General features: G+C 70.3%; 99 protein-coding genes and 1 pseudogene. 37 read left to right on the plus strand and 63 right to left on the minus strand.

Features of this window, described 5'->3' with window-relative positions:
• The first annotated feature begins 657 nt into the window (after positions 1 to 657).
• Genes OG711_RS38230 through OG711_RS38240 form a run of 3 tightly spaced genes read left to right on the plus strand, consistent with a single transcriptional unit; the run spans position 658 to position 3,493 of the window.
• Positions 658 to 3,054 carry a DEAD/DEAH box helicase gene (locus OG711_RS38230; protein WP_329564312.1) on the plus strand — a complete coding sequence of 799 codons (2,397 nt, stop codon included), beginning with the start codon at positions 658 to 660 and terminating at the stop codon, positions 3,052 to 3,054.
• A complete protein-coding gene (locus OG711_RS38235; protein WP_329564314.1) occupies positions 3,054 to 3,344 on the plus strand; it encodes a hypothetical protein in 291 nt (96 codons plus the stop codon). The genes OG711_RS38230 and OG711_RS38235 overlap by 1 nt, the downstream gene beginning before the upstream one ends.
• Positions 3,317 to 3,493 carry a hypothetical protein gene (locus OG711_RS38240; RefSeq protein ID WP_329564316.1) on the plus strand — a complete coding sequence of 59 codons (177 nt, stop codon included), beginning with the start codon at positions 3,317 to 3,319 and terminating at the stop codon, positions 3,491 to 3,493. Before OG711_RS38235 ends, OG711_RS38240 begins: the two co-directional genes overlap by 28 nt.
• Positions 3,494 to 4,036: 543 nt before the next feature.
• Here OG711_RS38240 and OG711_RS38250 read toward each other — a convergent pair.
• The 11 genes from OG711_RS38250 to mobF form a co-directional block, all read right to left on the minus strand.
• On the minus strand, positions 4,037 to 5,011 hold the full coding sequence (locus OG711_RS38250) for an RICIN domain-containing protein (RefSeq protein ID WP_329564318.1): 975 nt from the start codon (positions 5,009 to 5,011) through the stop codon (positions 4,037 to 4,039).
• 815 nt (positions 5,012 to 5,826) lie between these two features.
• Positions 5,827 to 6,453 carry an RICIN domain-containing protein gene (locus OG711_RS38255; RefSeq protein ID WP_329564320.1) on the minus strand — a complete coding sequence of 209 codons (627 nt, stop codon included), beginning with the start codon at positions 6,451 to 6,453 and terminating at the stop codon, positions 5,827 to 5,829.
• A 528-nt stretch (positions 6,454 to 6,981) separates the two neighbouring features.
• Positions 6,982 to 8,370, minus strand: coding sequence for an isopeptide-forming domain-containing fimbrial protein (locus tag OG711_RS38260; RefSeq protein ID WP_329564322.1), 1,389 nt, complete (start codon positions 8,368 to 8,370; stop codon positions 6,982 to 6,984).
• A gap of 1,043 nt (positions 8,371 to 9,413) precedes the next feature.
• Positions 9,414 to 10,118 (minus strand): serine protease, encoded by a 705-nt coding sequence (locus OG711_RS38265; RefSeq protein WP_329564324.1) that lies wholly within the window; start codon positions 10,116 to 10,118, stop codon positions 9,414 to 9,416.
• A gap of 468 nt (positions 10,119 to 10,586) precedes the next feature.
• Entirely contained in the window at positions 10,587 to 10,898 is a 312-nt protein-coding gene (locus OG711_RS38270) for a trypsin-like serine protease (protein WP_329564326.1), read from the minus strand.
• Positions 10,899 to 11,248: 350 nt separating this feature from the next.
• Positions 11,249 to 11,428 (minus strand): hypothetical protein, encoded by a 180-nt coding sequence (locus OG711_RS38275; protein ID WP_329564328.1) that lies wholly within the window; start codon positions 11,426 to 11,428, stop codon positions 11,249 to 11,251.
• A 166-nt stretch (positions 11,429 to 11,594) separates the two neighbouring features.
• Positions 11,595 to 12,092, minus strand: coding sequence for a hypothetical protein (locus tag OG711_RS38280; protein WP_329564330.1), 498 nt, complete (start codon positions 12,090 to 12,092; stop codon positions 11,595 to 11,597).
• A 72-nt stretch (positions 12,093 to 12,164) separates the two neighbouring features.
• A complete protein-coding gene (locus tag OG711_RS38285; RefSeq protein WP_329564332.1) occupies positions 12,165 to 12,539 on the minus strand; it encodes a hypothetical protein in 375 nt (124 codons plus the stop codon).
• Between the two features lie 169 nt (positions 12,540 to 12,708).
• On the minus strand, positions 12,709 to 14,016 hold the full coding sequence (locus tag OG711_RS38290) for a replication-relaxation family protein (RefSeq protein ID WP_329564334.1): 1,308 nt from the start codon (positions 14,014 to 14,016) through the stop codon (positions 12,709 to 12,711).
• Between the two features lie 1,310 nt (positions 14,017 to 15,326).
• Entirely contained in the window at positions 15,327 to 15,563 is a 237-nt protein-coding gene (locus OG711_RS38295) for a hypothetical protein (protein WP_329564336.1), read from the minus strand.
• A gap of 178 nt (positions 15,564 to 15,741) precedes the next feature.
• Positions 15,742 to 17,736, minus strand: coding sequence for a MobF family relaxase (gene mobF / locus OG711_RS38300; protein ID WP_329564338.1), 1,995 nt, complete (start codon positions 17,734 to 17,736; stop codon positions 15,742 to 15,744).
• Between the two features lie 361 nt (positions 17,737 to 18,097).
• On the opposite strand from mobF, the gene OG711_RS38305 reads away from it, so the two are divergent.
• Positions 18,098 to 18,409: a hypothetical protein gene (locus OG711_RS38305; RefSeq protein WP_329564340.1), complete on the plus strand. Its 312-nt coding sequence runs from the start codon at positions 18,098 to 18,100 to the stop codon at positions 18,407 to 18,409.
• 100 nt (positions 18,410 to 18,509) lie between these two features.
• Here the strand turns inward: OG711_RS38305 and OG711_RS38310 are convergent, their stop codons facing one another.
• From OG711_RS38310 to OG711_RS38485, 36 genes and pseudogenes are all read right to left on the minus strand, one after another.
• Positions 18,510 to 19,232 carry a hypothetical protein gene (locus OG711_RS38310; RefSeq protein WP_329564342.1) on the minus strand — a complete coding sequence of 241 codons (723 nt, stop codon included), beginning with the start codon at positions 19,230 to 19,232 and terminating at the stop codon, positions 18,510 to 18,512.
• 176 nt (positions 19,233 to 19,408) lie between these two features.
• Positions 19,409 to 20,506, minus strand: coding sequence for a ParB/RepB/Spo0J family partition protein (locus OG711_RS38315; protein ID WP_329564344.1), 1,098 nt, complete (start codon positions 20,504 to 20,506; stop codon positions 19,409 to 19,411).
• Positions 20,507 to 21,262: a ParA family protein gene (locus tag OG711_RS38320; protein WP_329564346.1), complete on the minus strand. Its 756-nt coding sequence runs from the start codon at positions 21,260 to 21,262 to the stop codon at positions 20,507 to 20,509.
• Between the two features lie 352 nt (positions 21,263 to 21,614).
• Positions 21,615 to 22,301 (minus strand): hypothetical protein, encoded by a 687-nt coding sequence (locus OG711_RS38325; RefSeq protein WP_329564348.1) that lies wholly within the window; start codon positions 22,299 to 22,301, stop codon positions 21,615 to 21,617.
• Positions 22,298 to 22,486: pseudogene (locus OG711_RS38330) on the minus strand (nucleoside 2-deoxyribosyltransferase domain-containing protein); the annotation flags it as partial. The gene OG711_RS38325 and the pseudogene OG711_RS38330, both read right to left, overlap by 4 nt.
• Positions 22,487 to 22,707: 221 nt before the next feature.
• Entirely contained in the window at positions 22,708 to 23,130 is a 423-nt protein-coding gene (locus OG711_RS38335; protein ID WP_329564350.1) for a hypothetical protein, read from the minus strand.
• Positions 23,127 to 25,253, minus strand: coding sequence for an integrase (locus OG711_RS38340; RefSeq protein WP_329564352.1), 2,127 nt, complete (start codon positions 25,251 to 25,253; stop codon positions 23,127 to 23,129). The genes OG711_RS38335 and OG711_RS38340 overlap by 4 nt, the downstream gene beginning before the upstream one ends.
• Entirely contained in the window at positions 25,250 to 26,998 is a 1,749-nt protein-coding gene (locus OG711_RS38345) for a hypothetical protein (RefSeq protein ID WP_329564354.1), read from the minus strand. The genes OG711_RS38340 and OG711_RS38345 overlap by 4 nt, the downstream gene beginning before the upstream one ends.
• Positions 26,995 to 28,563: a site-specific integrase gene (locus tag OG711_RS38350; protein ID WP_329564356.1), complete on the minus strand. Its 1,569-nt coding sequence runs from the start codon at positions 28,561 to 28,563 to the stop codon at positions 26,995 to 26,997. Before OG711_RS38350 ends, OG711_RS38345 begins: the two co-directional genes overlap by 4 nt.
• Positions 28,557 to 28,898: a nucleoside 2-deoxyribosyltransferase domain-containing protein gene (locus tag OG711_RS38355; RefSeq protein ID WP_329564358.1), complete on the minus strand. Its 342-nt coding sequence runs from the start codon at positions 28,896 to 28,898 to the stop codon at positions 28,557 to 28,559. Before OG711_RS38355 ends, OG711_RS38350 begins: the two co-directional genes overlap by 7 nt.
• Positions 28,895 to 29,272: an HIT family protein gene (locus OG711_RS38360; RefSeq protein WP_329564360.1), complete on the minus strand. Its 378-nt coding sequence runs from the start codon at positions 29,270 to 29,272 to the stop codon at positions 28,895 to 28,897. The genes OG711_RS38355 and OG711_RS38360 overlap by 4 nt, the downstream gene beginning before the upstream one ends.
• A gap of 105 nt (positions 29,273 to 29,377) precedes the next feature.
• Positions 29,378 to 29,809 carry an NUDIX hydrolase gene (locus OG711_RS38365; RefSeq protein ID WP_329564362.1) on the minus strand — a complete coding sequence of 144 codons (432 nt, stop codon included), beginning with the start codon at positions 29,807 to 29,809 and terminating at the stop codon, positions 29,378 to 29,380.
• A 2-nt stretch (positions 29,810 to 29,811) separates the two neighbouring features.
• Positions 29,812 to 30,060, minus strand: coding sequence for a hypothetical protein (locus OG711_RS38370; protein WP_329564364.1), 249 nt, complete (start codon positions 30,058 to 30,060; stop codon positions 29,812 to 29,814).
• A gap of 119 nt (positions 30,061 to 30,179) precedes the next feature.
• On the minus strand, positions 30,180 to 31,010 hold the full coding sequence (locus OG711_RS38375; RefSeq protein WP_329564366.1) for a DUF4097 family beta strand repeat-containing protein: 831 nt from the start codon (positions 31,008 to 31,010) through the stop codon (positions 30,180 to 30,182).
• A gap of 165 nt (positions 31,011 to 31,175) precedes the next feature.
• Positions 31,176 to 31,442 carry a hypothetical protein gene (locus OG711_RS38380; RefSeq protein WP_329564368.1) on the minus strand — a complete coding sequence of 89 codons (267 nt, stop codon included), beginning with the start codon at positions 31,440 to 31,442 and terminating at the stop codon, positions 31,176 to 31,178.
• Positions 31,439 to 32,395, minus strand: a complete 957-nt coding sequence (locus tag OG711_RS38385) for an ATP-binding protein (protein WP_329564370.1) — start codon at positions 32,393 to 32,395, stop codon at positions 31,439 to 31,441. The genes OG711_RS38380 and OG711_RS38385 overlap by 4 nt, the downstream gene beginning before the upstream one ends.
• A 98-nt stretch (positions 32,396 to 32,493) precedes the next feature.
• Positions 32,494 to 32,826, minus strand: a complete 333-nt coding sequence (locus OG711_RS38390; RefSeq protein ID WP_329564372.1) for a hypothetical protein — start codon at positions 32,824 to 32,826, stop codon at positions 32,494 to 32,496.
• 119 nt (positions 32,827 to 32,945) lie between these two features.
• Positions 32,946 to 33,269, minus strand: a complete 324-nt coding sequence (locus tag OG711_RS38395) for a hypothetical protein (protein ID WP_329564501.1) — start codon at positions 33,267 to 33,269, stop codon at positions 32,946 to 32,948.
• Between the two features lie 10 nt (positions 33,270 to 33,279).
• Positions 33,280 to 33,864 (minus strand): hypothetical protein, encoded by a 585-nt coding sequence (locus tag OG711_RS38400; RefSeq protein WP_329564374.1) that lies wholly within the window; start codon positions 33,862 to 33,864, stop codon positions 33,280 to 33,282.
• A 116-nt stretch (positions 33,865 to 33,980) separates the two neighbouring features.
• Positions 33,981 to 34,397, minus strand: coding sequence for a ferrous iron transport protein A (locus OG711_RS38405; RefSeq protein ID WP_329564376.1), 417 nt, complete (start codon positions 34,395 to 34,397; stop codon positions 33,981 to 33,983).
• Between the two features lie 289 nt (positions 34,398 to 34,686).
• A complete protein-coding gene (locus OG711_RS38410; RefSeq protein WP_329564378.1) occupies positions 34,687 to 35,022 on the minus strand; it encodes a hypothetical protein in 336 nt (111 codons plus the stop codon).
• Positions 35,023 to 35,155: 133 nt separating this feature from the next.
• Positions 35,156 to 35,365 carry a hypothetical protein gene (locus OG711_RS38415; protein WP_329564380.1) on the minus strand — a complete coding sequence of 70 codons (210 nt, stop codon included), beginning with the start codon at positions 35,363 to 35,365 and terminating at the stop codon, positions 35,156 to 35,158.
• A gap of 17 nt (positions 35,366 to 35,382) precedes the next feature.
• A complete protein-coding gene (locus tag OG711_RS38420) occupies positions 35,383 to 35,841 on the minus strand; it encodes a DUF6197 family protein (RefSeq protein WP_329564382.1) in 459 nt (152 codons plus the stop codon).
• Positions 35,838 to 38,045, minus strand: coding sequence for a hypothetical protein (locus OG711_RS38425; RefSeq protein WP_329564384.1), 2,208 nt, complete (start codon positions 38,043 to 38,045; stop codon positions 35,838 to 35,840). Before OG711_RS38425 ends, OG711_RS38420 begins: the two co-directional genes overlap by 4 nt.
• Before the next feature lie 15 nt (positions 38,046 to 38,060).
• Entirely contained in the window at positions 38,061 to 38,453 is a 393-nt protein-coding gene (locus OG711_RS38430; protein WP_329564386.1) for a hypothetical protein, read from the minus strand.
• 20 nt (positions 38,454 to 38,473) lie between these two features.
• Positions 38,474 to 38,944 carry a hypothetical protein gene (locus tag OG711_RS38435; RefSeq protein ID WP_329564387.1) on the minus strand — a complete coding sequence of 157 codons (471 nt, stop codon included), beginning with the start codon at positions 38,942 to 38,944 and terminating at the stop codon, positions 38,474 to 38,476.
• Between the two features lie 735 nt (positions 38,945 to 39,679).
• Complete coding sequence (locus OG711_RS38440; RefSeq protein WP_329564389.1) at positions 39,680 to 39,898, minus strand: hypothetical protein; 219 nt, start codon at positions 39,896 to 39,898, stop codon at positions 39,680 to 39,682.
• Position 39,899: 1 nt separating this feature from the next.
• Positions 39,900 to 40,415 (minus strand): hypothetical protein, encoded by a 516-nt coding sequence (locus tag OG711_RS38445; protein WP_329564391.1) that lies wholly within the window; start codon positions 40,413 to 40,415, stop codon positions 39,900 to 39,902.
• 271 nt (positions 40,416 to 40,686) lie between these two features.
• Positions 40,687 to 42,957 carry a hypothetical protein gene (locus OG711_RS38450; RefSeq protein WP_329564393.1) on the minus strand — a complete coding sequence of 757 codons (2,271 nt, stop codon included), beginning with the start codon at positions 42,955 to 42,957 and terminating at the stop codon, positions 40,687 to 40,689.
• Positions 42,958 to 43,126: 169 nt separating this feature from the next.
• On the minus strand, positions 43,127 to 43,384 hold the full coding sequence (locus OG711_RS38455; RefSeq protein WP_329564395.1) for a hypothetical protein: 258 nt from the start codon (positions 43,382 to 43,384) through the stop codon (positions 43,127 to 43,129).
• Between the two features lie 127 nt (positions 43,385 to 43,511).
• Complete coding sequence (locus tag OG711_RS38460) at positions 43,512 to 43,694, minus strand: hypothetical protein (protein ID WP_329564397.1); 183 nt, start codon at positions 43,692 to 43,694, stop codon at positions 43,512 to 43,514.
• Positions 43,691 to 43,948, minus strand: coding sequence for a WhiB family transcriptional regulator (locus OG711_RS38465; RefSeq protein WP_405675201.1), 258 nt, complete (start codon positions 43,946 to 43,948; stop codon positions 43,691 to 43,693). The genes OG711_RS38460 and OG711_RS38465 overlap by 4 nt, the downstream gene beginning before the upstream one ends.
• Positions 43,949 to 44,153: 205 nt before the next feature.
• Positions 44,154 to 44,345, minus strand: a complete 192-nt coding sequence (locus OG711_RS38470; protein WP_329564401.1) for a hypothetical protein — start codon at positions 44,343 to 44,345, stop codon at positions 44,154 to 44,156.
• Between the two features lie 105 nt (positions 44,346 to 44,450).
• On the minus strand, positions 44,451 to 44,588 hold the full coding sequence (locus OG711_RS38475) for a hypothetical protein (protein WP_329564403.1): 138 nt from the start codon (positions 44,586 to 44,588) through the stop codon (positions 44,451 to 44,453).
• Positions 44,589 to 44,918: 330 nt separating this feature from the next.
• Positions 44,919 to 45,326 carry a hypothetical protein gene (locus OG711_RS38480; protein WP_329564405.1) on the minus strand — a complete coding sequence of 136 codons (408 nt, stop codon included), beginning with the start codon at positions 45,324 to 45,326 and terminating at the stop codon, positions 44,919 to 44,921.
• Between the two features lie 656 nt (positions 45,327 to 45,982).
• Positions 45,983 to 46,387, minus strand: a complete 405-nt coding sequence (locus OG711_RS38485) for a hypothetical protein (RefSeq protein ID WP_329564407.1) — start codon at positions 46,385 to 46,387, stop codon at positions 45,983 to 45,985.
• 188 nt (positions 46,388 to 46,575) lie between these two features.
• On the opposite strand from OG711_RS38485, the gene OG711_RS38490 reads away from it, so the two are divergent.
• The 17 genes from OG711_RS38490 to OG711_RS38570 all read left to right on the plus strand — a co-directional run bounded on the left by OG711_RS38490 (position 46,576) and on the right by OG711_RS38570 (position 61,573).
• Positions 46,576 to 46,908: a GntR family transcriptional regulator gene (locus tag OG711_RS38490; protein WP_329564409.1), complete on the plus strand. Its 333-nt coding sequence runs from the start codon at positions 46,576 to 46,578 to the stop codon at positions 46,906 to 46,908.
• Between the two features lie 152 nt (positions 46,909 to 47,060).
• Positions 47,061 to 48,494 carry a helix-turn-helix domain-containing protein gene (locus tag OG711_RS38495; protein WP_329564411.1) on the plus strand — a complete coding sequence of 478 codons (1,434 nt, stop codon included), beginning with the start codon at positions 47,061 to 47,063 and terminating at the stop codon, positions 48,492 to 48,494.
• A 20-nt stretch (positions 48,495 to 48,514) separates the two neighbouring features.
• Positions 48,515 to 49,198 (plus strand): RibD family protein, encoded by a 684-nt coding sequence (locus OG711_RS38500; protein ID WP_329564413.1) that lies wholly within the window; start codon positions 48,515 to 48,517, stop codon positions 49,196 to 49,198.
• Complete coding sequence (locus tag OG711_RS38505; protein ID WP_329564415.1) at positions 49,198 to 49,680, plus strand: deaminase; 483 nt, start codon at positions 49,198 to 49,200, stop codon at positions 49,678 to 49,680. Before OG711_RS38500 ends, OG711_RS38505 begins: the two co-directional genes overlap by 1 nt.
• An 88-nt stretch (positions 49,681 to 49,768) precedes the next feature.
• Positions 49,769 to 50,074, plus strand: a complete 306-nt coding sequence (locus OG711_RS38510) for a helix-turn-helix transcriptional regulator (RefSeq protein WP_329564417.1) — start codon at positions 49,769 to 49,771, stop codon at positions 50,072 to 50,074.
• Positions 50,075 to 51,000: 926 nt separating this feature from the next.
• Positions 51,001 to 52,299, plus strand: a complete 1,299-nt coding sequence (locus tag OG711_RS38515; protein ID WP_329564419.1) for a cell wall protein — start codon at positions 51,001 to 51,003, stop codon at positions 52,297 to 52,299.
• On the plus strand, positions 52,296 to 53,135 hold the full coding sequence (locus OG711_RS38520) for a DciA family protein (RefSeq protein WP_329564421.1): 840 nt from the start codon (positions 52,296 to 52,298) through the stop codon (positions 53,133 to 53,135). Before OG711_RS38515 ends, OG711_RS38520 begins: the two co-directional genes overlap by 4 nt.
• Positions 53,136 to 53,297: 162 nt before the next feature.
• Complete coding sequence (locus OG711_RS38525) at positions 53,298 to 53,579, plus strand: hypothetical protein (RefSeq protein WP_329564423.1); 282 nt, start codon at positions 53,298 to 53,300, stop codon at positions 53,577 to 53,579.
• Between the two features lie 380 nt (positions 53,580 to 53,959).
• Positions 53,960 to 54,880 carry a replicative DNA helicase gene (locus OG711_RS38530; RefSeq protein WP_329564425.1) on the plus strand — a complete coding sequence of 307 codons (921 nt, stop codon included), beginning with the start codon at positions 53,960 to 53,962 and terminating at the stop codon, positions 54,878 to 54,880.
• Between the two features lie 591 nt (positions 54,881 to 55,471).
• Positions 55,472 to 55,837, plus strand: a complete 366-nt coding sequence (locus tag OG711_RS38535; RefSeq protein ID WP_329564427.1) for a hypothetical protein — start codon at positions 55,472 to 55,474, stop codon at positions 55,835 to 55,837.
• Positions 55,834 to 56,091 (plus strand): hypothetical protein, encoded by a 258-nt coding sequence (locus tag OG711_RS38540; RefSeq protein WP_329564429.1) that lies wholly within the window; start codon positions 55,834 to 55,836, stop codon positions 56,089 to 56,091. The genes OG711_RS38535 and OG711_RS38540 overlap by 4 nt, the downstream gene beginning before the upstream one ends.
• Positions 56,092 to 56,371: 280 nt before the next feature.
• A complete protein-coding gene (locus OG711_RS38545) occupies positions 56,372 to 56,725 on the plus strand; it encodes a hypothetical protein (protein WP_329564431.1) in 354 nt (117 codons plus the stop codon).
• An 18-nt stretch (positions 56,726 to 56,743) separates the two neighbouring features.
• Positions 56,744 to 57,199, plus strand: a complete 456-nt coding sequence (locus OG711_RS38550; RefSeq protein WP_329564433.1) for a hypothetical protein — start codon at positions 56,744 to 56,746, stop codon at positions 57,197 to 57,199.
• 229 nt (positions 57,200 to 57,428) lie between these two features.
• Positions 57,429 to 58,328 (plus strand): hypothetical protein, encoded by a 900-nt coding sequence (locus OG711_RS38555; protein ID WP_329564435.1) that lies wholly within the window; start codon positions 57,429 to 57,431, stop codon positions 58,326 to 58,328.
• Positions 58,325 to 59,317 carry a hypothetical protein gene (locus OG711_RS38560; protein WP_329564437.1) on the plus strand — a complete coding sequence of 331 codons (993 nt, stop codon included), beginning with the start codon at positions 58,325 to 58,327 and terminating at the stop codon, positions 59,315 to 59,317. Before OG711_RS38555 ends, OG711_RS38560 begins: the two co-directional genes overlap by 4 nt.
• Before the next feature lie 137 nt (positions 59,318 to 59,454).
• Positions 59,455 to 59,784: a hypothetical protein gene (locus tag OG711_RS38565; protein ID WP_329564439.1), complete on the plus strand. Its 330-nt coding sequence runs from the start codon at positions 59,455 to 59,457 to the stop codon at positions 59,782 to 59,784.
• A 94-nt stretch (positions 59,785 to 59,878) separates the two neighbouring features.
• On the plus strand, positions 59,879 to 61,573 hold the full coding sequence (locus OG711_RS38570; protein ID WP_329564441.1) for a zinc finger domain-containing protein: 1,695 nt from the start codon (positions 59,879 to 59,881) through the stop codon (positions 61,571 to 61,573).
• Positions 61,574 to 62,170: 597 nt separating this feature from the next.
• Here OG711_RS38570 and OG711_RS38575 read toward each other — a convergent pair.
• The gene (locus tag OG711_RS38575; RefSeq protein ID WP_329564443.1) at positions 62,171 to 62,650 is read right to left on the minus strand and encodes a hypothetical protein; all 480 of its coding nucleotides are present in this window, start codon (positions 62,648 to 62,650) and stop codon (positions 62,171 to 62,173) included.
• A gap of 227 nt (positions 62,651 to 62,877) precedes the next feature.
• Between OG711_RS38575 and OG711_RS38580 the strand changes: the two genes are divergently transcribed.
• Positions 62,878 to 63,231, plus strand: a complete 354-nt coding sequence (locus OG711_RS38580; RefSeq protein WP_329564445.1) for a hypothetical protein — start codon at positions 62,878 to 62,880, stop codon at positions 63,229 to 63,231.
• Here OG711_RS38580 and OG711_RS38585 read toward each other — a convergent pair.
• A complete protein-coding gene (locus OG711_RS38585; RefSeq protein WP_329564447.1) occupies positions 63,221 to 63,463 on the minus strand; it encodes a hypothetical protein in 243 nt (80 codons plus the stop codon). The two genes, OG711_RS38580 and OG711_RS38585, sit on opposite strands and share 11 nt — an antisense overlap.
• Positions 63,464 to 63,793 carry a hypothetical protein gene (locus tag OG711_RS38590; protein WP_329564449.1) on the minus strand — a complete coding sequence of 110 codons (330 nt, stop codon included), beginning with the start codon at positions 63,791 to 63,793 and terminating at the stop codon, positions 63,464 to 63,466.
• A gap of 333 nt (positions 63,794 to 64,126) precedes the next feature.
• On the opposite strand from OG711_RS38590, the gene OG711_RS38595 reads away from it, so the two are divergent.
• Both OG711_RS38595 and OG711_RS38600 read left to right on the plus strand, forming a co-directional pair.
• Entirely contained in the window at positions 64,127 to 64,540 is a 414-nt protein-coding gene (locus tag OG711_RS38595) for a hypothetical protein (protein ID WP_329564451.1), read from the plus strand.
• A gap of 439 nt (positions 64,541 to 64,979) precedes the next feature.
• Complete coding sequence (locus OG711_RS38600) at positions 64,980 to 65,414, plus strand: GIY-YIG nuclease family protein (protein ID WP_329564453.1); 435 nt, start codon at positions 64,980 to 64,982, stop codon at positions 65,412 to 65,414.
• Positions 65,415 to 65,509: 95 nt separating this feature from the next.
• On the opposite strand, the gene OG711_RS38605 is transcribed toward OG711_RS38600, so the two are convergent.
• The 3 genes from OG711_RS38605 to OG711_RS38615 are packed head-to-tail and all read right to left on the minus strand — an operon-like array spanning position 65,510 to position 67,049.
• Entirely contained in the window at positions 65,510 to 66,349 is an 840-nt protein-coding gene (locus OG711_RS38605) for a hypothetical protein (RefSeq protein WP_329564455.1), read from the minus strand.
• On the minus strand, positions 66,346 to 66,873 hold the full coding sequence (locus OG711_RS38610) for an RNA polymerase sigma factor (protein WP_329564457.1): 528 nt from the start codon (positions 66,871 to 66,873) through the stop codon (positions 66,346 to 66,348). Before OG711_RS38610 ends, OG711_RS38605 begins: the two co-directional genes overlap by 4 nt.
• Positions 66,873 to 67,049: a hypothetical protein gene (locus tag OG711_RS38615; RefSeq protein WP_329564459.1), complete on the minus strand. Its 177-nt coding sequence runs from the start codon at positions 67,047 to 67,049 to the stop codon at positions 66,873 to 66,875. The genes OG711_RS38610 and OG711_RS38615 overlap by 1 nt, the downstream gene beginning before the upstream one ends.
• A gap of 576 nt (positions 67,050 to 67,625) precedes the next feature.
• Between OG711_RS38615 and OG711_RS38620 the strand changes: the two genes are divergently transcribed.
• Positions 67,626 to 68,102 (plus strand): hypothetical protein, encoded by a 477-nt coding sequence (locus OG711_RS38620; protein ID WP_329564461.1) that lies wholly within the window; start codon positions 67,626 to 67,628, stop codon positions 68,100 to 68,102.
• Positions 68,103 to 68,259: 157 nt separating this feature from the next.
• On the opposite strand, the gene OG711_RS38625 is transcribed toward OG711_RS38620, so the two are convergent.
• The 5 genes from OG711_RS38625 to OG711_RS38645 all read right to left on the minus strand — a co-directional run bounded on the left by OG711_RS38625 (position 68,260) and on the right by OG711_RS38645 (position 73,697).
• Positions 68,260 to 68,802, minus strand: coding sequence for a DUF6233 domain-containing protein (locus tag OG711_RS38625; protein WP_329564463.1), 543 nt, complete (start codon positions 68,800 to 68,802; stop codon positions 68,260 to 68,262).
• On the minus strand, positions 68,802 to 69,170 hold the full coding sequence (locus OG711_RS38630; RefSeq protein WP_329564464.1) for a nucleic acid-binding protein: 369 nt from the start codon (positions 69,168 to 69,170) through the stop codon (positions 68,802 to 68,804). The genes OG711_RS38625 and OG711_RS38630 overlap by 1 nt, the downstream gene beginning before the upstream one ends.
• A 356-nt stretch (positions 69,171 to 69,526) precedes the next feature.
• Positions 69,527 to 71,146 (minus strand): hypothetical protein, encoded by a 1,620-nt coding sequence (locus OG711_RS38635; RefSeq protein WP_329564466.1) that lies wholly within the window; start codon positions 71,144 to 71,146, stop codon positions 69,527 to 69,529.
• A 234-nt stretch (positions 71,147 to 71,380) separates the two neighbouring features.
• A complete protein-coding gene (locus tag OG711_RS38640; RefSeq protein ID WP_329564468.1) occupies positions 71,381 to 72,436 on the minus strand; it encodes a dihydrouridine synthase in 1,056 nt (351 codons plus the stop codon).
• Positions 72,437 to 72,644: 208 nt separating this feature from the next.
• Entirely contained in the window at positions 72,645 to 73,697 is a 1,053-nt protein-coding gene (locus OG711_RS38645; RefSeq protein WP_329564470.1) for a hypothetical protein, read from the minus strand.
• Positions 73,698 to 73,951: 254 nt separating this feature from the next.
• On the opposite strand from OG711_RS38645, the gene OG711_RS38650 reads away from it, so the two are divergent.
• Positions 73,952 to 75,640 carry a hypothetical protein gene (locus OG711_RS38650; protein ID WP_329564472.1) on the plus strand — a complete coding sequence of 563 codons (1,689 nt, stop codon included), beginning with the start codon at positions 73,952 to 73,954 and terminating at the stop codon, positions 75,638 to 75,640.
• Positions 75,641 to 75,766: 126 nt separating this feature from the next.
• On the opposite strand, the gene OG711_RS38655 is transcribed toward OG711_RS38650, so the two are convergent.
• Both OG711_RS38655 and OG711_RS38660 read right to left on the minus strand, forming a co-directional pair.
• Entirely contained in the window at positions 75,767 to 76,672 is a 906-nt protein-coding gene (locus OG711_RS38655; RefSeq protein WP_329564474.1) for a hypothetical protein, read from the minus strand.
• Between the two features lie 97 nt (positions 76,673 to 76,769).
• The gene (locus OG711_RS38660) at positions 76,770 to 77,540 is read right to left on the minus strand and encodes a GntR family transcriptional regulator (protein ID WP_329564476.1); all 771 of its coding nucleotides are present in this window, start codon (positions 77,538 to 77,540) and stop codon (positions 76,770 to 76,772) included.
• Between the two features lie 145 nt (positions 77,541 to 77,685).
• On the opposite strand from OG711_RS38660, the gene OG711_RS38665 reads away from it, so the two are divergent.
• The 10 genes from OG711_RS38665 (at position 77,686) to OG711_RS38710 (ending at position 85,995) form a co-directional block, all read left to right on the plus strand.
• On the plus strand, positions 77,686 to 77,937 hold the full coding sequence (locus OG711_RS38665) for a hypothetical protein (protein ID WP_329564478.1): 252 nt from the start codon (positions 77,686 to 77,688) through the stop codon (positions 77,935 to 77,937).
• Complete coding sequence (gene dapF, locus OG711_RS38670) at positions 77,934 to 78,830, plus strand: diaminopimelate epimerase (RefSeq protein WP_329564480.1); 897 nt, start codon at positions 77,934 to 77,936, stop codon at positions 78,828 to 78,830. The genes OG711_RS38665 and dapF overlap by 4 nt, the downstream gene beginning before the upstream one ends.
• Positions 78,831 to 79,285: 455 nt before the next feature.
• Complete coding sequence (locus tag OG711_RS38675; protein ID WP_329564503.1) at positions 79,286 to 80,086, plus strand: phosphotransferase; 801 nt, start codon at positions 79,286 to 79,288, stop codon at positions 80,084 to 80,086.
• A 574-nt stretch (positions 80,087 to 80,660) separates the two neighbouring features.
• Complete coding sequence (gene tap / locus OG711_RS38680) at positions 80,661 to 82,805, plus strand: telomere-associated protein Tap (protein ID WP_329564482.1); 2,145 nt, start codon at positions 80,661 to 80,663, stop codon at positions 82,803 to 82,805.
• Positions 82,806 to 82,808: 3 nt separating this feature from the next.
• Positions 82,809 to 83,363, plus strand: coding sequence for a telomere-protecting terminal protein Tpg (tpg, locus tag OG711_RS38685; protein ID WP_329564484.1), 555 nt, complete (start codon positions 82,809 to 82,811; stop codon positions 83,361 to 83,363).
• 14 nt (positions 83,364 to 83,377) lie between these two features.
• Complete coding sequence (locus OG711_RS38690) at positions 83,378 to 83,890, plus strand: hypothetical protein (protein WP_329564486.1); 513 nt, start codon at positions 83,378 to 83,380, stop codon at positions 83,888 to 83,890.
• A 4-nt stretch (positions 83,891 to 83,894) separates the two neighbouring features.
• Positions 83,895 to 84,464: a hypothetical protein gene (locus tag OG711_RS38695; protein WP_329564488.1), complete on the plus strand. Its 570-nt coding sequence runs from the start codon at positions 83,895 to 83,897 to the stop codon at positions 84,462 to 84,464.
• Positions 84,465 to 84,541: 77 nt separating this feature from the next.
• Positions 84,542 to 84,847: a DUF6247 family protein gene (locus OG711_RS38700; protein ID WP_329564505.1), complete on the plus strand. Its 306-nt coding sequence runs from the start codon at positions 84,542 to 84,544 to the stop codon at positions 84,845 to 84,847.
• Entirely contained in the window at positions 84,844 to 85,104 is a 261-nt protein-coding gene (locus OG711_RS38705; protein ID WP_329564490.1) for a hypothetical protein, read from the plus strand. The genes OG711_RS38700 and OG711_RS38705 overlap by 4 nt, the downstream gene beginning before the upstream one ends.
• A gap of 267 nt (positions 85,105 to 85,371) precedes the next feature.
• Entirely contained in the window at positions 85,372 to 85,995 is a 624-nt protein-coding gene (locus OG711_RS38710; protein WP_329564492.1) for an Erv1/Alr family FAD-linked sulfhydryl oxidase, read from the plus strand.
• Between the two features lie 67 nt (positions 85,996 to 86,062).
• Here the strand turns inward: OG711_RS38710 and OG711_RS38715 are convergent, their stop codons facing one another.
• Positions 86,063 to 86,263 (minus strand): hypothetical protein, encoded by a 201-nt coding sequence (locus OG711_RS38715; protein ID WP_329564494.1) that lies wholly within the window; start codon positions 86,261 to 86,263, stop codon positions 86,063 to 86,065.
• A gap of 268 nt (positions 86,264 to 86,531) precedes the next feature.
• On the opposite strand from OG711_RS38715, the gene OG711_RS38720 reads away from it, so the two are divergent.
• Positions 86,532 to 87,317 (plus strand): hypothetical protein, encoded by a 786-nt coding sequence (locus tag OG711_RS38720; RefSeq protein WP_329564497.1) that lies wholly within the window; start codon positions 86,532 to 86,534, stop codon positions 87,315 to 87,317.
• Between the two features lie 664 nt (positions 87,318 to 87,981).
• Here OG711_RS38720 and OG711_RS38725 read toward each other — a convergent pair.
• Together OG711_RS38725 and OG711_RS38730 are read right to left on the minus strand one after the other, a co-directional pair.
• Positions 87,982 to 88,470, minus strand: coding sequence for a hypothetical protein (locus OG711_RS38725; protein WP_329564498.1), 489 nt, complete (start codon positions 88,468 to 88,470; stop codon positions 87,982 to 87,984).
• Positions 88,467 to 89,114 carry a helix-turn-helix domain-containing protein gene (locus OG711_RS38730; protein ID WP_329564499.1) on the minus strand — a complete coding sequence of 216 codons (648 nt, stop codon included), beginning with the start codon at positions 89,112 to 89,114 and terminating at the stop codon, positions 88,467 to 88,469. The genes OG711_RS38725 and OG711_RS38730 overlap by 4 nt, the downstream gene beginning before the upstream one ends.
• Positions 89,115 to 90,296 lie beyond the last annotated feature (1,182 nt).

A 90,296-nucleotide genomic window follows, 5' to 3' on the forward strand; every position in this document is an offset into this window, starting at 1 on the left:
AAAAACGCGAAAGCGTTTCACGATAAATGCGAAAACAACCAAGACTCGCTGTGCCTAGTTGGTTAAACACCTGAAATCTGATCCTGCCCAGTTGCCGACGGGCGGATACGGGGCGGCAAGCCGCCCCGTAGAGCGTGAATTGCGCAAGCGCAATTCGAATTCCAGCGCAAGCGCTGGAATAGAATTCCGTAAACGGAATTCCCGGGGGAACCCAATTCGCGCAAGCGCGAATTGGGGGCGACCGCGCAAACGCGATCACCGGGCTGGCTAGAGGGGAGGTGCATCACGTGCGGGCCTGTGTAGAACCTGGGGTTACTGGCCACTACCCCCGACAGGAACGTGACGGTCTGTCGGCCCGATCGGGTGCCGGCCTCACCGCAGTGACGGGTTCCGCTGCGCTCCACCCGAACCCCTCCTCACCCGCCGAAGCCGTCCGATCAAGCCCACCAATCCTCGCCAGCATACCCCATCAACCGTGCGTGCAGGGGGGATTCGGCCAAGAATCAGCCGACAGGGCGAACATGCTCTGTGAGTGATGCATCATGGGTCATGACTGTGTAGCATCTGGGTACAGACTTCAGCACCCCCGGCCCCTCACGCCGCGCCGGATTTTCTTTTCTGATTGCGCGCCGATTCCGCTAAAAGGAGAACACGGGAATGGCCAGGAAACTATTTCCTCACCAGATTGAGGCCGTGGCGGCCATTGTGCGCGGCCTGGATATCCCACCGGGTGGCATTCCCATCCATGGCCTGCGTGGCCAGGTACATGCTGCGTGCGGAACGGGAAAGACCACTATTGCTGCGGTGTCGGCAAAGCGCCTTGTGCCCAAGGGGCGCATTCTCGTTTTGGTGCCGACGCTGGATCTCCTGACTCAGACGGTGCGGGAGTGGCGGGGGGCCGGGCACACGGGGCCGGCCGTCGCGGTGTGCAGCCTCAGCGACGACCCGGAGCTGTGGAACCTGAAGGTGCGCTCCACCACCAACCCGGTACAGCTGGCCCTGCGCCACGGCGAGGGGCCCGTCACCATCTTCGGGACGTACGCCTCGCTGTCGGTGCTGGCGGAGGCGTTCGAGGGCGTCTACGGGCAGCAGCTCGCGCCGATGGACCTCGCCGTGGTCGATGAGGCACACAGGACGTCCGGCTCGATGGGTAAGGCGTGGGCCGACATCCACAACCAGCACGTCATCCCCGCCCACCGGCGGCTGTATCTGACGGCGACGCCGCGGATCTGGCAGGAGCGGCCGAACTGGGAGGTCGCTGAAGGGGTGCGGGAGGCGCTGCCCAAGGAGATGGCGGCCTCAATGGATGACGAGGCCGTGTTCGGGCCCGTCCTGTACAGGCTCTCGCTGGCATCGGCGGTGTCCCGGGGCTTGCTGGCGCGGTATCAGATCATCGTCCTGGAGCTGAAGGACCCGGTCGTCACCCCGGAGCGGCTGATGGGCGAGGAGCGGCACACCGAGAGGGTCCGCGGTGAGCGCCTCGGAGCCCTCCAGGCCGCGCTCCTGCACACCATGGAGCAGCACGACCTGTCGACGTGCATCACCTTCCACCACCGGACCATAGAGGCGCAGGCGTACGCGGAGGGCTTGGAGCGGGTGGCGGCGAAGCTGCACGCGGACCAGCCCGAGAAGTACCCGGCGAGGATCTGGGCGGACTGGCTGTGCGGCGAGCACGTGCCCGAGCGGCGTCGCGACGTCCTGGGCGAGTTCGGGTCCACCGCCCGGCGTGCGGTGCTGTCGAACTGCCGGGTCCTGGGCGAGGGCGTCGACATCAGAGCGGTGGACTCCGTGGCCCTGATGGACCCCAAGGGCGCCCCGCACGACATCGTCCAGGCGATCGGCCGGGCGCTGCGGCAGAAGCCCGGACAGGGGAAGCTCGCCTCGTTGATCGTGCCGGTATTCCTCCAGCCCGATGAGGAGCCGGAAGATATGTTCACCTCCGGTTCGTACCGGCCGTTGGTGAAGGTATTGGAGGGTCTGCGGGCGCACGATGAAGAGGCCGTGGAATTGCTGGCGATTCCACAGGAGCCTCAGAAAGACGACGTGGACCCGTCCGGGTACATCGGTCCGGCGCCCGAGGATGGTGAGGAGGAAACCCGTCTTCTGCTTCGTTTCGCGGCTCCGCGTGATCCGGTGATGGTCGCGGACTGGGTTTCGTTCAACGTGATCGACACCGAGCGCCAGGACTGGGCTCGCGGCTGGTCGGCGCTCAAGATGTTCACGGAGCGTGAGCATCACGCCCGAGTTCCCTATGGGCACAAAGAGGGCGCGACACCGCTGGGGCAGTGGGTCGCGGAACAGCGACGGGCCTACGCGGCCGGGGAGATGACCGGCAGGCGGGCGCAGCGGCTGGAGAAGCTGGGCATGGTCTGGAGCGTGGCGGACGAGCGGTTCCAGGAGAACCTGGAGGCCGCCAAGGCGTACTACGCGGACCATTGGACCCTCTGCGCTCCGAGGTCCGCCGTGGCCCTGTCCAGGCCGGTAGGACAGTGGTTGAGCAATTTGCGGCGCCCCGGTGCGCTGGAGGACCGCCCTGAGTGGAGGGCTGCGCTGGAGGCCGTGGACGCGCACTGGGATCCGGCGTGGCCGGCGGAGTGGCAGCGGCACTACGCCGCGCTGCGGGAGCTGCTGGCGGACGAGGAGGACCGGTCCGAGGTCCTGCCCGGGGTCACCGTCCACGGCATGGACATCGGGAAATGGCTGGCGAAACAGCGTCAGCACACCGTCTGGGCAGGGCTGATGGACGGGCAGCGCGAGCTCCTGGAGGCCGTCGGCGTCGTGCCGCTGCCCCCGGAGCCGGAGCCCGCCAAGACGCCCAAGACGGCTTTGAGCGCCTTCGAGAAAGGCGTTGCGGCCCTGGCGCAGTACACGGCCCGCGAGGGCCACATGAAGGCCCCCAGAGGCCATGTGGAGGTTTTGCCGGATGGGTCTCAGATCAAGCTCGGGGTGTTTTTGAGCAACAGCAAGAGCCGCCGGGCCAAGCTGACCACGGACAAGCTCGCCGCGCTCGCCGCTCTGGGGCTGGAATGGGCGGCCACGGAAGGAGCGGCGTGATGGCCGCGGACCAGGCCGCCGCGGCCGGCCCCGCTCCCGGTCTCTCCGGTCGAGGTGAGCGGGAGGAGCAGCGTGTGCGGGCGGCCGGGCGGCGGCACGTCCGGGGCAGTGCCTTCGCCGAGACGGAGGACATTATCTCGGTTCTGCTGTCCGACCCTGGGGTGCGGGAGGCGCGGGCGCGGGTGGAGGAGGCGGAGGCGGAGTTCGGCAGGGAGTTGTGCGCCCGTCTCCAGCCGTTCCAGGACCGGTACGACCAGGCGGGGTGCGTGACGGCGACGCGGCCCGGCTGACCGAGCTCTGTGCGGGCAAGCACGGCCGCTGGGGACGGATCTGCGTCCTGCCCGACGGTCACGAGACCTCGATGGAGGAACCGCACTGGGGCCGCACCGGCGAAGGCCGGCCGGTCGCGTGGGTGGGCAGCGCTCCCGACGACTGGTGAGAGACCACGTTCACGGCGCCGCTTCGGGAGTGGCGTGGGCGGCGTCGTGAACACTGCGGAAAACAGCCCCGGGCGCACAGCGCGCCCGGGGCGGATTCGCTGCCTGGGGTCGGCGCGATCCAGGCCCAGGGCCTACACACACACCTCAGCCCGATGCGGCTGCTCAGGGCCTGGCATCGCACTGGTGTGCGTGTAAGCCCTGGGATCTGGGGCCACTCCCCCACGCCGTGAACAGCACTGCGGCCCGAGCGGGTTCGGTGAGCCGGTCCAGACGCGTGCAGAGGGCCCGTGCGGGGCGGGCACGGTTCTGGACGCAGCGGGCGGTGCCCTTGAGGGGTGCGGACAGGCGTCCGTCGGCTTCACGGAGGACGATGTCGGCGAGGGCGCCGCGGCCGTCGTTCCTGGGCAGGGTGCCGGCGTAGCGGCGGATGTCGGCAGTGTGTGCGGGGTCCCGGCTTGCCGGAGCCGGTGGCGTGCCGGCCGGGTGGGCCGGCACGCCACCGGTGGGTGGCGGGGGGCGGGGTTGGTGGTGCGGGTGTCGGGTCAGGCGTCCTGGATGTACCAGCGCTGGTTGGTGTAGCCGGCATCGCTCCACTGGTCGACGTTTCCGCCGTCGTCGGTGGACGCGCCGTGGACGGTCAGGGCCTTGCCGCTGTTCGCGTTGGTGAGCTTGTAGCCGTTGCCGGTGTCTTCGAGGTGCCAGTGCTGGTTGGCCTGGTTCTTGTAGGTCCACTGGTCGACGTTTCCGCCGTCGTCCGTGGTCGCGCCGTGGACGGTCAGGGCCTTGCCGCTGTTCGCGTTGGTCAGGCTGTGGCCGTTGCCGGTGTCCGCCAGGTGCCAGTGCTGGTTGGGCTGGCTCGGGTAGTAGGTCCACTGGTCGACGTTGGCGCCGTCGTCGGTGGACGCGCCGCTGACGGTCAGGGCCTTGCCGCTGTTCACGTTGATCAGTTTGACCCGGCGGCTCGGGGCGCCGGTGTGGGCGCGGAGCCTGAGGCGGACGCGGGTCTCACCGCGGGCGGTTCCGTCGATCAGGGCCTCGAAGGTGCTCGGGTTCTGGGCTGTCCCCAGGTCCGTGAGGGGGATCTTGAACACATAGCCGCCGACCGTGTCATCCCCGTCGAGGGCGCTGTGCGAAGAGCTGTGGCCCCAGATCCGGTTTCCGGACTGTATCTGGAGGCCTGTCAGTCCTTCCGCGGTCCCGCTGCCCTGGGTCCCGAGGATGGCGTGGAAACGCTCTCGCCTGCCGCGTTCGTCGATGCCCCCGTCCTCTTCCCATGCGATGACGGCCACGGTGAGGCCGTCCGCCGGTACGGTCTGCTGCCAGAGGACGGCGTTGGTGAAGCTGTGCGTCTCTCCGGCGTCGACGCTGGTGAACACCTGGGACAGCACGGTCGAATTGGCGCCGTTGCTGGTGTGGGCGTAGAAGTCGAAGTAGATCTCGTCGGAGGACGATGCTTCGGTCGACTCCCGCTCGCAGACGAAGTTCTCCGCCCAGACCGTGATCTGCTGATCGCTCATAAGGGCCCCTCCTCAAGGGGGACAGAACCCCCGCACACCGGAGGTCACAGCCAGTGATCGTTTCAGCACCCGTCCGGATGGTCCAGAGCGCTTTCCGGCCGAAACCCGGATGACTCACCGGCATACGGCACAACAGCCACCCGGCCACCAGCCGCCACCCCCGAACACCGCACCGAGACCCACCGCCCCGCCGATCCCGGCTCCCGCCCGATGCCGTCCCCTGCCGGCGCACGAACCGATGAGGGCCGAACGGGGACCTCGGAGGCCCTGGGATCCTGGGCCGCTCCCCCGCAGAACTACTCGATGGCCGCAGCGGGTTCGGTGAGGCGGTCCAGCCGCGTGTAGAGGGACCGTACGAGGCGGGCGCGGTTCCGGACGCAGCGTGCGGTGCCCTTGAGGGGTGCGGGCAGACGTCCGGCGGCTTCGCGGAGGACGATGTCGGCGAGGGCGCCGCGGCCGTCGCTCCCTGGGCAGGGCGGCGGCGTGGCGGCGGACGACGGCGGCCACAGCGCGGGCGTGTCCGGTGAAGCTGGAGGGCGCTCTCCTCAGCGGCTGGAGCGGCGCACCGACCGCTGGCGGACCGTCCTTTGGGAGGCCGGAGTCGAGTGAGCGTGACACCGCCCTCAGCCGGTCGTTGAACCAGCCGGTCAAGCGAAGTGCACCACCAGGCCCCGGGCGCAGCAGCGCCCGGGGCCGCGTGCTTCACGAGATGATGGGGGCGATGACGGGTAGGAGGTGCTCGATGATGGCGATCACGTGGTCCACCCAGGTCACAGCGGCCGGCCTTCTTTTCTCACAGTGATGTGCAAGGGGGGTCAGACGGGCAGGAGCTGGAATTTCTGGTTCTGCCCCTGGTTGCAGGTCCAGTAGACGACGCCCGCGTTGTCGTTCATGTTGAACTCGGCGACGTCAAGGCAATCGTGCGTCCCCCATTCGTTCGGGTCCGAGAACTGCTTGATCTCGTATCCCGCCGAGGGGTTGCCGCCGAACGAGAACGCGATTTGCCGGTAGTACCTGTCGCAGCCCGTCGTACGGGCCGACTCACCGAGGGCCGCGCCCCCGCCGGGCTGCGGGCCCCACGGCCTGTTGTAGCCCCAGCAGTAGCCGCTCGTGCCGGCGATGCTGTACCAGTTCTCCCCGAACTCGTTGCTGCGGAGGTTGAGCCTGAACTGCTGGGTGGGGCGTCCGTCGCAGGGCTGCTGCACGAGCTGGGCGTCCCAGCCGGTGCTGTTTCCGTAGGGGCCGATGCACTTGCCGGAGTGAACGGCCCGGATGGTGTAGAGACCGTTGTGCTGCGGCGCCGACGGCTCGGCCGCCACCCTCTGGGGCGCTGCGGCGGGTGCGGCGCCCGCGGTGGGTGCGATGCCGAGAGTGGCGAGGGCGAGGGCGATTAACGTGAGGCCGCCACGGGCCGTACGCGAGCGGGGGGAAATACGGGACATGAGCTCACACTCCGGCAGACAGGGGGTGGGGGCGACGGCGTTCCGGCGGAGGAGAACCCTCCGCCACGCCGTGCTGATGTGCAGTATGACGAATGAAACACCTGATGAAATGGGGTGCGGACAGTCCCGTTCGGGTGAATTGGAGAACGCGCGTACGCGCACCCTCGGCCTCACCAACAACGGACCCGATCCGCTGAACGAAGCCACGGTCACCGCAGCCACCGTCGTTCGCCGTTCGCCCCGATGGAGCCGGACGACGTCATCCGCGCGTTCGCCTGCCTCCGGGCGATGCAGGCCCACGGCATCGTCACCGACGATTCCGTGCGCTTCCCCGCGATGTCTGGCATCGCCGGTGACGATGCCGTGCATCCGGTCCACGCCGGATGCACGGGAGCCGGAGTGCCCGGTATCGTCCGGCGATGCCGGGCACTCCCGCACGACGGCCCCTGCCCGCCGGTGGAGAACACTCCGTCCAGTGGACTCCACCGGCATCGACCGGCCGGTGGGCTCCACTGGCCGGGGGTCCGCTCAGGTCTGCGCGGTGCAGGCGGGTGCGGGGGTGACGCAGACGGTGACGCTGTCGGAGTTGTCCGTCTGGTCGGGGTCGCTCTCGCTGCCGGTCACGGTGGCGGTGTTGGCGACCCGCCCGGGGGTGGTGGCCTTGGCCCGCAGGGTCAGGGTGGCGGTGGAGCCGTGGGCGAGGGCGCCGACAGCCCATTGGCCGGTCGCCAGGTCGTAGGCCCCGGTGGAGGTTTCGGCGGAGAGGAAGACGAGGGAGGCGAGGAGCTGGTCGGTGACGGTCACGCCGGTCGCCGGGTTGGGGCCGGTGTTGCGGACGGTGATCCGGTAGGTCACGGTCTGCCCGACGGTGACGGTGGTCGCGTCGGCGGCCTTGGTCACGGTCAGGTCGGCGGCCGGGCGGACTTCGACGGACGTCTGGTTGGAGGTGGCGGTCAGTTGTTCGGGGGTCGCCGCGAGACGGTTCTCATAGGCGGCCGAGGCCGTGTTGGTGATCCGCCCGCCGCCGCTCGCGGTGTTCACGGTGACCTTGTACTCCACCGTGGTCCCCGCGGGCAGGACGGCGGTGTTGGCCAGCGCGCCGCCCTGCGTCGCGGTCGCCCCGTTGCCGAGGCGGAAGACCACCTTGTTGTTCGTGGCGTCGAAGTTCGCCTGGTCGTCGCCGCTCTGGTCCGTCTTCGCGCCGACGTTCGGCCCGTCCACGATGCGCAGGGAGCCGGGCAGGAAGGTGGTTCCGGACGGGACGGCGTCGGTCAGGACGAGTGCCTCGGCCGCGTCGCCGCCGGTGTTCGTCGCCTTGAGGCGGTAGGTGAGGACGCTGCCGACCTCCACCGGGCCCGCCGGGGAGACGGTCTTCTCGAGGACCACGGCCGGGGCGGTCCCGAAGAAGACCCCGTCCAGGAAGTTCCCGACCGTCGGGCCCCCGACGGAGGAGACCGAGCGGAACGCGAACCGGGTCAGGTTCTGGCCCGCCGGGACGGTGTAGGTCCCGGTGTAGAAGCCCCAGGCGGTGTTGCCGTCGCTGAAGGTCTGCTGCTGGACCACGGAGCCCGGCGCGCCGATGTCCAGCGCCATGACATCCGTGCCGGCCCGCCCCCGGTGGTACAGCTTCCAGTAGAGCCTGGTCCCCGGCGTGGTCGGCAGATCCTGGTAGAGCGTGGACACCTGATACGCGTTCAGCTCGGCGAACTGGGAGCCCACGGCGGAGGGGACGGCGTTGTGGCCGGAGCGCCACAGCTCGATCAGGTGGTCGGTCGCGGTGGTGATCCAGCCGGGGACTTTCCTGGCCTGCGACTGGGTCGAGTCCGGCAGGATCTCGAAGGTGCCGTTGAGGACCGGCTCCTCGAAGCCGCCGTTGACCAGGGCGACCCGGAGCGGAGTAGTGGGAGGTGTGGTCACAGTTCTTCCCCTTGTTTCGGCGCTGCTGGGGGTGCGTCCGGACGGCCGGACCACGGACACGGCCCCGGCAGCGCCGGGACCGATGGAGGATCAGAACACAGTCGGACAAACGCGAAAAGCGACACTGACGACTCCTCGCCAAACCACCCGCACCGGGTTTACCGGACACCGCCACCGATGCCGCCGCACAACCCTCTCCCTTCGTGCTTCACCCCCGTCACACCGGCCGCACTTCTCACCGCCGCCCCTCCCTCAAAGCCCGAAAAAAACCCCGCACCCCTTCCTTGAGCACCCCTCGATCGAGTGGTTTGCCGACCGCCGGGCCGGTTACGGAACACACCCCGCCGAGGACCCCGAGACCCCGGAGCTCCAAAGGCCGTCCATGGCAGCGCGACCGTACGGATGGCTGCCGGCGCGGGATCGACGCCGGCCGGGGCCGGAGGCAGTGCGTTCCCCTGCGGGCAATAGGAGCCGAGGAGGGTGTTGGCGAGACCGAGTTCGTGGGGACCGGTCGCGGGGCCGGGAGCGGCTGTGTGCCAGTCTCCGAGCCGGATCGGTCGCCGTCCCGGAGGGTGTTGCTGGGGTAGGCGTCGCCGTGCCGGCCAGGGCCGGATGACCGCCGCGTCCCGGGGCACCGGCCGACACGACCCGGTCTCCCGGGCGCGGAGACGACCAAACTCTTCCACCGGGTCCGAACGGGAACAGCTGGAACAACTGGCGTGAGGCTGAAGGCGCGGCTGTGTGATGACGTCGACTCGCTGGACAGCTACCTGCCGCCGCGGAAGGTCGCCGGGTGCTGGAGGAGCCCCGGCCGGCCAGGGTGTGACGCCAGTTCGGCGTCGTCGCTGGGCGGCGCGAACCGTGAGCGGGCCCCGTGCGCACACGTGTGCGCGCCCGGGGCCCATGGTCTGGCCGGGGGGCAGCTCTCAGTGTCGTGCGGGTCGGTGAGCCGGTTGACGACGAGATCGCAGGCGCACCCGCGGTGTGTCCGGGCTGGGCGGGCCGTTGTCCGTCGCGGCGGCGCGGCCGGTGGAGGGGCGGGGTCAGATTCCGGTGCGGGTGTTGATCCAGAGGCGGTAGGTGCCGACGTTGGTGTAGACGGTGGGGCTGGACCGGCTGCACCTGCCGGAGCCGAAGCTGACGATGCCGATCTGCGTCCCGTTCTGGGCCAGGGGGCCGCCGCTGTCGCCGATGCAGCCGGAAGCGGGGTTGGGGTCGTCGTCGGGGGCGAGGGTGCAGATGTGGCTGAGGGGGTCCACGGCGCCGGAGGTGAAGTGCAGGGCGCAGGTGGCGACGGGCAGGACGGTCATGCCGGCGTGCTGGAGGGTGTTGGACGGCCCGCCGTCGGCGTGGGTGGCTCCCCATCCGGTGAGGGTCGCGGTTCCGCCGAGGAGTTCAGGGAGAGCGGGGAGGGTGATCGGCTGGATCCGCGGCGTGTAGGTGATCGGGGTGGTCAGTTTGACGACCCCGATGTCGTGGGGCGAACCACCGCCGGAATGGACATAGCGCTCGTGAAGTACACGCCGTTCGACGCTGTGGGCGGTGCCGCCCGCGTCAAGGGTGTTGGTGCCCGCCACGACCCGGATACCGGTGGTGGGCACCCCTTTCAGGCAGTGGGCCGCGGTCAGGATCCACTCGGTTCCGATGATCGAGCCGCCGCAGATGTGGCTGCCGCCGTACTGCAAGGACACCTGATACGGGTAAGCGCCTTCCGGCGCGTCCGTCCCGCCGACGATCTGCGCGGACACAGGCGGCTCATCGGCGGATACCGGCCCCGTCCCCGCCACCAGGGCACCTGCCATCGCCACCCCCGCGACCGCGGCCCGCGCCGATAAACGGACCCGTGTGCGGAGCCTGCAAGCCATAAGCCGCATACCCGTCCTCCTCGTGTGTGGTCACCGGCTCACCCGGACAGGGAGCCGTGCCCGCGAAGCCTTCCCCTCCGCTCCCACGCCGAAGCCCTACACGACCCGGACACCGGCCCCGTCCCCGCATCGGGACACCCGCGCGTGACGTGTCGTGTTCACGGGGCCTCCGTCAGCGCGGGCAGGATGCCGCCGGTCCCCGCTTGTGCCCGGCGGCCCCCTGGCACGGGCCGACCACCCCCGTCTCGGGGCAGGAGAGCCGGGGTCGTGGTCGCCACGGTGATCCGGCAGGAGCATGCCGTACCAGACCACGGGGGTTTCATTTTTCGTTGTGCGGGGGCGGGCCGGAGCCTAATCGCGCAGGACGGCTTGTCCCGTCGCGCTGAGGCAGTGCGCTGCGGTGAGGACCTTGTTGCGGGCGATGAGGACGCCGGCGCAGATCCTGTACCAGGGGTCATCGGCCTGCGCCTGGGCGGACACCTGGGTGGCGGCCGGTTCCGGCCGGACCTGCGCGGCCGTGGCAGGGACGGCCGCCACGGCCGTCAGGAGTACGGAACCGGTCAGAACGGCGCCCGCGGACGCCACGGCGCGGAGCCGGGACCCGGGCACTTTGACGACGGGCGAAGCGGGCGAGGAGTGGGTGTCCCGGGGCGGCCTCGTCAAGTCTGCTCCCTGTTCTCTGGTGTTCTGCATGTGTGAACCCGGTGACATTGCCGGGCTCGTCCGCATGTCTTACCAGCCACGGCCGGCCCGCCGCCGGGAAACGAAGCAGATCTCCCGAACCGGAGCGCCGGAGCAATGCCGTGAGGTAAAGGGCGGGGACGGCGGCGTTCCGGCCTGCCGGGCACAGCGCCTCGGCATTGTCCAGGCCGTGACGTGCCGTTCCGGAGTTGTTCCAGAGGTTCTGGGTGCTCTCCGGGGTGGCGTCGAGGTCCGCGGCCGCCGCATAGCCGCCCGGCCCTGCGCGCGCCCCCTACCGCGAGGCAGGGCAGCAGGCGCTGCCACCCCGCCCGCTACGAACGGCGCGGCACATTGCCCTCGACCTTCGGCAGGATGCGGGTCCCGGCCCGCCAGAACGTCGCATCCGTCCTGCGGACCCCGTCCAGGTCCCGGCCGGCCAGGATCTTCCCGATCCCGACCACCACCGACTCGGCGTTCTCCTCCACCTGCCGGTCGAACCTGCTCTGCCCCATGAGTTGTGCCCTCTCAGCCGTGCTGTCGATGTCCCGGGCACCCAACACCCAGAAGCGGACACGACCATAAAACAGGGGGCTTGTGCATAGATTCCGGCGAATCCCGGGGCACTTGTGAATAAAAAATCAGGCCCGGGCCGGGCGGGCGATGGCCCGGTGCTGGTCGTCAGCCGCTGGCGGCCGTCACCGCGTGGTCGATGACCGCGGTGAGCACGGGCAGATCGGCGGTGTAGTCGCCGTAGCCGTGGAGATCGGCGGCGAGCCGTGCCGCACCGGCCACCCCGAGCACCGCAGTCTTCTGTCCGGGCGTCAGCCCGTCCCCGAGGACCACCGCGCCTTCCCACAACTGCTCCCGCACCTCGGGGCCCACTCCCCCGTCGCCGCCGGTGACGGTGCCGGTGTGCGGGTCGCGGACGGCGGTGTCGAACGGGTCCAGGCGGTCGAGCGTCATCTCCACGGCGTCGGCGAGATCGAGGAGGGGATGGGTGACCCCGGGAACGGGATGGGCGTCGGCGGGGGCGAGGGAGCGCAGCCAGCGCCCCGCGCGGATACCGGCGGCGCGGGCGTCGGCGAGGACAGCGGCCTGCTCGCGGTCGTGTTGTTCGGGGTTGAGTTGTTCGGCCGACGGGTCCGGCAGGGTGCCTGGTGCGGGGAAGGTGGTCATACCGGTCCAATGAGCCGGGCACCCCGGCGGTGGCGCAGGGCCGGGCATCCCGCGCCTTGCCCGACGCCGGGTTCAGCGTTCCGTACGGATGCCCTGGTACCCGGGCCCGAGACCACGCCGCCGCGGCCGGGGCAGCGACGGCGCCCCGGGTGCGGGGGCGGTCTGGGGTCCGGTACCGGCGGCGGGTCCGGCCGGCTCCCCGGCGGGGAGACCGAGATGGCGGCGGGCGGCGGCCGTGGCCGCCGCCACCGCCGCGAGCGCCTCAGCGGTGGCGGGGCTGATCCCGGACAGCGCGGCGGTAAGGACGTCGATCGCGTCCAGGGCGTCCTCCGCCGCCGCCTCGCTCCAGGTGGTGGGTGTGACGACGTCGGCGAGATGGCAGGCGCTCTCGACCACCAGCTCGGCCCGCTGCTCGACCCCGGGTGCCGCCCGGGAAGTAAGTCCCATACCCGGGTTCAACGACGCTGGTGGCGGAATCGATCGCCCTCTTCACGCTGATGTCGATCGGGTCCTTCACGTCACTGTCCGGGATGTTCACGCCGTCTCCGGGATGACTGACTGCCCAGGCCGGAGACGGTGGTCGCCCTCGGGGATGCAGACCCCGGGGGTGTGCCGGCTACCGGCGACGTCCGAACAGGCCGCGGCTCTTCTTCACCCCCGCTTCCGCAGCCTCGCGGGCAGCGGCCTCCTCCGCCCGACGGCGGGCAGCACGTTCGGCTTCGGCGGCGGCTTCCTTCCGGGCGACGTCGTCGCCGTGGCAGCTCCCGCACACGGACAGGTCGCCGGCCTTCCAGGCTCCGGGGCGCGCGGTGGTCTCCTCCCAGCGCTGGTCGGTGAACTTCGCCCCGCACCGCGAGCACACCGGGCGCTGCGCCTCCCGTTCGGCGGCCCGCTGCCGCTGGTCCTTCTCCTCGGCCCGCTCGTACTGGCGCCGGTAGAGGGCGTCGCCGTCGGGGTTGTCGAGCGCGGCGGTCAGCGTCTGCTCACCGGTGCGGCCGAGACGTCGCCACACCGCCGCGTCCGCGCCGTGCTCCTGGAGCCGCTCCAGGGTGGTGACGACCACGGGCACCACCTGGCCGTGGTCGAGGGCCGTGATCCCACGGTAGAAGCTGTCGTACCTGCGCGGTGCCCAGTGCCGTCGGCCCGCCTCCTCCAGCACCTTCACCGTGTTGGCGACCCTGGCGTCCGTGGTGTCGGCGAACACGAACGCCAGCGGAGGTGTGCCTTCCCTGCCGGTCGGCGGGTAGACCCGGCGCCACAAGCGCTCCTCGTGGCCGACGAGCTGCTCGATCGCGTCCGGCCGGGAGCGGACCAGGTCCACGGTGCGCTGGTCCGCGTCCGGAGGGAGCAGCCGGAACCAGTCGGCGTAGCGGTGGAGTTTGCGGACCAGCTGGTGGGCGTCTTCGGTGCGGCGGTCGATCTCCAGGAGCAGGATCGGCACCTTGGCCTGGGGTGCCCGCATCACGAGGTCGGCCCGCTGCACGAACCCGTTCCCGAGCCGGTGAGGGATCTCGGTCTGGAAGGCGAGCGGGTGCCCGATCCCGGCTCGGTGGAGTTCGGCGGCGGTCGAGGTGACCGCCGCGGCGTGGTCGCTGTAGCCGGTGCCGAGCAGCTCCCCGGTGTCCGGGTCGTACTCCTGCTTGCGGAGCACCGAGATCCGTATGCCCTCCGGCTCCAGCAGCTTCCTCGCCTCGCGGTGTCCCCGGTCGGTGAGTACCCACACCTGCCGCTGGTCCTTCTGGACCGATTCGATCCTCACCAGGCGGTGGTCCTCCATGTCCAGGAGGTTGTCCCGCGTGAGCCTGTCGTGGCGGTTGCCGGGGCGGGTCAGCTTCCACAGCTGGTCGGGCGTAGCCCTCTGGAAGATGCCCAGCGCTTGCAGCAGTTCCTGGCGCCGGGGTTCGGTCGAGTTCTTCCTGTGCACAGGTCGCCTTTGGACAAGAGGGTTGTCGGACCTGCGGCGACCCCCTGACCGGCCGGGCTGACCTGCGGAAACGCCCGGCTTCTGACGACGAGGCGCGGAGGGGGTGATGGAGGGGCCCGTGGAGGGGGCCTGCGGAACCCGGTCGGCGTCGCCGCCGGGCGCCTGGTCGGCGGTGGCGTGCGGCTCGCGGGCGGGGCCGGGTGTGCGGTCGGCGGGCACGATTGTCCTCGGATTCTCCGGCCTGAAGGCCGGGTCGGCGATCGTCCGGCCCGTACGCCGAACTGCGCACGGGCCGGGCCCACCGTGAAAGCGCACCCCTTGACCGCGGTCTGACGCCCACCACCGACCGGTGTCCGTTTTACCCCTTGACCACCCCTTGGCTGCCCTGAATGTCCGTGACCGACGTCATGAACGGGCTCCTGGCGAAGCCGTCCGCGTTCCCGCACCCGGAAAGGAGGCGGAGAACTCTCTCCTCCCCCAAGGGGCGATGCCCGGCCGGGGCGTGGTGGTGCGGATCAGCGGGTGGCACAGCTGCCGGACGGAGAGGAGACCGGGTCGCCAGCCGCACGGTTTGCGGGAGCGGAAGGGGTCGCCCGGATGCCGGTGGCGCACCGGTGTAGGCGGTGGCGCGCACCCGGCACGATGCGCGGGACACGATGCTCCGCACTCCCCCGACCCCGATGGTGCGCACCGGATGCCGCGCATCACGGTGGACACCGGCACGGCATCCACTCCCCCGGCCGGCGACACGATGCTGTGCACTCCCACCCGATGGTCTCCACCGCGTGGGAGTGCACAGCATCCCCGCACCACGTACCGACGCTACGCACGGTCACGATGCACGGCCCGGGCCGGGGCGGAGAGATCTCCCCTCCCCCGGCGCATCCGGCGTGCATCGCAGACCGGATGCTCGGCATCGCCGCAGCGATGCCGAGCCGGGTCAAGGGGAAACAGCGAAATCCAGTAGCTGGTCAAGGGTTGCATTCCGCCCGGTGACCGCTGCCGTGCTCGGAGGGCATCCCCGGTCAAGGGGTACCCACCGAGTGCACAGCATCCGATGCGCCATCACCCTCCGTGTCCACGACGGGTTCGCGGGGCCGGGCCGGAGTGCCCTCTGGCGGGCACCGCGGTGCTCATCGTGCGGGCGTGGGAGTGCTCGGCATCGCCGGCGCGTGCACCGGATGCACCGGATGCGCTCGGTTCGGTGCATCGTGCGCACCTGGGTGAGTGCACGGCATCGCCGGGCACGGCACGGGGCGGGTGCACGGCATCGTCGCTCCGGGCACCGGATGCCATGCACCCGCCCGCACTCACCGCCGGCGGCGGCGCAGGCGCATCGTGCGCCACGGGTTCGGCCGGCTGCCGGGGTACTGCCGGGAGAACCGGCGCGGGCGCACGGCCGGGGGCGGTTCCGGCGCCGGATACAGCGCTTGGCGCAGCCGGGCCGCGTCGGCGAGCTGCTCCAGGCGGTCGATACGCCGGTCCAGGTCCGCGGCGAGCAGTTGCAGGTACTCCGGTGTGACGCGGGGCGGGGTCGGATCAGCCATGCGGGCCTCCAGCGGTGAGAAGGGAAGTCGGTTCCCCGCACCCTCGCCGCTCCCGGATGGCTGCGGGGGTGGGCGGGCGGTCGCGTCCCGGCTGCTGGCGCGGTGACTTCGGACCCTGTCCCGCCGGGCGGTCTCCCGCCGCCCGGCGGCAGTCCGGGCGTCGTGGTGGTCCCGGCCGTCACGGCTGAACGCCCCGGCCCTGATTCTGGCCGTGGCCGTGGCCGGGTTGCTGGTGCTGCTCGTGCTCCTGGCGGCGCCGGTCGACCGGTCCGGCCGGGTCCGGGAGTTCCCCGTCGGCCAGGGCGCTGCGGTCGGCGTCCTCTTCGGCGAGCCTGCGTTTGCGGGCCTCGGTGGCGGCGGTCAGTTTGGCGAGTGCAGCGAGGCGTTCCGGGGCGGTCGTCCACGTCCCGGGGTCGGTCGTTCGGCCCTGCGCGTACACCTCGGGCATCGCCGCCCGCAGATGGGTGTGGATGGCGGCGGACCGTTGTGCCGGGGTGAGGAGGGTGTCCCGGCCGGGGTGGCCGACGGCGTGCGGCGGACCGGCCGCCGCCCAGTCGTCGTGGTGATGGTGGTGGTCGACGGCGTGCGGCCGGTCGGCTGCCGCCCGGTCGTCGTCGTGGTGGTGACGGTCGTCGGTGTGCGGGGGCGGTGTGGTCGCGGCCGGGGCTCCGTCCCGCGCAGGGGGTGTGGTGCGGGCGGTGCGGATCGCGTTCTGCAAAGCCAGGCTGGCGACCTGGGCCCGCTCGTACCGGGTCGCCGAACGCGGCGGTTTGCCGTCGGTGCCGGCGATGAACCAGCGGTCGGGCCACGGGAAGTCGGCGGTGTAGGTGATCTGGTCCGGCGCCGGGGTACGGCGCCCTTCCCGGGGCACCGTGAGCTGGCGGCTGTGGCGGGCGAGGGCCTGGTCGGCGATGTAGTCGTCCACACGGGGCGGGAACGCGCGGCCGCGCAGGGTCTCCAGCAGATGCCGCCGCGCTTCGGCCAGGACGTGGCGGCGGGCGAACGCGTTGCGGACGGTGTAGACGACGGCGGCGACATCGACCGCCGCGAGCGCGGTGTCCACGAGCGGGCGCACCCGGGCCCGGATCAACGCAGCTGCCGTACGGCAGCGTTCCAGCAGCCCGCCGATCATCGCCTTGCCGAAACGGAGGATCGCGGACGCACGCCACCACGCGAGCAATTGGGGCAGCGGGTGCGGGGTCTTCTTGTCCGGGCGGGTGTCCTGCGCCGCCCACCACCCAAGGTTGTGGCGGGCACGCTCGTCCGGCAGCCGCCCGTACGTCTTCACGTACTCGTCGGTGATCGTCTCCAGGGCGTCCTCAATCCGCCGGCTGCGGGTCGACTTCCACTCGATCAACTCGGCGGGAACACCGGCGATCTCCATCACCGGCCGCAACCCGGGGGTCACCTCCCGCGGCACCGTCGCCAGGCCCAGTTCCTCGCACACCTCGGTGGTCATGGCGAGGGTGTAGAGCGTCCCCGCGGCCACCGCGTGCCGATAGAGCCGGCGGGTGTCGAGCGCGTACCAGGTGCCGTCCGCACGTTGGGCCCGGTTCAGGATCAGCACGTGCTCGTGGAGCAGCGGGAAGCCGTCGCGGTTGTCCCAATGCCGGAAGGATGCGGCCACCAGACCGGGCGGCTTGGCCCGCTTCCTGCCCGAGGACCAGCGGATCTCCGCGACCTCATCCTCCAGCCACTCCAACACCCTCGCGACCGCGCGTGCGTGCGCCCGCTCGATCACCTCCCGGGTCCGGCCGTCCCCCAGCGCCCACAGCACCACCAGTGACGCCTGCGGCCGGAACACGAACTCCAAACCCAGCAGCGGCACCAGGTCCCGCTGCTCGATCTCCTCGACCGGCTGCCCCAGAACCGTCGCCAACCGCGCCGACACCGAATCGTCCCCGCCGGCCAGGCCCTCCCGCTCCAGCCAGTCCGCGTCCGGATGCCGCAGCTCCCCGAACACCAACTCCAGCTCCCGCTCCCCCACCACCGCCCCCGCGACCAGCCCGAGCCCCGGAAGACCGCGGCCCATCCACACCCCGGGCGGGAGCCCCGCCTCCTCCTGGGCGTCCTTCAGCGACTGACCAGCCGGACGGCGGCCGTCGCCGACGACCACACCCCGCAGGAAGTACTGCCACGCATTACGCCTCTGGATCTTCGCGACACTCAGCATCCCCCCACAGGACACCCACTCTGACCTGCGGAAAAGCGCGATCCCGTGAGACGGGACAGTTCACCGGAACTTCACCGCCCATCCCGCCCGGCGGGAGCCGGCGACCACGCCACGCCCACCAGGCGGACACCGGCCAGGCCAGGCAAATGCTGCGCTGCGACCACCACACCAGCCACACCAGCCTCAAAAACATGCAGTAGACGACTCCGTCGCCACCACGCGTATATCTACGCGCCACTCCCCCACCCGACGGCTGAAGAAGCCCCACCCCCGCTACGTCACCAACCCCCGCCCGACCCGAGCGAGACACCCACCGCCCCCGGCAACGCCGGGGGCTTCGTGCTGCCCGGAGGACACCGCCGTGCCCACATACGAGACCACCACCCGCTTCACCCACGACCTGGACCGCCTCACCCCCGCCCAACGCGACCGCTTCCGCCGCATCGTGCGCACAGCCTTCGTCCCCGACCTCCACACCGGCCGCACCTTCCGTCCAGGGCTCCGCGTGAAACGCGTACGGTGCGCCCGGAACGGCGTCTACGAGCTCACCTGGTCCATGGGCGCCGGCCCCGCCGGACGTGCCACCTGGGAATACGGCACCCCGGTACGCCCCGGTGAGCAGCACATCATCTGGCGACGCATCGGCGGACACGCGATCCTGTCCGTGCCCTAGCCGGGACACCAGGCGAGGACATACCGGCCAGAATCAGCGGTGGCTACGCGGAGAGTTCTCCGTGATTCCCGTGACGGGGTGGTAGCAGCGCACCACCGTGCTACGCGTTCTCGTCATCGTCGGCTCCGGGGTGCGCCTTGTCCCATGCGTAGGCGGCGCTACCAGCAAGGAGAGCAGTGGAGATCAAGGCGTTCCCGGCCATTTCGACGAGTTCCTTGACGGCGTCGTGCTCGATCTGGGCCTGCAGCAGGACCACGTAGAAGACCGTGACGATGAACCCGATGAACAGCTTCCTCTGGGCTGCCTTGGACAGCTCGGCGGGCTGAGCGGAGGCGAAGGTGCGGGCGGATTCGGCCAGGCTGTCGAGTACTTCGTCGGGCACTTCGTTCGCCAGTTCGGCCGTGTCCGGGTGTGCGGCAGCGTCATCGACGGCGCGGCGGGCCGACTCGCGTTGCTCGGCTGGCAGGGCGTCGAAGGGCGAAGCGAGTACGGCGTCAATGTTGAGACGGGAGATGTCCAGGCGGAATCCGGTGTCGATGCTGGTGTGCCGGGTCCGTATCTCTTCAGCGAAGGCGGCTACGGACTGGGCAAATCGGTTGGTGCTGGCCTCCAGAGCCGGAGCCACGAACCGTGCGTAGCGCTGGACGAACTGCTCTTCATGGGCAGCGATGAGGCTGCGGAACGCTCCGCTCAGTGCAACCGTCTCCGCAACGGTGAGGTCGGTGATCTGGCGGCGGATGTTCTCCATCGCGGAACTGATGGCTGTGGACTCTCCGAGACGGCGAGTCAGCTCTTGCATGGGGTCGGGTTGCTCGTCGGGCATGGCGCTCATTCTCGCCGATAGCAGTCCCGTCAAGTGATTCTCCGGCGGCTTCTTGGTCCAACACGATCCGGGCAGCAGGACCGAGCACACCGATCACTGCCCAATCTGCCTCCACGGACATCATCAACCAAGGCGGCGGCTCCACTCGCAGAGTTGGGGCCGCCGCCTTGGCGGAATCAGTCAGGCTGAGTGGATCCACCAGCAGAGACTGCCTGACGCTCTCTGTGGCTGTTGAGCACGTCCAGCATCTTGTTGAACTCGTCAGCCGGCATCTTGTGGATCAGGTAGTGCGCCGCATCGATGCCGTCCTCGTAGGGAAACAGCTTGGGCTGGTGGCCACCTCCCCCGGTCTCCGCTTTGACCTGTCCAGGAACGGCTGGTGTGGTCCCCTTCGCTGTATCGGCGGAGGGGGCCAGTCCCGGGGCAGCAGGATCCAGCACTGGGTCCGAGCCGGTTTTACGGCCGTAAAACGGATCGCCGACTCCGATCCGTCCAGGCCCGGCAGGCGGCTTCGCTGGCAGAAGTTTGGGGGCAGCTGACACTTTGGCTGCCTTCTTGGCGGCTGACCGCTCGGCGGATGCTGTGGCACGCTGCTTCTGCTCGCCTTGCCACCATGCCAGCTGTTCGGTGGTGCCCCATTGCTTGTCCCGGGCTAGCTTGCCCAGCGACCGCGCAGCGTCGAGGGGCATGTTCTTCTTTCGTACCAGGTCCTGAAGCTCTGGGGCCAGGTTGGTGAGGAGGATGCGCTGGGTGACCCATCCGTCGACTCGCTCGAAGTGCTGGGCTACGGCGCGGTTGGAGCCGAATTCGGCGACCAGGGTCTGGACGGCGTACGCCTCTTCGATGGCGTTGAAGTTCTGCCGGTCGACGTTCTCGGAGACGACGGCCTCTATGAATGTCCTGCGGTCTTTGGCCAAGCCGTCGTCGACGACGCAGTTCAGGGTGGGGTTGCCGTTGGCTGTAGCGCCCCGGTATCGACGTTCACCGGCGACGAGAACGTAGTCGACGTCGGCGACCTGCTTGGCGTGGTCGGGCCACAGCTTCAGGTAGGCGCTGCGGCTGACGGCGGGGCATGCCTGGATCTGTCGGCGTTGCAGGCTCTTGCCGAGGTCGATCAGTTCGGCTTCGGTGCCGAAGTCGGTGCGTGGATTGACGACGTTGGGGGTGAGCCGGCTGAGTGGGACCCGGAGCAGGCGGCCGTCGGCTCGGGTGTCAACGACTGGGGCGTCGTCTCCTTCGCCGAAGAAGTCGTCGAAGTCATCGCGCTTGGCCATCTAGCGTTCTCCCGCGTACTTCCGGCGGCGGAGCTGATGCTCCAGGGCGAGAGACACGAAATCCTGCTTCGCCTTGGTGGCGATGTGGTTGGACTCGTACTGAGTGCAGAATCGCCCGTTGGTGATGCCGCGGGTGTGGGGCTTGTAGTGACGCACGGTGGCGTTGTACAGCTCCCAGCCTCTGCGTTGGACGAGGCTGATGGTGCGGTCACGGTCTGCGGTGCCGTCGCGGGGGTCCCAGTTGTTGACGACGACCCCGTAGGGGATCTGGCGGGGGACCAGGACGCGCTCGACGGTGACCCTGGTGGGGGTGAAGGCCGATCCCTCCGCTTCAAGGGGGACGATGACGTCGTCGGCGACATCGAGGACGGCTCGGAGGGCGTCTCCGGTGGTTCCGTCACCGAGGGGGTCGATGGACTCGTCTTCGTCTTCTTCGGCCTTCAGCGGCATGAAGCCCGGCGTGTCGACGATGATGATGTCGGCCTTGGCGCTGCGCAGACGACGCAGCTTGTCGAGGCTTTGGCTTGCGTCGACCACGCGGAAGGGAACGGGCCTGCCGGCCTTCTCCACCTTCTCGGCGTGTTCGATGCTGGTGCCCTGTGGGTCTATTGAGACGACCGCTACGGACGGGCCACCACCTTCGGCGTCGGTGGCATCGCAGCCGAGGATTTCGGCGTAGACCGCGGCGAGGTTGACCGACAAGAGGGACTTGCCGACCCCGCCCTTACGGTTCAAGAGCACGGTGATGTAGGGCATGTACTGCTCTCCGACTACTTCCCGGGAACCCGGTACTTCGGATGGACGTCACGCATCCTCTCAGATGATCAGAGGGGTCCAGCCGAGGCGTGCGGATCTCTCTGCGGTTTTACGGCCGTAAAGCCAGCGGTTGGAACCAGCCCTCCTTGGCAACAGTGCAGCCGCGTTTTACGGCCGTAAAACGCCCAGGGACCCAACCGACGGCTCTGGAAGCACAAAAAAAGCGGTCCCTGCGCCCGACTCGAGGTCGGGGCGGCAGGGACCGCTTCGGCTGTTCAGCTGGAGAACGTAGTGCTTGCGGAGTGCATGGTGTCGTCGTCGCCCGTCTCGATCTCGCACAGGGCCGAGCCAGTCACGCGTTCGCCTCCGCGATAGCGGCGTTCAGGAGCGCCGCGGCGTCGGCCTGGTACGGGGCGGTGAACATCTGGCGGTCGCTGACGCCGAGCGGCCCGAACCTCGCGGAGATGCGGTAGCCGGGCGCGAGGGTGGTCTCTCTTCCGTCCAGTGCAGCGGTGAGCCGGTCGTAGTCCTGCTGGGCGTGGCGGGTCTGGGTGTACGGGCCGAGGCGCAGCAGGGTGAAGCCGTCGAGGCTGTCGTCGCGTTTGCGGGCCTCGATGTAGAGGGCGTAGTGGGCGGGTTCCATGCCGAGGTCGTCGGGCAGGGGGATGCTGGCGGCGGCGTGGGTGAGCGTCGCGTATGCGGGCTGCCAGGTGCCGAGGATCGCGGTGGTGTTGCAGCGGAGCCAGCCGCGTTCGGTGTAGCCGAGGTGGCGGCGGTGGAGGTAGGCGGCGTGCGGGGTGTCGGGGTGGACCATGGAGACGGCGATCTGGTCGGTGCCGTGGTCGTCGCCGGGTCGGGGTTGCGCGCGTTCGGTGAATGGGCCGACCTGGACGGCGATGTCGTCTCCGGTGCCGGGTGTCCAGGGCTGCGGGTTCTTGCGGGCGGTGAGCATCGCGCGGAGCTCGTCGTCGGCGGCCTGGTCGGCGGGGGCGAAGGTGCCGAATGCGTGGCCGCAGCGCTTCCCTCGTAGACGCTTCACCGGGTGGCCTTCTGCCGGGTGATGAGCGTGAGGGCGGCGCTGACGGTGTCGGGGAGGGTGGTGAGGACTGGTACGCCGTGGCGGCGGGCGATGTAGATCAGGTAGCGGTTGCGCTGCGGGTCGGGGCAGTCGGGCGGGCAGCCGAGGACCGCGCGGCCGGTGGTCACGTCCAGTCCGAATTCGACTTCCCTGTCAAGTCAGCGTGTTGAGACTTCTGGCCGACGTGCGCCGTGCAGTCCCTCAAGGGCAATAAGGTCCGGTCGGGTCCGTACCGGACGGAGCCAGCACGGACCCACTGCACACTCCCTGCGCGTCGGCCGGGCAGACGACCCGGCACTGTGGACGATCAGCCCTCTTGCCGGGCCCCGAGCGATGAGTTGGGCCGAACGAGGTGAGGATCCCTGGCTCAGGCGTCGGGCGGTTGAGGTCGGCGGTAGCGGAGCGGGATGACGTTCGGGTCAGGGTGAGCCAGTTGCTCCCGGAGTTCCTGGTTCTCCAGGGTGAGCAGGTTGACGGCGCGAACCAGGGCAGGAACGTCCGCGCGGAGCTGCTTGAGTTCCCTGTTCTTGTTGGCGATCGTCTCCTTGAGCTTCACTACGGTCGCCCGCAGGCGGGCTTCCACGTCCGGGGTGGCGCCGCGTTCGCGTACGTGCTCGTAGAACTCGTTCTTCAGGTCCAGGTGGCGTTGAGTGAGCGCGTTTCGAGGCACTCCGGCTTCCTGGGCCAGGGCCACGATGGTCAGGGCGCCATTGGAGGTCTGCGGGGTGCCGTTCAGGATGCGCTCCATTGCGGCGCGGATGCGGTCGCGCTCGTCCAGGGCCGGGCTCATGCGCTCTCCAGCAGAGTGATTCGGGTGCGGTCGTGGGTGTCGGAGACGGCGCGGAGCCTAGCCGCGTTGGCCCGGAGGCGGTCGCCGACGGGCTGAGGCGAGGCGGAGGCGCGTACGTCGAGCGTGTTCGCGCGGAAGCGGAGAAGGGCCGCGTGCCGGTCGGTGCGCACGATGTTGCCGCAGCCGGGAACGCAGTGGTCCAGGCTCGGAGTGTCCTTGACCCCATCGCGGTGGCAGAGCGCCTTCTCGCGCTTGTAGTGACACAGCAGCAGGGCTTGGGGGTTGTTGAAGAGCATGGCGTCCTCGTTGTCGAGGAGTCGGCGGGCGGAGAGCGCGGTGATCGCGGTGCCGGCGAAGTGCGGGGCCCCAGCGGCGGTCTTGATCGCGTGACGGGCGGCAGGCCCGGACACGCCTGCGCCGGACTCAAGGTCGTCATGAAGGTCAGCGACGGTGTCCACGACTGCGCGGACCGTCTCCATATCGATGAGCTCGTGGATACCGTCGCGGCTACGTGAGGCGTAGCCCTCGGATACGAGCGCGGTGCGTAGGTGCCCGTATTGGAGGGCCAGGGCGACCAGGCCGCCGGGACGGCGGGCGATGTGCCAGGCCAATGACCTGCGGAAGCGGCCGGTGCCGATCGTGCCGTGGAGGTCGGGAGGAATGATCTCGCTGCTGAGTTCATGGGCGGTGGCCTCTGTGTTGGCCCAGGCGATGAAGTCCTCGATCCGGGAGGTGATGGTGTGGTGTGTGAGGGATCCGCTGCCCGGCCGCGTGGCGCGCAGGTCGTGAGCATGATGGTCGAACAGGAGATGTCCGTCCGGGACGATGCGCTCCAGGACGCGGATGGCGTTCACGACGGGGGTGATGGCGACCCAGGGGACATCGCGCTCCACGCCGGCGGATTGGTGATGGCCGTGCTCGTCGGTGGCGGTTTTGTACTCGTTGGCGCGGATGAGGTGCCGTCCCACCACCCCGTCGGCGCCCGGTTCCGGGGCGGGGCAGCAGCCGGTACGCAACCCGAGGACTTCCTGGGGGCGCATGCCGGTCAAGTACGCCGCGACCGTGAAAGAGGCTGTACCCAGGTGCCGCATCAGCGTGGCGGCCTCGGCGAAGTCGAGGCGTGCCCGCCATGGCTGTCCGTGGATCCGGCCGCGCACCGGAATCTCCAGGGGACATGGCCCGGGCCTCTCGGCCGCGATCGCAGCGAGCTGCTCACGTCGGGCGATCCGGTCGACCTGCGCGATGGACGCGCCGGTGATGGCCGCGATATAGGTCCGCGCGAGACGGCGCTTCCCGCCGCGTTCGGTGGTCGGCAGGGCTGATCCGGTGGCGAGGAGCCGGCCGATGTAGGCGTTCAGGACCTTGTTCCCTGCCGGGGTGGAGCGTTGGCGACGGGCCTTACGGGTCAGGCGCCGAGTCTCGGCCCATGCGGCGAGGATGTCGTCGGCGAAGTCGTCGACCATGCGCATGGCCCAGACGAGGAGTGGGCCCATGGTCTGCTCGGCCACGGGGTTGGTCTCGTTCTCCCCGCCCGATGAGCCGGCAGAGGCGGCCAGCAGGTAGTCGTCCGCGCCGAACTCGTCCCACGGTGGCCGTTCGATCCCGGCAGGGCGGGCGCTGAGCTGGTCGAAGGCCCACAGCCGCGTCAGCGCGCCGAGGATCACCAGGACATTGCGGCGACTGGTGTGCTTGGTGAGCAGGTGCTGGCCGTAGTCGTGGAGCACGGCGGAGGAACAGCCGCCCAACGTGATGACGCCGCGGTCGTTCAGCCACGCCGCCAGGTGCTTCCAGTGGCCGACCGTGTCGCGGATGTTCTCCGCGCTGATGCGGCCCCGCATCCGTACGGGGCGCTCGCGCAGGAAGGTGGGTCGGAGCTCGCCATTGATCAAGTTCCAGGCCAGCAGCCGCAGTTCGTCCTGGAACCTGGCCGGGCAGGTGGACCAGTGGATCGTCGGCCGTTTCGAGCTGGGGTTGGCGGTGAGCGGGGCCAGGGGCCAGATCGGTGCCGCGTAGACGGCATTGAGGTGCGCGTAAACCGGAACCACAAGGTGCGCGGAGACCACGGGAGAGGTGGGCGTGGGCAGAGGGAGCACGTAGGAGTCGAGGTCGACGGCGGCAGTCACTGGTCAAGCTCCCCGGTCAGAAGCGAGTTGATGAGGGTGCGGTCGGCGTCGGTGACCCGATCAAGAGCCTGCTCCCACACGCCGTCACCGACCTTGCGTTTGAGGTCCTCAAGGCGGTCGTAGGGCTCGCCCCAGTCGTCTGCCCAGGTCTTCGTCGGCAGGATGGAGCGGAGACTGGCCAGTGAGGCGTGCAGATGGACGAGCCGCGGGTGATGCCCGGGATGGACGTGGGCGTTCTCGCAGCCCAGACACATCAGGAACGACGCTCCACAGCCACCATCAGGTGCCGGATAGGGACTGTCGTCGAAGTCCCGGCAGTCCGCGGTCGCGGTCTCCACGTCCCCTGGGGTCGGTTCGTCGCGCAGTTCGGCCACGAGGACCGCCGCGCGGGCGCGGTCGGCCGCGTCCTCGGCACCGGCCGCGATGGTCTCGACGGCGTCCGCCTGGACCCGCCTGTCGACCAGGGCGTACTTGCTGTCGTGGGTGGCCTGGCTGTGTTGGGCCGGTTCACGGCGGTCCACCGCCGTCACCGTGCGTCGGCCCCGACGGAACGGCGAGCTGTCGAACCCTTCGGCCCGAGCCCAGTGCTGTGCGCTGCTCTTGTTGACGCCGAACCCGAACGGGCCGACGTTCGCCTGGCGGTCGCGGTCCGAGTGCGGTCGCTCCATGTGCCCGCGCCACACGACCAGGAGGTCTGTGCCAGGGGAGCGCGCGGCGACGGCGCCGCGGGCGAAGCGGGTGGCCTCCAGCGCCTGTGTGATCAGCCTGCCCCGGGATGCCGCCCCGTCGTCCGTGACGTTCCGCGTCTCGAAGGAGTAGCCGCCGCCACGGCGATGCTTCTGCACCGGAATGCGGTAGGTGGGATGGCCGTCCTCGCCCGGGTCCGGCGTCGCGCGCGGCACCCGGGCATGGTCAATCACGGACAAGTTCCAGCCGTACTCCGCCATCAGCAGCACCCCCAGCGCCGCCGCCTCCAGACGCGTCAGGAACAGCCGCTGCCACGTCGCCTTGGCACCGACTCCGCCGAAGGCCCGCTCATAGCGGCTGAGGATGGTGGATTGTCTGCCGCTCTTCTCGGTGTAGCGCGGCAGATCCCCGGTGCGGGCGAGGAGGTCCAGGCCCTCGCCGAGCAGCCAGTCAAGGCTCCCCTCTGCGAAGACACCCGCTCGCCATCGCTCCAGGTGACGGGCGTTCTCTCCGATCCGCAGCAGGGCCGCCCGGAACGTTCGCCGTGCTGCCGCCTTGACCAGGTCGAACTCGGCCTCCGAGTACGACTGCGTGCCGCTCTTGGGGACCTTGATGCGCTTGGCCAGTTCGTCGGCGACGGGCCCGCTCTGCAGACGTTCATCGTCCAGCAGCAGCCCGATGGTCGAGGCGTACGTGTTGTAGTCGCCCATCGTGCCGCCCAGGCTCGTCCGCCACCGTTTGACCAGGGCGCCCGTCAGTTCGTCGAGGTCGCGGGGCGGCGACTCCTGCTTCGATACAAACGTCGCGAAGCGGCTCAGCCGCTCCCAGTTCGCCTTGGACGAGCTGTGCCGACTCCAGTGCCCGGGGACACAGCGGGCGGCGAACAGGACGGCGAGCGAGTGCTGCATCGACTCGGCGACGGGCAGGGCGGAGAAGTCGTAGACCTTGGCCTGGTTGCGCTTGTTGTAGTGCCGCACCACCAGGCCGTCGACCGCCAGTGGCTCGGGGCGTACATGATCCGCCGGCGGGAGGGAGGCCCGGCGGCCGCGCCCGCTCATGCTGTACCGGTCTTCGCGGGCAGCAGCCGCTCGTCGATGTCCTGGATCCCCTCGGACTCCCGGGCGACGCGGGCGAACACCGCATCCAGCGCCGGCATCGGGGCCTCGTCCGGGTCATCGTCGGCCGAGGCGAGCATCGCCCGCAACTGCAGGTCGGCGACGGGCGCGAGGTAGTGCTTGACCGTGGTCTCCCGCGAGGAATGACCCAACAGGTTCTGCACCATGAACCACGGGTCACCGTAGAGCAGTTGGAAGTCTCGTCGCTCCTCCGGCGTCAAGCCGAACCGCTCGTCCATCAGGTAGTTCAGGACAACCAGCATGAACAGGGCGAAAGAATGGCGTGCGGAGTGGGGCGTGGCGTACGGCGCGTATACCTGGTGCGGGTCACGACGCAGGTGCTCGGGCGGGGTCAGCACCCGCTCGCACCGCTGGTTCGCCGCCCGGAAGACCCCCTCCCACGAATGCGGATGAAACGGCAACCCTCGCTCGTTTAGCCACAACCACAGCGGCTCCGGACCGTGCGGTCCTTCCTCGAACAGCAGCGTCCGCTCCCGCCACGTCAGCTTGTTCAGCTCCCGCTCGCCGACCACACCGTTGCGGTCGCACCAGCGGACCTTCGGCTTCAACCCGCGGGTGACCTCGATCAGCATGCGCATCTCGGGCAGCCGATCATAGCGGCCGGCCCGCTGGGCCTTGCGCACCGCCCAAGCCCGTGAGGACGCTGCGTACGACTCGATCTCACCGACCGCGTCCGACGCCACGTAGTAGGTCCGCGCCTTCTTCGACCGCGTTACCTGCGCCGCGACCTTCCCCCGGTAATAGCGGCCTCCACCCAGACGCCGCTTGGGGATCTCAAACAAGAGCAGGGATCCGGCCTCCGATAGCCGGAGCCCCGACGAGGTCAGCGTCCGCACGAACGCGACGTTGCGGTCCTCCAGGCGCCCCACCCACCCGGCTTCCGGAACCCCTTCCCGGGTGTGTCCTCGCAGCCCAACGTCGATCCAGCGGCGCCAGGTACGCGGCGTCAGCCAGTGCACGTTGCTCGGCCCGGCGCCGTCACCTCGACCATTCGAGCTGTAGCGCATCGCCACCGGGTCGTACGGCAGATGCCCTTCCCGCTTGGCCCATCCGTACAGGCTCGCGAAGGCCGCCAACTCCCGATGCCACTTGGCGTCCCCAATCCGCTCCGGGTTTGCCTCGGCCTCCCGCCGCCATTGCTCGTAGTCGTACAGGTCCTTCGGGGACACGTCCGTCCATCGACGGCTCCGACTCCATAAAGCGGTGAGGAGCAGCGTGATGTCCGTGGCGTAGTTCCGCTGGGACTCATCCGTGTACCCGCGGAAGATCTGCGACTGGCCATACAGGCTCAGGAGCGCGTCGACCTCGTGGTCCGGCGACAAGAAGATCGCGTCTCCGGCCCGGACTCCCGCCTCATCCTCGCGCGCGGCCAGGTCGCCCCAGCCCTTGATCAGCGCGCTTCGTACGCCGCCTCGCATCGCATTCTGCGGAACCCAAAACACGCGCCAACTCACCGTGGTTGCACCCCTCTTGAACGGCTTCAACACGCCAATTCAATAGGGAACTCGACGTTGGTCGTCATGCCGGGCATGGTCCGCAGGTCGCGGGGGATCCAGAAGAGGATCGCGGTCGCGTTCTGGCGGGCGGTGGTCTCCCAGTCGACCTGGTCCTCGTAGCGGGCGGCGCGCTGTCCGTTGCGGGACTCGGGGGACAGGACGGTCAGCGGCGTCTCGCTGTTCCACTGGGCGGTGAGGGTGTCGAGGGCGGCGGGCCGCCAGGACGGGGCGGGGGCGCTGCGGTCCGGGGTGGGGCCGGCGAGGAAGACGGACGGGCTGCCGGAGGCCGGGAGGGGTTCGCGGGCCATGACAAGGCGTGTGGTCATCGGGTGTCTCCGTTCTGCGCGGTGGCGCGGGCGGTGTGCTGCGGGGTCCAGGGCAGGGGCAGTCCGTCGCCGTCCTCGCGGGGGACGACGTGGACGTGGAGATGGAGAACGGATTGAGTTGCCGCGTCTCCCTTCGACGTGATCAGGTTCGCGGCCGGGAGGCCGGCCATCAGCTCGGCGGCCCGGCGCATCACGGCGGCGGTCACGTCCGGGTCGGTGCCGGCGTCCTGGACGTGGACGCGGGGCAGGACGAAGACGTGCCCGTCGTTCACGCCGCCGCTGCGCGGGCGGATCGCGAGGGCGTCGGGCCACTGGCGGACGATGAGGGCCGGGGCCTGTCCGGCGGCGATGGCGCAGAAGACGCAGGTGCTCATGGCGGACTCCCTTGTCGGGTTGGTCACTGGTGAGGAGCGAGCGGGAATGGCGGAGCGCCGTGCGCGGCCGGGAAGGTCGTGCGCGGCGCTCCGGGTGGTTCTGCCTCAGGGGGTGGGGGTCACGGCCGCGTTGATGATGTCTGCGTGGTCGAAGGCCAGTTGTTCGGGCAGGGCGTTCAGGGGCCACCAGCGGGCGTTGCGGGCGTCGTCCCCGGCGGTGACCGGGGTGCCGTCGGGGACGGTGACCATGTAGGCGAAGGTGATGTACCGGCCGCGGGGGTCACGGCCGGGCTGGTCCCAGGCGCCGATCTGGTGCAGGTCGCCGACGTTCACGTGGACACCGGTCTCTTCGGCCAGTTCGCGGGCGCCGGCCGTGTGGGGGGCTTCCGCGTCGTCCAGGTGTCCGCCCGGAAGGGCCCAGGCCCCTTCGAAGGGGGGCCGGCCGCGCTCGATGAGCAGGACGTTGCCGCCGGGGGTCAGGGCGACCACGTCCGCGGTGTAGCGGATGGTTGCGGACGTGGTCGTGTTCTCGGTCATGCTCACCTCTCGGTCGGGCGGGCGGTGTCGGCATTCCGGTAGCGCTTGGTCTGCCGCAGGATCTGGTTGCGCTTGACGTCCAGGGCTTCGGCGATGTCCTGCTGGGCGCCGTGGTAGCTGCTCTGCAGGCGGTCGATCTCCTGCCAGAAATCGGTCTCGACGCGGTCGTGCTCTTCGTCGCGGCGCTGGCTGGCCTGGGCGACCAGGTCCCGCAGTTCGGCGCGGGCCTGCTCATCGGGTCGGGGGGACATGGCTTGCTCCAGGTGGGATACGAGGGACGATGTCTCTGCCCCCCGCTCCGTTTGGAGCGGGATGGGAGGCCCGGGGCGGCCGGTGAGTTTGGCGACCTGGCGGCCGCCCCGGGGCGGAACTACCAGACCCGGCCGTTGTGGGTGGACGTCTTGAGGTCCAGGTGACCGGCCCCGCGCACCCGGATGTTGCCGTTGTGGGTGCGGGCGGCGAGCTTGCCGGAGGCGGCCGGGGTGGCGCTGATGGTCACGTCGCCGTTGTGGGTCCGGGCGGAACCGCGGCGGCCGTTGTAGGCGCCGACGGTGATCGAGCCGTTGTGCGTGGACGCCTCCAGCTCCGTCTCGACGGTGTCGATGAGGACCGAGCCGTTGTGGGTCTCCGCCTCCAGGACCTTCACGCCGCCCGCCTGCAGCGAGCCGTTGCGGGCGTCGAAGCGGATCGCTTCCAGGTCGCCGCGCACGGTCGTCTCGGCGTTCTTCGTGCTCACCGCGAGCGAGGACCCGGCGGGGAGGATGACGTCGACGGCGATCGTGCCGGTCCCGGCGCCGACCTTGGCGCCCCGCTCGGCGACGACCTGGCCGCCTGCGACGAGGCGCTGACCGCCGACCCAGATGTCACCGCCGCTGATGGTCACGCCGGTCATCGAGCCGGTGCTGACCACGCTGCCGCCGTTGAAGCTGATGGTGGAGCCGCCGACCTGCATGACGTTGGTGCCTCCCATCCCGCCGACCATGTCGTCGGGGACGGAGACGGTGAGGGTGTTGCCGTGCGCGGTGAACTTCGTGTTGTTCACCGCGTCGGCGACCGCGCCCTCGGTGGCGGTGGTGTGCACCCGGACCCGGCCGTAAACGGCCTTGGGGTCGACGGTGACGTTGACCGCGCCGTTGGACACCGACAGGTCCAGCTCGGTGGCTCCGGCGGTGGTCATGATGTGGATCTTCTCGCTGCTCAAGGCTGCTCCTTGGTCGGAGAGTGCGGGAGCCGGGCGACCCCCGCACAACTGATAATGCATCCTCACAAGATGCATTTCAAGCGTTTGGCATCTTCTGAGGATGCCTTTTCTGTTTGTGCAGACCAGACGGCCGCGGCCGGGGGCGCGGGCCGTCGGCGGCACGGCTCACCGGTCTCCGCCTCCGGCCGGCGGCCGGTCGGCGAGGACCAGGAGCTCCGCGGCGAGGTCCGGCGCGGACAGGACGGTGCGCAGGATCGAGGTGATCCCGGACCGCTCGATGGCGTTGAGGCGGTCCCACACGGCGTGGGCGTCACCGTGGACGCCGATGGCCTTGAGGTAGTCGGCCTCCGTAGTGGCGGTGTGCTCAGCACCGCACCGGCCGCACCGGAAAACCGCCTGGTCCCAGCCGCACGCAGGGGTCTTGGTGCTCATCCGCTGATCCCCTCCAGGTCCTGCGCCTCGAGGTCGGCGCGGTCCTCGGGGTCGTCGTCCTGGTCGTCGCCGTTCGGGCCGTGGACGGTGCAGACGATGTCTTCGTCGTCGTCCAAGTCGCCGTTGAGCGCGCGGAACAGGCAGGTGACGCTGTAGGCGGGCACCCACGCGTAGCCGGTGCACTCGTCGTCGTGCGGGCACGGCACCATCACGTCGAACCCGACGTCGCCCTCGCCGTCCACGTCGGTGCGCAGGGCGAGGGTGAGGTACATCTGACCGAGGCGGATCTCCGCGACGCGGTCGCCACCGGCGACGTTCGAGCCGGGCTTCCACCGCCACAGCGGCAGGATCTCCTCGCCAAAGGTCCGGCGTACGAGGTTCAGTTCGCCCAGGCCGTCGCTGCCGTCCAGCCCGAGGTCGGCCTGCCGCGTCCCGCTCAGGCGCTCCAGGAACGGCAGCAGCCGGAAGAGGCTGTCGGAGAAGACGACCTCGTCGAAGCCCTCCGCCTTGAGGGTCCGGTGCGAGTCGACCATGGCCTGGCGCTGCTTGACGACCACACTCTCCGGCACCGTGCGGTTGGCCGGCCTCGGTCCCTGCCGCTCGATGCAGACGCTGCCGGGCGTGGTGACCATGACCGCGACGGGCAGCATGTTGTGCCGCCTGGCGGCGGCGGCCAGGGGCTCCCTGGCGGACCTGATGACATTGGTCGCGTCGACGACGGTGAACAGCCGGCGGCGCATCCTCGCCTCCAGGAGCAGGTGCAGGGCGGCGACCGCATCGCCGGTCGCGTCCTGGTCACCCGCGTCGTCGCTGACGACCTCGCGCAGTGCGTCCAGGGACAGGACCTGCGAGGCGGGCCAAGTGCGCGCGATCGTGGACTTCCCGGCGCCGGACGGGCCGATGAGGACCACGAGGCTGTGCGCGGGCATCTCCGGGTAGATCAGCTCGGTCATGTGAGATCTCCTTGCGGGTGAGGGTGTTTCTGGGTTGAGGGGCCACTGCGACCGCCCCGGCCCCGGCGGGTGCGGGACCGGGGCGGCACAGAGTGCGCTCAACTCAGCGGCGGTCCCGAAGAATGGGTGTTGGCGATCACTGGCCCTCGCGGGGTGTCCCGGGACCAGCGGGTGTAGTCGATCGCGCTGGACACGTAGCTCGTGCTCATCAGGCTTCCGGCGTTGTCGATGCGGTCCCGCAGCTCTTCCAGGTGCCGGTCCGCCCGTGCGAGCTGGTCAAGGAGCCATCGCGCGTCGTCCGGTGTGAGCCGATCCGGGCGGGCCTGAAGCTCGGCAATCCGGGCTCGCTGCTCGGAGATGTAGTGGTCACCATCCGGCGTCATCGCGGCATCGGCGGTACAGCGGATGCTCCCGGGCTTGGGTTCGGTCATGCGAGATCTCTCCTTGCGGGTGAGGGCGCCGGGCAGTGCGGATGAGGCACTGCCCGGCGTGGCCGGTGAGCGAGGCGGGCACTCCTTGCGCGGCGGGTTCGTCGCCTTCTTGCCCGCCATCAGCTGTCTCCCTGCGGGTAAAGGGCGCGGGCAGCCCAGATCAGGCGCATCCCGGCGTTGTCGGTGATCAGGGCGGCAGCTTCGTGGAGCGGGCACGAGGCGTCGCCGTCGCGGTCGGGCTCGATCTGCTCGGCACGGCGCGCGGCGACGGTGACCAGCTGCGCCAGGGCCGCGATGAACCCGCCGGGCGGGTCGGTGTCCTCGATGAGCTCGCGCAGGATCGCGGCGAGCTCCTCCTGGTCGATGTCGTCGGCGCTGAGGTCGTCCTCGATCTGCTGGAGAGCAAACGAGGCGATGCAGACGGCAGCCCGTACGCGTTCGATGCGGGTGCGGTCACCGGCGGGCGCCGGGGCGGGTGGTGAGCCAGACGGTGACGGCTGCGGCGCCGACGCCGATCGCGCGGTGCAGTGCGGCGTCCAGCTCCATCCACGCGCTGCCGGGCCCGGTGAGCTCCGAGGTGGCCTTGCCGTCGTCGTCGACACGGGCGGCCTTGCAGTGCTCGATGTAGCCCGTCTTCTTGGTCTTCTTCGCCAGCCACAGCAGCAGCGCGCCGCGGTCGATCGCCGCGTGTGTCCCGGCGTTGATGGCCGCGCCGGCGAGCAGCGCGGTCGGTGTGACGCGGTAGCCGAACGCGCGGGTGATCGCGATGGTCGCCCCGAGCTGCACGGCGGTGTATGAGGCGACGTGGCAGGCGACTGCACGCCTGCCGAGGGTGCTGGTGGTCATGGTCGGGCGGGTGGAGTCCGGGGCGGCGGGGGAGCCGTCGCCGTGGACCAGGTCGTCGCCGTACAACCTCTTCCGCGAAGCCGTCTTCGATCCCTGGACCCAGTGGTCACAGGCAGGGTGCAGCTCTCCGAACGTCGCCAGGAGGGCGCCGAAGAGGGCCAGGCGCTCGGTGGTGAGGGGCAGACGAGGCATGCTGGGGTTCTCCTGATCGCGAAATCTCGGGTGGAGGGAGCGGGGCGCCGGCCTCTTGCCGATGCTGCGGCGCCTTTGATCCCGCCCCGGCCGGGCCGGCCGGGGCGGGATCACGTTCACGCGGCCAGGCGGTGTGCGGCCGGGGCCGGGGGAGCGGTGTAGCTGCTGGGGTCCGCGGGCGTGCCGTCGTGGCACTCCAAGCAGCTCTTCAGGGAGGTCGGAAGCACGAAGAAGTACCGTCGGCGGCAGGTGCCACAGGTCTGTCTGGCAGCCATCGCCCGGTCGAGCGCGAACTCCTTGGCGAGGGTCATCGGCCGCACCGGCCGGGCCTTCGCGATCTCGTACAGCAGGCCGTTCTTCGGGCCGCGGGTCTCGACCTCGGCGACCGGGTCCTGGCCGCCGGGACGCAGACCCATAGCCCTGAGCTGGCGTTTGGTCGCGTATCCCAGGGGCGCGCACAGGCGCTTGAACACCGGGATCGTCGTCTCGGGGACGTCCGGGACGCAACGGTCGGCGTCGTCCTGGCCGGCCATCACCGGCTCCCGGTATCGGACGGACGGCGCTGACGCAGCGGACAGCGGGGGCCGGGGGCGGCGGGGCGAGGGAGGCCGGTCCTGCGGCGTGGCCGGGGGATGAGCACGGTGAACCCTCCGAGTCGGGACGGGACAGTGGCTGACACGTACAGGCGCCCGCCGTCCCCGGGACGGGGGTGGCGGGCGGGGATGCGCTGAGCCCGGTCGGCCTGCCGGGTCACCGGAACCGTCCGCCCGGTGCGGTGCGGGCGGCGGTGCCGGTGGCCGGGCAGGGCGGTCGGAGCTGGGGTCAGAGGGCAGTGGAGAGGACGCCGAGGACGAGGGCGGCCGCGCTGCCGAGGACGAGGGCGGCGCTGCCGGAGGCCCAGAAGGGGCGGCCCATGCCCTTGGGGTCGCGGAGGTCGCTCAGCCCGTCGGCGATGCGCGCGTGCATGGCGGTCAGCGGGGGGAGGGTGGCGTACCAGCGGCCGAGGCGGTCGACCTCGCCGGCGGCTTCGTCGTCGGGTATGTGTCCGCCGTGGAGCGTGAGGCGGTGGGCGTTGCCTTCGGCGGCCAGGTCGGCGAGGTTCAGGACGACGGGGCTGGTGGTGCGGCAGACGGTGCAGCGGTAGCGGTAGCGGCGCACGGGGTGTCGGTCTCCTGGGGGCGGGTGGTGTTTCCGGCAGGGAACGGCGACGCCCCGCCCGGGTGTCCGGGCGGGGCGCGATGTCGAGCGGGGGTTTTGGTGGTGTTCTCCGCGTTCTGGGCGGAGGGGGTGGTCAGTTGTTGATCTGCCTGCGGAGCTCCGCGGCGAGGCGGAGGATCTCGTGGGCCATGTCGGTGATCGTCTGGAGCTGCCTGTCGATGTCGGCCGGGTCCGCTCCGGTGAACGAGAACGAGCGGCCGTCGTCGCTGCCCGGCTGCGGGCCGGTGAACGAGAACGACCGGTCGTCGCGGTTCGGTTCGGGGTTGGTGAACGAGAACGACACGGGCAGCTCCAGCCGGGTCAGATGTTCATGTGGTGGGCGCGCCGGATGGCGGCCTCCCACACGCTACGCACCTGTGCTCCGGTGTGGGAGTCGTTCCAGGAGGGGATCGACTGCCACTGGTTGCCGTGCTGGCGGCGGGCCTCGTCCAGGAGGAGGTTCCCGGCGTCGCGGTAGGCGGTGGTGCGGGCGCCGGCCGCGGCGCGCAGGGCGCCGATGGAGCAGCGGGCGCCTTCGGGGTGGATGAGGGTGCGTCTGGCCCAGCCGTGGGTGTAGAGGAACGTGAGCGCGTCGGTGAGGGTGTTCTCGACCGGTCCGGTCAGGCGCACCTGTGGGGCGGCGGTGAGGTGGAGGGGCACCTGTGCCGGAGCTGCGGGGGTCACGGCGGCGGGTTCCGGTGTGGGGTCGAGGAGTTGGAACGCCTTCGCGTACAAGTCGGTGTCGAGGGGGGTGAAGTCGGTGTCGGTGCGGGTGTTCATGCTGCTCTCCACAGGCCGTTCTCGTTGGTGACCTCGTCCCGCTTCTTCAGCTCGGACAGGCGCGGCTTGATGTTCTTGGCGGAGGTGCCGAGTTTTCGGGCGATGGTCTCGGCGGTCATGGGGAGGGATTGCTCCCGCAGGAGTTCGAGGATGCGCGGTTTGATCAGCTCCTGTCCGTCAGGCGGCCCGCCGGGTCCGGCAGGTCCGGCGGTCTGGTGGGGGCCGCCGGGGTTGTGGTGGGGCTGCTGCTGCGGGGAGGGGGCGCCCTGTGCTGCGGCGAGGAGGTCGGCGAGGCTGCCGACCAGGTTCTTGCCGCGCTTGTCGACCATCGGCGTCTGGGCGACCGCGTCGCGCTCGCGCCAGGCGTCGCAGTCCTCGATCCCGACCGGCGGCTCGCCTCCGGCGAGGGAGACGGGCGGCACGTCCAGGTGCAGGGAGCGGAACTGCACGGCCTGGGAGCCGGGGGTGAGGAGGTAGCCCAGGCCGAAGGTGCCGTCCTCGGGAGCGGCGGCGGCCTCGGTGGCCAGGCCGCTCATGTCCCGGTTGCTGACCTTGGCGTACTGGCCCGGCCACTGCGAGGGGATCATCGACAGGTCGAGGCCCTCCGCGCCCTCCACCGCGTTCGCCCCGACCAGCGATCCCTGGCCCTTGGCGCACCGCAGGAACACCGCGCCACCACCGATCAGCAGCTGTGAGCGGATCACGGTGGAGTTGCCGAGGTCTTCGGCCAGCGGGGTCTGGGTGGCCAGGACCACGCCGATGCCCCGCTTGAGGGAGCGGCGGGTCAGCTGTTCCACGATCGCCTTGGCCTCCAGGTGGTACGGGGAGGAGGCCGACAGCAGCATGTGCGCTTCGTCGATGACGACCAGGACCAGCGGGTCGGTGAACGGGAAGGCGGGGGAGCGGTAGCGGGCTTCGCGGTCGAGCATCATCGCGTAGGCCAGGCGCAGCGCGCCCATCGCCTCGTCCAGGCCGTCCCCGAGGTAGGCCGAGAGCGAGGCGCCGGCGATGGTCCCGGCCTGCGGGGAGGCGAGGATCACCGCGATGCCGGAGCGGTGGGCGGAGAGCAGGATCTGCTCCAGCAGCCCCGACTTGCCCGAGCGCGAGCCGCCGACGAGGTAGAGGTGGCGGGCGCCGGACCCGGGCTGCGCCAGCGGCAGGAGCGCGGCCCGGCCGTCGACGTAGGTGCCGGCGCGGACGTAGCCGCGGGAGTCCATCGACAGCTCGTCCAGGACCGAGGAGAGCATCGTGCCGTGCATCAGCGCGTGCTCCCGCATCACCCGGATCCCCATCTGCGACGGCTTGTCGCCGGGGGCCAGGGCGATCTGGATCGTCTCCAGGTCCAAGTTGCCCGCGAGGTCCTGGAGGTTGACGGTGCCGATCGCCCGGCGGTCGCGGGTGGCGATGCCCTCCCAGTCCAGCGGCCCGTCGTAGCGGGTGACGGTCAGGGTGGTGCCGGGCATCGCGCCCTCCGGGACGCCGACGTACGCGGCCCACAGCTCCTCGGGCGTCGTGGGAGTACCGGCCGTGATCTGCGGCTGCGCCGCCGGTGCCGTCAGCTGCACGGTGACGGGCAGCGCGTTCGGCGCGAAGTGCTTGGGGTCGCCCAGCTCCACCTGGGAGATGGGCACCCGGTAGACGGCGGCGATGTCGCCTTCCCGGACCTTCACCTGCTGCCCGGGGGGCAGCGTGATGATCCCGGTGAACGCCACGTGGCCGCCGTCGCCCTGGAGGACGAGCTGCTCCAGGGCGGCGCCGGGCTGGATGAGCTTGCGGCCCTCGGTCTGGGTGGGGCCGGAGATGAACTCCGCCCAGAAGGCTGCGATCACCTGCTCCTGCGAGGTGAGCCCCGCTCCCGTGCCCGCGCCCTGGGTGGTGGTCGCGGGCGTGAGCGCGGCGGTGGGGGTGTGTCCGGTGAGGTTGCGGTGGTGGGCGAGGGCGGCCGCCCCGGCCGGGGCGGCGAGCCCGAGGGCGATCAGCGGGTTCCCGCCCGCGGCGAGGACCTCGCCGGCGGCGATGCCGCAGCCGGTGGTGGTGAGCCCGCACGCGATCAGGGACCGCAGAGCCGGGGCGGAGGCGCCGACGGCCCACGCTCCGGCTCCGGCCGCCGCGGCGGCGAGGGCGGACCAGGGGCCGGCCACGAGTGGCACCACCGCGAGCGCGGCGGGCGCGTACTGAACGAACTGAGCTCGGGTCGGCCCCATGATCCTTCGTTCTCCTTACTGCTGGGCGTAGAAGCCGGCTTCGGCCATGTCGACGGGGGAGGAGTCGACCGCGTCGGCGATGCCGCCGTGGTCGTTCTCGGTGGTGGTCTTCGCGTCGTCGGCGGCAGCGGAGGCGCTGTCGGCGGCGGAGGTGTAGGCGCCGGCCGCGTCCTTGACGCCGGTCATGGTCAGCGCGGCGTCGGCGAACTCAGCGGTGGTCGCGTCGTCGACGGCCAGCGCCTTCATCGTTTCGGAGGCGTCGAGCATCTGCTCGGCGGCGTCGTCGACGTCGGAGGCGAGGGTGGTGACGGTCTGGGCGTGGGCGTGGACCTTGTGGGTGAGCCAGGCCAGCTTGGTGCGCAGGGCCGCGTAGTTCGCGGCGTCCTTCAGGGTCTCGGTGGCGCTCATGGGGGCCTCTCCTGCTCTCTTCAGCGGTGGTTGTAGAAGTCGCGTTCGGCGGGCTTGGTCAGGGGGGAGTCGGCGACGGCCCTGAAGATCGGCCCGTGGCGGAGCTCCGCGTTCGCGGACGCGGTGCGGCATGCCTCCTCGCCGCCCTGGATCTTGTCGTGGACGTCCTTGGCTGCGGCGGCCTGGAGGTCGAGCTGCTCCTTGAGCAGCTCGCACTTGCCGATGAGGTTCGATCCGACGCCCTTCGCGGTGATCTCGGCGATGAGTCCGTCGCAGTCCGTGGCCAGCTCCGTGGACTCGTCCATGAGTTCCAGGGCGGTGTCGGTGCTGGCCTGGCACAGGGTGGCCGAGCCTTCGGCGAGGTCGATGACCTGGGTGAGGGTCATGACCTCACCGCCGCTGTAGGTACGGGACTTGCCCGCGGCGGTCGTGACGTGAACGCCCTTGTCGTCGACGGTCGCGGAGTGCGGAACGGGCGGGTTGGGCTGCATCGCGGGGTCCTTCCGGATGTGGTCGGGCAGCTTGACGGTGCGGGGCCGCGGAATGGTGCCGGGGGGCGGGACCGCGGATCCCGGCGGAACCGTCGGCGGCGGCGGGGGTGCGGACGGCGGGGTCGTCGGCGGCGGAGGTGCGGACGGCGGGGTCGTCGGCGGCGGAGGTGCGGACGGCGGAGGGGGCGTTGCCGTCGGCGGGGTCGGCGGAGTCGTCGGGGGTGGGGGCGCCGTCGGGGGTGGGGGCGCCGTCGGGGGAACCGTCGAGGACGGAGACCCTGCGGGCGGCGTTGCCGCAGAAGGCTTGCCGGACGTGGAAACGGAAGGCTTGGCGGTCGGCTTCTTGAGGTAGGCCGAACGCCATCCGTCGCGCAGGCCACCGGCCATATGTGCGCCCGCCAGCAGACCGTAATGCGTTTTCGCCGCGACGTTGTACGGGGCGTTCCTGAATGTGTCCGGAGCCCGGGTCGGCTTCCATTTCTCCTTTGTTTTAGCGGGGGGTTTCTTGATTCCCGCCTGCTCGTATTTCCCGTTTGTTTTCTCCACGCCGAACAGGTAGCTGATGGCGAGGAGTACCAGGAGTTCCATGACCCTCCCTTCTGTGACTGTGTGTGGTTGTGGTCGGTTACCGGTTACCGGTTACAGCCCCCAGAGCCACGCCGAACCCCCCGCTGGAGGGTCCGAATCAGGGTTCTGGGGGCCTGTAACCGGTAACCGGTAACCGAGTCTGCTCACTCAGCGCGACGACGAACCGATGTTGTTCACGGTCGTGTTCGCCGTGTTGAACACCGACTCCAGCGTGGTGCGGATCTCCTCACTGAACGGCGTGTACGGCAGGAAGATCCCGGAGACGATCAGCATGATGCAGACCATCATCTGCTTTCCCTTCGTCTTCTTGAAGGTGAAGAACAGGGCCCAGCAGAACAGGGCGAGAGCGAAGAACTGGAGCGTCATTTCATGCACCCTTCTCGAAGGTGAATCCCTTGTCGTTCATGGGGGTTACCGCACCCGAACCGGAGGGCGCGGAAAGCTTCTTGTAGGCGATGAATCCGCCGCCTCCGACAAGCGCCACCCACAGCCACGGGCTGGAGGTGATGCCGCCGCCGGCACTGCCACCGGAGGACTTCTGGGCCCTGGCGGCCGTCCCGCTGAAGACCGGGGCGTCGCACTCGGGGATCCTCGCGATGTCGTACGAGGCCGCCTTGGCGACCGCCGCCGCACGCTGCTTCATGCACTCGCGGTAGACGGTCATCTCCCGCTCGTACACGACCTTGGCGGTGGCCTCCGCGGTCTGCGCCCGCTGCTTGTCGGCCTCCGCTTCGACCAGGGCGTTCGCGGCGCTCTCCTGGGCGCGCGCACGCTCCTGGGCGGCCTGCTCGTTCTGCATGCTGGTGACGGTGATGACCGTGCCGCACACGGCGACAACGGCGAGCGTGCCGCACACGGCGAGCGCCGCAGTGTTGCGGCGCATCCCGCCGACCGCAGTGGAAAGACGCGAGGTCGCGGGCTTCTCCGGCTTATCCGGAGTCGGGGGCGTCGGAGGGGTTGGGGGGTTCATGAGGTTGAACTCCTTGTCCCAGTCGATTCCGGACATGGGCGGCTGACTCCTTTTCGATGTGGAAAGGGGGTTCTGACCAGGGGGAACGTGCTGTACCGGCCGGGTGACTGCTTCCGGCAGTCGCAACGAGGGCCAGCCCGATTCACGCGGGCTGGCCCTCACTGGTGTGTGCCGGACGGGTGGGTCAGGTGAGGTACTTGTCGGCGTCCTCGGGCCGCAGCAGGCCGGACTCCTTCAGCAGCCGGACGGCCCTGGGCTGGTTGACCGAGAGGTCGGTACGGACCCGGTAGAGGGTGACGAACCCGTCCTCGTCCCGCGGGAGTTCCTGTACGAGCGGGAGGAGTTCGGCGTCCGTCCGGGCGGGCGTACCGGGTCGGTCCGTACCGCCTGTACGGCCCGCACCGTTCGTTCCGGTTGCACGGGAGGAGGCGGTGGCCGTACCTGTACGGCCACCCTGTACGGCGTCACGGCCGGGCTGTGTACGGACGCTGACCGTGCCGGTGCGGTCCTGTACGGCCGCGTGAGCCGCACCGGTACGCCCCCGGGGCGCCGTACCTGTGCGCGCCGCCCCGTCCGGGGTGGTGTGCACGCCGTATGTACGGTCGCTGTACGGCCTGGTCAGCGCCCCTTCGCCCCCGTCGTGGTGCGAGGGGTGCGAGAGGGCATGTGCCGGGTCCGTACCGTCGTGTCCGGTGCCCGTACCGTCCGCTCGTCCGTCGCTGTTCGCGGCGTACAGACCGTCGTGAGCGGGCTGCGTACGGCCGGACGTCGCACTGTCCGTACCGTCCGCCCGGCGGTGCGTACCTGTACGGGCGTGCGTTCCGCTTCCGCCGTCCGTACCGGTACGGCCCGGCGTACCGGTGGCCGTTGCGGACGGTGCGTCCGTACCGCCGTGGCCGTCCGTACTGTCGTCGTGCATGAGGGTGTGGACGCGCCAGATGACGGCCACGAAGATCAGGACGACGAAGGTGGTGAGCTGCCACGGAGCCGCTCCGCCCTCGGGGACGAGGTGCGCCTGCTCGGAGAGGTGGAAGACGACGTTGGCCGACGCCATCAGCAGCAGCGCCGGCGCGATGTCCCGCTTGGTGCGGAACGCGGTGACGCAGTAGACGTCGATGCTGACCGGCAGGAGCGGGGCGACGTACTCGTTGATGCCGACCATGCGGGCGAGTTCGTACTCGCCGGAGGCGGCGAGGCCGACGCCGGCGGCCAGCGCGACCCACGGCGCCATCTTCCACAGTTTGCCGCCGAGGTTCTGGCGCCGGCCGCGCCACTTCGAGGCGGACTTCTTGGCCTCGCGGGCCTCGTTCAGCAGCCGGCGGGCGCGGGCCTCGTCGGCCTGCGCCCGGTCTGTGATGCCCTTGGCCTTGCGCTCGGCCTCGGCGGTGATGCGCTCGGCCTGCTTCTGGGCGGCCTCGCGCAGCTCCTGGGCGACGGTGGTGGCCTCGGTCCGCAGCTTCTCGCGCTGCTTGTCGCACGCCGTCTTCAGCCCGGCGAGCTCCTCGGCCAGGGCCTGGCGCTTGGCGGCGGCCTCGGTATCGAACTTCTCACCGAGCTCGCGCAGCTCGGCGCGCAGTTCGGCGCGGGCCGTCTCCGCCTCGGCGCTCACGGCGGCGACGTGGGCGTCGGCCTCGCGGCGCCGCACGGCGGCGGCCTCGACCGCGTCCGCGTACAGCGCCTCCGCCTCGGTGCGCCGGGCGTCGTACTGCTCGGCGGCGGACTTGGCGAGCTGGGCGTGGCGCTCGCGGGCCTGGTCGACCTCCTTCTGCGTAGCGGCGAGCAGGTCGTCGGCCTCCTCGCGGGCGCGGGCGAGGATCTGTCCGGCCTCGGTGCGGCGGGTGGCAACCAGGGCGGCGATCTCGGTGAGGTCGGCCTCGGCCAGGCGCCGCAGCTCGGCGACCGCGGTCGAGGTGGCCTGGTGGTCGGCGCCGGCCAGCTCGGTCAGCTCCACCACCTGCGCCCGCGCCCGGGCGAGGAGCTGGTCGGCGCGGGTACGGGCCTCGGTCAGGAGCCGGTCGGCTTCGCCACGCAACTTCTGCGCCTCCGCGCGCAAAGTCTCGGCCTCGGTGGTGGCCGCCGCCCGCTGGGCGGTGACCTCTTCCTGGGCACCGGCGGTGACGGCCTCGGCGCGGGTGTGCGCGGCGGCCAGGAGGACGGTGGTCTGCTCGTGGGTGTCGGCGACGGTGCGCGCCGCCTGTTCCTCGGCCTGCGTCTGGAGGACGAGGGCCTGTTCGCGGGCGGTGTCGATGATGTCGGCGGCCCGGTCGCGGGCGTCCGCGACCCTGGCCAGCACCGCCCAGTCCGTCTCCAGCACCGTCTCCTTCTCCGAGACGGTCCCCGGCTCGGGGGCCGGGGCCGGGGCAGGCAGGGTGGAGGCGGCGGGCTGCGCGACCGTCGTGGTCGGCTTCTTGGTGCGGGCGGTGGCCCTCTTGGTCCGGGTTCGAGTGGCGGCCACGCCGCCTCCTTCCAGGTCGGGTGCCGCCCCAGCATTCCCGGGGCGGCGGTGGTACGGGGTGGGTGAATGAGCCACGCGGGTTGGGCAGCTCCGGCGGCCTGTCCGGGGCTCCCGCCGGGCGGGCGTGGTCCCGGATTCCGCCGTCGGGTGCCGGGTGGGCGGGGCCGGGTCAGTCGCGGGGGCGGTCCAGGCGGTGGACCCGCTCGGGGCCGCCGCCGGTGGCGGCGACCCGGGTGCCGTAGTCGTGGATCTCGGCGCCGCGCGTGTCGCGGCCCCGGCGGGTCAGCGCCGCGGCGAGGGTCCCGGTGCCGGAGGTGAACGCGGCCCGCGCCTCCTGGTCGCCGGACTCGACGGCCCGGTCGATGCCGCGGGTGAGGCGGCGGTGGCCCCGGACCTCGGTGGCGGTGTCGCGCAGGCGTCGGAACATGAAAGGCCCTGCCTCTCTGGATTCTTGCGGGTCCGGGCTGTCCGGGCTCCCCTGGACCGCGCACAGCCGCCACTCCCACGCGGGGGGCGGCGGCTGTGCGGGTCAGGCAACCGACAGACAGGGAAGCTCAGTTGAGGTCCGGGACGTCCGGGGCGCGGCGGTCGGAACATCCGGGCGGGTGCGGGCGGCGGGCCCGGGTCACCAGGGCCGCCGCGTGCGGGACGCCCAAGTCGGCCAGGACCCCGTAGGAGTCGTAGTCGGCGGCGGTCCAGGCGGGCTGGGGGCCGTCGGGGGAGTCGGGCTGTGTCACGCTGCGGCCTCCCCGGTACGGTGCGCGGTCCGGGCGGCGGCGCGGAGCATCGCCCGCCGCTCGGACGGGGTGGTACCACCCCAGATCCCGTCCGGTTCACGGCGCTCCAACGCACCGCGCAGGCAGGCACCGATCACCGGGCAGACCGAGCAGATCGCCTTGGCGTCATCGGCCTGGAGCACGGCGGGGCCGTTCTCCCCGACAGGGAAGAACAACTCCGGGTCGACGTCGGCTCCGGTGCCCGGGCCGCACAGGGCCCGCGCACGGAAGTCGCCCTCGGCGGTGGCCGGGGTAAGGGCGGGGGAGGGAGTGCGGAAGACACGGCGGGAGGTCACCAGGACCTCCCGGCGGGGAATGCGAAGGTGTGCATGATCGCCTCCTTCATGTTGGGGTTTGGAGTGGTGCGGTCCGCGGCCCCGGAGTGCTCAGTCCGGGGCCGCACACACCCGCGTCGGCCGGTCAGGGCCGGCGCTTCTGCGCGGCCAGGTACCGGTCCTGCACCTCGGCGAACTCGGCGAGCAGTTGCTCGCCGAGGCGGCAGCCGGTGCGGGCGGGTGTGCAGTGGTGGCAGGCCGTCAGGTGGGCGGTGCGGGCCTTCGCGGCGGCCATGTACCGGGCGTACAGGGACGCCGGCTTCTTTGCGTTCGGCACTCGTTCTTCCAGCGGTTGAGGGTCGTGTGCCCGCTCGTGTCTGTCTCGTGCCCGTGGTGTCAGGGCCGGTACGGACAGAAGCAGGACCAGGAGCAGGTCGGGCTGTCAGCCGTTGGAGCGGTCCGGGCCGGCCTCGGCCCGGCGCTCGACGGCCGCCCCGACGGCCTGATGCGCGGCCATGAGCCGCTGGTCCAGCTCGGCATCGGGCGCGGGGGAGGGGGTGTCCGGCTCGTTCGTGCTCATGTGGGGCTCCCGTTCTCGGGTGCGGGCGCATCGGACGTTTATGTCGTGTATGTCGTGCACCCGGTGTCCGGCGTCCCACGCACGGGCGGCGGCCGCCGCGGCCTGGGCCAGCAGCCACCGCGCACGCGGATGGGACGAGCCGAACCGGGCGAGGGCCCGTGCCGCGCGATACTGCGCGGCACGGGCCGACCGGACCATCCGGGGAATGGTGGGGCTCCGCTCAGTGGTGCGGGCAGCGCTTCAGGTGGTCGTCCACCTGATTCCTGCAGATCCAGCACTGCCAGCCCAACCGGGCCAGGTCACGCACACGCAGGCGGAGGTGGGAGCGCATCAGCGGCGCCCCGATCCACCGCACGAGCCGCAGCCGATCCACGTCCGCCGGCGCACACCGCCCGAGCTGGTGTCCTCGACCCGGCCGCCGGTGCCACCGCACGCCGTGCACACCAGCGCCGCCCCCGGACCCGACGGCGTGCGGGTGAGGCCGGCCTCCTGGGCGCAGCGGCAGATCCAGCACCCGCACAGGCCACAGGCGTCGTCGGCCATCCGGGCCTGCATGGCGGCCAGGGTGCGCGGCGCGCGCCGGCCGAGACGGGCGGCCCGCAAGTCCCCCTCCATGACGAGGTACTGCACGAGCTGGTGGAACGCGGAGTCGTCGTCGGGCTCCAGGCCGCGGGCGTCGTCCTCGCGCTCGACATCGTCGATTACGCCGCCGATGGGGCGTGACATCATCGTCTGCACAGGTTGTTCCTCTCATTGGTGGCCTGTGCGCGCCGCCCGGGACTCCACATCCCGGGCGGCGCATCTTCGTTTGGGGCCCTGTGACCCCACGCCGCCACCAGCCCGCACGCACAGTGCTGGGCTGGGGACGACGTGCAGAACAGGGACGATGCGCGGCCTGCTGCCTTCCGCGCTGACCACCTTTCGACCGGGAGGTGGAGTGCCCGCGACCACTGGCTCACCCGCCGGGTCGTGCGATGTTCCGCTTACCGGCTGGGGGCTGTCGTCGCGCTACCGCCGCATGGTGCTGCGGGGGAGGGTGATCGCTCGGCCCACGCGGCAGCCGAACCAAATGGCTTGCTGCCGCTCCGTGGCACGAAGAAGGGTCGCTCTCACTCCCCCGCCTCGTGCCGCCGTTCACGGTGACCGGATTCTGGCTCCGGTCGTGCCCTTCTGACGCTCCCGAGCCGGTCACCCTTGCCGCAGCACCCGGCCAGTTGCCTGGCCAGGGGCGGTAGTCGTCACCCGGTGGTCGCGTCTTCAGTTCTCAAGGAACGAGCACTCCCCGGTCCGGCCGCGTGGCACGCGGCTTTTCCGGGAGCTGGCGGGAAGATCTGGCCGCTTCGACCGTCGCCACCCGAGGTGGCGACGATGGGAGCCGTCAGAGCCGGAAAGGGTCAGGCCGCGATCGGCAGAGGCGCTGCGGCGGCCGGCCGCCGCGCGATGCGCAGCCGCTCGGCGTAAGGGAGGAGCACGTCGACCAGGCGCTCGCGCACCAGCTCGGTGATCGACGGGTCGGCCGCAAGGATGTCCCGCGCCGCCTCCCGCCGCGCCCCGGAGTCCGCGATGACCTCGTCGCGGGCCTTGGTCTTGCCCTTCTTCACCGCAGTGGCGGCGTCCCATCGGGCCAGCTCGTGCACGGTCACCAGGTCGTACATCTCAAGCGGTGTGCCGAAGGCGACGTCCAGGTCGATGTCGGCGAAGTCGGCGAGCGGCACCTCGACGGCCTCCAGGAGAGCGAGTGTCTCCGTGTCGAAAGTCTCGGTAGCGAGGCCAGCGGCGGGGCGGCGGGCGGTGTTCATGCGGTGCTCCCTTCTAGGTTCGGGCTCTGCGTGATCCCGGCGGAAATAGCAGGTGTTGGGGGCTTTGCCACCCGTCCACCCTGTCGACATACATAACTTAGCTGATACAGTCGGGGGCGTGTCAAGCACTTGATTAAGGAAGCTATGGAAGCTAGCTAAGGCGAGGGGGTCGACCTACGATGTCGCTCATGAGCAACGAGGCCGTGCAGCCGTACCAGCGAATCGTTCAGGATGCCCGCGACAAGATCCGCTCCGGTCGTTGGGCCGCCGGAACGAAACTGCCGAGCACGCGCGAGCTGGCAGAGGAGTACGGCGTCGCGGCTGGCACCGTCCAGCGAGCCCTGACCGAGCTGCGCACAGCCGGGCTCATCTACTCCCATCAGGGCCGCGGTTCCTTCATCACGGACACGGCCGCCGAGACCAACGAGGACTCGACCGCCCGTGCTCTCAAGGCACTTGAGGAGCAGGTAGCCGATCTGGCCGCGCGACTCGAAAAGATCGAGAAGGGGCGCGACGACTGAGGTCCTTCCCTGCGTCTCGTTGCGCATCGCCATCTCTCTCCGGTGGGGTCAACTTCGTTAACAAAGTTGTAGGCCCGGTCGGGGTCCGAGTTCCAGATCAGCCGTGTATCCAGCCGCCGGATACACCGAGTGGAGACATGGAGGATCACCAAGTGGGCCAGCAGCCGAACGCGTTGACACCGGAACAGTCGCCCCAGCACCGCTTCGGCTACACGCTTCGCGAACTCCGGAAGGTCCGTCGCCTCTCTCTGCGAGGGCTCGCCGACAAAGCCTTCATGTCGCACTCCAAGCTGCAGAAATGGGAGAACGGCGATAGAGCCCCGAAGGACCGGGCAGAGGTCGAACTGATCGACTCGCTGCTCTGCGCCGGCGGCATCCTGGTCGACCAGTGGGAGCGGATCGGGTCGGCTCTATCCGCATCCGGCCTTGTATCCGTTTCGACCCCCCATGTATCCGAAGCGTCGGTTGGGCTGGCCACAGCCGCCTCCCAGCAGGCAGCGTCTGAACATGAGGGGATCTTTGTCCCCGCTCGTCTACGGGATGGATCGGTGGTCTTTGTGGCGCTCGATCGACGCGCGATGCTGCGTGGCGGGATGGGACTCGGTGCAGCGGCTGCGCTGGGCGTAGGAACGCCAGCAGCCGCAACTTCCAACGCGCTGCCGGGGCTGACACGACCCGCACGATCCGCAGCCGCCTACAGCGGCTCGCCAGTGGAACACTTTCAGCGCGCCCGCCGCTTGCTGATCGACAACGACAATCTCCTCGGACCCAGCCGAACCGTCGTGACCGCCCGCGAGTACATCGAGACCATCAAGGATCTGCGCCAGGACGCCAAGGGCACGGACCGTCACGCCCTCATGGAACTGCAGACGCAGTACGCGGAATTCACTTCCTGGCTCTACCAGGACCTGGGTGACTTCGACAGCGCCCAGTTCTGGCTCGACAGGGCGTTCCAGTGGAGTCAGACCGTCGGAGACAGCGACCTGACCTCGTACGTGATGGCCCGCAAGGCACAGCTCGCCGGTGAGATGCACGACCTGGTCGACGTCGTCGACCTCGCCGAAGCCGCGCAGCGCATGGCCCGTCCTCGCAGTCGGCTGGCCGCCGTCGCCCGGACCTACGAGTCGTACGGTCACGCGCTGCGCGGCGAGGCTGCCGACAGCGAGCGTGCCATCGACGACGTGCGCAACGCTCTCGATCGCGTCTCCGACGACACAACCCCGTGGGGCGTGTGGCTGAACGAACAGTACGTGGAGGTGCACCGGGCGCAGGGCCTGGAGGTGCTGGGCAACCACGCGGAGGCTGCGGAGGTCTTCACCAGCGCCATCAAGTCGTTGCCCGATGGCTACCACCGCGACCGCGGCGTCTACATGGCTCGGGCCGCTGTGGCCCACGCCGGTGCTGGTGCCCCGGACGAAGCGGCCTCGGTCGGCCTTCAAGCCCTGACCGTGGCCACCGACACCGGTTCGGGTCGGATCGTCCGCGAGCTCGCCCGTCTCGACAAGGCACTGGCCCCCTGGCAGCGCCAGCCCGAGGTGGCAGAGTTCCGTGCGCGCTTCGACGGCCAACTCGCCCACGAATCTTGAGAAGAATCGGATCACACCGAATGATCACGCATCCGTACGTCATCCTCTCCGCTGCCATGTCGGTCGACGGCTACCTGGACGACACCAGCCCCGAGCGACTGCGCCTGTCCAACGCGGCCGACTTCGACCGCGTCGACCGGGTCCGCGCCGAGTCCGACGCCATCCTGATCGGCGCGAACACCATGCGGCGGGACAACCCCCGTCTGCTGGTGAACAGCGACGAACGACGCGCTCAGCGCGTTGCGGACGGCAAGCCGGAGTACCCCCTCAAGGTCACGGTCACCGCGAGCGGCGACCTCCCCGCCGACCTGAAATTCTGGCACCACGGCGGCTCCAAGCTGGTGGTCACAAAGGACAGCGCGGTGGAGAAGGTGCGCGCCACCCTCGGCGATCTGGCCGATGTGGTCAGCGTCGGCCCGGAGCTCGACTGGGGCCTGGTCCTCGACGAGCTCGGGCGCCGCAGCGTCGGCCGGCTCATGGTCGAGGGCGGCGGCACGATCCACACCCAGCTCATGGCGCAGAACCTCGCCGACGAAGTGCACCTCGCCATCGCGCCGCTCTTGGTCGGTCAGCCGGAGGCGGCCCGTTTCCTGGGCACTGCCGACTACCCGGGCGGGTCGACCGCTCGGATGAAGGTTCTGGAAATCCGCGCGATCGAGGACGTCGTGTTCGTCCGCTACGCCCCGAAGGAGCGCACCGCCTGATGTACGCGCCCGACCGAGCCCAGGACCTGCGCTGGATACAACGTGCGATCGACCTCGCCGCGCTGTGCCCTCCGGCCGTCGGCGCCTACTCGGTGGGGGCGGTCATCGTCGGCGAGGACGGCAACGAGCTGGCGTCCGGGTATTCCCGGGCGACCGGCCCCCGTGAGCACGCGGAGGAAGTTGCCCTCGCCCAGCTCCCCCAGGAGGACCAGCGTCTCGCGGGAGCGACGATCTACAGCACGCTGGAACCCTGCTCCCAGCGCAGCGCGTCCCGTACGCCCTGCGCGCGGCGGATCCTCGAGGCGGGCATCCCGCGCGTTGTCATCGCCTGGCGCGAGCCGAGCCTGTTCGTCGACGACTGCGTTGGCTACGAGCAGTTGGTGGAGGCCGGAGTGATCGTGCTGGAGCTGCCCGAGTTGGCGGCGGCCGCGAAGACGACCAACTCTCACCTGCCAGGCTTGGGCGGAAAGGGGTGGCGTTGAACGTATCGACGCTCGCGGTGACAGCGCGCCTCTGCCGGGAGCCCGATGGTGTATCTTTCGCTACATCTTCGATCATGGAAGGTTGGCTATGCCCAACTCCGACGGCGCTCAGCGGGTCGATGCCCTACTGAACAGCCTGGGTGACGTCCTACCGCCACCGAGTGTGCGCGGGAAGCTGCGCGTTGCCGCTGGCCTCACGCAGCAGGACGTCGCGGACACCGTGGGCGTGAAGCGCCTCGCGGTGGCACGTTGGGAACTCGGGGAGGCTCACCCCCGGCGCCCGCACCGCGAGGTCTACCTGCGCCTGCTTCGCGGGCTCGCGGAGCGTTTTCCCGAAGCGGCGCGAGCGGATGAGGGCATGCCGACGCCGACCTCCGGAGGGGGATCAGGATGACCTAGCGGCCATCGACCGCGCGTGCCGATACGTGGACGGCAATCCACGTGGCCTCGCGCGGCCCGTCTCGCCGACCAGACGTACCGTCCAGGTCGGCGCCCAGCTCCCGGTTGACGCCGGTTCTGGGCTCCAGCTCATGAGCTGGTCTATCTCTCAGTAACACCCGGTCCTCAAGGACCAGCACTACTTGCTACCCGCAGAGGCCCCCCGGCAAGGGGACTTCTGCACCGCAGTACCGAAGTACCGCTTCACCGTTCCATGCACGGTTCCGACGGCCCCGGCAAGGGCCTCGGAACACAACAACCGCCCCAGCCCCAGCAAGAGCAAGGAGGTCGCCTTACGCCACGTCCAGCCCGAGGGCTGTCCGCCGTCCGAATCACCAAAGAAAGGCTCGCCTCTGGTTCTTCGTCCGGTCGGTTCCGTCCGCTCCTGACGAAGTGGGCGCAACCCCACCAAAAGGAAGGGAGAAATCTCCCCCCTCCCACCCGGTCACTCCTCGCGGAGGAACTGGGTGGTGTCACATCCGTTGGTCATCCCGTCCCGCGTCGCGGGGTGGTGCGGCCGTGAACGTGAAAGTGGTGTCCCCTCATGGTGCCCGATCTCCGCGCCCTTGAAAAGCTGACTTCCGACCGTTTCATCCAGGTTCGATCCGCCGATCTGTTCCACTCAGTCGAATTCGTCCCGCGATCTGTGGCGGTTTGCCCACTTCGACAGGCACCGTCGTGTCCGGGCCGTGGGCTGCCCGAGGGGTCCGGGCTCGCCGGTCCCCAGAGCGTCGTGCCCGCCGCGCCCGTCCCGCCCCACGGGACGCACACCAAGATCCTTGCCCGCGTGACGGGAGCGCTTGGCGTTCGGCCGTTGTCCGCAGGTGATCTGGGCCAGGGTCGCCGGATGGACCTTTTTCAGCTGGCTCTGCGGGGTGCCCGGTGAGCGCGGTCGCGGCGTCGGCCGCCGCGACGGACCGCCTTCTTGACGAGGGCGCCAGCGTTCTCACCGACGCGCCCGCAGGGCGGGTACCGGGGCCGCGTCCGGCGGCAGACGACGGCTCGGTCGTCATGTTCTCCCCGGTGGCGGGTTCGGGTCAGTCCGTGTCGGGTACGCGGTCGCGTCGTGCGGAGCCTCGGGCGTGGCTGCGGTCGGTGGTGTGGCTGGTCGCGGCCGGGCTGCATCCGAAGGCCGGCCCGACGACGCTCGTGGTCGCGCGGGACCTGGCTACGCGGATGGACTACCGGCGCGGGCTGGTGATGTACGACCTGGACGGCACGGTGGCGCGGACGGGGCTGTCACGGGCGACGGTGAAGCGGCATGTGCGGACGCTGCGGGAGCTGGGTGCGCTGGCGTGGTGGCGGCACGGCTCGAAGCAGAACCTGCGGCTGCCGGGCCGGGCATACACGGCGACGGCGACGATCTACGCGGCGGTCATCCCCAAGGCGTTCGACGTGGCGATGGGACACCGGCTGACCGGTCACGGGTACGAGGCGCGGGTGTGCGGGGTGACCATCGCGGGCCGGGAGCGTGCAGTCTCCGAGGCTGCGGCGAAGGCTGGTCAGCCTGTGGATAACCGGGCTGTGGACAACTCGGTCCCAGCAGCGCGTGAGCCCCATTCTCCTGGTCGGTACCACCCGTCATCCGCAGTGCAGGTGGAGAGGGGTGTTAAAGACACCTCGCGGCACGCGAGTCGCCGAACCGCATCGCCCCGTCCTGACAAGTCCACCACCACCAACAGCAGCAGCAACAGCGGGGGTGGGACGCGCCGGACCGCCGCGGAAACGTGCCGGTCGATCTGGGTGACCCGGCAGGTACGAGCCCGCGTCAACTGGACCCAGACCGCGCCGCTGCGCCGGCTGGAGTACGTGCTGCGGCCTCTGACGGACGCCGGACTGGACGCAGACATGATCGCGGCCGAGCTCCACTCCTGGATGCTGACCTGGCGTCCGGCCCGCCCCGCGGAGTACATCCGCGCACAGCTGGCCAAGCAGGCCGCCGTCGAGCACCAGGTCGCGGAGTTCGAAGCGGCAGAGGGCTGGAACGAGGACGAAGCCTCCGGTGCTCTCCGGGCCTCCCGCCCCGACCTGGTGGCCGATGTCCTGGCAGGTCTGGCGCAGGGCATGGCCGCGTACTCCGCCCACCAGGCCGCGAACGGCCTGGACAACCTCCTCGATGACGACGATGACAGCGCCGCGGCCTCGATAGCGGCCTTCCTCGGGACGGGAACCCTCGCATGACCGACACCACCGTCAGCAGCAGCGAGGAGGGGCTGAGCGGGGTCGACCTCGCCCGGGTCGCGCTCGCCAACGCCCGCGCCACCGCGAAGTCGGCCCCGGTACAGAAGCGCCGCACCGGTGCCTCCAGCAGGCGGGCCCGGGGGAGTGGCCGCGATCCGCTGCCGTTCGGCGCGGCGATCACGCAGATGATGGCCGCGCGCGGCTGGGACATGGCCGCCCGGGGCGGCAGCGTCCTCGACCAGTGGCCCGCCATCGCCCCGGAACTCGCCGGGAAGGTCGCCGCCGCCTCGTTCGAGGAGGAGACGCGGACGCTGCATCTGCGGCCCTGCTCCGGCGCGTACCGCACCCAGCTCACCCTCCACCAGCAGCAGATCATCGCCAAGGTCAACGCGGCCGTCGGAGACGGCACCGTCCGCCACCTCAAGATCCTGGCACCCGGCGGCGTCGACACCCCCACCACCCCGGCCACCCCCGTGCCCGGCACCACGCCTGTGCGCGAGGAGCCGGCACCGACCGGACAGCCGACCGGGCCCCGGCCGCAGAGTCCCGGGTACCTCGCCGCGCTCACCGCCCACCAGGAGCACCGCACCACCCGCGACAGCGGGATGGACGCCCGCGTCCGCGCCGCCGCCGAAAGCCAGACCCGGCGGCTACGGCGGAACCGGGAGCCGGAAGAGGCGTTCACCGAGATCGCCGCCCAGGAGGAGATCCTGCGGGAACAGCACGCACGCGCCCATGCCTCTGACAGCCTGGAAGCCAGCGTCCGGGCCGCGCTCGCCCACAAACGGCGCGAGAGTGTCGCAGCCTCCCCGTACCGGCTGTCCGCAGCGTCCTGACACTGCTGTGCCCTACGGCAGCCGATGCAGAAGAACCAAGCGATTCCGGAGAACAGTTCATGACCGACGCGGAGCCGCTGCGGAAGAGCCCGTGAAGAAACCACCATCGACGTTCGACTACGCTCCTCCAGCCTGTCCCTATCCTCCTTGTCTGGAGAGCCCGTGTCTGTGCGAAAGACCCCCGAAATCCTCGCGGCGCTCCGGAAGGAAGCCGAAGAGATCACCCGGACACTCGCGGACGCCACCGATTCCGAGACCGACGTTGCCCGTGTCCTGGAACTGGTCAAGGCGGCCGAGGACCACCTGGAACTCGTCGATGAGTTCTACTACCCCAACGAAGGAAACCAGGTCCACCTCGACCTGGCCGCAGCTCTCGCTGCACTCGCCAAGGCCGGCGCCCGTGCTATCGCCCTCCGCCTCGACCACGCCGACCCGCGCGAGTAGGCCCCCGAATTCCTCTGGGCGTTGAAGCCACAGGCATCCGGTGCGGCCGGGTGTCACCCGCTGTCTCGCCAATTGGTCTGCCAGGCCCTGGGCAGGACACCGAGCACCACGTCACAGCGTCGCTGCTGGCCACGGGGCGCGAGACCCTGCACCACTTGTGGGGTCTCAAATCCAGCTTCATAGTCTCAGCCTGCTCTGCATATCGGCTGCACCAAGCAAACTCTTCAGGTCAGCTGCACCAGCCCGGCACCGCTGACAGAGGAAATGCAGCAGCTGGTAAGTCTGGTCCCGGCCGCCGAAGCTATGCGGCGCCGAGACAGCCCAGGTCAGATCCTCACCAGCTCAGCCTTTCACCCTCATCAAGTTCCCAGGGGGGGACCATGACCGACACCACCACCCAGAACCAAGCCGCCGACGAGCCCGTGTCTGCCAAGACCAGCGTCATCGCAGACCTCCTGGAGAACCTCCTCAACGACACAGCGGACATCGTCGAAGACCCCAACAGATACTCCAGCCTTCGCGGCCTGCCGACCGGCTTCCGGGACCTTGACCTGGTAACCGGCGGGCTCACCCCCGGATCGCTCACGGTCATCGCGTCCCGCCCCCAGGTCGGCCGGACAACACTCCTCACCGACATCTGCCGGAACACGGCGATCCAGAACAACATCCCGACCGCGGTGTACTCCCTCGAGGAGACCGGCGAGTTCTTCCTCATGCGGGTCCTGGCCGCCGAAGCCCGCGTGGCTCGGCATCACATCATCTGCGGCACCATGACCGATGAGGACTGGGCCCGCATGGCCCGCCGCGTCCCGAACGTGTCCGCAGCCCCGCTCCACGTCAAGACCCCCGGCCGCCTCACCATGGCCACCCTTGAAACCGAGGCCCGCGAACTCGTCGAGGAACACGGTGTGGCGCTCCTCGCCGTCGACGGCATCCAAGACATCCGTCCGGCAAAGCGCAGCGACCTCCGCGAACGCGAAGTAGGTGACGTCGTCCGCGACCTGAAGACCCTCGCCCGGGAGCTGAACATCCCCGTCGTCGCCACCAGCCACCTGAACCGCAACCCCGAGCAGCGGTATGACCGCCTGCCCAAGCTGGATGACCTCCGCGAGTCCGGAGCCATCACGTTCGCCGCGGACACCATCCTGCTGCTCCACCGGGAGGACGCCTACACCCTGGACACCCCGCGGGCCGGCGAAGCCGATTTCTACGTGGCGAAACACCGACAGGGGCCCATGGTCGTGATTACCACCGCGTTCCAGGGCCACTACGGACGGTTCGTCGACATGGCACAGACCTGACCCGCCCGGCTATGGGATCTCAAATCCCGTGTCGGAATCTCACGGTCGATGTCGGATGGAAGTCGGATCCGACATCGACCGCGAGACACCGCAGTTCAGCGGGTTGCGCCGCCGCAGCCGCTCGCCTGTGCCATCGATTTCCGACACGGAGCTGAGACGCCGACCGTCCGACATGACGTGAGACATCGGACGGACCCGCAGGTCGCGAGACCGACGTCCGACACGAGCGGCGAGACCCTACACCGGCCCAACAGGCCCCAAAAGTCGCCTGAGCGGCCCGTACAGCGACGATCTTCACCCCGGCAACCCTCCCCGACCCGTCCGGGGTGGAGATCGTCCGTCAGTGATCCACTGAGGCGGTCCTGCCGTTGCGGAGTGGGACGGCACCGCGACCGACACCGTCCCGGTGTACGTCCCGGCCCGGTCCGTAGGCGGGATCCGGCCGCAGACAACGCAACGGGAACGACGCCGGCGCTACCCGTGAGAGCCTCCGCCCGGCCTGTCATCCGATCGGGTGACAGGCCGCCAGCCCGTGGCGCTCCGGGGGTGACACTGAGGGGTTGCCGCCGTCAAGCAGGGAGAGGGACCTCGATGAGTGAGCCGCGTCCGCAGTCCGGCGACGAGCCGGCACCCACCCGTTCGCCGCACCAACTCGGTGAGGACGAGGGGCCGCAGAGTATCGCCGCGCTCAAGGCCGCTCTCGCCCCGTGGCCGCAGCATCTGACGGCGTTCACCGCGGAGCTGGAGGCCGCGCCGTTCGCCGCAGTGCTGAACGTGGTCACCGAGTACCGGGTGGTGTGGATGGCCCTCGTCCACCCGGAGATCCAGGCCGCGAGTGCCGAGTCCGAGGGCGGCACCGCCGACCCCATCCCGTCCGAGGCGGTGTGGGCCGACTACGACCCCGACACCTTCGAACCCCTCCACCAGCCCGGTGCCGCCGGGGGGCGGGAGGCATGACCTACCGCGTCGTCTACAGCGCCAAAGCCAAGCGCGACATGGCCGGCCTCACCGCCCAACGCCGCCAGGCCGTCCTCCAGGCCGAGCGCGGCCCCCTCGCCCAACGGCCGCTCCAGGTAGGCAAGGAGTTCGAGGGCAGCGGCCCCGGCGCGCTCCGCCGGCTGGCCCTGGCAGACGCGGGCGTCTCCATCGGGTACCGGGTGTACACCGACCGCGTCGAAGTCGAACTCGTCTGGCTCCTCGGCTGGCCCTGAGTGGACGGTGAGCGCAGGCTCTTCCCGGGGGTGCCCATCCTGGCGCCGAAATGTCCAGATCTCTTAAAGTGAGTAAAAACCGAGGTCGGTGCCGGTAACGTCGCAGGTCAGAAACTGTGGTCCCCGCATCCGCGGGGGTGGTCCCAGGCACCGAGACCACCGGCGGGGTGAAGACCTGTGGTCCCCGCATCCGCGGGGGTGGTCCCGCCGGACATGCTGCGCCGGCCACCGCCGCCCCGTACGAGTGGTCCCCGCGTCCGTGAAGGATGGCCCCGCCCCTGTGGCCGCCGCCCCAGCCCCGCAGCCGAGTGCACCCGCCGAGCCGGTGCAGCGCCCGGATCCGCCGGAGGGCTACCGCGAGGCTATCGCCGCTCACCGCGCTGCGTGGGCAAGACAGCAACACACCAACCCCGAGGTCCAGGCGGCTGCCGAACGGCGGCTCCGCGAACGGCTCCGGGAACCCGAAGAACGCTTCGCCGACGGCCGCCAGGCCCTCGAGGAACTCCGAGCCGTGCGGCCCAGCGACGTATCCCGGGCACGGGCCCTGCAACGCCTCGCCGCCGAACGCGAGGGGCTGGCCACGCTCACACCAACCTCCGCTCTCAACCCCGCCCGGCCTTCCCAGGCCGCCTGACCACGTACGGAGAGACACATGCCGGACCAGACCGAGTACGACTACTTCTCACCCAACGAAGGCCCGGACCACAGCCCGGGCTGCACACGGTGCGCGGAGGCACGTCCTGAGCTGGAGAAGATCAGGGACTTCGCCCTGGCCCAGAAGGAGCGGTTCGCCGATCAGACCCTCCACCCGTACGTCGCGGGAAAAACCTCTCTCCACCGCAGCAGCTGCTCCACCCTGGAAGGCCTCGCGCAGCAGGGACGCCCCCTGTCGTGGGACGAGGAAACAGAGTCGCCGGCAGACGTGTTCGAGGGTGAGTTGCTGGGGTTTGCTCACGCCGACGTCTTGTCCGCGTACCGGCCGAACTTCACCGTCATGACCGCCCAGGAGGCCGCCGGGTGGGTTCGAGCCCGTACCGGCCCCAGGGGCGGAACCCGGTTCAGGCTCTGCAAGGTCTGCACCCCGGACCTTCCGGCCGGCGGAGCGTAGACGGAGGAGCAAGACCTTGGACAAGGGCCGCCCGGTACCTCCCGGCGGCCCTTGTGCGTGCGGGGAAGGACCCGCTCAGGTTCCAGGGGCCGGGCGGTTACCTTGTGTCAGGCTGAGCCGGCGGGGTGCCCGTCGCCGTCGGACGGATCCGGAGGGCTACCGCCGCGCGATCGAGGCGCACCGCCAGACTGCGGTGCCGTCCCGGGTCGACCCGGGCATCGCGGAGGCAGTGGAGCGGCAGAACCAGGCGATGCGCGAGTTGTCGCGTCGGGCGTTCCCTGAGCCGCCCGCAGTTGTGGACGATGCGCCGGCCTCGATCGAGCAGGCCCGCGTGCAGCGCCGCCGCCAGGTCGCGGCGACCGAGGCCGCCGCTGCGGAGCGGCAGGCGCAGCAGGAGCGTGCCGAGAAGCCCGACTCTGAGCCGGCAGTGAGCGAAGACGTGCCTGGCAGCTGGCCCGAGCTCCTGGTTCAGGCCGTGATGGTGGGGTTCGCGCCATCGTTCGTCAAGATCCAGCGGGCCCGTTCGGCTGTCGCGATACTCGTTCCGCCCGCCTCCGGAACGCCTGGGGAGGGCTCGGAGCGAGGGGGGCCGGTGGGCGAAGCGCGGACGGAACACGAGGTGCACCAGGAGCACCAGAAGCTGGAACATGCTCTGGCTGATCAGCACGCCCGCACCGACGTCCAGGACCACGACGAGGGTGTCCCGGACGAGGCGTTCGACATCCTGATGGAGCGCGCGCAGGCCCTGATGACGTACGAGCAGCAGATGCCGGCCCTGCTGGCCGAACCACAACGCCTGCGCAGCCAGAAGGTCATCTTCTGGTCCTGGCGGGCCCAGAGTGCGGTGGCGATCGCCCTGATCCTCGCTTTCCGCCTGCTGGGGTACTCGGACGGGTGGTACGCCCTGGTCGTGCCGCACCTGGTGGGCACCTTCTGCGGCTGGCGGCTCGAAGCGACCGTGAAGAACCACCTCGCCCGCCGCAACGCGTCCATCGTTCTGCACGCGGTGGGGGTGCTGCTCGTCCTGGTCGTCCTGGGCGCCTTGTCGCCATGGTTCATCGTCGCCCTCCTGATCGGCTGGGCCTTCGTGGGCACAGCTGTCGCGGACGAGCAGGGGGCGGGGAAGTGAGCGACGCTCTGGACTCCCAGTTCCGGGACACCGACCGGCGGGTCCGCGATACCGACCGGCGAGTAAGCGATCTCGACAGCCGGCTGGACGACCTGGAGGGCGAGCACGAACGGTTGAAGTCCCGGTTCGGCTATACCGAGGACCTGGTCCACGAACTGCGTTCCCTTCGCGACGACATCTCCGGCCTGGAGACCACGACCGAGGAAGCCGACGGCCGGGCTGACGAGCTCGATGACCGCGTCAAGGCCGCGGAGCGGACGGTGAAGAGGCTCACCCAGCACGTGCGGCTGCTGGAAGGCCAGATCATGGCTGTCGGGAACGTCCCTCCCGCAGACCTGGACACCTACACCAAGGACCAGCGCGCACTGGCCGCCACGATGGAGTCCGGCTGGGACGCCGCCGACGCCCTGCTCACCAGCACCCTCCGCACCCACCACCACCACCGGGTACAACGCTTCCACGACGCCCAAGCCCGGCACCAGGCCACCCGGAAGGAAGCAGTCGCCCTGGTCGGCACGCTGCTCTCCACCCCCTACAACACCCAGCCCCACGCCAAGGCCGCCACCAAGCTGCGCTCCGTCATCGCGCGCGAGGCCACCGAGCAGCAAGGTCTCGCCCGGCAGGCTTCCGAGGCACGCACGTCCACCGCAGCGCTCGCCGCGGACCGGACAGCCACCGCCGACAAACAGCCGGCCATCGCCGCCGGCCAACGAGCGGAACAACGCCTCACCCTGGCGCTACGCAGCAAACTGGCCGACGCCGTCAGCAACCGCCTGCTCCTGCCCGCCTGGTTCGCCACCGTCCTCGGCCCGGCCCCACCAGCACGAGACACCGAACGCTGGCTCGAGTGCGCGACCCGAGTCCTGCTCTACCGCCTCACCTACCACGTCGACGACCAGGTCCTCGCCCTCGGCCCCTGCCCCGACCCCGAAGACGAACACCAATATCAGTGGTGGGAGGAACTGACCACCGACCTCCGCCCCTGGTGATCGCACTTCCAGCAGACGCCTGCGCCAGGACGGGCCAGGAAGCCGGGGCCGGCTACTCGCGGCGGGCGAGCTCCTCGAGGGTGCGACGGTGCCGGGTGCCGTACGTACGGCTGACCGCTGTAGTCGACGGTGACCGTGTGCCGAAGGACGTCGTCGTCGGCGTCGTAGAAGATGTGCTCGATCTCCAGGCAGACCCGGTCAGTGGAGATACCGAAGCCGCGGGCCTCCTGGTCGTTCACCTGCCGAGCCTGACTGCCGGTGACCACTCGCACCGTGCCGACCGGCGCGGGTGGCGGCGGCTCGGCAACACCGCCCAGCCGTGCCCTCTCCGACGCGTTCTGATCCTCACCGTGATCCGTCATGGTCGTGACCGAAGCGAGCACGCCTCTCGCCTCGCGGCCGAACGGGCCGGACTGGTCACGACTACCCCGGTAGTCGTGCCCGGCCGGCTGGACCGTTCGGCGTGATCGCACGGCATGCGACGGGCGGGCAAACAGCACGATCGGCTGCGAAGCGAAGGGGACGGATGTCACGCTGTGTTGAGAAGAAGGGCAGGGGCACGTGCGTGATAAACGGCAGATCCAGACAGCGGTTCTCAGCAGCGCGGATTCCGAAGAGCCGCTCGTCTTGCCGCTGGAGGCCATCGAACTGGACGCCTTCCGCAGCCTCTACGAGAACGACTCATTCTGGTGCGGGCTCCTCCTTGGAGGCTGCGGCGGTCAGCTGACGACGAAGCTCTACACCGACCGGGTCTGTCACTTCGCCCACCACCCCGGCCCTGACGGCCAGCCCCACGTCTGCGGCCGGCGGGCCCGCAGTGTCAACAGCGCCGACCACCTCTACGTGAAGTCCGCGGCCGCGGACTGGCTCCGTAACCGCGGTACGCAGGCCGACTTCGACTTCGCGCGGCCGGACGGGACACCGCTGGGCTCCGTCGTCGATATCCAGCTCGCACACAAGAAGCTGCGGGTGCACATGGACCAAGGCGTGGCACCGGAGTGGGACAGCCCAGATGAGCCGGTGCTTGGCCTGTCGGTCCCAGTGGACCAGGACACTCTGATCAAACGCTGGTACGTGCACCGCATTCGCCTGGACAGCGAAGGCACCAGTCGCCGGGTCCGCATCGGGACCGAGGCCTTCGCGCGGCCGACCGAATGGTTCTCCCTGGAGGAGTGCGAGGTTACCGAGCGGGGACTGTCCACCCCGGCCGTCGAACGGATCATTCAGGCACACAGCACGCCCGAGCCGGCGCGATGGACCCCGGGGATGAAGCAGAAGTCTTCGCCGCAGGACGAGCGGGGGCAGGAGTTGATGCGCCGGCTGCTCTACGCCCGCCGGACCGAGTCGCCCAACCTGGCGGCATCGGTCTGCCGCGAGATCACCGAACTTTCCGGGGCCAGCCCTCATCTGCAGAAGCGGCTGGACGCCGCTCAGCACAGCGCCTTGCTCTGGGCGGAGAAAGAAGTTGAGTCCCGCCGGACGCAGGTCTCCTTACTCGACCAGGCTGTGGCCGCTCAGAAAATCAGCCAGGTTAAGGACTTGATCGCGCAGACCAAAAGGGTCACCAAGGTTGACCGGACCGGGGAGGAAGAAACGGCGATCCGTGCAGCTGTTGACTACCTGTCGGCCGCCATTCCAGCCGCAGTCGACCGTCTGAATGCGCTCCTGCAAGAAGTGAGCCATGTTCGCCCCGACGACGACCCGGAGCTGCTGGCCAGGAAGGTTCAGCAGATGTCCCGAGAGGCTGATGAACTCGTCAGGGTCGGAAAGGACGTGCCGCACCAGCGCGCCGAGCTCACCTTGTGGGAGGAACGCCTCAGATCCATCCTCGTTCTGCCGCCCGGCGCCCCGGTGCCAGGTCCGTTGCACCACCTGCTCGGTCAGGGGTACTGGACCACGAAGATGTGCCCGCTCTGTGCGGCAGACCACGGCCAGCAGTGCGTCATCCTCGACGGCCCCCGTACGGGGCAGTTGCGAGGGACACCCCATGCCGACCGGCTGCGGCTACTTTCCGGGAAGACCGATGAATCGCAGACGGAAAAGAAAAAGGAAGCCCGGACGGTATGGCAGGCATACGACGTGACCTGCCCTGCCTGCCATCAACAGCCAGGGGCCTGGTGTCGCACGCCCGGCAGACCACATGCCCTACGGTCCAAACTTGCCGCAGATTTCACGCAGCAGAAGAAGCCGAATCCAGAAAGAAACAACCATCAGCGAGGTACCGGACAGGCTGTATCCAGCGTCCCGGGCCGATAAGTTAATCCGACGTCAGCGGTGTCTGCGGGGCGCCCCGTGCTCGGTGCGGACCTACCCCTGCTATGCCGGTCCACCCGCACCTCGAAGTCCGGCAGCGGGGACGGGTGTCACTTCGCTCCGCGCGAGCCCTTCACCGCGGCGGACTGTGCGCCGCCGACGCTGGAGGTGCGGCAGTCTTCGGCATGATCGGGATTCTCCACCGTAGGCGGCAACCGTGACGGCGTGGGCGTCAACCATGGTGCCGCACAGCCCCTTTCCGGTGAACTCCGCCGACAGCCACCCGCTGTGATCAAGGCCGACGCCAGACTCACGCTCGTGTCCGATCCCCCATGCTCCTCTGCCCTCCGCTGATGCTCCTGACGGGGCAGATCCGACAACGGCCGGCACCGGCAGGGTCCGCTTCTCGCTCACGCGGCGGGTGCTCGCCCCGCGCACGACGTGGCAGGCGCGGCGCCTGGCCGCCGACTTCGGCGAAGGGATGGACGCGAGGACCGCGTGGGTGATGGCCCGGCTCGCCCGCCATCCCGACGAGCACGGCTACGCGATGGCCCACCTGGAAGACGAACAGCGCGCTGCCGACTGAATGCCGTGCGGCGTTCAGGCACCGGCCTTCGGCTCGCGGGGCTCCCGCTGTCCGGTCTGCTCTGAGGCCAGGGTCTTGTCGGCATCGTGTGCGGCGCGCTCCTGATCGTTCAGCCAGAGCGCGTGCCCGAGGTAGTACATGGCGACGATGCCGGCGCCCATGAACGCGCCCCAGCCGATAGCCAGGACGAAGAGGTTGGAGCCGGTGCGCTGACCGCTGTAGGCCATGCCCTGCCCGGTCGTGAACAGCCACGGAAACCAGGTGATCCGGCCGAAGCCCGGGTCCGCGTGCCAGTGGCCTCCCATGCGCCACCCCAGCAGAGGGACCGATGCGAAGCTCACGCAGGCCACGCAGTACATGAAGGCAAAGAAGTCGTTCTCGATGAAGTCGTGCCCGTTGCGGATCCCGAGGTAGGCGATGCCGGGTAGGAAGAGCACGACCGCCAGGCCGAAGCCGAGCACATCTCCGCGCCGTCGAACCGGTCCTGCCGTCACGTTCCACCCACTCCTGCTGCCGCGGTTATCCCGGGCACCGTACCGGGCACGGGTACGGGCACGGCTGCTTGTACGGCGGTCCGGCCGTAGCAACAGCGCCTTCTCGGCCAATGCTCGTGATGAACCGGGCACGCCGGGCCATTGCGGATATGGCGGGGCTGCGCCCGCTCCATGATCTGCGGCAGCGGGACGCGACGGGCGGTCCTGGTGGCAGGGGGAGGTACCCGGTGGCAGTGACCGAGTTGTTGATCGCGGACGAGATCATGTCCCGGCTGTCGGACAAGGCCCGCCAGGAGGTGGCGCTCAACCTGCACAAGCGGGACTGCCAGACCTGCGGGGCGCCGATCGGTGAGCAGACGCCGGCGCTTGTCGTCGACGACTGCGGTCCGTTCCTGAGCGCGACGCTCAACCACCAGGACTGCCGCCCCTCGGGCTGGTACGAGCTCCGCTCGCTCATAGTCGGTGCGCACCTGTTCTCGGCGGCATCATGGCAACCGTGTGGAACAGCCCGGCCGACATCCGCACCGCGGTGCTCCGCCAGCCCGTGCCAGGGTGCCGGGTGCCCAGGTTTCAGAGGATGATCAGCCGGACGGCGGTGATGGTGAGAGCGGCCGGGGCGCTGACCGCCTGGGCGCCGGGGAGGGCGACCTCACGGTAGTCCCGCTCGCGCGGCCGGGGCGCGGTGGATCCGTGGCCGTAGGGGTCGCGGGCGATGGTGGAGCGCATCGCGGTGTCGATCTGTGTGCGGCGCGGGCTGGGCAGTGCGCGCAGCGCGGACTCTGCTTGTCCGGCGTAGGCGATCCGGTAGGGCATTCAGGCGGCTTCGCCGTCGAGCGGGATCGGGTCGCCGTTCTCGTCCAGGGTGACGACGCCGCTGTATTCCCCGGCGCGCAGCCGGGCGACCTCCGCGTCGGTCTCCTCGACCGCGCCGGGCACGGTCTCCAGCGCCCACCACACCAGCCGCATCGTCCGCAGTTCCTCCGGCGCCCCAGTCGCGTCGAGCTCGGCGAGCGCGGCGTCGAACTCCGCCTGGCGCTCTGCGGGGAGAGCGGCCCGGATGTCGACGGTGCTGCTGGGCAGAGTGACGGTCTCGCCGTTGACCTGGGTTGACCAGGGCTCGGCGGGCGGTGTCCTGCTGTTCATCACTCGGACCCTTCCCGCGAGGTGCTGTCCGGGTCACGGTACGCCGCGCGGTCGGAGCAGTGGCACGGCGCGCACGGTTCGGCCGCGCGCCCCTGGAGGAGACAGGGCGTTCCGGTCTGGGGACGCGCGCCACCCCTTACTCGTATGGATGAACGGGGGGTGATCAGCTGGCAGGCTCCGCCGCTAGGGCCACGCTGGCTTCTACGGGCGCGCGAAGGCCGCACACCCCGAAGGGAGGCACCGGTGGGAGCCATGGGAACACTGCTGCGGAAGTTCCAGGGACCTCCTCTGTACAGAAACTGGCCCACGAGTGAAACCACGTACCGCGCCGACATGGCCACGGCCGCCGGTGTCGGGGCGGCCTGCGTCCGCTGTCACCGCAACACCTGGGCCTATCTGCTGGAGAACGTCCCCAAAGACCGAGAGGAGGCGTTCACGGCCCCCAGGTCCCAGAGCACCACCACTTTCCGCCCGCCGACAGAAGACGAGATCACCTCAGAGAAGGACGGCATGGTCACCGTGTCACTGTCCGGGACCACGCTCGGTGCGGTGCTCAGTTGGTGCCGCAACATCCAGCCCGACGACATCGGCAGCCGATGGACCCAGCTCGACCGGTCCATCGGCCGCCGCGTCGGCGCCGCGATCTCCCAGGCCCTGCGAAACGTGATCCCCTCCAGCGGCCAGGACGGGCCGACCGTGGTCATCTACCTCGACGACCGGTTCGCCGGGCAGGACACCCAGGCGTAGACAACTCGCCGAGCACAGCAAGCGCGGGCGCTCCACGACGTCCCGGAGGCGACCGATTCCGGGACAGCCACCCGTCGCCAGCCAAACTACTCGCCGCGATGGACCGACGCCCGGCCCGCCATTCCGACCAAGCCCTGGCCCGGCGGCGGCCGATGGTCGCCCCGGTCCGTGCAGCGGCCGCTTCCGGGGGCGGGCTGCTCTCCTGAGGGTGAAGCCTCTGCCGTTCGGCACCGTCCGGCCGGGTTCTCTCGCTACCGTGGCCCGGGACGGTCCGGAACGTGTTCGTCGTCTACTACGTCGCCCAGGCCGCCCTCACCGTCACCGCGGTCCGGCTCGTTCCCCCGCCCTGACCGCCAGCTCGCCAGGACACGGCACAGAAGCGGTCCGGGACTGGAGAAGGAAGCAGGCGCCGGAGAACCAGGGCATGGAGGAAGCGGGGATGAGCGACACACCAGGCAGGCGGACCGCCGTCCTTCACAGTCAGGATGCCGGGATTCCGGCCGCTCCTGGGGTGGTCTCCAGCGTCTATGTGGTGGGTGCTGAGGGGCTCGCTTCCGTCAAGATCGGCACCAGTGCCAGCCCTCAGCAGCGGGTTTTCCAGTTGCAGACCGGACTTCCGGTCGCCCTCTCCATCCTCGCGGTCTTTCCCGGCGGAACGCGCCTGGAGCGTGTCGGCCCCGCTACGCGGGGATGGCCCGTTCGTCTTCCCGCCCTCGAGCTGGCCGATGATGTCGGCCCCGCTACGCGGGGATGCTCCGAACGACGCGTCCGTCGTGGTCAAGGTCGAGCGGTCAGCCCCGCTACGCGGGGATTCTCCGCACTCCTGGCATTCCTGGGCTGCAAGGTCCAGAGCGTCACCGATGTCGTCGTCTGACCCACCCCGATTTTGCTCCCGGGACGGTGGGGCCGGACGAGGGGTGCGCGGCACGGCCCCGGGGGGCGAGCCGTTCCGCTTGCTCCCGTGATCGGTCAGTGGCTGTGTTCCAGGTGTTCTTCGAGTTCGGCGGCGAGAGCGGGGTCGGGCCGGGGGACAGGGCCGTAGTCGTCGTCGTGGTCGATGTCCAGGCGCAGGACCGCGTAGGCGAGTTCCATGTGTTCCATCGCCCAGCTCAGGAAGTGCCCGCTGCCCAGCGACGGGTCGGTGATCTCCTTGTCGGGCTCGGCCGGGGCCCCGCCGGCCACGGTGGCGACGAGGGATCTCTGGGGGCAGTGGCCACCGGCCAGCGGGGTGGGCGGGACGATGTCGATGCGGGGATAGAGCCCGGCACCGGTGTGGTGGTGGAGGCGGTGCGCCTGGTCGAACCAGAAGCGGGCCATCTCCTCCTCGCTGCACTGGGTGTGATGGAGATACAGGCAGTACGCAGCGGTCGCGACCCCCGCGCCCGCAGCGAACTGCCACCAGAACTGAGCCCCCTCGGGGCGGTCCGACAGATAGAGGAGACACGCGAAGGTGAGCGCACCGGCCGGTTCGATACGCGGCGCGTTGTCGAACCGTGCCAGCGCCGCCACCGTGTCGGGGCCGGTGACCACTGTCACGGACAGCGCCTCCAGACGGGCCGCGGCCCTGCGGTAGAGAGGGAACGCTCCGGCCGGACTGCACCGCGGCCGCGGGGACACCGCCCCCGGCTCCACGGCCGGAGCACGGTGACCACCGCCGCGGCCCGGCTCCCCGGAGGGACGGCGCCGCGCCGCGCGGCGGGCGATCCGCTCCAGTAGCGCGTCACTGTCCAGATCCGCGAACGCGTCCTGGAGGACCTCCGCACCCCGGAGCAGTTCATCCGCACGGGCAAGGCGTTCCTTGCGGTTCACGCGATCTCCTCCGCTTCCCAGCTGTCCCACCGCACCCCGATCTCCCCGGCCAGACGCCGCCGCGCCGAGTGCAGGTGCGAGCGCACCGTCCCCGTGGAGATACCCATGATCTCAGCGGTGCAGCTCATGCCGTAGCCGAGGACGAACCGGAGCACGATCACGTCCATCTGCCGTTCGGGCAGCCGCGCGATCGCGGAGTACAGCCCCAGCGCCGACTCCATCACCTCCAGCTGACGCCGCACGACGACCCGGACCTTCTCGAACGCGGCCGTCTCCACCAGAGCACGCGAGCGGCGGGCCAGCGAAAGGTGAGTGGCTATCACATGCCGCAGCACGGAAAACCCGTAGCGCTGGACACTCGCCTCCCGCAGAACCTTCGGCCAGTCCTCCAGCAGCCGCGCGAACACCACCTCCACCAGATCCAGCGCCGTCTCCTCATCCCCGACCTGCAGCAACGCGTACCGCAGATACGACCGGTGATACGTCTGGTAGAACGCCTGAAAATCCAGCGGCACCCTCGCCATCACGCATCCCCCGCCCGCTGCTCCGGCGCCGCCGCCCGCCGGTCCTCCCGGGCGAGCTGCTGCGCTCCCGCCCGCACACCGGCGCCCAGGAGCAGCCTGCCCGCGGCCGCCCCGTCCCGGGCGAGCACCCTGGCGGTGATCACCAGCAACAGCACTTCCGTCCACTCCACGCTCACAAGCCCCTCCACCCATCGCCACGAGCAAACCCGCTCTGCGATCAGATCCACGTTCTGTGATCAGCTCATCGCATTGCGGCACCAAACGTTCAGCCGGTGGAAGAGTTTCTCCGGGCAACGAGGGCACGCCGTCCGGCCGCGCGCTCCCAGGCGTCCGAGTAGCGGCTGGCGGAAACGCGCCCACCCTGGACCGCCTCCGGGCGGAAGCCTTGCGCCCCAACGCCTTCGACGCCCAAGGACTTTCCGTGCGGACACCAGCACCGGTCTGAACTGTGGCCGGAAACCGCTCAGCGGAGCACGGGCGCCCCGGGGCCCTTTCCTCCGGCGCACGCCCTCCGGGCCCCCGGGGGCACCACAGGGACAACGCCGCGCCCGGCACCGGCCCCGCAGCGGCCCCGGGCTCCCGCGCTCCGGCCGGCTCCGGCACAGCCGGCCAACTCGCCTTCGGCGCACAGGTACACCGGTACGCGGGCAGGAGTGCGCACCTGTCGCACAGGTGTCCCGCCATCCACTCGATCAGGTCGGAAGGAGGAAGCACGGTCCCAGCCACGGGCGTGGCGCCGCCACAATCGTGCGGTGCTCACCATCCCCCACCGCCGCCGTACCGCCTGGGCCGTCGCCCTGGCCGTGCTGGTGACCGCGGCCGCCACGGCCTGCACCCAGTCCCCTCCCGGACACGACGAACGGCTCTCGAAGGCCGCAGGCCTGGCCCGTGTGTCGCTCGTGGTGTCCAAGGACCTGTGGAACGAGACGAAACCCGACGGCAGCGCGAACGAGGTCACCGCACACGCAGAAGCGATCACCAAGGGCCCGAAGGCCGGGCGGGGCCTGGTGCGGGTCACCATGTCGGGCACGAACCTCGTCGCCTACCTCAAGGAACTCGACCACAACGCCCACCCCCACGCCCTTGATGGCGATAAGCAGAACACCGCGGCGTCCCGCCGGGTCTACGACGCCGTCGCTCCCGGAGTCGACCGGATCAAGGCAGCCCGCGCCGCCGACGACCCCCAGCCCGAGATCATCATCGACGACACCATCCCGAAGTCCGCATAGCCCTGGTGCGGGTGGCACACCTTCGCCCCGTGAGCGCAGCAGCCGGTGGCCGGTCCGACGGTGCTGGCCCTAGCCGCCACGCACATGCCGCCGGTGCACTGCCACCGGGCAGGTGCGGGCGGGCGCAGACCTCACCTCTGTCCGGACGGGCAGGAGTTCAGGGCGCGGAAGCGGAGTCGTCGCTCTGTCCGGTACCGAGGAGACGTTCGAGTTCCTGTGCGGCCCCGCACAGTGTGCACAGCCTGACCCCGGCCCGCTCGGCGGCGGTCAGTGCCGCATCCAGCCCCAGCACCTGCCCGCTGGCGGGCGCCTCGTCGCAGTCGGGGGCGTGGATGACCGCCGCCCCCGCCCCGCGTCGGCCACCCGACTTCTGGAGGACCCAGCCGGTCGGCCGACGGGGGCCGAGGATCGTCTCGACCGCGGTCGGGGGCTCCATCCGCCGCGTGGCCACCGCGTCGTACGCGGCCCCGTCGACGGGCCGGACCAGCTCGGGGGCGCGCACCCACACCCGGTACTCCGACGCCTCCACCCCGCCGGACGGGGTGTTCCGCCACGCCGGGACACCCACCCGGTACCACCACTGCCCGGGCGTCTGACGACGCTCGTGCAGCCACCCGGTGACCTCCTGCCCGTCCGGGAGGACGACCGTGATCAGCGGCGCGTCCACCCCGGTCTGCACGGGCTGTTCCTGATCCGCCATCAGACGGTCCGCCGTTCCTCGTCGACGTCCTCGCCGACGTCCTGGACGAGGTGTTTGAGGGCGGTGCGGGCGTCCGAGACGGTCCCGCCGGTGAGGGTGCCCCAGTACGGGTGGGAAACGACGGTCGTGGCGAGGGCCAGGCGGCGGGCGCGGAGGGCGGCGACCTGGTCGCGCTGCTCGTCGGTCCAGCCGGGGGATGCGGGTCGGGAAGGGGATGCGGAGTACCAGTAGTCCTTCGGGCGCTCCCATGCCTCCATCGGCTCGACGGCCCAGGGCAGTGTCTCCAGCAGGGCTGTGAGCTGGGCGGTGACCGTGTCCAGCTCATGCTGCGCGGACACCAGATCGTCGGGGAAGTCGTACGTCGCCACAGCTCCGACAGTAGTTCGACCGTGCCCCGTCCGGCGGCAGGCCGGACCGTGATGTTCCTGACGTGGGCGGCCGGGGGCCGTGACTTCGGCGGCCGGACGGTCGACCGGAGTGGCGCTGCTCGGCAGACCGGAGCGGTACCGCCGCCTCGTGCGGAAGTCCAGGTCCGCCAGCAGTTCACATCTGCTTCGGGCCCTCGGGGCGGCCGGTGCCCCGGGACGGTTCATCGGCCGGGAACCGGGGGACTGCGGTTGCCTGTGGGCGGCTTTCGCAGGCGGCTCCTGGGTGTCGGGCAGGGTTCGTGGGCCGGCGGTCTGCGGGGGTGTGTCCGGGGCGGGGCTGGTGGTGGGTGCGGGGTTCAGTGGGGTGGTTCGAGGAGGTCGACGGTGGCCAGGCCGGTTTCGCCGTCGACGAGTTGCATGGCGACTTCGGCGCGGGCGGCGAGGTCGAGGGGGTCGAGGTTCTCGGTGTAGAAGGCGTGGACGATGCGGTCGAGGCCTGCGCCGAGGAGGGGTGCGGCGGTGCGGAGGGAGGCGTCGAGGGCGATGCCCTGGGTGGCTCCGCCGTGGAGGATGATGTTGCGGGTGCGGTAGAGGCGCCGCATGGCGATGCGGAAGGCCCTGTTGACCTCGGCGAGTTGTTTGCGGGGTTCGTTGACGAGGGCGGTCATCCGCTGGGCCGCGGCGGTGTCGGTGTACTTGAGTGCGAGGGCTTGGGGGCCGTGGTCGCGGAGGGCGGCGGCGGTCAGGCGGGCGCGTTCCCGGTTGTTCGTGCAGGCGGCGATGGCTTCGGAGAGGGCGTCCGGCCGGGCGGGGGAGTGGCGGTGGGCGAGGCTGGTGAGCTCGGCGCGGGGCCAGGAGCAGGCGATGATGGCTGCCATCCGGTCGGCTGCGACGGCTTTTCCGGACCGTTCGCCGTCGCCCCTGGGGTCGTCGGGGTGGACGAGGAGGGATTCCACGGCTGCCCAGCCGCCGGCCACGGCGGGTGCGAGGGCGCCCCGGTTGCTGACGGCGGCGAGTTCGAGGGCGTCGTCGACGCGTCCGCGGACGTCGACTTTGTAGAGGTGGCCCTCGTAGACGAGGGAGAGGACGTCGACGCCGCGTGCCGGGGGTTCGAGGGGGACGGGGGTGTCGTGTCCGGCGACCCAGATCTGCGGCAGGGGGACGATGCCGCCGCGCCGGTTGCGCAGGAACTCCGACCGGGCGGTCATGCGGTCGAGGAGCTGGCGGGCCTGGTCGGCGGCGCTGAGCGGGTCGAGGGCCTGGAGCCGGTAGACGAACCCGCCGCCGGTGCGGAAGCCCGCGGTGTCGTGGCCGTGTTCCCGGAGCCAGGCACCTACCTGGCCTTTGGCGAGCCAGTTCGGCAGGGGCTCGGCGAGTTCGCGGTGGGGGACCTTGTCGAGGGCCACCAGGACGTCGAAGGTCTGCGGGCGGGCGCGGGCGAGTTCGGCGGCGCTTTCGGCGATGTCGGTGGTCGTGGCCTGGGAGGTCTTGAGTTCGCGGGCCCAGCCGCGGAGGTGGAGGGGGCTGTAGCCGAGGTCGAGGAGGTGGGCGGCCACGGTGCGGGAGAACCGTTCGGGCTTGGCCCTCTTGGTTTCCTCGACGGTGATCGCTGCGGCCCACCGGTCCAGATAGCCGGGCCGCAGGTGTCCGATGATCTGCTTGAGGCGGCGCCGCTCGGGGCTGGGGTCGGGGAGGGGCTTGCTGAGGAGCGTGGTGATCTCTTTGCGGAGGTCCTTGTCGCCGAGGCCGGCGTCCCGGCCGAGGAGGGCCCTGAGTTCGTTGCGCTGCCAGTCGCACGCGGACGGCGACAGTACGCTGTGGGCCTGCCAGTGCCCGGCCTCCCACAGTTCCTCCAGGGCGAGGACGGAGCCTATGTCCCACAGGCGGCGCGGCCAGGGCGTGCGCTCGTCGGCGAAGAAGTCGGACATGCGCAGGAGGACGTGGCGGGCGTACGGGTCCTGGGCCGTGGAGATCATCCAGGAACCCTATCGAAACCCCGTGCTACAGTGTTTGCAGACTTGAAGGGGCACTCGCCACGTTAGTGGCCACTGCCCCTCTTTTCTTTGGTCCGCACTGCCTGACACGGCAGTGCGGACCTCTTGTTTTTGCGGGTCTCCCGGCCGGCCCGGCGCTCCCTTGTCCCTGTCCCGTGTACGGGTGTGGCCGCGGGGCCCCGTGCGCGGGGTCCCGCGGCCACACCCGTCGGCGGTTCAACTGGCCGGTGCGGTCCCCGGTGCCGGTGCCGGTGCGGTCCCCGGGGCGGGGGCGGGGGCGGTGAGGGCGCGGTGGTGGCGGCGGGCGACGGAGCGGGGGCCGATCAGGAGGCTGTCGGGGGTGAAGTGGGGCGGGGTGAGGTGGCGTTCGAGGGCGGGGAGGTAGTTCCAGCGGACGGCGGGGTGGGCGGAGTGGGCGTAGTGGTGGAGGTCGCCGTACGGGAGCCAGGTGGCGGCGGCGAAGGCGGCGGGTGCCGGGCTGCGGGGGTAGAGGCGCAGGCAGCGTCCGGCCTCGATCTGGGCGGGGGTGCCGGTGCGGTGCTCGGGGTCGAACCAGGTGTGCTCGCCCAGGAGGCTGAGCCAGGCGAGCTGGGGGTGGATCAGCAGCCGGGGGAGGAGGACGCCGCAGATCACGGCGGTCCAGCCGCCCGCCGCGTACGCGGCGGCGGGCAGGGCGAGGGCGGCGGCCGCGCGGCCCGGGGAGCGGCCGATGCCGCTGGTGACCGAGGCGAGGGTGGCGCGGATGCCGTGGGGGGTGAGCGGGTGGACGAGCGCGGCGGCGAACCGGAGGCCGGTGGCGCCGGGGCGCAGTCCGGCCCGGTGGAGTTCGGCGAGGTTGGGGTCGGCGCCGGGCAGGGTGGCGTTGGGGTGGTGGTCGCGGACGTGCCGCCGGCGGCGTTCGGGGACGGGGCCGAGGGCGAGCGGGTGGTGGGCGAAGACCTCGGCGAGCAGCAGGTTGGCGCGGCGGGTGCGGGCGAGGACGCCGTGGACGGCGAAGTGGCTGATCTCCTGGAGGTGGCGGAAGTGGACGGCGACGCCGAGGGCGGCCGCGGTGGCGGCGAGGGGGCCGTGGGCGGCGAGGAGCCACCAGCCGGTGATCTGCACCCACTGCCCGGCCAGCAGCAGGAGCGGGGTGAGGTTGTTGGCGCGGGCGCGCTGGAGGGCTATGAGGTCGGCGGCGGGCGCGGCGTGCGGGCGGCGGCGGGCGAAGTGGGCGCGGTCGGCCTGGCGGAGTAAGACGCCGGCGGTGAGGAGGAGGGCAGCGAGCAGCATGAGCGGTCCCGGAGCGGCGAAGGGCGGGGGCGGGAATCCCGCCCCCATGATCGTCACTCAAGGTACATCTAGTGGACTAGATGTGTTCGGGGTTCGGCCGGTCCGGGTACCGGCTGTCCGGGGCGGCACGGGCTGCCTCCATGCTCTGCGGGACCGTCCCCGCCGCCGTCGTCGTCTGACGGATGTCCGGCTCGCGGTCCCCGCGGGTTCAGTTCCAGTTCACGGCGAGCCCGGGCGGGGCCGGAGCCGCTGTGGCCTGGTTGGGGCGCCACCGGGTGGTGAAGGGGAAGACGTTGTCCACCCACAGCACTCCGGCCAGGTCCGGGGGCATCGACCACCGTGGCGGCGCACCGGGCTGGAAGGACACGGGCTCGTGGATGAAGGAGTCGCCGAAGTTGAACTGCACCGTCATCGTGGGGGTGCCGGTGAGCAGGTCGTCGAGCTGCCGGACTGTGAGGCCGGTGAACTTGTGAGCGCCGGCGGCCACGATCAGCGGCAGGCCCGATTCCCTGGCGAGCGCGCGGTACTTGCTGACCTTCCTGTCGATTCCGGCGGCGAGCGGCCGGGCGGACACGATGCCCGCGATGTTGGACGGCGGGACCAGGATGGTGCGCATCCCCGGGGGCTGCATCGTCTGGCCGTTGCCCCGGCCGGCCTGAACCAGGAAGGTGTAACCCTGGCTCCGGTGGACGGTCTGGTGCGGTGGGGAGAGCAGGGCGCGGCGCAGGTCCTGGGTGATCTTCTTCGCGGTGCGTGCATCGGGGGCAGGCAGCGGACGGCTGCTGTCGCCGGCCACCGTGAGCACCACGGGCACGGGTATCTGCTTGAGGCGTTCGACCAGGTTGTGCCACGCCTTCATCTTTCCGAAGGTGTCCTTCGGCGGACTGTGGGTGAGGACCTCGACCAGGGCTATGGGTGTGCCGTGTTCGTCGGTCACGGTCCAGTCCGGGGTCTGTCCTGCCCAGGCCCGCTCGAACTGCACCTCGGAGCCGGCGGCACGCAGCGCGGCCCCGGCGGCGAGTTCGATGAGGTAGGGCCAGAAGTTTTGGTCCTGCCACAGGTTCGCCGCGAAGGTGTCGGCGGTCTTGTCCGGCAGGAGTGCGAGCTGCTCGTCCAGCCAGATCCGCCAGGGCTCGTACTCCTCCTCCACCGCGAGGTCGTAGGTCAGCTGCCTGCCCTCGGGCAGGCGGGGCCCGAAACGGCGGCGCTGCTCTTCCACGAACCCGGGCCCGAAACGGCGGGCGGGGTGTTCTCTCTCCATGAGCGAGTATTCTGCGCTCCATCGCTCCGGTACCCGACCGCCTGGGGCGCGGCCAAGTGCCTGTGGCTCGACGGCCGCTTCCGTCTCGCGGTCCAGTCGGCGGCCGGGGCCCTCACCGCCCAGCTCCGGATCCGGACGGCAGTGACCGAGCTGGACGCCACATACCTCTTCTCCGAGCTAGGCCCGGCAAAGCACCCGCTGCGTGTCAGAAGCCGGGTCTATGGTGACTTGAAGTAGCGCGTCAGGGAGGTCTGGTGGCAGAGGAATCGGACGGCCAGGAGCACCGCGAAGCGGAGCCCTCTGAGGAAGAGGCAGTGAAGCTCCGCGTCGTTGCTCGAAGGGCGGTCACCGAGCGGAACCGAACGCTTAGCGACTTCCGTAAGCAGATAGCCGCAGCTCAGGGCTCGTCGATCGCCAAGGCCCTCGGCTCTCAGGCCGACATCCTCAAGGGCATGGGCCTGCGCAACTTCGAAGCCGAGGCCTTCGCCTCAAACGCCGCCAAGAGCATCGCCGGCACCCGCCTCGACAGCCTCCGTAAGCAGATAGCCGCAGCTCAGGGCTCGTCGATCGCCAAGGCCCTCGGCTCTCAGGCCGACATCCTCAAGGGCATGGGCCTGCGCAACTTCGAAGCCGAGGCCTTCGCCTCAAACGCCGCCAAGAGCATCGCCGGCACCCGCCTCGACAGCCTCCGTAAGCAGATAGCCGCAGCTCAGGGCTCGTCGATCGCCAAGGCCCTTGGCCCTCAGGCCGACATCCTCAAGGGCATGGGCCTGCAGATGGAGTCCGCGCAAGCGAGTGTTCTTGAGGAATTGACCATCCGCGCATCGCGGTCAGCGAAGTCGACCTCTCTCGCCAGTGCTGCGGCAGAGGCGTCTATGAAGTACAGCCGGTGGAATTCTTTCGCCGGGACCGCCTTGGAGTCCCTTGGCTCGCAGATCGCCAAGTCGAACCCCGCTGTTCGGGCCGCGGCGGAGGCTGCAACGGTCACGAACCTGCGCGGGCTGGATCGATGTACTCCCGCAACTGCCCGGCTGGCGCAGTTCGCAGCGACGTCGGATCTCGCCGAGCGGGCGCTGGGAGCGGGCGCTCTGACGACTTGGCGGGCTTCGCTCGAGGTAGACCGCCGTATCGCAGTGTCCCGCGGGGCATTTCCGCTGGCCGGGTTCGAAGGTCTGGCCCGGGTTGCCAAGCGCCAGGTTGACCTCACTTCGTGGGTCGTTCGTCAGGAGTCGGGCCACAGACTCTTGAGCGACCTCAGTGGCCGGCCTGTACTCGAATGGCGAAACCGTCTTGCTGAGACACTGCCTGCCGAGGAAGTGTCCGCTGCCGAAGCGGCTCTTGCCGCCGGGCAGGCCACTCTCGGCCTGGTTGGGGGTGACCTCCTCACCTCCGTGGCACCGGATGACGGGCTAGCTGAGGAGGTGACGGAGCGCGTCGAGGAGGAGATCCTCGATCCATGGGAGAGGGCTCGTCTTGATGTATTCCGGCACCTGTATGAAGCTCTGAGAGCCCTTGACCCGACGGTGCCCGAACTTCTGCAGGGCGCCTGGGACGACGTCCACCGAGCAGGCCCCGCAGCTGCGGCGAAGGCCGCCAACTGCGTCATCGAGGTGGTCGATCGCACGTTCCGGGCAGCTGCTCCAGACGAGAGTGTCCGGGCATGGCACCGGGCAGAGAATCGTCCGAAAGCCGAGTGGGAAGGCCAGACCCGACCGCCGCATGCTCTGCGGGCCAAGTATCTGGCCCGGAATTTTGGTGATGACCGGGTTCTTGTGGAAGCTCAAGCCGAAGCCTTTGCCGCCATCTCCCGGCGGATCCGCGGTCCGGTCCAGAAGATCAAGCATGCTTCGCGGGGTGACATCGCCAAGGTGAAGACGCTTCTGCTATCGGCCGAGTACCTGCTCGTTGCGCTCTTTCTGGGACGCGATGACCAGGCGCAATGATGTCACCGGGGATTGGTTCAAGCGGGCGCCGGAACGACCCCCGCCGCGAGGCACCAGGGCCGGGCGGGTGCGGCCGCCTCCCGAACGGCCTGCTCCGCGTCCGGCCCTGCCGGGCCGCTCGGGTTCCTACAGGCCGTCGACCGTGCCGGTGGCGCGCGTTGCGTCCCAGTTCCCGGCGTCGAGCATGGGGCGGATCGCGCTCTCGTAGGTCTGGAGGGCGCGGGGTGCGGAGTCGGCGCCCTGGCCCCAGGTCTCCTCGAAGCGGTCGGCCCAGCGTTCGACGCCCTTGAAGTAGACGGAGCTGCGGCCCTGCTGGTAGTCGGCGTCGCCCTGTTCCTCCTCGACGAGGGCGGCGGCCGCGGCGAAGACGACGACGTCGACGGCCTGGTCGGCGCGCAGGCGGTCGCGGACGGCGAGGCCGCAGGTGACGCCGAGGTCGCGGTGGCTGCCGACGAGGTCGAGGAGGGCGCGGGCGAAGTCCTGGGTGAGGAGGTCGGCGCGGCGGACGATGAACAGCCGGCTGATGGTGCCGCCGGTTTCGGTGAAGCGGCGGTTGGCGGCGAGGTATTCGCGGCGGCGGGTCAGGAGTGCCGGGTCGGTGGTCAGGTCGGCGGCGAGGATCCGCTGGGGCTCGGACTGTGCCTCGGTGACGGTTTTGACCAGCAGGGCGGACAGTCGTGGCACCTCGCCGGCGTAGACGCGCAGGTGTCCGTCGGCGATCTCGCTGTAGTCGGAGATGAGCTCGCGTTCCAGGCGGGAGCGGACCAGGTCGTAGTACGCGGAGTCGTCCATGGCCTTGAGGTTATTGGCCCGGCGCAGATGGATGTATGCCTTCCGCATCCACAGATGTCCTGCGGCCAGCAGGAGGATGAGCACGCCCTGGACGATGAGCAGCGCTTTGAGGTTGACGTGGTCGGCGGCCCAGCCGACCACGGGCACGATGAGTCCGGCGAGACCGATCAAGGCGCCGACCGCGGGCGAGCCCAGTGTGTCCAGGATCCCGGCGGCCGGGCTCCGGCGCTGTCCAGGCATGAAGAACCTCCCCCTCCAGCGGCCGCTCGGGGCCGCATGGTGTTCATGTGTTCCGTCTGCCCGCCGGCCCCGGTTCCCCGCCCCCGGTGAGCGGGCGTCAGGTGCCGTGCGCGGGCAGGGTGATGTCGTAGGTGATGTCCCAGCGGTCCGCGGGGACCAGGAGGTCGGCGGTCTCGACCGGGCGGCCGGTGCTGTCGTGGTGGGTGCGTTCGATCAGGGTGGCCTGGGCTCCGGCGGCGATGCCGAGGAGCTGTGCCTGGTCGCGGCCGACGTGGACCGGGCGGGGCCGCTCCGTCACCCGGGTGACGGTGATGCCGAGCTGTGCCATGCGGGCGGTGACGCCGTGTCCGGCGTAGGGGCCGCCCTCGGGCAGGACCACGAGGGTGCCGCCGGTGACGGTCATCGGCTCCCAGCTGGTGCACAGCATCACCGGCAGGCGGTCGGTGAGGAACTCGTACGCGGTGCGGACACACAGTTCGCCGGCCTCCACTCGGAGGCGGGCGGCGATCTGGGGCGGGGCGGGGACCTTGGCGGCGCTGTCGGCCTCCCACGTGCCGGTGAAACCGGCCGGAGCCGGCCCGCGTGCGGGTTGTGCCGGTCCGGGCTGCGGGATACGCGGCAGGGTGCGGCGTTCGAACGGGGTGCGGACGTAGGTGCCCGCCCCGGGCCGGCCTTCCAGGACGCCCCGGGAGATGAGGAGTTCCTGCGCGCGGCGGATCACGTTCTCCCCGACGGCGAGCTGGCGGCCCAGCTCGGTACGGGAGGGGAGACGGTCTCCGGGGGCCCAGGTCCCGCCGGTGATGCGCTCCTGGATCACGGCTGCCGCCCGCAGGTAGGGAGCAGCTGTGTCCGAGCTGCCGTCAGCCATGCCACTCCTCAACGGTGTTGCTGACCCGGTGTCGCCCGGGCGGGCGGCCGCCCGGCCGGGTACGGGTTGACAATCTAGTCCACTAGCTGGAAGCTAGTTAACTTGATTCACTTTACGTAATCGACGTTGAGCGGATGCGAGTCCTGTGAGCTACGACCGCCAGACCGCCGAGATCTGCTCAGCGGTCGCGCAGCTCGCCGCCCTCACCGGACACGAACCCCGTGTCATCACCGAACCCGGGGCCGTCCGCGTCGAGAGCGACCTCACCGACGCCCTGGTCCCCCGCTGGCTGCACCTGCTCGCGGTCCTGGACTTAGGCGCGACCTACGGCCTGCGGAGCGCCGGCGGCCACCAGGTCGCCTGGCTCCGCTTCGAGTTACGGAAGAGCCGCCCATGACACCTCCGCCGCATCCGTTCGCCAAAGGCCACGGCGCCGGGAACGACTTCATCGTCCTGCCCGACCCGGAGGGCCGCCTCCGGCTGACCGGGGAGATGGTGAGAAGCCTGTGCGACCGGCGCACCGGCATCGGGGCGGACGGCGTCCTGCGTGCCGTCCACTGCACCGCCGCCCCCGAGGCCGCCTCCATGGCCGGGGAGGCCGAGTGGTTCATGGACTACCGCAACCCGGACGGCAGCACCGGCGCGATGTGCGGCAACGGCATCCGCGTCCTGGCCCGCTACCTCGTCGACACCGGCCTCAGCCCGGCCGGCGCCCTCCCCATCGCGACCCGCGCCGGAACCCGCCACGTCCACATCCCCCGCCCCAGCGCCCGCTTCCGGGGCGAGGTCACCGTCAAAATGGGCCGCCCCGGGCTGCCCGGGCCCGACGGCATCACCGTCACCGCCGCCGGACGCACGTGGCCAGCCCTCCACGTCGACATGGGCAACCCCCACGCCGTCGTCCTCCTCGAGGACCTGGACCAGGCGGGTGGCCTGACCACCGTTCCCGCCGTCACCCCGGCCGACGCCTTCCCCCACGGCGTGAGCGTCGGCTTCGCCGCCCTCCGGGGACCCGCCCGTATCGGCCTGCGGGTACACGAACGCGGCGCCGGGGAAACCCGCGCCTGCGGAACCGGGGCCTGCGCGGCGGTCACCGCCGTACGGACCGCAGGCCTGTCGGCCGCGGCCGACAGCTACCTCGTCGACGCCCCCGGCGGCCGGCTCCGCGTCGCCGTACTCCCCGACGGCACCCTGCACCTCACCGGCCCCGCCGCCGTCGTCGCCCAAGGCACCATCCACTTCACAACTCTCACGGCCGACATGGACGCAAGCGTGACGCCCGCCGCATGAGGCGGGCGTTGTCGAATCGTTCGTGTCCGGTCGCAGGTATCCCCGGGTACGGCGTCTCTTCCGCCTGCGGTGCCCGGACTTGGGTGAAACGCCCAGCATGCCGGGCGTCTCGAAGTGCTCCGGGCAAACTGCCAGTGCGGTCGTCGGACCGGAGAGGCGGCGGCGCCCGTGCCAGGTACGGATGGCTACCGTGCCCGGACTTGTGCGGGACGTCAGGCCGGATACCCGGAGATCTTTGAGACTGCCCGGACTTCGGCGAGTGTCCGGTCCCAGTTAAGTGTGGGTAGTGCGAGGCCGTGACCTGGGGTGCTTCGTCTTGTCTGGGACACGGTCGCTGAGAATGTCCCGCTTATATGTGGGCAGTTCGTTGCGTGACGTGTGTATGAGAGCCGGTGTTTTCGACGGATTTCGGGGCCTGGCTCGCGTGGGGGCGATGTGGCGGTAGCGTGATCGTCATGACGGCTGAGGGCGAGGCGCTGGTCGGCGGCATGGCGAACGCAGGGGCGGTCTTCCGCCGTGGTGCGCTGGTGGAGCGCCCGGCGCCGCGCAACGCGCGTGCCCTGCATGCGTACCTCCTTGCCCTGAAGGAGCACGGCTTCGACGCAGCGCCGGCCCCTGTCGGTCTCACCGAGGATGGCCGTGAACAGCTCACCTTCATCCCCGGAGACGTGGCTCTGCCACCGTTCGCGGACTGGGCGATGACGAAGACCGCCCTGGAATCGGTGGGGAGCCTGCTGCGGCGCCTGCATGAAACCAGCGCGGCCATCAAGGTCGACACCCGTGCCGGGTGGCCAGGGGACCTGGCCGATCCGGAGGGGGGAATGATGCTGTGCCACAACGACGTGTGCCCGGACAACGTCGTCTTCCGCGACGGCCGTGCCGCTGCCCTGATCGATTTCGACCTGGCAGCTCCGGGCCGTCCCCTCTGGGACGTCGCCATGACCGCCCGCTACTGGGTGCCTCTGGTCGATCCCGCATCCGCAGCCGCCTTCTACCCCTCCGGGTTGGATGCGCCCGCGCGGCTGCGGATCCTTGCCGACAGCTACGGCCTTTCGCCGCAGGACCGCGCCGAGCTGCTCGGCGTCATCGAGCAGGCCACCGACGTCTGCCGGGCCTTCGTTGCCCGCCGCGTGGCTGACGGTGACCCCGTTTATCTCCAGGCACTGGCCGAGCGCGGTGGATGGGAACGCTGGGACCGCATGCAGACCTGGCTGGCGGAACGCCGCGAGATGTTCACGGCCGCCCTGCTGAACTGACCGCCCGGAGCTGCGAGGACAAAGTCACCGGGCGTTCTTTGTTGGGGGTCTTGCAGAGGGCAGGAGGGCTTCGATCTTTCTGGCTGTGGCCTCGATGGTGGTGCTGAGCCATGTGCGGCTGGTGCCTCGCAGGGGTGCCTGCAGCGCTCGGGCCGCACCGACTTGAACGGGACCGACCACAGGCGTCCCAAAGACCCTCGCTCGCGGACCCCGGCCGCGCTGACGTACTCCAGCCCGACACCCTCCGCCGACACCTCGCGCACACCCATCCGGGCCTCCGGTACGACGCCGACCAGCAACTTCGACCGTAGAAGCGCCGTGACCGCCGTACCTACAGAAGACCGGAACACTCCGGAACTTGCCTACACATGACCGGGACCCGGTCGCACATGCCTACAGAAGAGCGGGACTGCCTACACATCGCAGAGACAGGACAGCGAGACCGGACAGTTCGCGCGTTCACCTCAACGCGCCATCCCCGCAAAGCACCCCAGAACGTAACTCGAAATGGGTTAAAGAATGGGGTAAACGTTGGGGTAAGTTCTGCTAGTGTTCGGGGTGGAGGTAGACAGATATGGCATCCGAGGAAGAGCTGTTCGCGAACATCGACGCGCTGCTGGCGGAGGAGCCGCAGCTCCCGCCCCCGGCGGAGCGCGCCCGGCTGCGGGAGGCGGCCGGTATCACCCAGGCCCGTCTCGCGGCCGCGCTGAAGACGTCGACGCAGACGGTGAAGAACTACGAGAACGGCCGCTCCGAGCCGAAGTCACCGCGCCTGGAGGCGTACCAGCGGCTGCTGAACGGCTGGGCGGCGAAGTACCCCGTTGGCACTTCGGCCGTAGCGCCCGCCCCGGCTCCCATCTCGACCCCCGTGCCACAGCCGACGCCGGAGACGTTCACCGGACCGACCACCGCGCCCGCATCCGAGGAGACGGTCGTACCGGCGACTCCCGCCGCCCCGGCCGCGCCCGGGCGTCCCGCCCGTCCGGCCGCCCGCCCGGTGACGTCCTCGCGGCGGCCAGCCGTGAAGAAGGCCGCGCGCCCGGCCGCCGATCCGCGGTTCCCGCACGGTCCGCTCGCCGTCCTCGACGGCGACGGCTCCGCCTACGGGGTCGACGGGATCGTGCTCGACTGCCCGGCAACCACGGTGCCGCAGTTGGTGGAGTGGACGCTGAAGGAGTCCGGTCTCGGAGCGTCCAAGCTGCACCGCTACGGCAAGGACTCCGACCCGCTGATCGTCCTCACCGCCTCGGCGGCGGTGAAGTTGGGGCTGCCCGAGCGCCTGGAGGGCCACGAGCAGCGGCGCTCGCTGCGCCTCCCGGAGGACCACCCGGTGGTCAAGCAGGTCGCGAAGGCGAAGTGGCAGCTGACCCAGCGCGGGTTCGGCCCCTGGGCGCGGATCTACCGCAAGGCGCAGGGCCGCGACCGGCAGTGCGTGCAGCTGGCGATCCTGTCCTGGGACGCCCTCGACGTCCGGTCGTGGCCCGGGGTCGCCGAGATGGAGCCCGCCGACATCGCCCGCGTCCTCGGCGTCTACGCGACCCGGGTCACCACCCCCCGCGGTTCCACCGCCGTCTCCGGCCTGGAGCTGATGACCGCGCTGCGCCCGCCGACGAAGGCCGTCCAGGACCCGGAGACCGGCAACTGGGTGTCCGGCCACAACGCGGGCTCGCTGGGGACGGAGCCGATGGACCCGGCGCCGCCGGAGGCCACCCCCGAGCACCCCGTGGTCGTGGACTCCGGCTGGACGGGCGGGTTCCTCAACGAGGAGGCGTACCAGTGGGTGCGCGATGTCGACCTGCTGACCGGTCAGGAAGCGGCGCTGCCCTTCGCGGTCGGCCTCGACCTGAACACCGCCTTCCTCGCCGCCGCCGCCCGCCTCACCGTCGGCCTCTCCGCCCCGGATCACTTCCACGCCCCGAAGTTCAACCCGAAGATCCCCGGCTCCTGGCTGGTCGACCTCTCCGGGATCGAACTCGACCCGCGCCTCCCGAGCCCGTTCACGCCGGACGGCACCCGCCCGACCGGTCCGGCCTGGTACCAGACGCACACCGTCGCCTACGCCCAGGAGCTCGGGCACGACGTGCACCCGATCCAGGCGTACCTGCGGCGCGAGACCGGGGCGTATCTGGATCCGTGGCACGACCGGCTCAAGACCGCATACGTCGACACCCTCGCCGACCTCGGTGTCACCAAGGACCTCACCGACACCGAGTTCCTGGCCGCGATGGAACACCACAAGCAGAACGACCCCGCGATGGCCGCCGTCCTGTCCGCGATCAAGGCGACGGTCAAGGGCGGTGTCGGGAAGTTGCGCGAGCGCCCGCAGGGCAAGAACTACAAGGAGGGGGAGCGGTGGCCGGCCCTGTCGCGGCCGACCTGGCGACCCGACATCCGCGCCGCCGTCATCTCCAAGGCGCGGGTCAACATGCACCGCAAGCTGGGCAACATGGTCAAGATGACCGGCCTCTACCCGCTCGCCGTGCTCTCCGACTGCGTCGTCTACCCCAGCCCGGGAGCCTCCCCGCTCGACTTCCTCCCCTACGCCGCGTCCGGTAAGCCGCAGCCGGGCGGGTTCCGCCTCGGGCCCACGCCGGGTCTGGCGAAGCTGGAGGGCGTCCAGCCGATGGCCTGGGCGGTCGACCTCATGGATCAGGGCCTCAACCCCGCCCGCCACATCAAGGGCGACGGCCACGACGCCGTCCTCGACGAAGGAGAGTGACCCGTGGGTGAGATTGAGGACGCCATCGAGCGCGCCGACCGAGAAGCGTTCACCCGCCAGCCGCCGAAGACGCTCGCGGGCCGCATCAACTACCTGCTCCGCCAGCTCGGGTCCGCGAAGGCCGTCGCGCAGGAGCTGGGCGTCACCGCGGACTCCGTGAACCGGTACCGCCGCGGCGCGAGGAAGCATCCGCCGAAGGACATCGCGGCGAAGATCGATGATGCCGTGCGGTCCCGCTGGCAGCCCGGCGTTCGCAAGCGCCGGCACCAGCAGGCCGCCGCCAGCGGCATCACCGTGGAGACCCGCGCCCGGTTCGGCTACACCGCCTCCGTCGGCTCGACCGACGACGGACGCTTCCGCCGCCTCACCGTCAGGCTCCCCGCGGCCTACGCGCAGCGTCTGTTCGACGCCCGTAACACGGGGGCCAGCGACCAGGAGATGCGTGGGATCATCGCCGAAGGACTCAAGGACGTCTATTTCCAGGACGGCGGAGGCCGCGCTATGGGACTCTCGGACGTCGCCATCAACGACATCGACTATTTGGATATCGGCTACTGAATTCGGAGCTTTTTATGGCGAGTATCAATTACCCGTATCCGAATCCGGAGAACGATTCCGAGCGTGCGGCGAACCGGCAGGCCTCCGACGACTACCAGCGCCAGGAGGAGGAAGCCGGAGACTTCCTCGACTGGGCCGAAGGGTTCCCCGCGGTCACCTCCGAGGTCCTCCTCGAACAGGTGCGGCTCGACCTCACCACGGCCGGCCTGCACGTCGCACCGCCCGAACCGCTCACGGACGGGGACCAGGGCGGCGTCATCGTCTACCTCGACGATGACGCCCAGGTCGTCGTCGACTGGCTGCCCCACGCCCGCCTCGACCGCGCGGCACTCGACATGGTCGAAGCCGACCGCACGGACCACGAGGCCGTCATCCGCTACGAGACGGTCCGATCAGCCATGGACACCGCCCTCGCCACCATCCTGACCGGCTTCGGCTACACCACCCGCCGACCGCAGTCCGGATCCGGGACCGGGACCGGCCACATCGTCCTCCAGCCCTCCACCACCCCCGACGCCCAGGAGTAAGCGCGTGTACAACCCCGACAAGAGCCCGCTGCCCGACACCGGCGACGCCGTCCGCATCGCCGACGCCCTGCTGGGCAGCCCGCACATCAGCTTCGTCGCCCCGGCCGAACCCGGCGACGAGACTGTCTGGTTCCGAGACGCCGACGGCCTCGGTTTCGAACTGTCCCTGACCACCGTGGAGCCGGTCCCCGACGCGGAGCGCGTGGCCTACGCCTGGGACGCCGTCGCCGCCGCGATCGGCAACCACCCGCACTTCATCCGCGCCGCACTCGAACAGAAATCCTTCGGGCCGCTCAACCTCGACACCATCACCGCGCAAACGCGCACCGGCAACGAGTACACCCTGAAGCTGACCGGCGCCCCGCGCCCCGGCTACGGAAAGGAGCCGGCCTCCTCGCCCACGTCCCCGGCCGCCGACATCGCCTACGCCGCCGACCGGCTGCTGGGCAACGACCCGAGCGACGCAGAGCGGGCGACGGCCGAGCTCCTCAACCACCTCGCCGCCACCTGGGACCGCCAGGAACCCTCGATGCGCCGGCACGCCCGGGCCGTCGCCCGCACCCTGCGCCGGTAGAAGGGGATCCGTCCGTGCCCGCATCCACGGCCACCCGGCGCGCGTACCGTGAGGTGACGACCCGCCGGGAGGACCAGATGAGCGCGCAGCCCGACCACGCCCCCGCCACCCCGTACGCCCCCGCGCCCGGGGCACCGGCCGAACTCCTCGCCCAGCTGCGCGCCGACAAGCGCGCCGACTCCTGGGTGCCGGCCTTCGAGCGGGAGTGGGCGGCCGCGCTGGAGGAGTCCCGCGCCACGTTCTCCCTCGCCGGACTGTACGAGGTCGTCCAGGACTGGCAGGGCCGCATCGCGCACGCCCCGGCGGTCGACGCGTTCGCCGCCTCCGGCTACGACGACAGCGACGCCGTCGACCTGGCGGAGCTCCGCCGGCGGCGCCGGTGAGCCCGTCGCCGTACGCGGTCCGCGTCTCTGCCCCGGCCGCCAAGGTCCTCGACGCCCTGCCCGAGCACGCGGTGGACACCGTGTGGGACATCCTCACCGCGGCCGCCGCCGATCCGTGGGGCTTCCGGCAGTTCGACACCGACGACGACGAGGGCAAGGACGTCCGCTACGCGGCCGTCGGCCGGCTCTCCGTCACCTTCTGGGTCAACCGGCCCCTGCACAGCCTGACGGTCCTGAACATCGTCTGGCTCGGGTAGCCACCCTGGTGACAACGCCCCGGCCCCCTGGCACTCGAATTGCCAGGGGGCCGGGGCGTTTCGCATCGTAGCCACCGCCGTACCCACCAGTTGCCACCCGGGCGGCAACGCGTATCCGCGCGCAGCGGCGGGGGCGTTTGGCCACTCGCGGTCAAAGGCGAAGGAATCTGCTCGCCTTGTGGTGAGTTGCGGTCAACGCTGTTCCGGGGCGCGCGGGGCGGGGATCCTCGGACGGGTCAACGTGTGCCTGTCCGACGGGAGCGAACTGTGAGTTTTGTCGATCACCGTCATGAGCGGGACATCACTGCCGAGCTGGGCGGTCCGGCCCCCTACGACCCGACCTGGCTGAACGGCCAGGGCCGCGCCCTGGCCGTGGACACCACGGTGGTGGCCCGGCTGTACGGGGCGGCCCGGGAGGGCTGCGACGACTGCCGCGAGGACTCGCTGGAGCAGCTGTGCCGCAACCCGGGCCAGGTGGCCGCGCTGGCGCTGTGGGCCTGCACGCGCGTGATGGACACCTTCGCCGACCTGCCCATGGAGATGCTGGAACGCGGCGACCCGGCCTTCCGACGGCTGGCGCGGGCCTACTCGAACAGCACCTTCCGGCACGGCTTCGACGCACGCGAGCTCACCGACCTGCACGAGACCTGCCAGCGCCTGGATCCGCACACCCTCCAGCCTGCCGCGGAACGGGCTCTGCAGTTCCTGCTCGCGAACCCAGCAGACCCGGCCCTGTTCGGCTCCCTCACCGGCACCTACACGCCCGGCGACGAGGACGACGCCCAGGACTACACCCTCACCCGCCAGATCATCGGCCCGGAGGAAGTCGTCATCACCCTCACCCCGCACGGCGACACCCACCTGCGCCCCGGCGGCCACCATCACGGCTGAAGCCGGCCCCGCCTTCGCATCACGCCGGGCCGGTGTCGCGTGACCTCTCGCAGCAGGTGGAGCGTTCTCACCGGACCTTGAGCGCGGTTTCCTGGCCGTCGGCGTCGCGGCGGCCTTGCCGGGCGAGGTACTTCCGCTTGCGTTCTTCGATCTCGGCCTCGGTGAGGATGTGGCAGCCACATGCGGCTTCGGGGATGAGATCCGGATCCGGGTTCTCGCACCACGGATCGAGGCAGTAGTGCATGTCAGGCGGTGCGACGAAGACCATGACCTCAAGATCCTCAACCGCTCCTGCCCGGTGGGTGCGCCACGCCGCAGAACCGCTCAAGGGTTTCGGAGAGAACACTCAACGTACGAGAGGTCGTCACGCACCTGGTGTCACGTCAGCCCCAGACTGTGAGGTCTGTAAGCCTCACAGGCCCGTTTCCGCAGGTAGACGGGCTGAGCTATAAGGCTGTGAGGTTGTGAGGCGGGAGTTCGCACCCGCGCTTCCGCACGCCCTGGTCGGGTTCGCCGACGGGGAGCACGATGGAGGCATGGGTAAGAAGGACCGGGACCAGGACGACGTCGCCGAACCGGCACAGCCGACGCTGACCACCGCGCAGGCCCGCGAGGTGACCGCCGGACTGCGGGAGGCAATGGACGACGTCCGGCGCTCCGTGGCGGTGCTCGCCGCCCGGGTCCGCGACGCGCACACCGCCCGAGTCTGGACACCCCTCGGATACGGCTCGTGGGAGGCGTACTGCGGATCCGAGTTCGGTATCAGCCGCGCGCAGGCGTACCGGCTCCTCGACGTAGCCCGCACCCTGGCCGCGATCCACGACGCCGTCACCGCTGGCCCCGGGACGTCCCGCACGCGAGACAGCGACCCCGGCGCCGCGGCCGCGCTCGACTACGGCCTGTCCCAACGCGCCCTGATCGACGTCTCCGGCCGTAGCGGCGACGTCGCGGAGCTGATCACCCGCCGCCTCGCCACGCTCGCCCACAGCGGCCTCCAGGCGCTCGATGAGCCCACCGTGCGCGCCGTGGTCCGCCAGGCCGTCCGCGACGTCCGCACCGCACCGCCCCCGCCTCCCGCCGGTCCGCCGGCGGATCCCGCACTCCCCGAGCTGCGCCGCGTCGTCGACGACCTCGCCGCCACCACCCACCAGCTCGGGGAGCTGATGCTCGAAGTCGCCCCGGCGTACCTGTCCGACAACGCCGCGGCCGACGTCCTGGCCCCGCTGTGCGAGCAGATCGGCGAGGACCTGGAGAACGGCCTCGCGGCCCGCCGCTACGCAATGTCCGGCGACCGCCGCGCCCTCCACGGCACCGTCCTGTAGGCCACTCACCCCGGCGCTCCTGTGTGACACACAGCCCGTTTCCCCAGGTGGGCGAGGCGTGCTGTGAGGGTGTGAGCTGTGAGGCGAGGGCCTGCCCCGACGGGATGCCGCTGCTCCTGGCCGTGCTGCTCGCGGTGGTGTGGAACGGGTTGCTGCTCGAGAGGCAGCGGGGGTGGTGGCCGTGGTTGGCGGAGTGCTGCTCGTGGTCCTGGTGGTGGTCGTCGGGGTACAGCACGGTGGTGTCGTGGGTGCAGCGCAGTATTTGCATGGGCCAGGCGGCACACGGGTGCTGCACGGGTAGCAGGCCGGCCCCGGCCGGAGCAGCACGGCCTGCTGCTACCCGCTGCCCGAGACTCTTGCTGCAAGCCCAGATAGCAGCAGGTCGCCTTGCTGCTCCACGGCGGCGGAGCTGTAGAGCGCAGTTCTGCGATGTTATGCGCGAGATCTATGCACGGCTGCTGCATACAACGCGGCGTCCGTGCTGCTCGCTGGCCCTGCCACCTTGGGCTTTCCCCTCCAGGGGAACGATGTACGCACTCGCCGGGACAGCCGCCGCGTGTTCTAGAGAACCAGAACAAGACGGTTCCCCTAGTGCTACCGACGCGGACACGAGCACGGCGCCACACCCGAGGGTGTAGCGCCGTGGTGCCGAGGCCGGCGGTGGTCAGCGGACGCGCTTGAGGCGGGTCGGCTTGGTGATGGGGGTGACGTTCCCCTTGGCTCTGGCTTCGGCCTTGCGGGCCTTCTCGTCCAGGTGGAGCTGGAAGCGGCGTTCGTACTCGTCCTCGAAGTCGCCGACGTCCAGGCGCATGTCCCGGGGCAGGGCCTTGACGGCGCGTTGCTGTTCGCGGGGGTCGTTGAAGGCGGCGATCATCGGGTGGAGCTGGAAGCGTCCGCGGCGGACTACGGTGACGAGCCGGGCGGCGACCAGGTGCTGCATGGCGCGGCTGATCACGCCGCGCTCCATCGCGAGGCCGGTGGCCAATTCGTCGTGGGTGGCGACGACCAGGCCGCCCGATTCCTGCTCGCTCATCATGTGCAGCAGCAGCGTGTAGGCGGTGGGAGGCAGGCGCGGCACGTACGCGAGACCGTTGAAGCTGCCCCACAGCACGTTGCGGCGCGGCATCCATTCCTCTGCGGCAGCGAACGTCATGACGTGGCCTTCCCTTCCCCATCCGACCCCTTGCGTACTTCCAGTTTCGCGCCCGGAGCGGCCATCGCCCGGAACGCGTCGGGCACGTCCGGGTCCTCCATGATCTCGCGCAGCAGGTCCAACTGCTCCACCCTGTCCCCCATACCCGTCTTGGCGCGCTTCTTCTCGCCCTTGCGCGGCTCTCTGAGCCCGCCGCGCAGCGAGGCGGCCGGGTTGAGCTGGTAGACGCCCCGCTGGACCTTACGCAGAGCCCCGTCGGCCTCCAGGACGTTGAAGACGCGGCTGATGTGAGGCCGGCTGTATCCGAGATCGGCGGCTACATCCTCGTGGGTGGCCTCGATCAGGCCGCCGGGCTTCTGGGAGCCCATCAGGTGGAACAGCACCACGAGCACGAACCGGTCGCCGTCGTAATGGACAGCGGCCCAGCGCATGAACTCCAGGCTGTCCATGGAGAACGCCTCGCCGATGAATCCCGTGCTGGAGCCGACGGGGAAGACCTGGGCAGCATGTCCGGCGGGCAGCTCAAGGGTGGGGCCGACGGACCGGTTGTACGCGGTGGGCGGCGGCTTCGGGCGGCGCCGGCGACGGGACGGCGCATCGGGCAGCTTCGGTGCTGCGCTGCCGTCCAGGGGCCCTGAGCTCATGGGGTTGCTGCCTCCTTGATCGTCGTGACGTCAGCACCATAGCGGAGATCCGTGGCAGTAGTGCCACCAAAACGCAGCAGCGCCAACACGAAAGTCACCCGTACGTCAGCCCTGGACTGACCTTCGGGTCCGAGGCGACTCCGACGGCACCGCTGACGCACCGTGCGTAGATCCGTGGCAGTACTGCCACGAAACGATGTTGATGGGTCAGGACCGCCTGACATCCCGACCGAGATATGTCAGTCCTGGGCTGACATATCTCTCCAAACCCAACGCTCTGACCTGCGGAAACGTGGAGCTCTTACCTCTAGAGCGCGCGCGCGTGATACCTGATCTCCCCACCGTGATCAAGTACCGCCACGCCGTGGGATCCGCCCCTCAGCAGCAGTATCAAAGCGCGCCGCACGGACCCCGTCGTGGCGCGCGCGGCTTCGCGTGCGGCGCCGCGACCCGGTGCGGGTCGTGGGCGGCAGCAGCGGCTCTGAGTCTCGGGTGGTACCGGCCGTGACGATCAAAAGCAAGGAAGCGTGGTCGGTGCCGGTGGTGGGTTCCGCCCCCCGGCCCTGGGGGGCCGGACGGCTCCGGTACCTCCGCACGTCGAATTCCAGCGTTCCCATATCGGGCTTCCGTTCTGTGGCTAAGCTGTTCAGGGCCGCGTAATTCTGAATTCAACGGGGAGTTATTCGGCCGGGGCCGGGGGGTGTCGCTGCCAGGAACCAGACGCTACACAGTCACCGCCCGTGATGCATCAACCCTGACGCACCTTCGTCCTCTCGGGTGGCGCGTCAACAGATTCCGCCCCATGATTGCGGGTTGGCGTGTATGCTGGCGGGGCATTGACAAACGTGAGCGGCTCGTTTCGAGGGTGGGGGAGGGGTCAGGGTGGAGCGCAGCGGAGCCCGTCACTGCGGTGGGGCCGGCACCTATGCGGGCCGATGGTCCGCCACTCTCGTTGCTGGGGTGATGGCTGGGATTCCCAAGCCCTACACAGGCGCGCGCGTGATGCACCTCCTCCTGTAGCCAGCTCCGGTGATCGCGCTTGCGCGGTCGCCTCCAATTCGCGCTTGCGCGAATTGCATTCCGTCCGAAATTCCGTTTACGGAATTCCATTCCGGCGCCTGCGCCGGAATTCGAATTGCGCTTGCGCAATTCATTCACTATGACCCGGCTTGCCGGGGCATA

Origin of the sequence: Streptomyces uncialis (assembly GCF_036250755.1) — a bacterium.
Classification (GTDB): Bacteria; Actinomycetota; Actinomycetes; order Streptomycetales; family Streptomycetaceae; genus Streptomyces; species Streptomyces uncialis.

Bases quoted from the DNA above. Each gene is read 5' to 3' on its own strand.
- OG711_RS38230 (WP_329564312.1), top strand. From the start codon at position 658: ATGGCCAGGAAACTATTTCCTCACCAGATTGAGGCCGTGGCGGCCATT.
- OG711_RS38235 (WP_329564314.1), top strand. From the start codon at position 3,054: ATGGCCGCGGACCAGGCCGCCGCGGCCGGCCCCGCTCCCGGTCTCTCC.
- OG711_RS38250 (WP_329564318.1), bottom strand. From the start codon at position 5,011: ATGAGCGATCAGCAGATCACGGTCTGGGCGGAGAACTTCGTCTGCGAG.
- OG711_RS38255 (WP_329564320.1), bottom strand. From the start codon at position 6,453: ATGTCCCGTATTTCCCCCCGCTCGCGTACGGCCCGTGGCGGCCTCACG.
- OG711_RS38275 (WP_329564328.1), bottom strand. From the start codon at position 11,428: ATGGGGCAGAGCAGGTTCGACCGGCAGGTGGAGGAGAACGCCGAGTCG.
- OG711_RS38280 (WP_329564330.1), bottom strand. From the start codon at position 12,092: ATGACCACCTTCCCCGCACCAGGCACCCTGCCGGACCCGTCGGCCGAA.
- OG711_RS38285 (WP_329564332.1), bottom strand. From the start codon at position 12,539: ATGGGACTTACTTCCCGGGCGGCACCCGGGGTCGAGCAGCGGGCCGAG.
- OG711_RS38295 (WP_329564336.1), bottom strand. From the start codon at position 15,563: ATGGCTGATCCGACCCCGCCCCGCGTCACACCGGAGTACCTGCAACTG.
- mobF (WP_329564338.1), bottom strand. From the start codon at position 17,736: ATGCTGAGTGTCGCGAAGATCCAGAGGCGTAATGCGTGGCAGTACTTC.
- OG711_RS38310 (WP_329564342.1), bottom strand. From the start codon at position 19,232: ATGCCCGACGAGCAACCCGACCCCATGCAAGAGCTGACTCGCCGTCTC.
- OG711_RS38315 (WP_329564344.1), bottom strand. From the start codon at position 20,506: ATGGCCAAGCGCGATGACTTCGACGACTTCTTCGGCGAAGGAGACGAC.
- OG711_RS38320 (WP_329564346.1), bottom strand. From the start codon at position 21,262: ATGCCCTACATCACCGTGCTCTTGAACCGTAAGGGCGGGGTCGGCAAG.
- OG711_RS38335 (WP_329564350.1), bottom strand. From the start codon at position 23,130: ATGAGCCCGGCCCTGGACGAGCGCGACCGCATCCGCGCCGCAATGGAG.
- OG711_RS38345 (WP_329564354.1), bottom strand. From the start codon at position 26,998: ATGAGCGGGCGCGGCCGCCGGGCCTCCCTCCCGCCGGCGGATCATGTA.
- OG711_RS38355 (WP_329564358.1), bottom strand. From the start codon at position 28,898: ATGACCACACGCCTTGTCATGGCCCGCGAACCCCTCCCGGCCTCCGGC.
- OG711_RS38360 (WP_329564360.1), bottom strand. From the start codon at position 29,272: ATGAGCACCTGCGTCTTCTGCGCCATCGCCGCCGGACAGGCCCCGGCC.
- OG711_RS38365 (WP_329564362.1), bottom strand. From the start codon at position 29,809: ATGACCGAGAACACGACCACGTCCGCAACCATCCGCTACACCGCGGAC.
- OG711_RS38370 (WP_329564364.1), bottom strand. From the start codon at position 30,060: ATGTCCCCCCGACCCGATGAGCAGGCCCGCGCCGAACTGCGGGACCTG.
- OG711_RS38380 (WP_329564368.1), bottom strand. From the start codon at position 31,442: ATGAGCACCAAGACCCCTGCGTGCGGCTGGGACCAGGCGGTTTTCCGG.
- OG711_RS38385 (WP_329564370.1), bottom strand. From the start codon at position 32,395: ATGACCGAGCTGATCTACCCGGAGATGCCCGCGCACAGCCTCGTGGTC.
- OG711_RS38390 (WP_329564372.1), bottom strand. From the start codon at position 32,826: ATGACCGAACCCAAGCCCGGGAGCATCCGCTGTACCGCCGATGCCGCG.
- OG711_RS38400 (WP_329564374.1), bottom strand. From the start codon at position 33,864: ATGCCTCGTCTGCCCCTCACCACCGAGCGCCTGGCCCTCTTCGGCGCC.
- OG711_RS38405 (WP_329564376.1), bottom strand. From the start codon at position 34,397: ATGGCCGGCCAGGACGACGCCGACCGTTGCGTCCCGGACGTCCCCGAG.
- OG711_RS38420 (WP_329564382.1), bottom strand. From the start codon at position 35,841: ATGAACACCCGCACCGACACCGACTTCACCCCCCTCGACACCGACTTG.
- OG711_RS38425 (WP_329564384.1), bottom strand. From the start codon at position 38,045: ATGGGGCCGACCCGAGCTCAGTTCGTTCAGTACGCGCCCGCCGCGCTC.
- OG711_RS38430 (WP_329564386.1), bottom strand. From the start codon at position 38,453: ATGAGCGCCACCGAGACCCTGAAGGACGCCGCGAACTACGCGGCCCTG.
- OG711_RS38435 (WP_329564387.1), bottom strand. From the start codon at position 38,944: ATGCAGCCCAACCCGCCCGTTCCGCACTCCGCGACCGTCGACGACAAG.
- OG711_RS38440 (WP_329564389.1), bottom strand. From the start codon at position 39,898: ATGACGCTCCAGTTCTTCGCTCTCGCCCTGTTCTGCTGGGCCCTGTTC.
- OG711_RS38445 (WP_329564391.1), bottom strand. From the start codon at position 40,415: ATGCGCCGCAACACTGCGGCGCTCGCCGTGTGCGGCACGCTCGCCGTT.
- OG711_RS38455 (WP_329564395.1), bottom strand. From the start codon at position 43,384: ATGTTCCGACGCCTGCGCGACACCGCCACCGAGGTCCGGGGCCACCGC.
- OG711_RS38475 (WP_329564403.1), bottom strand. From the start codon at position 44,588: ATGAGCACGAACGAGCCGGACACCCCCTCCCCCGCGCCCGATGCCGAG.
- OG711_RS38485 (WP_329564407.1), bottom strand. From the start codon at position 46,387: ATGAACACCGCCCGCCGCCCCGCCGCTGGCCTCGCTACCGAGACTTTC.
- OG711_RS38490 (WP_329564409.1), top strand. From the start codon at position 46,576: ATGAGCAACGAGGCCGTGCAGCCGTACCAGCGAATCGTTCAGGATGCC.
- OG711_RS38500 (WP_329564413.1), top strand. From the start codon at position 48,515: ATGATCACGCATCCGTACGTCATCCTCTCCGCTGCCATGTCGGTCGAC.
- OG711_RS38505 (WP_329564415.1), top strand. From the start codon at position 49,198: ATGTACGCGCCCGACCGAGCCCAGGACCTGCGCTGGATACAACGTGCG.
- OG711_RS38510 (WP_329564417.1), top strand. From the start codon at position 49,769: ATGCCCAACTCCGACGGCGCTCAGCGGGTCGATGCCCTACTGAACAGC.
- OG711_RS38520 (WP_329564421.1), top strand. From the start codon at position 52,296: ATGACCGACACCACCGTCAGCAGCAGCGAGGAGGGGCTGAGCGGGGTC.
- OG711_RS38530 (WP_329564425.1), top strand. From the start codon at position 53,960: ATGACCGACACCACCACCCAGAACCAAGCCGCCGACGAGCCCGTGTCT.
- OG711_RS38535 (WP_329564427.1), top strand. From the start codon at position 55,472: ATGAGTGAGCCGCGTCCGCAGTCCGGCGACGAGCCGGCACCCACCCGT.
- OG711_RS38540 (WP_329564429.1), top strand. From the start codon at position 55,834: ATGACCTACCGCGTCGTCTACAGCGCCAAAGCCAAGCGCGACATGGCC.
- OG711_RS38550 (WP_329564433.1), top strand. From the start codon at position 56,744: ATGCCGGACCAGACCGAGTACGACTACTTCTCACCCAACGAAGGCCCG.
- OG711_RS38585 (WP_329564447.1), bottom strand. From the start codon at position 63,463: ATGCCCTACCGGATCGCCTACGCCGGACAAGCAGAGTCCGCGCTGCGC.
- OG711_RS38590 (WP_329564449.1), bottom strand. From the start codon at position 63,793: ATGAACAGCAGGACACCGCCCGCCGAGCCCTGGTCAACCCAGGTCAAC.
- OG711_RS38595 (WP_329564451.1), top strand. From the start codon at position 64,127: ATGGCCACGGCCGCCGGTGTCGGGGCGGCCTGCGTCCGCTGTCACCGC.
- OG711_RS38600 (WP_329564453.1), top strand. From the start codon at position 64,980: ATGAGCGACACACCAGGCAGGCGGACCGCCGTCCTTCACAGTCAGGAT.
- OG711_RS38610 (WP_329564457.1), bottom strand. From the start codon at position 66,873: ATGGCGAGGGTGCCGCTGGATTTTCAGGCGTTCTACCAGACGTATCAC.
- OG711_RS38625 (WP_329564463.1), bottom strand. From the start codon at position 68,802: ATGGCGGATCAGGAACAGCCCGTGCAGACCGGGGTGGACGCGCCGCTG.
- OG711_RS38635 (WP_329564466.1), bottom strand. From the start codon at position 71,146: ATGATCTCCACGGCCCAGGACCCGTACGCCCGCCACGTCCTCCTGCGC.
- OG711_RS38640 (WP_329564468.1), bottom strand. From the start codon at position 72,436: ATGCTGCTCGCTGCCCTCCTCCTCACCGCCGGCGTCTTACTCCGCCAG.
- OG711_RS38645 (WP_329564470.1), bottom strand. From the start codon at position 73,697: ATGGAGAGAGAACACCCCGCCCGCCGTTTCGGGCCCGGGTTCGTGGAA.
- OG711_RS38655 (WP_329564474.1), bottom strand. From the start codon at position 76,672: ATGCCTGGACAGCGCCGGAGCCCGGCCGCCGGGATCCTGGACACACTG.
- OG711_RS38660 (WP_329564476.1), bottom strand. From the start codon at position 77,540: ATGGCTGACGGCAGCTCGGACACAGCTGCTCCCTACCTGCGGGCGGCA.
- dapF (WP_329564480.1), top strand. From the start codon at position 77,934: ATGACACCTCCGCCGCATCCGTTCGCCAAAGGCCACGGCGCCGGGAAC.
- OG711_RS38675 (WP_329564503.1), top strand. From the start codon at position 79,286: ATGACGGCTGAGGGCGAGGCGCTGGTCGGCGGCATGGCGAACGCAGGG.
- tap (WP_329564482.1), top strand. From the start codon at position 80,661: ATGGCATCCGAGGAAGAGCTGTTCGCGAACATCGACGCGCTGCTGGCG.
- OG711_RS38690 (WP_329564486.1), top strand. From the start codon at position 83,378: ATGGCGAGTATCAATTACCCGTATCCGAATCCGGAGAACGATTCCGAG.
- OG711_RS38700 (WP_329564505.1), top strand. From the start codon at position 84,542: ATGAGCGCGCAGCCCGACCACGCCCCCGCCACCCCGTACGCCCCCGCG.
- OG711_RS38715 (WP_329564494.1), bottom strand. From the start codon at position 86,263: ATGGTCTTCGTCGCACCGCCTGACATGCACTACTGCCTCGATCCGTGG.
- OG711_RS38720 (WP_329564497.1), top strand. From the start codon at position 86,532: ATGGGTAAGAAGGACCGGGACCAGGACGACGTCGCCGAACCGGCACAG.
- OG711_RS38725 (WP_329564498.1), bottom strand. From the start codon at position 88,470: ATGACGTTCGCTGCCGCAGAGGAATGGATGCCGCGCCGCAACGTGCTG.
- OG711_RS38730 (WP_329564499.1), bottom strand. From the start codon at position 89,114: ATGAGCTCAGGGCCCCTGGACGGCAGCGCAGCACCGAAGCTGCCCGAT.